Annotated in this window: 97 protein-coding genes, 1 tRNA gene and 2 pseudogenes (1 of these 100 only partly in view); 28 read left to right on the forward strand and 72 right to left on the reverse strand. The window is 61.8% G+C overall.

Features of this window, described 5'->3' with window-relative positions; genetic code table 11:
- Positions 1 to 11: 11 nt before the first annotated feature.
- Complete coding sequence (locus ACFIQF_RS17950; RefSeq protein WP_393944961.1) at positions 12 to 1,019, forward strand: sn-glycerol-3-phosphate import ATP-binding protein UgpC; 1,008 nt, start codon at positions 12 to 14, stop codon at positions 1,017 to 1,019.
- Between the two features lie 143 nt (positions 1,020 to 1,162).
- Entirely contained in the window at positions 1,163 to 1,921 is a 759-nt protein-coding gene (ugpQ, locus tag ACFIQF_RS17955) for a glycerophosphodiester phosphodiesterase (protein WP_393944963.1), read from the forward strand.
- 7 nt (positions 1,922 to 1,928) lie between these two features.
- Here the strand turns inward: ugpQ and ACFIQF_RS17960 are convergent, their stop codons facing one another.
- The 3 genes from ACFIQF_RS17960 to ACFIQF_RS17970 form a co-directional block, all read right to left on the reverse strand.
- Positions 1,929 to 3,380, reverse strand: a complete 1,452-nt coding sequence (locus tag ACFIQF_RS17960; RefSeq protein WP_393944965.1) for a hypothetical protein — start codon at positions 3,378 to 3,380, stop codon at positions 1,929 to 1,931.
- A gap of 2 nt (positions 3,381 to 3,382) precedes the next feature.
- Entirely contained in the window at positions 3,383 to 5,749 is a 2,367-nt protein-coding gene (locus tag ACFIQF_RS17965) for a YfhO family protein (RefSeq protein ID WP_393944967.1), read from the reverse strand.
- Between the two features lie 159 nt (positions 5,750 to 5,908).
- On the reverse strand, positions 5,909 to 6,178 hold the full coding sequence (locus ACFIQF_RS17970) for a hypothetical protein (protein ID WP_393944969.1): 270 nt from the start codon (positions 6,176 to 6,178) through the stop codon (positions 5,909 to 5,911).
- A gap of 81 nt (positions 6,179 to 6,259) precedes the next feature.
- On the opposite strand from ACFIQF_RS17970, the gene hemA reads away from it, so the two are divergent.
- From hemA to paeA, 6 genes are all read left to right on the forward strand, one after another.
- On the forward strand, positions 6,260 to 7,579 hold the full coding sequence (gene hemA / locus ACFIQF_RS17975) for a glutamyl-tRNA reductase (protein ID WP_393944971.1): 1,320 nt from the start codon (positions 6,260 to 6,262) through the stop codon (positions 7,577 to 7,579).
- A 121-nt stretch (positions 7,580 to 7,700) separates the two neighbouring features.
- Positions 7,701 to 8,786 carry a peptide chain release factor 1 gene (gene prfA, locus ACFIQF_RS17980; RefSeq protein WP_393944973.1) on the forward strand — a complete coding sequence of 362 codons (1,086 nt, stop codon included), beginning with the start codon at positions 7,701 to 7,703 and terminating at the stop codon, positions 8,784 to 8,786.
- A gap of 88 nt (positions 8,787 to 8,874) precedes the next feature.
- Positions 8,875 to 10,893: a PEP/pyruvate-binding domain-containing protein gene (locus tag ACFIQF_RS17985; protein ID WP_393944975.1), complete on the forward strand. Its 2,019-nt coding sequence runs from the start codon at positions 8,875 to 8,877 to the stop codon at positions 10,891 to 10,893.
- A gap of 30 nt (positions 10,894 to 10,923) precedes the next feature.
- Positions 10,924 to 11,772 (forward strand): peptide chain release factor N(5)-glutamine methyltransferase, encoded by an 849-nt coding sequence (gene prmC / locus ACFIQF_RS17990; RefSeq protein WP_393944977.1) that lies wholly within the window; start codon positions 10,924 to 10,926, stop codon positions 11,770 to 11,772.
- 97 nt (positions 11,773 to 11,869) lie between these two features.
- Complete coding sequence (gene grxD, locus ACFIQF_RS17995; RefSeq protein ID WP_393944979.1) at positions 11,870 to 12,190, forward strand: Grx4 family monothiol glutaredoxin; 321 nt, start codon at positions 11,870 to 11,872, stop codon at positions 12,188 to 12,190.
- Positions 12,191 to 12,551: 361 nt separating this feature from the next.
- Entirely contained in the window at positions 12,552 to 13,883 is a 1,332-nt protein-coding gene (gene paeA, locus ACFIQF_RS18000) for a polyamine export protein PaeA (RefSeq protein ID WP_393944981.1), read from the forward strand.
- A 97-nt stretch (positions 13,884 to 13,980) separates the two neighbouring features.
- On the opposite strand, the gene ACFIQF_RS18005 is transcribed toward paeA, so the two are convergent.
- Together ACFIQF_RS18005 and ACFIQF_RS18010 are read right to left on the reverse strand one after the other, a co-directional pair.
- Positions 13,981 to 14,643 (reverse strand): lytic transglycosylase domain-containing protein, encoded by a 663-nt coding sequence (locus ACFIQF_RS18005; protein ID WP_393944982.1) that lies wholly within the window; start codon positions 14,641 to 14,643, stop codon positions 13,981 to 13,983.
- A 55-nt stretch (positions 14,644 to 14,698) separates the two neighbouring features.
- A complete protein-coding gene (locus ACFIQF_RS18010; protein ID WP_393944983.1) occupies positions 14,699 to 16,441 on the reverse strand; it encodes a proline--tRNA ligase in 1,743 nt (580 codons plus the stop codon).
- Positions 16,442 to 16,533: 92 nt separating this feature from the next.
- On the opposite strand from ACFIQF_RS18010, the gene ACFIQF_RS18015 reads away from it, so the two are divergent.
- A complete protein-coding gene (locus ACFIQF_RS18015) occupies positions 16,534 to 17,250 on the forward strand; it encodes an RNA pyrophosphohydrolase (RefSeq protein WP_393944985.1) in 717 nt (238 codons plus the stop codon).
- Positions 17,251 to 17,341: 91 nt separating this feature from the next.
- Here ACFIQF_RS18015 and proB read toward each other — a convergent pair whose 3' ends face one another.
- The 4 genes from proB to rplU all read right to left on the reverse strand — a co-directional run bounded on the left by proB (position 17,342) and on the right by rplU (position 20,455).
- A complete protein-coding gene (proB, locus tag ACFIQF_RS18020) occupies positions 17,342 to 18,481 on the reverse strand; it encodes a glutamate 5-kinase (RefSeq protein WP_393944987.1) in 1,140 nt (379 codons plus the stop codon).
- Positions 18,482 to 18,565: 84 nt separating this feature from the next.
- A complete protein-coding gene (gene cgtA / locus ACFIQF_RS18025; RefSeq protein WP_393944989.1) occupies positions 18,566 to 19,684 on the reverse strand; it encodes an Obg family GTPase CgtA in 1,119 nt (372 codons plus the stop codon).
- A gap of 183 nt (positions 19,685 to 19,867) precedes the next feature.
- Positions 19,868 to 20,128: a 50S ribosomal protein L27 gene (gene rpmA, locus ACFIQF_RS18030; RefSeq protein WP_393944991.1), complete on the reverse strand. Its 261-nt coding sequence runs from the start codon at positions 20,126 to 20,128 to the stop codon at positions 19,868 to 19,870.
- A 15-nt stretch (positions 20,129 to 20,143) separates the two neighbouring features.
- On the reverse strand, positions 20,144 to 20,455 hold the full coding sequence (gene rplU, locus ACFIQF_RS18035; RefSeq protein ID WP_184707123.1) for a 50S ribosomal protein L21: 312 nt from the start codon (positions 20,453 to 20,455) through the stop codon (positions 20,144 to 20,146).
- Between the two features lie 281 nt (positions 20,456 to 20,736).
- On the opposite strand from rplU, the gene ACFIQF_RS18040 reads away from it, so the two are divergent.
- From ACFIQF_RS18040 to ACFIQF_RS18070, 7 genes are all read left to right on the forward strand, one after another.
- On the forward strand, positions 20,737 to 21,666 hold the full coding sequence (locus tag ACFIQF_RS18040; protein ID WP_393945113.1) for a polyprenyl synthetase family protein: 930 nt from the start codon (positions 20,737 to 20,739) through the stop codon (positions 21,664 to 21,666).
- A gap of 176 nt (positions 21,667 to 21,842) precedes the next feature.
- Positions 21,843 to 23,579 carry a type IV-A pilus assembly ATPase PilB gene (gene pilB / locus ACFIQF_RS18045; protein WP_393944993.1) on the forward strand — a complete coding sequence of 579 codons (1,737 nt, stop codon included), beginning with the start codon at positions 21,843 to 21,845 and terminating at the stop codon, positions 23,577 to 23,579.
- Between the two features lie 20 nt (positions 23,580 to 23,599).
- Entirely contained in the window at positions 23,600 to 24,826 is a 1,227-nt protein-coding gene (locus ACFIQF_RS18050; RefSeq protein ID WP_393944995.1) for a type II secretion system F family protein, read from the forward strand.
- Between the two features lie 2 nt (positions 24,827 to 24,828).
- The gene (locus ACFIQF_RS18055) at positions 24,829 to 25,698 is read left to right on the forward strand and encodes a prepilin peptidase (RefSeq protein WP_393944996.1); all 870 of its coding nucleotides are present in this window, start codon (positions 24,829 to 24,831) and stop codon (positions 25,696 to 25,698) included.
- Between the two features lies 1 nt (position 25,699).
- Positions 25,700 to 26,323, forward strand: a complete 624-nt coding sequence (gene coaE / locus ACFIQF_RS18060; RefSeq protein WP_393944998.1) for a dephospho-CoA kinase — start codon at positions 25,700 to 25,702, stop codon at positions 26,321 to 26,323.
- 16 nt (positions 26,324 to 26,339) lie between these two features.
- Positions 26,340 to 27,095: a cell division protein ZapD gene (zapD, locus tag ACFIQF_RS18065; RefSeq protein WP_393945000.1), complete on the forward strand. Its 756-nt coding sequence runs from the start codon at positions 26,340 to 26,342 to the stop codon at positions 27,093 to 27,095.
- A 39-nt stretch (positions 27,096 to 27,134) separates the two neighbouring features.
- Positions 27,135 to 27,347, forward strand: coding sequence for a DNA gyrase inhibitor YacG (locus ACFIQF_RS18070; RefSeq protein ID WP_393945002.1), 213 nt, complete (start codon positions 27,135 to 27,137; stop codon positions 27,345 to 27,347).
- 21 nt (positions 27,348 to 27,368) lie between these two features.
- Here the strand turns inward: ACFIQF_RS18070 and ACFIQF_RS18075 are convergent, their stop codons facing one another.
- From ACFIQF_RS18075 to secA, 4 genes are all read right to left on the reverse strand, one after another.
- Entirely contained in the window at positions 27,369 to 27,842 is a 474-nt protein-coding gene (locus ACFIQF_RS18075) for an NUDIX domain-containing protein (protein ID WP_393945003.1), read from the reverse strand.
- Between the two features lie 54 nt (positions 27,843 to 27,896).
- Positions 27,897 to 28,865, reverse strand: a complete 969-nt coding sequence (locus ACFIQF_RS18080) for an ATP-binding protein (RefSeq protein WP_393945005.1) — start codon at positions 28,863 to 28,865, stop codon at positions 27,897 to 27,899.
- 181 nt (positions 28,866 to 29,046) lie between these two features.
- On the reverse strand, positions 29,047 to 30,282 hold the full coding sequence (gene argJ / locus ACFIQF_RS18085) for a bifunctional glutamate N-acetyltransferase/amino-acid acetyltransferase ArgJ (protein ID WP_393945007.1): 1,236 nt from the start codon (positions 30,280 to 30,282) through the stop codon (positions 29,047 to 29,049).
- A gap of 95 nt (positions 30,283 to 30,377) precedes the next feature.
- Entirely contained in the window at positions 30,378 to 33,122 is a 2,745-nt protein-coding gene (gene secA, locus ACFIQF_RS18090) for a preprotein translocase subunit SecA (RefSeq protein ID WP_393945009.1), read from the reverse strand.
- 220 nt (positions 33,123 to 33,342) lie between these two features.
- On the opposite strand from secA, the gene ACFIQF_RS18095 reads away from it, so the two are divergent.
- Positions 33,343 to 33,666 (forward strand): hypothetical protein, encoded by a 324-nt coding sequence (locus ACFIQF_RS18095; protein WP_393945011.1) that lies wholly within the window; start codon positions 33,343 to 33,345, stop codon positions 33,664 to 33,666.
- 127 nt (positions 33,667 to 33,793) lie between these two features.
- On the opposite strand, the gene ACFIQF_RS18100 is transcribed toward ACFIQF_RS18095, so the two are convergent.
- From ACFIQF_RS18100 to petA, 6 genes are all read right to left on the reverse strand, one after another.
- A tRNA-Thr gene (locus ACFIQF_RS18100) sits at positions 33,794 to 33,869 on the reverse strand.
- Between the two features lie 49 nt (positions 33,870 to 33,918).
- Positions 33,919 to 34,437 (reverse strand): ClpXP protease specificity-enhancing factor, encoded by a 519-nt coding sequence (locus ACFIQF_RS18105; RefSeq protein ID WP_393945012.1) that lies wholly within the window; start codon positions 34,435 to 34,437, stop codon positions 33,919 to 33,921.
- A gap of 68 nt (positions 34,438 to 34,505) precedes the next feature.
- Positions 34,506 to 35,117 (reverse strand): glutathione S-transferase N-terminal domain-containing protein, encoded by a 612-nt coding sequence (locus tag ACFIQF_RS18110; RefSeq protein WP_393945014.1) that lies wholly within the window; start codon positions 35,115 to 35,117, stop codon positions 34,506 to 34,508.
- A gap of 126 nt (positions 35,118 to 35,243) precedes the next feature.
- A complete protein-coding gene (locus tag ACFIQF_RS18115; RefSeq protein WP_393945016.1) occupies positions 35,244 to 36,008 on the reverse strand; it encodes a cytochrome c1 in 765 nt (254 codons plus the stop codon).
- Positions 36,009 to 36,026: 18 nt separating this feature from the next.
- Complete coding sequence (locus ACFIQF_RS18120) at positions 36,027 to 37,475, reverse strand: cytochrome b (protein WP_393945017.1); 1,449 nt, start codon at positions 37,473 to 37,475, stop codon at positions 36,027 to 36,029.
- Positions 37,476 to 37,484: 9 nt separating this feature from the next.
- Positions 37,485 to 38,081 carry a ubiquinol-cytochrome c reductase iron-sulfur subunit gene (gene petA, locus ACFIQF_RS18125; RefSeq protein ID WP_393945018.1) on the reverse strand — a complete coding sequence of 199 codons (597 nt, stop codon included), beginning with the start codon at positions 38,079 to 38,081 and terminating at the stop codon, positions 37,485 to 37,487.
- A 140-nt stretch (positions 38,082 to 38,221) separates the two neighbouring features.
- Between petA and mscL the strand changes: the two genes are divergently transcribed.
- Positions 38,222 to 38,650: a large conductance mechanosensitive channel protein MscL gene (gene mscL, locus ACFIQF_RS18130; RefSeq protein WP_393945020.1), complete on the forward strand. Its 429-nt coding sequence runs from the start codon at positions 38,222 to 38,224 to the stop codon at positions 38,648 to 38,650.
- Positions 38,651 to 38,847: 197 nt separating this feature from the next.
- On the opposite strand, the gene pdxA is transcribed toward mscL, so the two are convergent.
- The 3 genes from pdxA to ACFIQF_RS18145 all read right to left on the reverse strand — a co-directional run bounded on the left by pdxA (position 38,848) and on the right by ACFIQF_RS18145 (position 42,153).
- Complete coding sequence (gene pdxA, locus ACFIQF_RS18135; protein WP_393945022.1) at positions 38,848 to 39,906, reverse strand: 4-hydroxythreonine-4-phosphate dehydrogenase PdxA; 1,059 nt, start codon at positions 39,904 to 39,906, stop codon at positions 38,848 to 38,850.
- 70 nt (positions 39,907 to 39,976) lie between these two features.
- Positions 39,977 to 40,729, reverse strand: coding sequence for a Nif3-like dinuclear metal center hexameric protein (locus ACFIQF_RS18140; RefSeq protein WP_393945023.1), 753 nt, complete (start codon positions 40,727 to 40,729; stop codon positions 39,977 to 39,979).
- Positions 40,730 to 40,827: 98 nt separating this feature from the next.
- Complete coding sequence (locus ACFIQF_RS18145) at positions 40,828 to 42,153, reverse strand: MFS transporter (RefSeq protein ID WP_393945025.1); 1,326 nt, start codon at positions 42,151 to 42,153, stop codon at positions 40,828 to 40,830.
- Between the two features lie 616 nt (positions 42,154 to 42,769).
- Between ACFIQF_RS18145 and ACFIQF_RS18150 the strand changes: the two genes are divergently transcribed.
- Positions 42,770 to 43,930, forward strand: coding sequence for a trypsin-like peptidase domain-containing protein (locus tag ACFIQF_RS18150; RefSeq protein ID WP_393945027.1), 1,161 nt, complete (start codon positions 42,770 to 42,772; stop codon positions 43,928 to 43,930).
- A 90-nt stretch (positions 43,931 to 44,020) separates the two neighbouring features.
- On the opposite strand, the gene tatC is transcribed toward ACFIQF_RS18150, so the two are convergent.
- The 18 genes and pseudogenes from tatC to ACFIQF_RS18240 all read right to left on the reverse strand — a co-directional run bounded on the left by tatC (position 44,021) and on the right by ACFIQF_RS18240 (position 65,528).
- A complete protein-coding gene (gene tatC, locus ACFIQF_RS18155; RefSeq protein ID WP_393945029.1) occupies positions 44,021 to 44,818 on the reverse strand; it encodes a twin-arginine translocase subunit TatC in 798 nt (265 codons plus the stop codon).
- An 89-nt stretch (positions 44,819 to 44,907) separates the two neighbouring features.
- Positions 44,908 to 45,075 (reverse strand): annotated as a pseudogene (gene tatB, locus ACFIQF_RS18160) (Sec-independent protein translocase protein TatB); the annotation flags it as partial.
- A 116-nt stretch (positions 45,076 to 45,191) separates the two neighbouring features.
- Positions 45,192 to 45,450 (reverse strand): annotated as a pseudogene (tatB, locus tag ACFIQF_RS18165) (Sec-independent protein translocase protein TatB); the annotation flags it as partial.
- A gap of 73 nt (positions 45,451 to 45,523) precedes the next feature.
- Positions 45,524 to 45,778: a Sec-independent protein translocase subunit TatA gene (tatA, locus tag ACFIQF_RS18170; protein ID WP_393945031.1), complete on the reverse strand. Its 255-nt coding sequence runs from the start codon at positions 45,776 to 45,778 to the stop codon at positions 45,524 to 45,526.
- 96 nt (positions 45,779 to 45,874) lie between these two features.
- Positions 45,875 to 46,237 carry a histidine triad nucleotide-binding protein gene (locus tag ACFIQF_RS18175; RefSeq protein ID WP_393945033.1) on the reverse strand — a complete coding sequence of 121 codons (363 nt, stop codon included), beginning with the start codon at positions 46,235 to 46,237 and terminating at the stop codon, positions 45,875 to 45,877.
- A gap of 134 nt (positions 46,238 to 46,371) precedes the next feature.
- Positions 46,372 to 47,478, reverse strand: coding sequence for a patatin-like phospholipase family protein (locus tag ACFIQF_RS18180; RefSeq protein WP_393945035.1), 1,107 nt, complete (start codon positions 47,476 to 47,478; stop codon positions 46,372 to 46,374).
- On the reverse strand, positions 47,471 to 47,860 hold the full coding sequence (locus ACFIQF_RS18185) for a DUF4870 family protein (protein WP_393945037.1): 390 nt from the start codon (positions 47,858 to 47,860) through the stop codon (positions 47,471 to 47,473). The genes ACFIQF_RS18180 and ACFIQF_RS18185 overlap by 8 nt, the downstream gene beginning before the upstream one ends.
- Positions 47,857 to 48,261, reverse strand: coding sequence for a phosphoribosyl-ATP diphosphatase (locus ACFIQF_RS18190; protein WP_393945038.1), 405 nt, complete (start codon positions 48,259 to 48,261; stop codon positions 47,857 to 47,859). The genes ACFIQF_RS18185 and ACFIQF_RS18190 overlap by 4 nt, the downstream gene beginning before the upstream one ends.
- A 71-nt stretch (positions 48,262 to 48,332) precedes the next feature.
- Positions 48,333 to 48,731, reverse strand: coding sequence for a phosphoribosyl-AMP cyclohydrolase (hisI, locus tag ACFIQF_RS18195; protein WP_393945039.1), 399 nt, complete (start codon positions 48,729 to 48,731; stop codon positions 48,333 to 48,335).
- A gap of 398 nt (positions 48,732 to 49,129) precedes the next feature.
- Positions 49,130 to 58,672: a hypothetical protein gene (locus ACFIQF_RS18200; protein WP_393945041.1), complete on the reverse strand. Its 9,543-nt coding sequence runs from the start codon at positions 58,670 to 58,672 to the stop codon at positions 49,130 to 49,132.
- Positions 58,673 to 59,178: 506 nt separating this feature from the next.
- The gene (hisF, locus tag ACFIQF_RS18205; protein ID WP_393945043.1) at positions 59,179 to 59,979 is read right to left on the reverse strand and encodes an imidazole glycerol phosphate synthase subunit HisF; all 801 of its coding nucleotides are present in this window, start codon (positions 59,977 to 59,979) and stop codon (positions 59,179 to 59,181) included.
- Positions 59,980 to 60,141: 162 nt separating this feature from the next.
- Positions 60,142 to 61,152, reverse strand: a complete 1,011-nt coding sequence (gene galE, locus ACFIQF_RS18210) for a UDP-glucose 4-epimerase GalE (RefSeq protein ID WP_393945045.1) — start codon at positions 61,150 to 61,152, stop codon at positions 60,142 to 60,144.
- A gap of 345 nt (positions 61,153 to 61,497) precedes the next feature.
- Positions 61,498 to 62,241, reverse strand: coding sequence for a 1-(5-phosphoribosyl)-5-[(5-phosphoribosylamino)methylideneamino]imidazole-4-carboxamide isomerase (gene hisA / locus ACFIQF_RS18215; protein WP_393945046.1), 744 nt, complete (start codon positions 62,239 to 62,241; stop codon positions 61,498 to 61,500).
- Positions 62,242 to 62,279: 38 nt separating this feature from the next.
- Complete coding sequence (gene hisH / locus ACFIQF_RS18220) at positions 62,280 to 62,948, reverse strand: imidazole glycerol phosphate synthase subunit HisH (protein ID WP_393945048.1); 669 nt, start codon at positions 62,946 to 62,948, stop codon at positions 62,280 to 62,282.
- A gap of 74 nt (positions 62,949 to 63,022) precedes the next feature.
- A complete protein-coding gene (hisB, locus tag ACFIQF_RS18225) occupies positions 63,023 to 63,646 on the reverse strand; it encodes an imidazoleglycerol-phosphate dehydratase HisB (protein ID WP_393945050.1) in 624 nt (207 codons plus the stop codon).
- The gene (gene hisC / locus ACFIQF_RS18230) at positions 63,643 to 64,761 is read right to left on the reverse strand and encodes a histidinol-phosphate transaminase (protein WP_393945051.1); all 1,119 of its coding nucleotides are present in this window, start codon (positions 64,759 to 64,761) and stop codon (positions 63,643 to 63,645) included. Before hisC ends, hisB begins: the two co-directional genes overlap by 4 nt.
- Positions 64,762 to 64,821: 60 nt before the next feature.
- Positions 64,822 to 65,262 (reverse strand): PIN domain-containing protein, encoded by a 441-nt coding sequence (locus ACFIQF_RS18235; protein ID WP_393945052.1) that lies wholly within the window; start codon positions 65,260 to 65,262, stop codon positions 64,822 to 64,824.
- Positions 65,259 to 65,528, reverse strand: a complete 270-nt coding sequence (locus ACFIQF_RS18240; protein WP_393945054.1) for a DUF6364 family protein — start codon at positions 65,526 to 65,528, stop codon at positions 65,259 to 65,261. Before ACFIQF_RS18240 ends, ACFIQF_RS18235 begins: the two co-directional genes overlap by 4 nt.
- 209 nt (positions 65,529 to 65,737) lie before the next feature.
- Between ACFIQF_RS18240 and ACFIQF_RS18245 the strand changes: the two genes are divergently transcribed.
- Together ACFIQF_RS18245 and ACFIQF_RS18250 are read left to right on the forward strand one after the other, a co-directional pair.
- On the forward strand, positions 65,738 to 69,517 hold the full coding sequence (locus ACFIQF_RS18245; protein ID WP_393945056.1) for a DUF2339 domain-containing protein: 3,780 nt from the start codon (positions 65,738 to 65,740) through the stop codon (positions 69,515 to 69,517).
- Positions 69,514 to 70,917 carry a DUF3999 domain-containing protein gene (locus tag ACFIQF_RS18250; RefSeq protein ID WP_393945057.1) on the forward strand — a complete coding sequence of 468 codons (1,404 nt, stop codon included), beginning with the start codon at positions 69,514 to 69,516 and terminating at the stop codon, positions 70,915 to 70,917. Before ACFIQF_RS18245 ends, ACFIQF_RS18250 begins: the two co-directional genes overlap by 4 nt.
- Positions 70,918 to 70,924: 7 nt before the next feature.
- Here the strand turns inward: ACFIQF_RS18250 and ACFIQF_RS18255 are convergent, their stop codons facing one another.
- A complete protein-coding gene (locus ACFIQF_RS18255) occupies positions 70,925 to 71,833 on the reverse strand; it encodes a sterol desaturase family protein (protein ID WP_393945058.1) in 909 nt (302 codons plus the stop codon).
- A gap of 175 nt (positions 71,834 to 72,008) precedes the next feature.
- Between ACFIQF_RS18255 and ACFIQF_RS18260 the strand changes: the two genes are divergently transcribed.
- Complete coding sequence (locus ACFIQF_RS18260; RefSeq protein ID WP_393945060.1) at positions 72,009 to 72,845, forward strand: NAD-dependent protein deacetylase; 837 nt, start codon at positions 72,009 to 72,011, stop codon at positions 72,843 to 72,845.
- A gap of 71 nt (positions 72,846 to 72,916) precedes the next feature.
- Here ACFIQF_RS18260 and ACFIQF_RS18265 read toward each other — a convergent pair whose 3' ends face one another.
- The 15 genes from ACFIQF_RS18265 to ACFIQF_RS18335 all read right to left on the reverse strand — a co-directional run bounded on the left by ACFIQF_RS18265 (position 72,917) and on the right by ACFIQF_RS18335 (position 84,755).
- Positions 72,917 to 73,756, reverse strand: a complete 840-nt coding sequence (locus ACFIQF_RS18265) for a hypothetical protein (protein ID WP_393945062.1) — start codon at positions 73,754 to 73,756, stop codon at positions 72,917 to 72,919.
- Between the two features lie 179 nt (positions 73,757 to 73,935).
- On the reverse strand, positions 73,936 to 75,252 hold the full coding sequence (gene hisD, locus ACFIQF_RS18270) for a histidinol dehydrogenase (protein ID WP_393945064.1): 1,317 nt from the start codon (positions 75,250 to 75,252) through the stop codon (positions 73,936 to 73,938).
- A 30-nt stretch (positions 75,253 to 75,282) separates the two neighbouring features.
- Positions 75,283 to 75,927 (reverse strand): ATP phosphoribosyltransferase, encoded by a 645-nt coding sequence (gene hisG, locus ACFIQF_RS18275; protein ID WP_393945114.1) that lies wholly within the window; start codon positions 75,925 to 75,927, stop codon positions 75,283 to 75,285.
- Positions 75,928 to 76,027: 100 nt separating this feature from the next.
- Positions 76,028 to 76,270: a BolA family protein gene (locus ACFIQF_RS18280; RefSeq protein WP_393945066.1), complete on the reverse strand. Its 243-nt coding sequence runs from the start codon at positions 76,268 to 76,270 to the stop codon at positions 76,028 to 76,030.
- Between the two features lies 1 nt (position 76,271).
- A complete protein-coding gene (locus tag ACFIQF_RS18285; protein ID WP_393945068.1) occupies positions 76,272 to 77,027 on the reverse strand; it encodes an ABC transporter permease in 756 nt (251 codons plus the stop codon).
- On the reverse strand, positions 77,024 to 77,974 hold the full coding sequence (locus tag ACFIQF_RS18290) for an ABC transporter ATP-binding protein (RefSeq protein ID WP_393945069.1): 951 nt from the start codon (positions 77,972 to 77,974) through the stop codon (positions 77,024 to 77,026). The genes ACFIQF_RS18285 and ACFIQF_RS18290 overlap by 4 nt, the downstream gene beginning before the upstream one ends.
- Positions 77,975 to 78,059: 85 nt before the next feature.
- On the reverse strand, positions 78,060 to 78,344 hold the full coding sequence (locus ACFIQF_RS18295) for an STAS domain-containing protein (protein WP_393945071.1): 285 nt from the start codon (positions 78,342 to 78,344) through the stop codon (positions 78,060 to 78,062).
- A 3-nt stretch (positions 78,345 to 78,347) separates the two neighbouring features.
- Positions 78,348 to 78,995, reverse strand: coding sequence for an MlaC/ttg2D family ABC transporter substrate-binding protein (locus tag ACFIQF_RS18300; RefSeq protein WP_393945073.1), 648 nt, complete (start codon positions 78,993 to 78,995; stop codon positions 78,348 to 78,350).
- Positions 78,996 to 79,101: 106 nt separating this feature from the next.
- Positions 79,102 to 79,887, reverse strand: coding sequence for an MlaA family lipoprotein (locus ACFIQF_RS18305; protein WP_393945075.1), 786 nt, complete (start codon positions 79,885 to 79,887; stop codon positions 79,102 to 79,104).
- Between the two features lie 25 nt (positions 79,888 to 79,912).
- On the reverse strand, positions 79,913 to 80,392 hold the full coding sequence (gene mlaD / locus ACFIQF_RS18310; RefSeq protein ID WP_393945077.1) for an outer membrane lipid asymmetry maintenance protein MlaD: 480 nt from the start codon (positions 80,390 to 80,392) through the stop codon (positions 79,913 to 79,915).
- 38 nt (positions 80,393 to 80,430) lie between these two features.
- On the reverse strand, positions 80,431 to 81,213 hold the full coding sequence (mlaE, locus tag ACFIQF_RS18315) for a lipid asymmetry maintenance ABC transporter permease subunit MlaE (protein ID WP_393945078.1): 783 nt from the start codon (positions 81,211 to 81,213) through the stop codon (positions 80,431 to 80,433).
- Entirely contained in the window at positions 81,213 to 82,043 is an 831-nt protein-coding gene (locus ACFIQF_RS18320) for an ABC transporter ATP-binding protein (RefSeq protein WP_393945079.1), read from the reverse strand. Before ACFIQF_RS18320 ends, mlaE begins: the two co-directional genes overlap by 1 nt.
- A gap of 275 nt (positions 82,044 to 82,318) precedes the next feature.
- A complete protein-coding gene (locus ACFIQF_RS18325; protein ID WP_393945081.1) occupies positions 82,319 to 83,110 on the reverse strand; it encodes an amino acid ABC transporter ATP-binding protein in 792 nt (263 codons plus the stop codon).
- Positions 83,091 to 83,744 carry an amino acid ABC transporter permease gene (locus ACFIQF_RS18330; RefSeq protein WP_393945083.1) on the reverse strand — a complete coding sequence of 218 codons (654 nt, stop codon included), beginning with the start codon at positions 83,742 to 83,744 and terminating at the stop codon, positions 83,091 to 83,093. Before ACFIQF_RS18330 ends, ACFIQF_RS18325 begins: the two co-directional genes overlap by 20 nt.
- Positions 83,745 to 83,936: 192 nt before the next feature.
- Positions 83,937 to 84,755 carry an amino acid ABC transporter substrate-binding protein gene (locus ACFIQF_RS18335; protein ID WP_393945085.1) on the reverse strand — a complete coding sequence of 273 codons (819 nt, stop codon included), beginning with the start codon at positions 84,753 to 84,755 and terminating at the stop codon, positions 83,937 to 83,939.
- A 252-nt stretch (positions 84,756 to 85,007) separates the two neighbouring features.
- On the opposite strand from ACFIQF_RS18335, the gene ACFIQF_RS18340 reads away from it, so the two are divergent.
- Positions 85,008 to 85,445 carry a DUF3293 domain-containing protein gene (locus tag ACFIQF_RS18340; RefSeq protein ID WP_393945086.1) on the forward strand — a complete coding sequence of 146 codons (438 nt, stop codon included), beginning with the start codon at positions 85,008 to 85,010 and terminating at the stop codon, positions 85,443 to 85,445.
- On the forward strand, positions 85,445 to 86,056 hold the full coding sequence (locus tag ACFIQF_RS18345; protein ID WP_393945087.1) for a sugar O-acetyltransferase: 612 nt from the start codon (positions 85,445 to 85,447) through the stop codon (positions 86,054 to 86,056). The genes ACFIQF_RS18340 and ACFIQF_RS18345 overlap by 1 nt, the downstream gene beginning before the upstream one ends.
- Before the next feature lie 95 nt (positions 86,057 to 86,151).
- Here ACFIQF_RS18345 and ACFIQF_RS18350 read toward each other — a convergent pair whose 3' ends face one another.
- The 15 genes from ACFIQF_RS18350 to ACFIQF_RS18420 all read right to left on the reverse strand — a co-directional run bounded on the left by ACFIQF_RS18350 (position 86,152) and on the right by ACFIQF_RS18420 (position 111,488).
- Positions 86,152 to 88,590 (reverse strand): hypothetical protein, encoded by a 2,439-nt coding sequence (locus tag ACFIQF_RS18350; protein WP_393945088.1) that lies wholly within the window; start codon positions 88,588 to 88,590, stop codon positions 86,152 to 86,154.
- Positions 88,591 to 89,175: 585 nt separating this feature from the next.
- A complete protein-coding gene (locus ACFIQF_RS18355) occupies positions 89,176 to 91,650 on the reverse strand; it encodes an autotransporter outer membrane beta-barrel domain-containing protein (protein WP_393945089.1) in 2,475 nt (824 codons plus the stop codon).
- Positions 91,651 to 92,143: 493 nt separating this feature from the next.
- A complete protein-coding gene (fghA, locus tag ACFIQF_RS18360; protein ID WP_393945090.1) occupies positions 92,144 to 93,016 on the reverse strand; it encodes an S-formylglutathione hydrolase in 873 nt (290 codons plus the stop codon).
- Positions 93,017 to 93,030: 14 nt separating this feature from the next.
- Positions 93,031 to 94,311: a DEAD/DEAH box helicase gene (locus tag ACFIQF_RS18365; protein WP_393945091.1), complete on the reverse strand. Its 1,281-nt coding sequence runs from the start codon at positions 94,309 to 94,311 to the stop codon at positions 93,031 to 93,033.
- A gap of 86 nt (positions 94,312 to 94,397) precedes the next feature.
- On the reverse strand, positions 94,398 to 95,513 hold the full coding sequence (locus ACFIQF_RS18370) for an S-(hydroxymethyl)glutathione dehydrogenase/class III alcohol dehydrogenase (protein ID WP_393945092.1): 1,116 nt from the start codon (positions 95,511 to 95,513) through the stop codon (positions 94,398 to 94,400).
- 30 nt (positions 95,514 to 95,543) lie between these two features.
- Positions 95,544 to 95,810, reverse strand: coding sequence for a metal/formaldehyde-sensitive transcriptional repressor (locus ACFIQF_RS18375; RefSeq protein ID WP_393945093.1), 267 nt, complete (start codon positions 95,808 to 95,810; stop codon positions 95,544 to 95,546).
- 677 nt (positions 95,811 to 96,487) lie between these two features.
- Positions 96,488 to 97,963, reverse strand: coding sequence for a glutamate synthase subunit beta (locus ACFIQF_RS18380; protein ID WP_393945094.1), 1,476 nt, complete (start codon positions 97,961 to 97,963; stop codon positions 96,488 to 96,490).
- Positions 97,964 to 98,073: 110 nt separating this feature from the next.
- Positions 98,074 to 102,855 (reverse strand): glutamate synthase-related protein, encoded by a 4,782-nt coding sequence (locus tag ACFIQF_RS18385; protein WP_393945095.1) that lies wholly within the window; start codon positions 102,853 to 102,855, stop codon positions 98,074 to 98,076.
- Between the two features lie 178 nt (positions 102,856 to 103,033).
- Positions 103,034 to 103,735 (reverse strand): transposase, encoded by a 702-nt coding sequence (locus ACFIQF_RS18390; RefSeq protein ID WP_393945096.1) that lies wholly within the window; start codon positions 103,733 to 103,735, stop codon positions 103,034 to 103,036.
- Between the two features lie 122 nt (positions 103,736 to 103,857).
- The gene (locus ACFIQF_RS18395; protein WP_393945097.1) at positions 103,858 to 104,553 is read right to left on the reverse strand and encodes a TPR end-of-group domain-containing protein; all 696 of its coding nucleotides are present in this window, start codon (positions 104,551 to 104,553) and stop codon (positions 103,858 to 103,860) included.
- Positions 104,553 to 105,338, reverse strand: a complete 786-nt coding sequence (locus tag ACFIQF_RS18400) for a tetratricopeptide repeat protein (protein WP_393945098.1) — start codon at positions 105,336 to 105,338, stop codon at positions 104,553 to 104,555. Before ACFIQF_RS18400 ends, ACFIQF_RS18395 begins: the two co-directional genes overlap by 1 nt.
- A 26-nt stretch (positions 105,339 to 105,364) precedes the next feature.
- Positions 105,365 to 108,388: a tubulin-like doman-containing protein gene (locus ACFIQF_RS18405; RefSeq protein ID WP_393945099.1), complete on the reverse strand. Its 3,024-nt coding sequence runs from the start codon at positions 108,386 to 108,388 to the stop codon at positions 105,365 to 105,367.
- Between the two features lie 73 nt (positions 108,389 to 108,461).
- Positions 108,462 to 109,400 carry a DUF4384 domain-containing protein gene (locus ACFIQF_RS18410; RefSeq protein WP_393945100.1) on the reverse strand — a complete coding sequence of 313 codons (939 nt, stop codon included), beginning with the start codon at positions 109,398 to 109,400 and terminating at the stop codon, positions 108,462 to 108,464.
- Positions 109,401 to 109,416: 16 nt separating this feature from the next.
- Positions 109,417 to 110,763 (reverse strand): caspase family protein, encoded by a 1,347-nt coding sequence (locus tag ACFIQF_RS18415; protein ID WP_393945101.1) that lies wholly within the window; start codon positions 110,761 to 110,763, stop codon positions 109,417 to 109,419.
- A 2-nt stretch (positions 110,764 to 110,765) separates the two neighbouring features.
- Positions 110,766 to 111,488 carry a YMGG-like glycine zipper-containing protein gene (locus ACFIQF_RS18420; protein WP_393945102.1) on the reverse strand — a complete coding sequence of 241 codons (723 nt, stop codon included), beginning with the start codon at positions 111,486 to 111,488 and terminating at the stop codon, positions 110,766 to 110,768.
- A 242-nt stretch (positions 111,489 to 111,730) separates the two neighbouring features.
- Here ACFIQF_RS18420 and ACFIQF_RS18425 point away from each other — a divergent pair, with 242 nt between their 5' ends.
- A complete protein-coding gene (locus ACFIQF_RS18425; protein ID WP_393945103.1) occupies positions 111,731 to 111,976 on the forward strand; it encodes a hypothetical protein in 246 nt (81 codons plus the stop codon).
- Between the two features lie 117 nt (positions 111,977 to 112,093).
- On the opposite strand, the gene ACFIQF_RS18430 is transcribed toward ACFIQF_RS18425, so the two are convergent.
- On the reverse strand, positions 112,094 to 112,918 hold the full coding sequence (locus ACFIQF_RS18430) for an IclR family transcriptional regulator domain-containing protein (RefSeq protein WP_393945104.1): 825 nt from the start codon (positions 112,916 to 112,918) through the stop codon (positions 112,094 to 112,096).
- Between the two features lie 264 nt (positions 112,919 to 113,182).
- Here ACFIQF_RS18430 and ACFIQF_RS18435 point away from each other — a divergent pair, with 264 nt between their 5' ends.
- The 3 genes in view from ACFIQF_RS18435 to pcaF are tightly spaced (at most 54 nt apart) and all read left to right on the forward strand, a layout consistent with a single transcriptional unit that may run on beyond the window.
- Complete coding sequence (locus ACFIQF_RS18435) at positions 113,183 to 113,884, forward strand: 3-oxoacid CoA-transferase subunit A (RefSeq protein WP_393945105.1); 702 nt, start codon at positions 113,183 to 113,185, stop codon at positions 113,882 to 113,884.
- Between the two features lie 26 nt (positions 113,885 to 113,910).
- A complete protein-coding gene (locus ACFIQF_RS18440; protein WP_393945106.1) occupies positions 113,911 to 114,552 on the forward strand; it encodes a 3-oxoacid CoA-transferase subunit B in 642 nt (213 codons plus the stop codon).
- A gap of 54 nt (positions 114,553 to 114,606) precedes the next feature.
- Positions 114,607 to 114,899: the start of a 3-oxoadipyl-CoA thiolase gene (gene pcaF / locus ACFIQF_RS18445; protein WP_393945107.1), read on the forward strand. It continues 910 nt past the right edge of the window; 293 of the gene's 1,203 nt are visible here — the first part of the coding sequence; the start codon lies at positions 114,607 to 114,609; its stop codon lies off the right edge, out of view.

The following is a 114,899-nucleotide window of genomic DNA, read 5'->3' on the forward strand; positions in this document are numbered from 1 at the left end:
GAATCCCTGTTATGGCTTCCATCTCTCTTAAGAACATCGTCAAGCGCTACGGCACCGGCAAATCGGCTGTGCCCGTGATCCATGGCGTCAACGCCGAGATCAAAGACGGCGAATTCATCGTGCTGGTCGGCCCCTCGGGCTGCGGCAAATCCACGCTGCTGCGCATGATTGCCGGCCTCGAAGAAATCACCGGCGGCGAGCTGATGATTGGCGACCAGGTCGTCAACAACCTGGAGCCCGCCAAGCGCAACATCGCCATGGTGTTCCAGAACTACGCGCTCTACCCGCACATGAGCAACTACGAGAACATGGCCTATGGCCTCAAGCTCGCCAAGGTACCGGCCGACGAGATCAAGCGCCGCGTGGACAAGGCTGCCAAGATTTTGGAGCTGAGCCACCTGCTTGACCGCAAGCCGCGCCAGCTCTCGGGCGGCCAGCGCCAGCGCGTGGCCATGGGCCGCGCCATCGTGCGCCAGCCCCAGGTCTTTTTGTTCGACGAACCGCTGTCCAACCTGGACGCCAAGCTGCGCGGCCAGACCCGCATCGAAATCCAGAAGCTGCACGCCGAGCTCGGCATCACCAGCCTGTTCGTGACCCACGATCAGGTCGAAGCCATGACGCTGGCGCAGCGCATGATCGTGATGAACGGCGGCAATGTCGAGCAGTTCGGCACGCCCGAAGAGGTCTACCACACGCCCGCCTCCACCTTTGTGGCCGGCTTTATCGGCTCGCCTCCGATGAACCTGCTGAAAAACGCCCCCGGCGCCAAGGCCGGCCAGATTCTGGGCATCCGCCCCGAACACCTGGATCTGGTCGCCAGCGGCGGCTGGGAGTTCAAGGTTGAGACCGTCGAGCTGCTGGGCGCTGAGCGCCTGGTTTACGGCAAAGTGGGCGGCGAAGACGTCACTGTGCGCGTGGAAGAAGGCCAGCCCTTCCCCAAGCCCGGCGAGACTGCCCGTCTGCAGCCACGCGAAGCGCGCCTGCACTGGTTCAATGCCGAAACCGGCAAACGCGTTTAAGCCCTGACGCCACACCGAGCGCCGCAGCCCCCGCTAGCGGCGCTTTTTTACGCACTGCGACTGCTGCTTTTAGCGCAGCCTATAGTGCGACAACGCACAAGCTGCAAGGCTTGCCCCCTGATTTGACTGTGATCGAGAGAGAAATGACGCTTTCCAGCAATTGGCCCTATCCCCGCTGGGTCGCCCACCGCGGCGCCGGCAAACTGGCTCCTGAAAACACCATGAGTGCCTTCCGCCTGGGCGCTGCGCACGGCTACCGCATGTTCGAATGCGATGCCAAGCTCAGCCAGGACGGCGTGCTCTTTCTGATGCACGACGCCGACCTGAAGCGCACCACCAACGCCCAAGGCATTGGCAGCGAACGCACGATGGGCGAGCTCGCCCAGCTCGACGCAGGCAGCTGGCACTCGCGCGCCTTTGCCGGCGAAAACCTGCCCACGCTCGAAGCCCTGGCCCGCTACTGCCTGGCCAACCACTATTTTTTGAACGTCGAGATCAAGCCCACACCCGGCCAGGAGCTGGAAACCGGCCGCGCTACCTCAGCGCTGATGAACCGCATCTGGCCGCAAAACGTGGTGCCGCCGCTGTTCACCTCGTTCAAACCCGATTCGCTGCGCGGTGCACGCGAAGTGGCTGCGCATATTCCACGCGGCCTGCTGGTGGACAAGTTTGAAGATGGCACGGGCGACGCCAGCCTGGCCCTTGCCGTAGAGCTGGGCTGCCAGGTGCTGGTGCTGAACCACGCGCTGTGGAACGCAGCGCTGGTGGCCAAAGTACACGCAGCCGGCCTGCGCTGCAGCAGCTACACCGTGAACGACGAATGGGCCGTGCAGCGCCTGCTCGATCTGGGTACCGACGCCATCATCACCGACCGCGTCGACCTGTTCAGCCCCGCTGCCTGAACGCGCCTTAGCGCACCTTTGCCGCCAGGCCGCCCGCACCAAAGTCTGCGCGGCCTGTGCGGCTTGACCAAGCTTGGCTCAGCCAAGCCAGCGCCTGCAACACGCACAGCAGCACCAGCATATCCAGCGCCAGCTGCGCCGCCCAGAGGTGCTTGCTCAGATCGCGCACGCCCTCGCCGAGCAAGGCAATCAACACCTGCGAAACCACCAACAAACTCAGCAGCAAGCCGCCCACTGCCAAGCGGCGCAAACCGCTTGAAGCGCTGCGCCTGCTCAGTGCAAACAGCAGCAGCGCCGCGACTAAAAACACAGGCGCCGTTGGCGTGATCGTGCGCTCGCGCAAGTTCGTCATACCCAGCAGCCAGTCGGTGGCCGGCAGCGCTCTGTCGTCCAGCTTTTTCAGGTAGGCATTGTTGGCAAACACATGGAAGTAGTGCACCGTGAAGTGGTGCGGCAACGCATACTGCGCCAGCTGCAGCAAGGCTTGCGGGTAGTGCAGATATGGGCGCAGCACATCGCTTTTCCCCAGCTTGGGCTCCACCGGGAAACAGCTGACATCGCCATCGCGCACATCGGTGCCGCCGGGCCCGCTCAACACCGCGCCCCAGGCATCCACGCCAGTGCAGCGGCGCTGCTCGGCGGACACGCCCAGGCCATCGAACTGCTCAGGCGTCAGCACCATGTAGGAGCCCAGATACAGCCCGTGGTAGGCATTGAGCGCCGCGTTTTTGCCAATCAATACCGGCACCAGACACAGCACCTGAACGGCCAGTAGCAGCTTGATCAACGCCTTCTCGGGCGCCAGCCGCTGCCAATGGCTCGCAGCCCAAATACACACTGCCAGCAGCAGCGGCACATAAAAATACTGCACCTTGGCCAGGCCGCAAACCAAAGCAGCCAGCCCCAAGCACCACAAACGCACTTTCGGGCGCTCTGCCAACACACCGATCAGCAACAAAGGAAAGCCCAGCAAAAACGCATACTCGGCATAGAACGACTGCGCCATGCCAATGGTGTGCGCCATGAAGAAAACGGCCAGCCAAGCCAGTGCAATCGCCGTGCACCAGATCGCGCCGCGTTGCAGCGCACGGGCGCATTGCCAACCAAGAATCCAGGCATAGGCCAGCAGCAAGCATTTGGCGACCAAGGCCGAGCGCGCCAAATCAAAAACATGCCCCGGCAGAAAACGCTGCACCCAGGCCAACAGCGTGAAAATGTGCGAAGCCAGCTCCGGGTTGCCCGGATTGCGCGTGGGCCCTTCAGGCAATGCCCAGCGCAGGCCGTCGCCCAGCGAGCGCAATTGCAAGTGCCCAACCACCCGCTGAAAATCATTGGTATCGACAAACAGCAAGGCCTGCGAGCCCGCTATCAGCCACACACCCACAGCCAGCACCACAGCAAAGCCCAGCCAGTAGTGCCACCAGCGGCTGGGTTGGACGGGAGAAAGCGTCGTGGTCATGGCTACAAACCTTGCATCTTGGGCTTTTCGTGCAAAGGCGCCACGACCTGGCGCAACACCGGGCGCTGACTACCCCAGCCGTCCCACAGCACTTCGCGCACCATGTTGCGTGGCTCAAAACGCAGTTCCAACTGGCGCGCGCCAGCTGGCAAGCACAGGGCGCGGAACATGCCGTTGGCGCGCAAAATCGGCAGGGGCGCGCCATCTGCCTGGGCAGACCAACCGGGAAAATCCAGCTCGCTGAGCACCACCCAGCCTGCGCCTTCGCCTTGCACATCGAGCACCATACGGCTGGGCTCGTTGCGACGCACGCTCACTTGCAAGCGGTTGCTGCACTGCTGTTGGGCACGCTGGGCGAGCACGCGGTCTACGTCGTCACGCGGCGTCAACCAAAGCTGATTGCGGAAATCGGTGGCGGCAAATTGCTCGGGCGTCAGCGCTGCATCGGCCAACTGGGCTTGCACGGGCGTCAACACCCGCGGCAAGGCGGCCGGGTTGCGCCAAATGGCAAAGCGTGCATCTTGGTAAACAGCTTGGAAAGATGCAGGGAAAGGTGCGCTCCGGGCGGCTTCTGCCGTACTCACCCAGTATTCCAGGCCCAGCAAAGCATTCATGGCACTGGCCGGCCCGGGGTTGAAAGGGCGCGGCTCCATCGGCGTCAGCACATGCTGGCGCGAACCGGCCCATTGGTCGTACAGCTGATAGCGAATGGGGCTGTAGCCTTGCGTGGAATGCAGGCCCACCACCATCGGCATATTGTCCCAAGCCATGGTGGTGCCTTGCACATGCATGCGCGCCGGCAACTGACCGGGCGGGGCCTGCAAAGCCTTTTGCAAAAAGGCCACCGCCGGCTCCTTGCGCCAGCGGCTCGCCTGGTCGCTGCCCTGGTTGTAACGGCCATTGAGGTTGAAACAGCGGTAATCCACCACCAGCACCAACAGCAAGCAAAACACTACCGGCCATGCGCGCCCTTGCTTCAATGCTCGCCACTGCCAAACCAACGCCAGCACGGCAGTGAGCGCGGCCAACAAGCTCTCAACACGCCAACGCTCGCCCGGCACCCACATCGAGGCACTGGCCAGTACCAGCCACAACGCAGCCGCCACCAGCAGCCAGCGAGCGACCTGCGGGCGTTGCACATCCACCTGCGAAGCGGCCAAGCCCACTAACAGTGCCAAAGCCAGATTGAAGACATAAGCCGCATCTGACGGGCGCCGGAACTGCTTGATGCCCGGCAGCCAGTCGTACAACCAGGCATAGAAGGGCGTGTGCGTGCCCAGCATGTAGAACAGCGAAACTGCCAGCAGTGCCAGCAAAAAAATCAGCAAGGCACGCTGACCGGAAACGCGCCACAGCGGCACAAAGCCCAGCAGCAGCAAAAGTGCAGGCACAGCGCCTATGTACAAAAACGCCTCCATGCCCGAGGCCGATGCGCCGCTGAAGCTGCCATACAAACCGTGCAGCGCATTGGGCAGCAGCAAAGTCCAGAGCACGTCCGGGCTGAGCGATGCCACATCGGCCGCGCTCAAGGGCAGCTCTGCACGGTTGGACTGCAGCAACAAAGCCAGAGTTGCCAGCAACTGCGGCAGCGCAACCAACAAGGCCACCAACACCGCCAGCACACAGCCAGCCAGCAGCTTCCCCCACTGGCGGGCGCTGTAATGGCGAGCGTTTTGCGCCAGCTGCAAGCAAGCATAAGCTGCGATGACCGGCACGAACAGATACGTGACCTGCACCAAATGCACAGCCAGTACGCCAGCGGCAGCGCCCACCGCCAAGGCCAGCCACCAACGCGGCCGCTGCAAAAACGCGTGCAGCGCCAGCAACACCACAGGCACCCAGCAATAGGCCAGCACCAAGGGCGTGTGCGATATGCGCGTTGCAGCCACGCCGCCCGCCATCCACACCACAGCGCCCAACAAAGCGCCCCAAGGCTTGGCGCCGTGGCGCTGCAGCAAGGCTTGCAAGGCCCAGCCGCCCAGCAACTGGTTCAGCAACACACCCCAGACAAACCAGGTCACACCCGGCTCGCTGCGCAACAGCATCCAGCCCATCAACACAGGCGACCACAGCATGGCCTGCGGATCACTGATCTGCGGGAAACCGGCAAAAACATACGGGTTCCACCACGGTGCCTCGCCCATGCGAATGCTGTGCACATTGAAGTAAACCACCGGGTAGAACTCGTCGAGCGCATCGAACGGCACTACCCGCACGCCCAGCAACAGCGGCAAGTGCAGCGCCAGCCACACCAAGGCCAAAGGCAAGCCAGCGCGCAACCAGGGCGAGCTGGCCCAGCGTGAACGAAACCAGGGGGAGAAAAACGAAAAAGCACCACCGGTTGGAGGTGCAGCAAGAGGAGCGAGCATGCTCAGGCCAGGGCGGCACACTCGGGGCGGCGGTGCCTGCGTCAAAAATCTGCCGGGCAGTGCAAGGCGAGCCATGCACCACAATGCAGCAGATTATTCACCAAGCGTTTACGTAATAGCGAGGTTTGTTTACAAATGGCTACGTTGCCGAAAGCGGCTTCAGCGCCGCCAACTGCCCAACACCAACCACTGGCTGGTGGCCATGGAGAGCACCAGCAAGGCGTAGCCGAGCACGCTGCCGTCGCGGCCTTGCCACAAAAGCGCTACGAAAAGTGCAGCACTCCCGACCAGCAGATGCAAAGCAAACTGGCCGTACCAGGGCAGCAAAGCCGGCGCTTTACGAGCGAACACCCAGCGCGCCAAGACCAATAGCAGCGCCAGCGCCGCAGCGGGCGCACAAAAATTGAGCAGGTGCCACAGGGCATTCATAGGCAGTATGGATATTGAGATAAGTCAAGCTGGTACTGGCACGACAAGCGCTGTCTTTACTCTGATTTTATAATTGCGGCCATGGCAGTTTGGGCCCTGGGCATCAACCACAATACCGCACCGGTCGATATACGCGGCCGGTTCGCATTTGCACTCGATCAGATTGCGCCAACTTTGCAAAGTTTGCGCAGCTCTATCTCGGGTGTGCACAGCCGTGCCAGTGTGGAAAGTGCCATTCTGTCCACCTGCAACCGCACCGAGATCTACTGCGCTGCCAATGAGCCGGCGCTCGATCACACCTTGCGCTGGCTGGCCCAAAGCGGCAACCTGCCGCCCGAGGCACTGCAAAAATACACCTACACCTTGCAAGACGGCTTTGCAGCACGCCACGCTTTCCGCGTGGCCAGCGGGCTCGATTCCATGGTGCTGGGCGAGGCCCAGATCCTCGGCCAGATGAAAAACGCCGTGCGCGCCGCCGAAGAAGCCGGCGCGCTGGGCACCACGCTGAACCAGCTTTTCCAGCGCAGCTTTGCGGTCGCCAAAGAGGTACGCAGCGCCACCGAAATCGGCGCGCACAGCATCAGCATGGCTGCCGCCGCCGTGCGCCTGGCCGGCCAGTTGTTTGAAGACCTGACGCAAATCCGCGTGCTGTTTGTCGGCGCGGGCGAGATGGTTGAGCTGTGCACCACGCACTTTGCCGCCAAGCGCCCGGCCCACATCACCATTGCCAACCGCACGCTCGAGCGCGGCGAAAAGCTGGCTGCGCAGTTTGGTGCCAGCACCATGCGCCTGGCCGAGCTGCCCGAGCACCTGCACGAGTACGACGCCATCATCAGCTGCACCGCATCAAGCCTGCCGATCATCGGCCTGGGCGCGGTGGAAAGCGCGCTGAAAAAGCGCAAGCGCCGCCCAATCTTCATGGTCGACCTGGCGGTGCCACGTGATATCGAGGCCGAGGTAAAAAACCTGGGCGACGTCTACCTGTACACCGTGGATGATCTAGCCCACGTCGTCAAGGCCGGCCAAGAGCAGCGCCAAGCGGCGGTGGTGCAGGCCGAAACCATTATCGACACCGGCGTGCAGCGCTTCATGCACTGGATGGACCAGCGCGCCCCTGAAGGCGGCGCCGTACCGCTGATCCAGCAAATCCACGCCCAAGCCGATGTCTGGCGCGCCGCCGAGATCGAGCGCGCCAAAAAGCGCCTGGCCAAGGGCGAAGATGTGGACGCGGTGCTGGAAGCCCTGTCGCGCGGCCTGGCACAAAAAATGCTGCACGGCACCATGGCTGAGCTGCATGCAGGCGATGCCGAGGCACGCGCCCAGACTGCCGACGTGGTCTCGCGCCTGTTCCTGCGCAGCCAGCGCGGCGGCAACAACGGCGGCCACCAGTCCGGTTTGTAGCGACGCTGTCCCCGTCTGACAGCCCTCGCCCCTCTCTTTTTCCGCTTCTGTTGCTAACCTAACCGCTTGCGCCCTGCGTGGCTTGGCAAGCGCTACAGAGCGTTTGCACCGTTTGATTCCGATGAAAGACTTTCTCCGCCACCAGCTCGAGCGCTACTCTGAACGCTTGAAGGAGCTGGATTTTCTGCTCTCGCGCGAAGACATCATGGCCGACATGCCACAGTTCATGAAGCTCTCGCGCGAGCACACCGATGTGGCCGCCGTGGCCGAGCGCTATGCGCGCTTTCAGCAGGTTGAATCCGACATCGCTGGCGCACAAGACATGCTCGATGACCCGGACATGGCCGAGATGGCGCAAGAAGAAATCGCCAACGGCCAGGCCGAGCTGGAACAGCTTGCAGCGCAGCTGCAGCGCATGCTCTTGCCCAAAGACCCCGACGATGCCCGCCCCGCTTTTGTCGAAGTGCGCGCAGGCACGGGCGGCGACGAATCCGCGCTGTTTGCCGGCGACATCACCCGCATGTACACCCGCTATGCCGAGCGCATGGGTTGGCGCGTAGAGATCATGAGCGCCAACGAGGCCGAGCTCGGCGGCTACAAGGAAGTGGTGCTGCGCATCGACGGTGGCGACAACGTGTACGGCACTTTGCGTTTTGAATCCGGCGGCCACCGCGTGCAGCGTGTGCCAGCGACCGAAACCCAAGGCCGCATTCACACCAGCGCCTGCACCGTGGCCGTGATGCCCGAGCCGGATGAACAGCAAGCCATCACCCTGAACCCGGCCGATCTGCGCATCGACACTTTCCGCGCCAGTGGCGCCGGTGGTCAGCACATCAACAAAACCGACTCGGCCGTGCGCGTGGTGCACATTCCCACCGGCATCGTCGCCGAATGCCAGGACGGCCGCAGCCAGCACAGCAACAAGGCCAAAGCGCTGCAAGTGCTGCAAGCGCGTATCCAAGAGAAAGAACGCAGCGAGCGTGCCGCCAAGGAAGCCGCGCTGCGCAAAGGCCTGATCGGCTCTGGCGACCGCAGCGACCGCATCCGCACCTACAACTACCCGCAAGGGCGCTGCACCGACCACCGCATCAACCTCACGCTGTACAAGCTGAACTTCATCATGGACGGCGATCTGCAAGAGCTGATGGAAGCCCTGCAATCCGAGCGCGAGGCCGAGCTGCTGGCCGAGCTGGAAGTGAACCAGTAAGCCCTCGGGCTGCACCGCGCCGCCGCTGTAGCGCCAGCGCGACGCCCGTCCCGGCACAATGGCAGCCAGCTTTCACTCTGCCACTTGTATGCTCTCTACCCCGACTCGCCTTTGGTTCTGCGCCGCCTTGGCGCTGGCCGCAGCCAGCAGCCAGGCGCAACTGGCGCGCAAGCCGTCGATGTACGAAGACGGGGCCGGCAACGCCCTGAAAAGCCTGGTGCCGCGGCCCGATGGCACGCCGTCGCCATCGCAAACCATGGGCGACCGCAGCAGCCAGGCTGCGCTGCCCGCGCTGGCGAGTCGCGCAGATTTTGACCGCTTTGCCCGCGACTACTACGCCGGCACGCCGCTGGCGCAGCCGCACGTGATCTTTGTAATTGATCGCCAGGCCCAACCCGCCGGCCGTCTGTACTTCATCAACACGCCGCGCTTTCAGCTGCACGACCGTTTTCTGCGCGAGCAAGGCCTGCTCAGCGGCAATAAGGAAGCGCTGAACCGCAACTACCGCGACGCCAAGCGCCGCTTCATCCTCGGCACGCTCAGCTGGCAGCCGCAGATCAGCGGCTTTGTCTACGAGTTCTGGGAAGGCGACCAACTGACCGCACCCATTCTGCGCGAAACCGAAGCCCAGTTGCGCCAGCACTTTTTTGCGGATGTCCGCTTCAAAGCCAATGCCAGTGCGCAAGAGCAAGTGGCCGTCAGCGCCGGTCTGGAGCCGGTCACGCAAGCAGCGCTGATTGGCCAGCAAAGCTTTTTGGCGCTGAACAACGGCCAGGCCGTGGGACGCTTGCGCTTGCTGGACCAGGTGGACGAAGTGCGAGACCTGCAGCCCAGCGACATTGTCGTGCTGCGCCAGGTTCCCATCACCCTGCCACCAGTGGCCGGCGTGGTGACCGAGCAGCCCTCGACCCTGGTTTCGCACGTCAACCTGCTCGCCAAAGGCTGGGGCGTGCCCAATATCTACCTGCGCGATGCCAGCCGCGAACTGGCGGCGCTCAACGGCCAATGGGTGCACTTGGCGGTGGCTGCCAAGGATTACCGCATTCGCCCGGCCAGCGCCGAAGAGCGCAGCGCCGCACAGCAAAAACTGGCAAACAAGCGGGCGCTGAGCCAAGCCAGCATCCGCGCCGATTTGCGCAGCAGCGCCTTGCAACCGCTTTCCGCACTGCGCGCCAGCAACCGCATCCAGTGCGGCGCCAAAGCCGCAAACCTGGGCGAAGTCAACAGCGCAGCGATTGCCGGCGTCAGCGTGCCCGATGGTTTTTGCGTACCATTTGGCGCATACGCCAGCGCCATGCGTAGTTTGGGCCTGGCCGAAAAACTGGCCCGCATGCAGCAATTGCCTGGCTTTGACAGCAATGCCGCCGTGCGCCGCAATGCGCTGGCCGCCATGCGGGCCGAGATAGAAAGCATGCCGCTGGATGCCGCTTTTACCCGCAGCCTGCAGCAGCGCTGGGCCAGCCAGTTGCACAGCGCAGGCGTGTTTGTGCGCAGCTCGTCCAGCTCGGAAGACCTGCCCGGTTTCAGCGGCGCCGGGCTCTACACCACGGTACCCAACGTCAAAGCCAGCAATGGCGAGCAAGCCCTGCCCAATGCGGTGCGCAAAGTCTGGGCTTCGGTCTTCAACTTCGAGGCCTGGGAAGCGCGCCGCGCTGCCGGCATTGCGCAAGACGCGGTGGTCATGGCCGTGCTGGTGCAGCAAGCGGTGGACTCCGAGGCATCGGGCGTGATGGTGACGCGCGATCCCGTGGGCAACACGCCGCACAGCGTCTTTATCGCCGCCAAGCGCGGCATCGGCATTCGCGTGGTGGAAGGGCAGCGCGTGGCCGAGCAAGTGCTGTATTCGCGCTGGAGCAAGGCCGTGCAGGTGCTCAGCCAGTCCGCAGAAGACACCGAGCTGCGCCTCGACCCGAACGGCGGCGTGCGCGAAGTAGCCGTGGCCGAACGTCGCGTGCTCAGCGATGCCCGCGTGCAGCGCCTGGCCGAAGTGGGCGCAGCCATTGAAGCGCGCTTTGGCGCCCGCACGCAAGATATTGAATGGGCCATTACCGGCGAGCGCGTGCTGGTGCTGCAGTCGAGGCCCTTCGTTGCCGCCAGCTCCCCATAAGCTGGGCCAACCACAATTACCATCGAATAAATGACGGATTCACACACTCTGAACGTCGCGCAGGCGCTGGCCCAGGCGGCCACGCAAGGCTTGGCCCGTGTTGATGCACAAATGCTGCTCTTGCACGTTTGCGGCCAGCCTACGCACGCACGCGCCTGGTTGATCACACACGACAGCGATGTGCTGAACAGCGCCCAGTTGCAGCAATGGCAGCAACTGCTGCAACGCCGCGCCGACGGCGAGCCCGTGGCCTATCTCACAGGCCACAAAGGCTTTTACGGGTTGGAGCTGGCCGTGGACGCCCGCGTGCTGGACCCGCGCCCCGACACCGAAACCCTGGTGGATTGGACACTGGAGTTGCTGCCCGGCAACGGCAGCGGCCAGCGCCTGGCCGATCTGGGCACCGGCAGCGGCGCCATTGCGCTGGCTTTGCAGCACCAGCGCCCGGCTGCAGAAGTGTGGGCGGTAGACGCCAGCCACGACGCGCTGGCCGTAGCTCAGGCCAATGCGCAGCGCCTGCAACTGCCGGTGCACTTTGCCCACAGCCACTGGCTGGCCGCGCTGCCAGGGCAGTTTGACGCCATCGTCACCAACCCGCCCTATATCTGCGAAGACGATCCGCACATGCCCGCGCTACGCCACGAGCCGCGCCAGGCGCTGACCAGCGGCACCGACGGGCTGGACGACATCCGCCAGATTGTGGATAACGCACCCCAAGCACTGCGCACCGCTGGCTGGCTGCTCATCGAGCACGGCTGGGACCAGGCCGAGGCCGTGCGCGCCCTGCTCGCGCAACGCGGTTTTGCCCAGGTGCAAAGCCGCAAGGACCTCGCTGGCATCGAGCGGGCCAGCGGCGGCCAATGGCCATCCGTGGAATAATGGCGGCCAAGCTAGGCTTGATAAGGCGCAAGCCGCCTGCATCTTTGCCTTGAGCAAGCACACTGAAACCAACATCTCCCCACAACGGAGCCAATCCATGAGCGATACCCAACAACGCATCGACCAACTGGTCAAGGGCAATGACATCGTGCTGTTCATGAAGGGAACAGCCAGCTTTCCGCAATGCGGCTTTTCCGGCCGTGCGGTGCAGATCCTGAAGGCCAGCGGCGTCGACACCAAGAACATCACCACCGTGAACGTGCTGGAAGACCCCGAAATCCGCCAAGGCATCAAGGACTACAGCCAGTGGCCCACGATCCCCCAGCTGTACGTGAAGGGCGAGTTCATCGGCGGCTCGGACATCATGATGGAGATGTACGAGTCGGGCGAGCTGCAGCAGCTGGTGGCTGCTGCCTGAGCTCCTCTGCCCCACAAAAAGCCGCCTGACGAGGCGGCTTTTTTGCGTCTGCAGGCACCGCGACCCGTCCCACAATGGCCCTGCCAACGCTGGAAATGGGCGCTTGGGGTAAGCTGTTTGCTGCAGTCTGACCAAGGCGGATGCTCCAGGGAGGGGCGCCGCAACCGTCAGCGGCGGCTTTGCCACAAGAAAAAACCACCCGCAAAGCGCCACCACTGCTACACCGAAAGCACTTGCCAGCCGCTTGGCCGGCATGCGACCATTGAAAAATTCTTCACCCCCGGCGGCGCCCCTGCGCACCGCCACCGCTTTCGCCGAATGATGTGAGCAGCCGGTCTGCACTGCTCCAACAGGTTTGCTTATGAATTTGACGCAGAGTCTCCTCACCATTGCCTTGCTGATTGGTTTCAGCGCCTTTTTCTCCATGGCGGAGATCTCGCTGGCCGCTTCGCGCCGCCTGCGATTGCGGCAAATGGTTGATGACGGAGACCCTCGCGCCGAACGGGTGATGAAGGTGCAAGAGCAGCCCGGCGAGTACTTCACCGTGGTGCAAGTGGGCCAGAACGCGGTAGCGATTTTGGGCGGTATTGTGGGCGAAGGTGCGCTCAGCCCGTTTGCTGCCGGCTTGGCAGAGCATTGGCTGGCGCCGTCTACCGCGCAGACCGTGGGCTTTTTGTTCTCGTTCAGCGTCGTTACCTCGCTCTTTATCTTGTTGGCCGATCTGCTGCCCAAGCGCTTGTCGATGGCCGAGCCCGAGGTGCTGGCGCTGCGCGTTTCCAAGCCCATGCAGTGGTGCATGACGCTGTTCAAGCCGGTGGTCTGGTTCTACAGCAAGTGCGCCGATGGACTGTTTCGCCTGCTCGGGCTCTCCACCATTCGCGACGAAAAAATCACCTACGAAGACATTCTGGCCATGACCGAGGCCGGTGCCAAAGCCGGCGTGCTGGCGGTGCAAGAGCAACAGGTGATCGCCAATGTGTTTGAGCTGGATTCGCGCACCGTTGGCTCGGCCATGACGCAGCGCGACCGCATCGCGTTTTTCTACCAGGACGACAGCGACGACATCATCCGCGCCCGCATTGCCGAAGAGCCGTTCTCCACCTACCCGGTCTGCGTGGGCGATATCGACCATGTGGTCGGCTATGTCGACGCCAAAGACCTGTTCCAGCGTGTGCTCAACAACCTGCCGATCAAGCTGACCGATGAAGCACTGGTACACAAGGCGCTGGTCGTGCCCGACAAGCTGACGCTGGCCGAGGTGCTGACGCAGTTCCGCCAGGCGCATGAGGACTTTGCCATCATCGTCAACGAATACAGCCTGGTGGTGGGCGTGGTCACCTTGAACGACGTGATGAGCACGGTGATGGGCGACTTGGTGGGCCCGGTGGACGAAGAGCTGATCGTGCGCCGCGACGAGACTTCGTGGCTGATCGACGGTATTACGCCGATTGAAGATGTGGAGCGCGCTCTTGATATCGACGACCTGCCGCATTCAGACGAGTACGAAACCCTGGGCGGCTTCTTGATGGTGATGCTGCGCCGCATTCCACGCCGCACCGACAAGGTGGTCTGGGGCAAGTACCAGTTCGAGGTGATGGACGTGGACAGCTACCGCATCGACCAGGTGCTGGTAACAGAAGTAGATCCGCACAAAGCCGCCGACACACCGGTACCGCCTAGTATTCAGCGCTGATACGCTGATGCGATAAAACCGTGTGCGCAGCCTTGAAAGCAGACAAAACAAAGCCACCGCTGAGGTGGCTTTTTGCTGGGGAGTGCTTGAGGCGAAATCAGGCTTCGGTCTTGTTCTCGAACTGCCACTGGCGCTGTGCGCCAAACACCAGATTCGGGTACGTATCCTTGCCTCGGCTGCCGTTGTAGCGGCCCAGGGCCATGAACAGGTCGCCGTTTTCGCGGTCGATATAGTGGCGCAGAATCACGCAGCCAAAACGCAGATTGGTCTGCATGTGGAAGAGCTTGCCCGGATCGCCATCGCCGATGACGCGCGTCCAGAACGGCATCACCTGCATATAGCCGCGTGCACCAACAGGCGAAACCGCGTATTTACGGAAGCCGCTTTCCACTTGCACCAGGCCGAGCACGAGCGATTCGTCGAGCCGGGCGCGCTTGGCCTCATACCAGATGGTCTGTAGAAAATCGCGGCGCACTTCCCAATCGGGCTTGCGGCGGCGCAGGCGGTCGCTCATTGAGCCCAGCCAGCGCAGGTAGCGGATCTTGGCCTCGGTCGAGACAAACACCGGTTCGGGCGGCGCGGCGCTGTTGATGGCCGCACTCAAGGCCGAGCGTACCGAGTCGATCAAGGGTTCTTCCAGCTGGCCGCCCGCATGCGCAGCCTGTGGCGCGGCCAGCCAAGCGCCTGGCCCAGCCAGCACGGAAGCCATGGCCGCACGGCGCGACACGCCTGCGGTGTGAACAATGGACGAACCCGACATCTGTATGCTCTTCCCTCTTTGCTATTGCTGCGCTTTGCGCTGTTCTAGGCTTTGCTTATGCTTTGACGCGGCTGGTGATAAACGCCAGCACCTCGGCCACCGGCACCTTGGTGGCAGCGGTATCGCGGCGGTGCTGGTACTCGACCATGCCTTCTTGCAGGCCACGGTCGCCCAACACCAGGCGGTGCGGCACACCAATCAGCTCCCAATCGGCGAACATGGCGCCAGGGCGCTCGCCGCGGTCGTCCAGTATCACATCGACACCGGCAGCCAGCAAGTCTGCGTGTAGCTTTTGGGCTGCAGCCTGCACGGCTTCGCTGCGGTCCCAGCCGATGGGGCAAACCACCACAGAGAAGGGCGCAATTGCGTCGGGCCAGATGATGCCGCGCTCGTCGTGGTTCTGCTCGATGGCCGCAGCTGGCAAGCGCGTGACGCCAATGCCGTAGCAACCCATCTCGAACGGGGCTGCCTTGCCGTTTTCATCAAGGAAATTGGCGTTCATGGCCTTGGAGTACTTGGTGCCCAGGTAGAACACGTGACCAATCTCGATACCGCGCTCAATCGCCAGCTCGCCAGCACCGTCGGGCGACTTGTCGCCCGCCACCACGTTGCGCAGGTCGGCCACCACGGTGGGCTCGGGCAGATCGCGGCCCCAGTTGACGCCGGTGATGTGGAAATCCACCTCGTTGGCGCCGCACACCCAGTCGGCCATCACGGCCACGTCGCGGTCCACCACCAGCTTGACGGGTTTTTTCAGGTTGATCGGGCCCAGGTAGCCAGGCTGGCAACCAAAGTGCTCCTCAATCTCGGCCGTGGTCGCAAAGCGGAAATCGGCCAGGCCAGGCACCTTGCCCACCTTGATCTCGTTCATCTCGTGGTCACCACGCAGCAAGAGCAGCCAAACTTGCGATTGCACGATATCGCCCTTATCGCTGCGCTCATCGGTAGCCAACACCAGCGATTTGACGGTATTTTGCAAAGGCAGGTTCAGCAAGGCTGCCACATCGGCGCAAGTGCTCTTGCCGGGCGTAGCCGTTTTGGCCATGGCTTGGCTGGCGGCAGGGCGCGCTTGCGTGGGCGCCAGGCTTTCGGCCTTTTCGATATTGGCCGCGTAATCGCTGTTGGGGCAGTAGACGATGGCGTCTTCGCCGGTAGCGGCGATCACCTGGAACTCCTCGCTCAGGTCGCCACCAATGGCGCCGCTGTCGGCGCGCACGGCGCGGTATTGCAGGCCAAAGCGGTCAAAAATGCGCTTGTAAGCGGCGCGCATGGTTTGGTAGCTGATTTGCGCTGCATCGCGGTCTTTGTCGAAGGAGTAAGCGTCCTTCATGATGAACTCGCGGCCGCGCATCAGGCCAAAGCGAGGACGGCGCTCGTCGCGGAACTTGGTCTGGATCTGGTAGAGGTTCTTGGGCAGCTGCTTGTAGCTCTTGAACTCTTGGCGGGCAATGTCCGTCACCACTTCTTCCGAGGTGGGCTGGATGACGAAATCGCGTCCATGGCGGTCTTGGATGCGCAGCAGCTCGGGGCCCATTTTCTCGAAACGGCCAGTCTCTTGCCACAGCTCGGCGGGCTGCACCACGGGCATCGTCACTTCGATGGCGCCGGCGCGGTTCATTTCTTCACGAACGATGGCCTCGACCTTGCGGATCACGCGCAGGCCCATGGGCATGTAGTTGTAGATGCCGGCGCCGAGCTTTTTGATCATGCCGGCGCGGGTCATCAGCTGGTGGCTGGCGATCTCGGCGTCTGCAGGCGCTTCTTTGAGGGTCGAAATGAGGAATTGCGAAGCTTTCATAGTCTGTAGCAATAAGCCTAGTAGTTGCCCCCTTGAAGATGGATTCAAGGCGCAGGCATAATGGACGCAGTTTAAAAAATTGGGGTTAGATTATGCTGGACCGAGACGGCTTTAGGCCTAACGTCGGCATCATCCTGCTCAACCAGCGCAATCAGGTGTTTTGGGGCAAGCGCATCCGCACCCACAGCTGGCAGTTTCCGCAGGGCGGTATCGACCGTGGAGAAACCCCCGAGCAGGCGATGTTTCGAGAGCTGCATGAAGAAGTGGGCTTGCGACCAGAGCATGTCCGTATTGTGGCTAGAACGCGCGACTGGCTGCGCTACGAGGTGCCCGAGCGCTTTATCCGACGCGATGCAAGAGGCTATTATCGCGGACAAAAGCAAATATGGTTTTTGCTCCAGTTAACCGGCCACGATTGGGACCTGAACCTGCGCGCCACCAGCCACCCGGAGTTCGACGCCTGGCGTTGGAACGATTACTGGGTGCCGCTGGATGTGGTGGTGGAGTTCAAGCGCGGCGTGTACGAGATGGCGCTGACCGAATTGTCACGCTTTGTACCGCGCCAAGATCCACGCAACCGCTATCTGCGCAGCAACGCGCGCCAGCAACACAATGGCGAGCACGCTGATCAATACAACCACGGGCCGGCAGCGCATGTGGTGACTGAAACGCTGCAGGTGTCCGTCACCGCCTCGGTCAGCTACCACTCGCCTTTGCGCATGATGCAGGAGATGGAGTTGCCGCCTGGCGCCAGCTTTGACCCGGACCCGGCCAATGCCACGCGCCAGCCGCCCGAGGGCCAAGCCTGAGGCAGCAAGCAAAATGCAAAAAGCGCCGAATTCGGCGCTTTTTCTTGCTTTAGGCAGCAGCTTGGCAGCCAAACGCCGCCAATGACAGGAATCAGAACCCGGTCAGCACCATATTGTCGCGGTGCAACATTTCGGGCTCACCGGTATAGCCCAGCAGTTGCTCAAACTCACTCGAAGGCTTGCGGCACAGGCGGCGCGCCTCGGCACTGCTGTAGTTGGCCAGCCCACGGGCCAGTTCGACACCTTCCGGATCGCGCACACCGATGACCTCGCCGCGCGAGAACTCGCCATGCACGCTGACCATGCCAATGGGCAGCAGGCTCTTGCCTTCGCCACGCAGTTTTTGCGCAGCGCCTGCATCCACCGTCACATAGCCGTGCATTTGCAGGTGGTCCATCATCCACTGTTTGCGCGCCTGGTTCTTGTGCGTATCGGCAACCAACAAAGTACCAATGGCTTCGCCCGCCACCAGACGCAAAAGCACGTCTTTCTCTCGGCCCCAGGCGATCACGGTGGATGCACCCGAGCCATTGGCACGCTTGGCAGCCAGAATCTTGGTGAGCATGCCGCCCTTGCCGATACCGCTGCCTGCACCGCCAGCCATGGCCTCCAGCTTCAGGTCACCGGCTTGCGCCTCGTGCACGAACTCGGCATCCGGGTTCTTGCGTGGATCGGCAGTGTACAAACCCTTCTGGTCGGTCAAGATGACCAACGCATCGGCTTCCACCAGGTTGGCTACCAAGGCGCCCAGAGTGTCGTTGTCGCCAAACTTGATTTCATCGTTGACGACGGTGTCGTTTTCGTTGATCACCGGCACCACGCCCAGGTGCAGCAAAGTCAGCAGCGTGACGCGGGCGTTCAAATAACGTTCGCGGTCGGCCAGATCGGCATGGGTCAGCAGCACTTGGGCGCTGCCCAGGTTTTGCTCGCGCAGCTTGGTTTCGTACATCTGCACCAGACCCATCTGACCCACGGCGGCAGCGGCCTGCAGCTCATGAATTTCCTTGGGGCGCTGGTGCCAGCCCAGGCGCTTCATGCCTTCGGCCACGGCACCACTGGAGACCATGATGACTTCGCGCTTGATGCCGTCATCGCCATGCACCAGGGCAGCCAGCTGGCGGCTCCACTCGGTGATCGCCCCCTCGTCCAGGCCCTTGCCCTCGTTTGTCACCAGGCTGGAGCCGACCTTGACCACGATGCGACGAGCGTCGCGCAATACATTCGATGCCATTTTGCTAGTTTTCGTTTTTGCGCCCAGCTGGCAGGCGCTAGCAGCTATCAATAAAAGAGCGTCTTGGCCGCCCGCGAGCGTTGCTTAATCGCGCGGCGCAAAACGGGGATCGTCCGAATAATCGGGCTGCTCACTGTGCTCCGCGCCCTCAACAAAGCGCGGATCCACCTCTTCGGGCTGCTGCTCGGCCTTTTGCATGGTGTGCACAAACTGGAAGATTTCCTTGATCAGCGGCTCACAGCCTTCGCGCGTCAGGGCCGAAATCTCAAACACCGGACCCTTCCACTTGTAGCGCTTGACGAAATCTTTCACCTTGGCAGCGCGCTCGTCCTCGGGAACCATGTCCAGCTTGTTCAGCACCAGCCAACGCGGCTTGTTGTAGAGCTCTTCGTCGTACTTTTTCAGCTCTTGCACGATGGCCTTGGCCTGCGCCACCGGATCCACACCTTCGTCAAAAGGTGCCAAATCCACCACGTGCAGCAACAAACGGGTGCGCTGCAAGTGACGCAAGAACTGGTGGCCGAGGCCGGCACCGTCGGAAGCACCCTCGATCAGGCCAGGAATATCAGCCACAACAAAGCTTTTTTCCGGGCCCACACGCACCACACCCAGGTTGGGGTGCAGTGTGGTGAACGGGTAATCTGCAATCTTGGGGCGCGCATTGGAAACGGCCGAGATAAAGGTGGATTTGCCCGCATTGGGCATGCCCAGCAAGCCCACATCGGCCAGCACCTTGAGTTCCAGCTTCAGATTGCGGCGCTCGCCCTTCCAGCCCGGAGTCTTTTGGCGCGGCGCGCGGTTGATCGCGCTCTTGAAGCGCAAATTGCCAAAACCGCCATCACCGCCCTTGGCAATGGTGATGATCTCGCCCGGATTGAGCAGCTCAAACAGCACCTCGCCCGTCTCGGCGTCGGTAATGATGGTGCCAACAGGCATGTGCAAGGTGATGTCCTTGCCAGCGGCACCAAACATGTCCGAACCCTTGCCGTGCTCGCCGCGCTCGGCCTCATGGCGGCGCGAGTAGCGGTAGTCGATCAGCGTGTTCAGGTTGACGTCTGCCAGCGCGTAGACATGGCCGCCACGGCCACCGTCCCCGCCGTCCGGGCCGCCGAATTCCTTGTATTTCTCGTGGCGGAACGACACACAGCCATTGCCACCATCGCCAGCTGCAATGTCAATAAATGCTTCATCTACGAATTTCATGGTCGCTATCCACCCGCTTCAGCAAGGAATCACGGGATTTGTCATGCCGGGCCCCCATGGACCGCAGGCGATGCCGAAACCGCTATTGTCGCATTCACAGCGACCCGGGCCCAGCCCAAAAACACCAAAGCCCCGACAACGCGGGGCTTTGGCCAGGGCCGAAGCCCTTGGAGAGACTCAGTCTCAAGCAGCCTTGGTGATGTTCACCGTGTGCTTGGACAAAGCGCCCTTGGTGTCGAACGACACGTGGCCGTCCACCAGAGCAAACAAGGTGTGATCCTTGCCCATACCGACGTTGACGCCAGGATGGATGCGGGTACCGCGCTGACGCACGATGATGGAGCCGGCGCTGATCAGTTGACCACCGAAAGCCTTCACACCCAGCATTTTTGGCTTGGAATCACGTCCATTTCGCGTAGAGCCGCCGCCTTTTTTCTGTGCCATGAGATATAGCTCCTGTTAAGCTGCAATCGCACCGATTTGCAGTTCGGTGAACTGCTGGCGATGGCCTTGACGCTTCTGATAGTGCTTACGACGACGCATCTTGAAGATACGCACTTTGTCGTGCTTGCCATGGGCTACCACCGTAGCCTTAACAGTTGCGCCGGACACCAAGGGCGTGCCGATCTTCAGTTCTGCGCCGTCGCCGACTGCCAAAACTTGATCGATCACGATTTCTTGGCCTACGTCCGCAGCAATCTGTTCTACCTTGATTTTTTCGCCGGAAGCAACGCGATACTGCTTGCCACCGGTTTTTATGACCGCGTACATATAAAACCTCTAAAGGGGAATATCTTGCAAAGAAATTTCACAAGAGCCGAAGATTTTAGCACGCAAGCCCCAAACCCGCAAATCATGCTGGGGTTTCACCTGATTTCCCAGCGCCCGGCCACACAAAGGCCCCTTCCCCTGCATCAGCCACAGGGCTTGTCGGCAGCCGGTCCTGCCGCGCTTCCTATAATGCAGGATCGATAAAAAACACCGAGATAGCAGCCTTGTCCGAGTCCACCACCACCGCTTCCACCAACCCTTTGAGCCTGGTCGCCGACGATATGCGCCAGGTAGACGCCGTGATCGCACGACGGCTGGACTCCTCGGTACCGCTGATTGGCGAGATCGCACACTACATCATTTCGGCCGGCGGCAAGCGCCTGCGCCCAGCCTTGCTGCTGATGATGGCTGGCGCTCTGGGATACAAGGGCGACCAGCATTTCAACCTGGCGGCCGTGGTGGAATTCATCCACACGGCCACCTTGCTGCATGACGATGTGGTCGACGAATCCACCATGCGACGCGGCAAGCCCACGGCCAATGAGAGCTTTGGCAATGCCGCCAGCGTGCTGGTGGGCGACTTTCTGCACTCGCGCGCCTTCCAGATGATGGTGGACGCCGACAACATGCGCGTCATGCAAATCTTGTCGGAAGCCACCAACATCATTGCCGAAGGCGAGGTGCAGCAGCTGATCAACACCCACAACGTGGACCTGGACGAAGCCGGCTATCTGACGGTGATCCGCTCCAAGACTGCCAAGCTGTTCGAAGCAAGTTCACGCCTGGCCGCCGTGTTGGCCAATGCCGACGAAGCCACCGAAGCCGCCTGCGCCAACTATGGTCGCGCTCTGGGTACAGCCTTCCAGGTGATTGATGACGCGCTGGATTACGACGGAGACACTGCGGTGATGGGCAAAAACATCGGCGACGATCTGCGTGAAGGCAAAGTCACCCTGCCGCTGATCATTGCCATGCAACGCGCTGCAGCGCCCGAGCGCGAGATGATCGTGCGCGCCATCGAAAACGGCTCCACCCCAGACATGGCACAGATTGTGGAGGTGGTGAAAGCCACGGGTGCCCTGGACGCCACCCGAAGCGCTGCAGCTGAGCAAGCGCAAGAAGCCATTGATTGCCTGGGCAACTTGCCGCAAAACGCCCACACCCATGCTATGGTGCAGTTGGCCTCTCAGCTGCTGAGCCGACGCGTCTAGTCGCTTACCGCGCCAGGCAGCCCCCGGCTGCACGCCGCATCGTCAAGCAAAGCAAACTGTCGTACTTCCACTGCAAAGCGCAGTGGCGGGCTGTGCTTTTTTTGTGGAAATCCTGAACAACTGCTACAGTTTCCGTCATACGCAGAGAGGCTATCGACGATAGGCGTACCCGATTAATGGCTGACAACAATACTTCATCCCCATCCCAAGCTATTGCGCTACCGGGCATCGCACGTGCCCTGGTCGCCAGCGGCAAGCTGCCGCTTCCCAAGGCCGAGGCCTTGTATGCCAGCAGCCTGAAAAACAAAAACAGCTTTATCGGCGAACTGGCCACCAGTGGCGCCGTCTCCGGCAGCGATGTCGCCAGCATCATCTCTTCAGTCTATGCCGCGCCTCTGATAGATCTGGACGCCATTGATCTGGCGCGCCTGCCCGACAACCTGCTTGATGCCAAGCTGGCAGCCGCCAACAAAATCGTGCCGCTGGCCAAGCGCGGCAACCGCTTGGTGGTGGCCACGGCCGACCCGACCGACCATTCGGTGGCCGAGCAGATCAAGTTCACCACGCAACTGAGTGTGGACTGGGTGTTGGCCGAGCACGCCAAGGTGGTCAGAGCCCTGGAGGCGATTGGCAAGCAGGGCGGCGATAACGTCAGCGCCATGGTCGGCGACGTCAATTTGAATGAGTTCGAAGAGGACCAAGACGCCGCCGCCAGCGATTCCGGCAATGCAGACGAAAACGATGTCGAAGATGCGCCCATCGTCCGCTTTCTGCAAAAGATGCTGATCGATGCCTTCAATATGCGAGCCTCCGACTTGCATTTCGAACCATACGAGCACCAGTACCGCATCCGTTTTCGCGTCGACGGCGAGTTGCGCGAAATTGCCTCACCGCCCACCGGTATCAAAGACAAGCTGGCCTCGCGTATCAAGGTGATCTCACGCTTGGACATTTCAGAAAAGCGCGTGCCGCAAGACGGTCGCATGAAGATGAAGATTGGGCCGGACCGGGTGATCGACTTCCGTGTCAGCACCTTGCCCACCTTGTTTGGCGAAAAGATCGTGATCCGTATTCTGGACCCGAGCAGCGCCAAGCTGGGCATTGATGCTCTGGGTTACGAGCCCGAAGAGAAAGAGCGCCTGCTCACCGCCATCGGCCGTCCCTACGGCATGATTTTGGTGACCGGCCCCACCGGTTCGGGCAAAACGGTGTCGCTCTACACCTGCCTGAACATCCTCAACACCCCCGGCGTCAATATTTCCACGGCAGAAGATCCGTCAGAAATCAACCTGCCGGGCGTCAACCAGGTCAACGTCAACGACAAGGCCGGGCTCACGTTTGCCGTAGCGCTCAAGGCATTTCTGCGCCAGGACCCGGACATCATCATGGTCGGTGAAATCCGCGACCTGGAAACCGCCGACATCTCGATCAAGGCCGCACAAACCGGCCACTTGGTGCTGTCGACCTTGCACACCAACGACGCGCCCACCACTTTGACGCGTATGCGCAACATGGGCATTGCGCCGTTCAATATTGCCTCCAGCGTCATTTTGATCACGGCCCAGCGCTTGGCACGGCGTCTGTGCCCCAATTGCAAGCGCCCCACCGAGATTCCCCACGAGAATCTGTTGGAAGCCGGTTTCCAGGAGGAAGACCTGGATGGCACCTGGATGCCGTACGAGCCCGTCGGCTGTGAAGCCTGCAACAATGGCTATAAAGGACGGGTAGGCATCTACCAGGTGATGCCGATTTCCGAAGAAATGCAGCGCATCATCTTGCGCGATGGCAGTGCACTGGAGATTGCCGAGCAGGCGCAGGCCGAGGGCGTGCGATCGCTGCGAACTTCGGGCTTGCACAAAGTGAAAAAAGGATTGACCTCGCTCGAAGAGGTTCTGGCCGTCACCAACGAATAAAGCAATGAGGGCAGGGAGAAATGGCAACCAAAACAACCAGCACCAAAAAGGCCTCGAACGAAACCGTTTACGAATGGGAAGGCAAGGACCGCAACGGCAAGATTGTCCGAGGTGAAACACGCGCTGGCGGCGAAAACCAGGTCATTGCGAGCCTGCGCCGCCAGGGCATTCTGCCGTCGAAAATCAAAAAGCGCCGCATGCGCTCGGGCAAGAAGATCAAGCCCAAAGATATCGCGCTGTTCACGCGCCAGTTGGCCACCATGATGAAGGCCGGCGTGCCTTTGCTGCAAGCCTTCGATCTTGTGGGCCGAGGCAGCACCAACGCCAGCGTGACCAAGCTGCTCAACGAGGTGCGCAGCGATGTGGAATCGGGCTCATCGCTGAGCACCGCCTTCCGTCGCCACCCCATGTATTTCAATGCGCTGTACTGCAACCTGGTGGAAGCCGGTGAAGCGGCCGGTATTTTGGAAGGCCTGTTGGACCGCTTGGCCACCTACATGGAAAAGACCGAGTCCATCAAGAGCAAGATCCGCTCGGCGCTGATGTACCCGACAGCCGTCGTGATCGTCGCTTTTATCGTGGTGACGGTGATCATGATCTTTGTGATCCCGGCATTCAAAGAGGTATTTTCTGCATTTGGTGCCGACTTGCCCGCCCCCACTCTGTTCGTCATGGGCATGAGCGATTTCTTTGTCAAATACTGGTACCTGATCTTTTTTGGCATTGGCGGTGCCATCTATTTCTTCCTGCAAGCCTGGAAGCGCAGCGAAAAAATGCAGAAAACCATGGACCGTCTGCTGCTGCGCATCCCTATTTTTGGCCCGTTGATTGAGAAGTCCTGCGTGGCGCGCTGGACTCGAACGCTCTCCACCATGTTCGCTGCCGGCGTCCCCCTGGTCGAAGCATTGGACTCCGTGGGTGGCGCGTCTGGTAACGCACTGTTTTCCGAAGCCACCGAAAAAATCCAGCAAGAGGTCTCTACCGGCACCAGCCTGACGGTGGCCATGTCAGACGCCAACGTGTTCCCCACCATGGTGATCCAGATGTGCGCCATCGGCGAAGAATCCGGTGCGATTGACCACATGCTGGGTAAGGCGGCCGACTTCTATGAAGCCGAGGTGGATGAAGCAGTGGCCGGCCTGTCCAGCCTGATGGAGCCCATCATCATCGTGTTTCTCGGCACCATCATTGGCGGGATTGTGGTAGCCATGTATCTGCCAATTTTCAAGATGGGCCAGGTGGTTTAAACGTGTCAGAAGGTGCGGTTTATGTAGCACTAGCTACGCTGCTGGGCTTGCTCGTCGGCAGTTTTTTGAACGTAGTGGTCTATCGCCTGCCGGTGATGCTGGAGCGTGGCTGGAAGCGCGAAGCCAAGGAACTGCTGGCTGACGATGCAACACCAGCAGCCCCCAGTACCGCAGAAGCGCAAAAAGAAGAACGTTTCAACATCTGCACGCCAGCCTCGCGCTGCCCGCATTGCGGCCACCAGATTCGCTGGTACGAGAACATTCCGGTGCTCAGCTGGTTGTTTCTGGGCGGCAAGTGCAGCCAGTGCAAAGCGCGCATCTCGGTGCGCTACCCGCTGGTAGAAATTGCCAACGGCATGCTGTGGGCCTATTGCATTCACCGCTGGGGCCTGGGCGCCACCGGTGCGGCTTGGTGCTTTTTCTCGTCGGTCTTGCTCACCGCAGCCTTGATCGACTGGGACACCACCTACCTGCCAGACGACCTGACCCTGCCCTTGCTCTGGGCTGGCCTGCTGTGCAGTGCCCTGGGCTGGATTGCGGTGCCGCTCAAAGATTCGTTGTACGGTGCAGCCATTGGCTATATGGCGCTATGGAGCATTTACTGGGCTTTCAAGCTGCTCACCGGCAAAGAAGGCATGGGTTACGGCGACTTCAAATTGCTGGCCGCCCTGGGCGCCTGGTTTGGCTGGCAAGCCTTGATTCCGATTGCCCTGTTCTCCTCGTTGGTTGGCGTCGTGATCGGCATCGCCATCAAAGTTTTCGCCAGCCTGCGCGAAGGCGGCTACATCCCGTTTGGCCCGTTTCTGGCCGGCGCCGGTTTTCTGGTGATGTGGTTTGGCACTGGCATCATCGACCGCTTGCTGCAGCCCTGAGATGAAACCGCGCATTGGTGTCACCGGCGGGATCGGCAGCGGCAAGAGCACGGTTTCGCAGCACTTCGCCCAGCTCGGCTGCGCGCTGATTGATGCCGACCACATCGCCCGCAGCCTGACTTTGCCCGGCGGCGCCGCCATTACCCCGATCCGCAAAGCGTTCGGCGATCGCTTCATCAATGCCGAGCAAGCCTTGGACCGGGCTGCCATGCGCGAAGCGGTCTTCCAAGACCCTGCGTACAAACAGCGCCTCGAAGGCATCTTGCACCCGCTCATCAAGTGCAGCATTGCTGAGCAGTACGAGCAAGCCTGCGTGCACACCGATTCACCCTTGGTGATTTTCGACATTCCGTTGCTGGCCGAATCCAGCACCTGGAGCCCCCAACTTGACCAGGTGGTGGTGGTCGACTGTCTCGAAAGCACACAAATCGCCCGCGTGCAGCAACGCAACCAGCTGGCACCCGAAGCCATACAGGCCATCATGGCCCAGCAGGCCAGCCGCCGGCAGCGCCTGCAAAAAGCCGATTGGGTGCTCTGGAATGAAACACTGTCGTTACAGGCGCTAGGCGAGCAAGTGCGTCACCTATACAATGATTTGATAGCAGCCATTCCCGATTCTCTTTAGCCAAGCCACCTATTCCGTGATTGTTTACGAGTACCCCTTCAACGAACGCGTGCGCTCCTACCTGCGGTTGGAGTATTTGCTGCGCCGTCTGGATGTGCTCTTGCAACGCAACAGTGATGTTGATCACCATTTTGCGATCACCACGCTGTTCGAAATCATGGATGTAGCGTCGCGCACCGACCTCAAGGCCGATCTGCTGAAAGACCTGGAGCGCCAGCGCCAGCAGTTCAACGCCTACCGTGCCAGCCCGATGATCGCCGTCGACATGCTCGACAAAGTCATTGCCCAGATCGACACCGCCCACACCCAGTTGCGCGAGCAAAATGGCAAACCCAGCCAGTTGCTGATCGAGAACGAATGGCTGATGGCCATACGCAACCGCTCGGGCATTCCTGGCGGCACCTGTACCTTCGATCTGCCCAGCTACCACACCTGGCTGCATGCCGACAGCGAATTGCGCCGCGCCGATCTGCAGCGCTGGACAGAGCCGTTCGCACCGCTGGCCAGCGCCTTGTTCCTGCTGCTGCGCCTGTTCCGCGATTCAGGCACGCCGCAGCGCATTGCCACCGTACGCGGCCAGTTCCAGCAAAACCTGCCGCAAGGCCGCACCTACCAGCTCCTGCGTTTGCAGCTTGACCCAAGCAGCGGCCTGGTGCCCGAGATCAGTGGCAATCGCCTGATGATCTCGATCCGCATGCTGCACAAGGCCGACAACGGCCAGTTGGTACTAGCCCAGGATGACGGCCAGTACGAAATGGTCTTGTGCGCCTGACAGGCGCTGGCTTGCTGCCCTGCGCCCTACAATCGCTGCATGAGCAACACCCCGGAATACGACCTGCCCGCCATCACCTGCCCCCAGTGCGGCGGCCCGTCCACCTTTGCCAAAAGCAACCGCTTTCGCCCGTTCTGCGGTGAACGCTGCAAGCTGATCGACCTGGGCGCCTGGGGCAATGAAGAGTTTCGCGTGCCAGCCCAGACTCCGCCCGAAGACAAGCCTTACGGCGACCCGCGGCTGGAAGATTGAATAAGCCAATCTGCCTGCAGCTCACGCGGCAGGCAAATCCTTGGCGTACAAATCCACATCAAACGGCAAACCGCGCTCTTCGCTGAGCCATTCCAGCACAGGGAAAGACCCCTCCAGCACCGGCCGCACCGTCAGCGGCAACTGTTGCCAGGCCATTTGCTGGCCTTCGCGCATTTCAAACGCTCCGCTCCACTGCGTCACCTTGCACCAGTGCAAACGCACCAAGGCGTGCGGATAGTCGTGCTCGGTCACCTTCCAGGCGATGCAGTTGCCAATGGTGATGCCCAGCTCCTCCTGCAGCTCGCGGCGCAGCGCCTGCTCCACGGTTTCGCCTGCTTCCAGCTTGCCACCAGGAAACTCCCACCAGCCCGCGCGCGGCTTGCCCGCAGGGCGGCTGGTGATCAAGAGCGCGTTGTCGCTTTCGCGGATCAGCACGCCCACCGCCACTTCGGTGTGTTGGCGAACAGGGCTCGGGGTTGTGGATAACTCAGTCACTATATCTTTCCATTTCGGGCGACCAACAAAGCCGCCCGTGTCTTGGCGCCAGCTTCAGTCTTCCTCGGCTTCTTCGCTCAAATCGTGCACATCGGCAATACGCACACGGCCTTCGGCCTGGCGGTTGCTACGGCCCGCCCAGTCGCGGGCAAATTGGTGCGCCACACGGCCGCTACGCGAGCCGCGCTCCAGCGCCCATACCAAGGCTTCGGGGCGCGACGCTTCAATCTCCGCCTCTGCCACGCCTAGCGCGGACAGCCATTGCGCCACCACGCGCAGGTATTCGTCTTGGCTGAACGGGTAAAAGCTCACCCACAGGCCAAAACGCTCAGAGAGCGAAATCTTCTCTTCCACCACCTCGCCGGGGTGAATTTCACCGTCTTCGCCCTTTTGCTGGGCCAGGTTGTCGGTCATGTACTCGGGCAGCAGATGGCGGCGGTTGCTGGTGGCGTAGACCAGCACGTTCGGCGTGGCTGCCGAGACCGAGCCGTCCAGAATCGACTTCATGGCCTTATAGCCGGGCTCGCCTTCTTCAAAGCTCAGGTCATCGCAGTAGATAATGAATTTCTCGGGCCGGCCCGCCACCACGTCGACAATATCGGGCAAGTCCGTCAGATCGGCCTTGTCGACTTCGATCAAGCGCAAGCCCTGCGGCGCATAAGCGTGCAGGCAAGCGCGGATCAGCGACGACTTGCCGGTGCCGCGCGCGCCCGTCAAGAGCACGTTGTTCGCCGTCCGCCCTTGGACAAACTGCTCCGTATTGCGCGCAATTTTGTCCTTTTGGACGTCAATATTCTGCAAATCACTCAACTGCATGGCACCCACGTGGCGCACCGGCTCCAATGCGCCGCAGCCGTTAGCACGCTTGCGGTAGCGCCAAGCGATGGCCTCATTCCAGTCTGTCGGCGCCTGCAAAGGCTGTGGCAGCACCGCTTCGATGCGCTGCATCAGTTGCTCGGCGCGTTGCACCAGCTGGTTCAAGGGAGCCGCAATGGCAGAGAAGGCGTCGGAAGGCGTGGTCATGCAAGCGCTCGTTGTCTCGGAGGTGTTGTTGGTATGTCTGGCGTAGCTGGCAGCGCTTGACTCCGCTGGGTGTTGAACCGATACCCGGTCGAAACCCCAGCCCGGCAAGCGCCAACAACTACTCCGCCATGGATTGCAGCGCAAACGGCAGCCGGCCCAAGCCAAGCTGCCGCAGCACCTGTCAGGAGCGGTAATCCGCGTTGATGCTGACGTAGTCGTGGCTCAGGTCGCAGGTCCACAGCGTGGTCTTGGCATTGCCACGGCCCAGCTGCACGCGCACCACAATCTCTTGCTGCTTCATCACGCGCTGGCCATCAGCTTCCTGGTACTCCGCCTTGCGGCCGCCCTTGGTGGCCACATGCACATCGTCCAGGAACAGCTCGATCTGCGTCTGGTCCAGGTCTTCAATGCCGGCGTAACCCACGGCAGCCAGGATGCGGCCCAGGTTAGGGTCGCTGGCAAAGAAAGCAGTTTTCACCAGCGGCGAGTGCGCAATCGCATAGGCCACCAGGCGGCATTCCTCTTCGGTCTTGCCTTGCTCGACGTCGATCTGGATGAACTTGGTGGCACCCTCGCCGTCGCGCACAATCGCTTGCGCCAGCTTTTGCGCTACTTCGCGCAGCGCAGCCATCAAAGCCTTGCCGTCAGCGCTGTTCCAGTCGCTCACCGCGGCGTTGCCGGCCTGGTTGGTAGCCACCACCACGAACGAGTCATTGGTTGAGGTATCGCCATCGATCGTGATGCGGTTGAAGGATTGGTCGGCCAGTTCCTTGGCCAGCGCAGGCAGCAGGGCCGCATCAATGGCGGCATCGGTAGCCAAAAAGCTCAGCATGGTGGCCATGTTGGGGCGAATCATGCCCGCACCCTTGCTGATGCCGGTCACGTGCACGGTCTTGCCGCCCACCACCGCCTGGGCGGAAAACGCCTTGGGAATGGTGTCAGTAGTCATGATGCCTTCGGCGGCCTTGGCCCAGTGGTCGGCCTTGGCGTCGGCAATGGCGGCTGGCAGGCCGGCCGTGATGCGGTCCACCGGCAGCGGCTCCATGATCACACCGGTCGAGAAAGGCAGCACCTGCTTGGCATCGATCTTCAGCAAACCAGCCAGCGCATCGCAAGTGGCGTTGGCGCGGGCCAAGCCATCAGCGCCCGTGCCAGCGTTGGCATTGCCGGTGTTGATGACGATGGCACGGATGGCATTACCGCCCTGGCCTGCCAGATGCTCGCGGCAGATCTGCACCGGTGCAGCGCAGAAGCGGTTCTTGGTGAACACGCCAGCCACATGGCTGCCTTCGTCCAGCAGGAAAACAGTCAGGTCTTTGCGGTTGGCCTTGCGCACGCCGGCCTCCGTCACACCAATGCGTACACCGGCGATGGGGGCCAGATCTTGCGCCACGGGGGCTTTCAAATTGACGGGCATATCAGTCTTTCCAGGGTAGAGACAGAAAAGGGGGAAACCATGAAAAAAACGGGCTCTGCGGCAGTGCAAAGCCCGTTGTCGTCAGCCATGCGGTATCAGGACAGTTTACCGTGGCAGAGCTTGAATTTCTTGCCGCTGCCGCAGGGGCAAGGGTCGTTGCGCGCTACGCGCATGCCTTCGGGCAGATCCAGCGGCTCTTGGGCTTCGGCTTCTTGCGCCGAAGGCTCTTGCGCGCCGCTGTAGCTCACATTGTTCATGCGGGCATTGCTTTGCTCGAGCTGCTCGGTGGCTTCGTCGAGCTGCTCAGGCGAGCGGATCTGCACCGACATCATCACGCGCGTGACCTGGTTCTTGACCTGGTCAATCAGCTGGCGGAACAGCTCGAAAGCTTCGCGCTTGTATTCCTGCTTGGGCTGCTTTTGCGCATAGCCACGCAGGTGGATGCCTTGGCGCAGGTAATCGAGTGCGGCCAGGTGATCGCGCCAGGTCGAATCCAGCGTCTGCAGCAGCACCGCACGCATGAACTGCATGAAGTTCTCTTTGCCAGCCTGCTCCAACTTGCCGTTGAACAGGCGGGCGCCTTCGACCACCACTTTTTCTTCAATCTCTTCGTCGGTCAGCGATTCCGAGCTGTCGAGCAGCTGCGTCAGCGGCAGATCGATCTGCCAGTCTTCGCGCAGCGTCTTCTCCAGGCCAGCCAGATCCCACTGCTCTTCCATCGACTGCTCGGGCACGTACTGGCGCACCACATCGGCCAAGGTGCTGTCACGCATGCCGTCGATCATCGGCGACAGGTCTTCCGCGTCCAGAATCTCGTTGCGCTGCTGGTAGATCACCTTGCGCTGGTCGTTGGCCACGTCGTCGTACTCCAACAGCTGCTTGCGCATGTCGAAGTTGCGCGCTTCCACCTTGCGCTGGGCGCTTTCGATGGAGCGGGTCACGATACCGGCTTCAATGGCTTCGCCGTCGGGCATCTTCAGGCGTTCCATGATGGCCTTGACGCGGTCACCGGCAAAAATGCGCATCAGCTGGTCGTCGAGCGACAGGTAGAAGCGCGACGAACCCTTGTCGCCCTGGCGGCCGGCACGGCCACGCAGCTGGTTGTCGATACGGCGCGATTCATGGCGCTCGGTGGCGATGATGCGCAGGCCGCCCAGCTCGGTCACCTTGTCGTGCTCCAGCTTCCACTCGGCACGCAGGGCTTCCACCTTGCTCTTGCGCTCGGCCTCGGACAGCGCTTCGTCAGACTCGATCGCTGCCACCTGTTTTTCAATATTGCCGCCCAGCACAATGTCGGTGCCACGACCGGCCATGTTGGTGGCAATGGTGATCATGCCGGGGCGGCCGGCCTGGGCGATGATGTCCGCCTCGCGCTCGTGCTGCTTGGCGTTCAGCACCTGGTGCGGCAGGTTTTCCTTGTTCAGCAGCTGGTCGATGATCTCGGAGTTTTCGATCGAGGTCGTACCCACCAGCACGGGCTGGCCGCGCTCGTAGCATTCGCGGATGTCGGCAATGGCCGCCACGTACTTTTCCGGCGTGGTTTTGTAGACGCGATCCAGCTGGTCGTCGCGCTTGCTGGGGCGGTTGGGCGGGATCACCACGGTTTCCAGACCGTAGATTTCCTGGAACTCGTAGGCTTCGGTATCGGCCGTACCCGTCATGCCGCCCAGCTTGGTGTAGAGACGGAAGTAGTTCTGGAAAGTGATCGAGGCCATGGTCTGGTTCTCGGCCTGGATTTCCACGCCTTCCTTGGCTTCCACGGCCTGGTGCAGGCCTTCGCTCCAGCGGCGGCCCGACATCAGACGGCCGGTGAACTCATCCACAATCACCACTTCACCGCCCTGCACCACATAGTGCTGGTCACGGTGGTACAGGTGCTCGGCGCGCAAAGCGGCAAACAGCTGGTGCACCAGGGTGATATGGCTGGGGTCGTACAGCGATGCGCCTTCGGGGATCAAACCCTTTTCGGCCAGAATGCGTTCAGCCGCTTCGTAGCCTTGCTCGGTCAGGTTGACCTGGTGGCCTTTTTCGTCGACCGTGAAATCGCCCGGCTTGGTCACGCCTTCGCCAGTACGCGGATCGGCCTCGCCCTCTTGGCGGGTGAGCAGCGGCACCACGGTGCGCATGGCCAGATAGGCGGCGGTGTGGTCTTCGGCTTGGCCGGAGATGATCAGCGGCGTACGCGCTTCATCGATCAGGATCGAGTCCACTTCGTCGACGATGGCGAAATTGAGCTTACGCTGCACGCGCTCGCCCTTGTCCTGCACCATGTTGTCGCGCAGGTAGTCAAAACCGTATTCGTTGTTGGTGCCGTAGGTAATGTCGGAACCGTAAGCCGCCTGCTTTTCGTGTTTGGGCAGTTGCGACAGGTTGATACCTACCGACAGGCCCAGAAAATTGTACAAACGCCCCATCCAGGTCGCATCGCGCGTGGCCAGGTAATCGTTCACCGTCACCACGTGCACGCCCTTGCCGGACAGCGCGTTCAGGTACACGGGCAAGGTGCCGGTCAGGGTTTTGCCTTCACCGGTGCGCATTTCGGCAATCTTGCCGTAGTGCAAAGCCATGCCGCCGAGCATCTGCACGTCGAAATGGCGCATCTTCATCACGCGCTTGGAGCCTTCGCGCACCACGGCAAAGGCCTCGGGCAACAGGTTGTCCAGCGATTCGCCGCCTGCCACCCGGTCTTTGAACTCCTGCGTTTTGGCACGCAATTGCTCGTCGCTGAGCTTCTCGTACTCCGGCTCCATCGCATTGATGCGCGCTACGACTTTGCGGTATTGCTTGAGCAGGCGATCATTGCGACTGCCAAAAATTTTGGTGAAGAAGTTGGTTGCCATGCGAACAGAACCACAAGACGCGGGCCAGCTCTGTGGCCAACCCCGCCATGCGACCGGAATTCCTAGTGTTTAGAGTTGTGTCAGATGGAGACAATGCACCCGGATTCAATACCGGCTGCAGCACCTGCCAAATAAAACATTCTACAACCCTGACTAGAATGCGTTGTGGCAGGTACATTGCATAGTATGGCTTTCACGCCACCCGCCTGCCCGAGCCGCCATGATTCAGTCCAACCGCCGCCATTACGCCATTACCGTTGAACAAGCTGCCAGCGAAGCGCCCTCGCTTGCCAGCCTGGTGGCGCTCACGCGCGAGTCGTCGGCGCGTTACAAACTGGTGGAATTTCTCATTCCGCCCATGCTGCGCCCTGCCATCAAGCCCGGCCCGATCGAGGGTGATCAGTGGTGCCTGCTGGTCGCCAACAATGCCTGCGCCGCCAAGCTCAAACAACTGGTGCCCGCCATGGCCGCGCACCTGCGCGTCAAAGGCTACCCTACGGCCGATATTCGCCTGAAAGTACTGCGCGCGCCCAGCAGCTATTGAACGCTGCCCAGACCGCAAACCGGCCGCTGCGCAAGAGACTGCAAGGCATGCGCCCCAGCTATTGACGGCATTTGCCGCAAAAACAAAGGCCGTTCGCTGAATATCAACGAACGGCCTGGGATGTCTGTGGTGCCGGTTATCGGAATCGAACTGATGACCTACCGCTTACAAGGCGGTTGCTCTACCAACTGAGCTAAACCGGCAACATGCGGCATTCTATACGGGATTGTTCGCAAAAATGCCGATGTGCGACTATTTCACGAGCTTGAGCGAAGGCTTGCCAGGCTTGGGCGGTTTGCCCGGGCCGTCGCCTTCGGGCAGCTCGTCGCTGGACGAGACAATCTGCATCACCGGCGCGCCGCTGGCAGCGGGTTCGCCGTCGCCGGCTTCCGCGTCCTCGGCCTGTTCCAGCGCTTGCATGGCGTGTTCGGCGTCGTCCGCCAGCAGGTCTTCGGGTGGCGGAAAGCCCATGCCCTGGCCGGTTTCACGCGCAAAAATAGCGATCACGCGGCTGACCGGGATCATGATTTCGCGTGGCACACCGCCAAAGCGGGCGGTGAACTCGATGAAGTCGTTGCCCAGCTTGAGTGCGTTGGTCGCGTCGTAGCTGATGTTGAGCACGATCTCGCCATCCTTGACGAACTCGCGCGGCACCTGCACGGTCTTGTCCACGCGCACGCTCAGGTACGGCGTCAGGCCATTGTCATTGCACCATTCCACCCAGGCACGGATCAGGTACGGCTGGGTCGACGTTGTCTGGATTTCACTCATGAGGCACTTTCTTGCGGCGGCGGATTCGCACCCGCGCACCGGCCCGGCAACGGCCGGGCCTGCGGTTCTTACTTGCGCATGACCTTTTCAGAGGGCGTCAGCGCTTCGATGTAGGCGGGGCGCGAGAAGATGCGCTCGGCGTACTTGAGCAGCGGCGCTGCGTTCTTCGACAGCTCAATACCGTAGTAATCCAGGCGCCACAGCAGCGGAGCAATCGCCACGTCCAGCATCGAGAAATTCTCGCCCAGAATGAACTTGTTCTTCAGGAACACCGGGGCCATCTGCGTCAGGCGGTCGCGGATTTGCGAACGGGCCTTTTCCAGGGCTTTTTCGTTACCCTTGGTGCCGCGCTCTTCCAGCGTGTGCACATGGGTGAACAGTTCCTTTTCGAAGTTCAGCAGGAACAGGCGCACGCGGGCGCGCTCCACCGGGTCGCCTGGCATCAGCTGCGGATGGGGGAAGCGCTCGTCGATGTACTCGTTGATGATGTTCGATTCGTACAGGATCAGATCGCGTTCCACCAGAATCGGCACTTGGCCGTAGGGGTTCATCACGCTGATGTCTTCGGGCTTGTTGAACAGGTCCACGTCGCGGATCTCGAAGTCCATGCCTTTTTCAAACAGCACAAAGCGGCAGCGGTGAGAGAAAGGGCAGGTCGTTCCCGAATAAAGCACCATCATGGTGGAAGGCTCCTCAAAAATCAAAAAGAGTGGGTAGCAGTCAATGCCGCCCACTCTACACAAATCGGCAACCAAAATTCAAGCCCTGCAAACGGGCCGCGCCTGGCTGCGCGCTATCAACAGTGATTACTTCACATCTTTCCAGAACGCCGCGTTCAGGCGCCAGGTCAGGAAGATGAGGCCCAGCAGGAAAATCAGCACCCAGACGCCAACGCGAATACGGGTGTTGTGGGCGGGCTCACCCATCCATTGTAGATAGTTCACCAAATCACCCACAGTATTATCGAATTCAGCCGGGGTCAGCTTGCCCGGCGTGACCTGGTTCCAACCCGTAAAGCGCTGCACCTTGTGGCCGTGCTCCTCCACCTCCTCATACACTGGCGTGCGCACGCCCTGCAGCTCCCACAGCACGTGGGGCATGCCGACCGACGGGAAGGCCAGGTTGTTCCAACCGGTGGCCTTGGTGTCGTCTTTGTAGAAGTTGCGCATGAACGTATACAGATAGTCCGCGCCCGAGCCCTGGTGACCGGCCCGCGAGCGCGCCACCAAGGTCAGATCCGGCGGGTTGGCGCCAAACCAGTCTTTGGCCTGCTTGGGATCGATGGCCGCCTTCATGGTTTCGCCCACCTTGTCGGTGGTGAACAGCAGGTTGTCCTTGATCTGCTGATCGCTCAGGCCAATGTCCTTGAGCCGGTTGTAGCGCATGAATGCCGCCGAGTGGCAGCTCAGGCAGTAGTTGACGAAGATTTTGGCGCCGTTTTGCAACGATGCTGTATTGGTGGAATCGATCTTGGCCTTGTCCCAGGCAATGCCGCCTTCAGCCGCCTGTACCGGCGCTGCACCCAGCCACACACCTACAGCCATCAGCGCGGAAAGAACTATTTTTTTCATTGTGTTGCTCTCCCTGGTTCAATGCGCATGGAAGGTGACGCGGTCCGGCACCGGCTTGGGCGTGCCCTTGCTGCTCCACCACGGCATCAGCAGGAAGAAGCCAAAGTAGAACAAGGTGCCCACTTGCGATACCTTCTCGCCAATCGGCGATGGCGGCTGCACACCCAGGTAGGCCAGCACCACAAAGTTGACCACAAACACCGCGTACACATACTTGTGCCAATCGGGGCGGTAGCGGATCGATTTGACCGGGCTGTGGTCCAGCCAAGGCAGGAAGAACAGAATGATCACCGCCAGGCCCATCACCACCACACCCCAGAACTTGGCGTCAATACCCGACAGCGCCTTGATGCCAGTGAAGGCAAATGCACCAAACAGTGCCAGCACGACCAGTGCCACCACAGCCAGGCCAACCTTGAGAATGCCGGCCAGGCGTGTTTTCAGCCAGACAAAGCCCACGGCGATCACCAGAATGGCCGACAGCGCATACATCATCTCGCTGGTGATGGCGCGCAGCATCGAGTAGAACGGCGTGAAGTACCAGACCGGTGCAATATGGTTGGGCGTCTTCAGCGGGTCAGCGGGGATGAAGTTGTTGTACTCCAGAAAGTAGCCACCCATTTCCGGGCCAAAGAACACGATGGCCGAGAAGATGAACAAGAACACTGCCACGCCAAAAATGTCGTGCACGGTGTAGTAGGGGTGGAAAGGCACGCCGTCGAGCGGATTGCCCTTGGCATCCTTGGGCGCGTTCGGGCCTTTGATTTCAATGCCGTCGGGGTTGTTCGAGCCCACATCGTGCAGTGCCAGCAAGTGCGCCGCCACCAGGCCCAGCAGCACCAGCGGCACAGCAATCACGTGGAAGCTGAAGAAGCGGTTCAGCGTGGCATCGCCCACCACATAGTCGCCACGGATCAGCAGCGCCAGATCAGGGCCGATAAAGGGAATCGCCGAGAACAGGTTCACGATCACCTGTGCGCCCCAGTAAGACATCTGGCCCCAGGGCAGCAGGTAGCCCATGAAGGCCTCGGCCATCAGGCACAGGAAGATGGCGCAGCCAAAGATCCAGACCAGCTCGCGTGGCTTGCGGTAGCTGCCGTAGAGCAGGCCGCGGAACATGTGCAGATACACCACCACAAAGAAGGCCGAGGCGCCGGTGGAATGCATGTAGCGAATCAGCCAGCCCCAGGGCACATCGCGCATGATGTATTCGACCGAGGCGAAGGCTTTTTCCGCATCGGGCTTGTAGTGCATCACCAGGAAGATGCCGGTGACGATCTGGATCACCAGCACCAGCAGTGCCAGCGAGCCAAAGATGTACCAGAAGTTGAAATTCTTCGGAGCGTAGTACTCCGACATGTGCACGCGGTAGGCCTCGAACGCCGTGGGAAAGCGGTTCTCCAGCCAGTTGCCAGCTTTGGCGCCGATGCTGGCATTGGGCGAAATTTCTTTGAATTCGTGTGCCATGGCGCCTCCTTATGCTTTTTTGTCTTCGCCGATGAGCAGCTTGGTATCCGAGAGATACATGTGCGCTGGCACTTCGAGGTTGTCGGGCGCGGGCTTGTTCTTGAAGACGCGGCCAGCTAGGTCAAAGGTCGAGCCGTGGCAGGGGCAGAGAAAACCGCCTTGCCAATCGTCAGGCAGCGAGGGCTGCGGGCCGGCGCTGAGCTTGTCGATCGGCGAGCAGCCCAGGTGGGTGCAGATGCCGATCACCACCAGCACATCTGGCTTGATGGAGCGGGTTTCGTTCTTCGCGTAATCGGGCGTCGGGTAGGCCGTGCGCTCGGATTTGGGGTCCGCCAGCTGACCATCGAGCTTGGGCAGCTCGGCCAGTTGCTCGGGCGTGCGCCGCATGATCCAGATCGGCTTGCCGCGCCATTCGGCGGTAAGCTTTTCGCCCGGCTTGAGGTCCGAAATGTCGACCTCGACCGCTGCACCGGCGGCCTTGGCCTTTTCAGAAGGCTGGAACGAGCTGACAAAGGGGACTGCGGTGGCGACTCCTCCCACTGCGCCAGCACAACCCGACGCTATCAGCCACGTCCGTTTACTCGAGTCGACGGAAGAATCACTCATGGGGCTCCTTGATGAACTTCGCTTTGCTTATATCTCGGTTTTCGGCGGATTGTACGGACGGTCTCGCCAGTCGTGCAATGCGCCGAAACCCTTGAAGCTGAGCGATACTATCGTTCATGTTTATTTGGTAGGAGCTAGGCATGAGCTTCATGAAGGAATTCCGCGAGTTCGCGGTCAAGGGCAACGTGATGGATCTGGCAGTCGGTGTGATCATCGGCGGTGCCTTCGGCAAGATTGTCGATTCGGTCGTCAACGACCTGATCATGCCGCTGGTCGGCCTGATCTTCGGCAAGCTCGATTTTTCCAATCTTTTCGTGGTGTTGGGCACCATCCCCGACGGTGTGCCACGCACGCTCGACGCCCTGAAAAAAGCCGGTATTCCCGTGTTCGCCTACGGCAACTTCATCACCGTGGCCGTGAACTTCCTGATCCTGGCTTTCATCATCTTCATGATGGTCAAGCAGATCAACCGCCTCAAGCGCGAAGCCCCCGCCAAAGCCCCTGCCGCACCGGCCGAAGACATCGTCTTGCTGCGTGAAATCCGCGACAGCCTGCAGCAAAAGCGTTGATTTTTTGCAACAGGCCGCCGACCAACAACAATTCTTTGCAAACAAAAAAGCAGCTGACCTCAGCTGCTTTTTTTATAGCTATCAATGGCCTCTCAGCACCACTTCAAGGCTTGTCTGATGGTGGATTCAGTCCTTGTGGCGAGCAATCGCCACCGAAACATCAATAGCTTGGTTTGAGCCAGCGCAAAGCCAGATTTTCAGCAAGCGTTTAGCGCCCCACCCTGTGCCAAGCGCCGCGCCACCTGCACAGCTTCGACCAGGCTCGCCGCATCGGCCACGCCCTGGCCAGCAATGTTGAAGGCAGTGCCGTGGTCCGGGCTGGTGCGCACCAGCGGCAAGCCCAGCGTGACGTTCACGCCCTGGTCCAGGCCCAGGTACTTCACAGGGATCAAACCCTGGTCGTGGTACATCGCCACCACCACATCGAACTCGCCCTGCTTTCCCGGCACACTGCGGGCGCGCATGAACACCGTATCCGGCGCCTCCGGGCCAACCACGCTCATGCCTTGGGCCTGCGCGGCAGCAACCGCAGGCGCTATCTGCTCGATCTCTTCGCGCCCCATGTGTCCCGCCTCGCCTGCGTGCGGGTTCAAACCAGCGACCGCAATACGGGGCGCTCGGCCCAGCGATGCAGACAGGGCTGCATGGGTGATGAGAATCGTCTCCAGCACGTTCTCGGTAGTCACTGCCGCAATCGCATCGCGCAGCGAGACATGGATGCTGACCAGCACCGTGCGCAGCGACTCGTTGGCCAGCATCATGCGCACGGGCATTTGCTCTACGGACACGCCCGCATGCTGCGCCGCCTCGGCCTGCAACAACTCAGTGTGGCCGGGAAAATCAACGCCCGCCAGATGCAGCGCCTCCTTGTGCAGCGGCGCGGTCACCAAGCCATCAATCTCACCGTGCAAGGCGGCGCGGGCCGCCCACTGCACGCAGGTGGCGGCGGCGCGGCCAGCCTCGGCCTGCACTTGGCCCCAAGGCAGCGGTCCTGGCAAGCCGGGCAATGGCAACACCGGCAAGCAGCGAGGCGGTACCTGCCAAGCATCTTTCGGCTGCGCAATTTCAGCCACTGGCAAGCTGCATTGGCCAGGTACGGTCAGCACTTGCGCGGCGCGGCGCAAGGTAGCCGCATCGCCCAGGGCAAAGCAGCCTTCCATGCGCTCGGGCGCATCACGAAAAGCCTTGGCGATGATTTCCGGGCCAATCCCGGCCGGATCGCCTTGGGTAATAGCCAACAACGGGGTGCGCTCCACGGCACGGTCCTTCACAAAAACAAAGACTGGCGCCGAAGCAGGCAGCGCCAGCAAACAGGTTTTCAGCAGCTCAAGCCGGGTTGTCGATCTCGATGAACTCGTGCGCCACACCCAGCTGCTGTGCAATGTGAGCTGCCGCCGCGGGCGCGCCGTAGCGCTCGGTTGCATGGTGGCCGGCGGCAAAAAAGCTGACGCCGGTTTCGCGCGCCAGATGGGCCTGCGGCTCGGAGATTTCACCCGTCAAAAAGCCGTCAGCACCTGCAGCGATGGCCGCCTCAAAAAAGCCTTGGGCACCACCGGTACACCAGGCCATGCGGCGGATTGGGCGCGCTGCTTCACTTGTCACGAGCGTGACGGAACGCCCCAAGGCCTGTTGTATCTGCGCCGCAATCTGGCCAGGCTGGGCTTCGGCGATGCTGCCGATAAAGCCCAGATCCTGCTCGCCAAAACGCGCATCGGCTTGCCAGCCCAGGCGCGCGCCGAGCTGGGCGTTGTTGCCCAGCTCGGGGTGGGCATCGAGCGGCAGGTGGTAGGCAAACAGGTTGATGTCGTGCTTGATGAGCAGCTCAATGCGCTGCTTCATCCAGCCGGTAATGCGGCCGTCGTAGCCACGCCAGAACAGGCCGTGGTGCACAAAAATGGCGTCGGCCTGCGCGGCAATGGCCGCTTCGATCAGCGCGCGCGACGCGGTCACGCCGCTGACGAGCTTGCGGATCTCGGCCTTGCCTTCTACCTGCAAGCCGTTGGGGCCGTAGTCCTTGAATCGTTCGGGCTGCAGCAGCTCGTTGAAAGCCTGCAGCATGTCTTGGCGGGTCGTGCTCATGCCCGGATTGTCGCAAACCGGCTGCCCGCTCTGCGCCCGGCAAAACAAAACCCGCTGAACGGGTCACATTCAGCGGGTTGTTGGTTGGCAATTGCTACTTATTTCTTCGGCATCCAGCCTTTGACTACCAAGGGCCAGAATGCCATCAGCACGCCGAGCACGCCCATGGCTGCCACGTAGTGCGCCGGAGCCATCACATCGACCTGCTGCCACATCGAGATGAGGATTGGCGTGAGGCCACCGAACACCGCATAAGCCATGTTGTAGGCGAACGAAAGGCCGGTAAAGCGCACTTCAGGCGGGAAGGCGCGCACGCCCACCACTGGCAACAGCGAGATGGCGCCGACAAAGAAGCCGACAGTTGCGTAGGTGCAGACCAGCGATGCGTCGTTGCCTGGGAGGTTCAGGTAGAACAGGTACGAGGTGACGGTCATACCGCCCCAACCCAGAATCATGGCGGCGCGCGAGCCCCATTTGTCCGACAACCAGCCCCAGAACACGCAGCCGATGGTGAGCGTGACGGTGGCCACCGCATTGGCCTTGAGAGCCATGGCCGGCGCAATGTGGAAAACCTTTTGCAGATAAGAAGGCGTGAACAGAATCACCACGACCACGGCGGTCGAGAGAATCCAGGTCTGCAGCGCCACGATAACGCTGGCCTCGCGGTGGTCGCGCAAGATCGTCTTCAGCGGCAGCTCGCGGTCGGCCTGCTTGCGGGCCTGCATCTCTTGGAAGATCGGGGTTTCGTGCAAGAAGCGGCGCAGATACACCGACACCAGACCAAACACGCCGCCCAGAATGAAGGGAATGCGCCAGGCCCAGTCGTGGATTTCGCTGGTGCTGTAGCTGCTGTTGAGCCAGACGCCAATGATCGAGCCCAGGAAAATACCGCCGGTAATGCCCGAGGTGAGCGCACCAATGGCAAAGCCGTAGCGCTTGGCCGGAGCGTGCTCGGCCACAAACACCCAGGCGCCCGGCATTTCACCGCCAATGGCAGCGCCTTGCATCACGCGCATCAGCAGCAACAAGATGGGCGCGGCAATGCCAATGCTTTCGTAAGTGGGCAGCAGGCCGATCACCAGCGTGGGCACCGCCATCAGAAACACCGACAGCGTGAACATCTTCTTGCGGCCCAGGATGTCGCCAAAGTGGGCGATCAAAATGCCGCCGATCGGGCGTGCCAGGTAACCGGCAGCAAAAATGCCCAGAGTCTGCAGTTGGCGCATCCAGTCTGGCATCGAGGCCGGAAAGAACAGTGCGCCAATCACATTGGCAAAAAACACGAACACCACAAAGTCGTAGAACTCCAGGGTGCCGCCCAGGGCTGACAGGCCCAGGGTCTTGTAATCCTCGCGGTTGAGCGGGCGGTTGGTTGGCATGGCGGCGCTGGCGGCCTTGCCGGTGTTGGCGGTTATCGAAGTCATGTCCTCTTCCATTCAGCAGGACAGCGCTTGCGCGGCGCGTTATGGGCGCGGATCACCGGGTTCAGAGACACCCAGGGTGGCGGGAATCAGGGGCAAGCGAGAGAGGGATTTGGCCAGTTCGCCAGGAACCACGACGAGCTGGAGAGCGCAGTCAACAGGTTGAAAACCATTCTAGGTAGTAACCCTGGGCACACTGCACGAGCCGCAGAAAGCATCACAGCCCACTAGGAAATTGAATGCGCCCGCAATCAATAGCCGCGACGGCAATTGGCAACAAAAATACATTCAGTATCTTATTTTTTCTCTATAACAGATTAATAAACACCAATTTCACAACAATATCGCGCACGAGACATCGTGGTACGCGATGCCTTGCATCACGCATCGCCACCGCAACGCTTCCACATCGCCACCAGCAACTGCACTTGCCGGCCAGCAGCGCAAACCACGCTCGCCGCAAACATCCGCCATTTGTCTGCACTCCCGCCCCGCAGCGCTGCACGCCCGCGTGCACGCCAGTGCCATAATCAGCCACAAGCCTTTGCGCTGCACCAGGGCTGTCGCAGCGCACAGCGCCCGCGCACCACCACTCTCACAACAAAACCATCCCGGTTCTATGAAACGCCTTTGGCTCCTATTCGCACAAGTGGTCACCGTCTTGCTGGCCCTGTATTTTGTGGTCGCCACCTTGCAGCCGAGCTGGCTGCAGCGCAACAACGCCGTGCGCAGCAATGCTGGCGTGGCCCTGATCGAAGCCCCGCAAAGCGAAGCCAACCGCGCCGCCGTGGCCACCAGCAGCTTCAGCCCGGCGGCCAAAAAAGCCTCGCCCGCCGTGGTCAGCATCAACACCAGCACCGAGGTGCGCCACCCGCGCGCCAATGATCCCTGGTTCCAGTTCTTCTTTGGTGAGCAAGGCGTACAAAACCAGGCCGGCCTGGGCAGCGGCGTGATTGTCAGCCCCGACGGCTATGTGCTGACCAACAACCACGTGGTTGAAGAAGCCGACGATATCGAGGTGACGCTGACCGACGGCCGCAAGGCCAAAGGCACGGTGATCGGCACCGACCCGGAAACCGATCTGGCGATTTTGAAGATCACGCTCGACAAGCTGCCCGTCATCGTGCTGGGCGACTCCGAAGTGGCCGAAGTGGGCGACCAGGTGCTGGCCATTGGCAACCCCTTTGGCGTAGGCCAGACGGTGACCAGCGGCATCATCAGCGCCCTGGGCCGCAGCGAGCTGGGCATCAACACCTTCGAGAACTTCATCCAGACCGATGCCGCCATCAACCCCGGCAACTCCGGCGGCGCGCTGGTCGACGTGAACGGCAACCTGGTGGGCATCAACACCGCCATCTACTCGCGCTCGGGCGGCAGCATGGGCATTGGCTTTGCCATCCCGGTGGCCACCGCCAAGAATGTGCTCGACAGCATCGTGCGCGACGGCAAGGTCACGCGCGGCTGGATTGGCGTGGAGCCCAACGACCTGACGCCCGAGCTGGCCGAAACCTTTGGCGTGAAGGCCGACACCGGTGTCATCATCACCGGCGTTCTGCAAAACGGCCCCGCCGCCGATGCCGGCATTCGCCCCGGCGACGTGATCACCCAAGTGGGCGACAAACCCGTGCGCCATGTGCAAGAGCTGCTCACCGCCGTGGCTGGCCTGGTACCCGGCACCGCATCGCAACTACAGCTGCGCCGCGGCGAAAACACGCTGACCTTACCCATCACCCCCGGCGTGCGCCCCGCCAACAGCCCTGCCCGCCAGCAGCGGCGCTAAGCGCAAGACTCGCCACCCCTAAAAACAAAAGCCCCGCGCTGCAATTCGCAGCCGGGGCTTTTGTTTAGATGGCTTTCAGCGCCTGAGTGATCAGCTCTTGGCTTCGTCTGCCTCGGCTTCTTCTTCCTTCTTGGGCTGATTGCGCGAGAACCAGGTGGCGCCCCAAATACCCACTTCGTACAAGATGCACATGGGCACCGCCAGCGAGATTTGCGACAGCACATCAGGCGGCGTCACCACCGCAGCGATGATGAAGGCCACCACAATGAAGTAACCGCGAAAAGCCTTGAGCTTGGCGATTTCCACCAGACCCAGGCGCACCAGCAGGATCACCACGATAGGCACCTGAAAAGCCAGGCCAAAAGCCAAATAGAGCGACAGAATGGCTTCCACGTAGGAGGCGATATCGGGCGTCGCCGCCACGCTCGACGGCGTGAAATGCTGGATGAAGCCGAACATGCGGTCCAGCACAAACAGCTGCACAAAGGCGATGCCGATATAAGCCAGCATGCTGCCAAAGAAGATCAGCGGCAGCGCAAAACGCTTTTCGTGGCTGTACAGGCCGGGGGCCACAAAAGCCCAGAGCTGGTACATGATCCAGGGCAGCGCCAGCAGCACCGCCGCCATGGCCAGCACCTTGAGCGGCACGATAAAGGGCGAGAACACGCCCACCGCGATCAGCTTGGCATCGGGCGGCATGTGCATCTTGATCGGATGCGCGATGAAGTTCATCAGCCCATCGGGCCCGGGCCAGATCGCCAGCGCAATCACGGCAAGGATGATGCCGTAGATGCTGTAGAGCAGCCGGTCGCGCAGCTCCATCAGGTGCTGCACAAAAGGCTGCTCGGTACCGGCCAGCTCGTCTTCTTTGGAAGGGGTTTCGGACATGAATGTAGTTCAGTGATCGGCTCGGCCTGCGGCCAGGCCTGCTGCAGGGCGGGCCTGCACGCCAGACGGGTCACACAGGCGCTCGGGCATCAGAGACCGGCGGACGGTTTTTTGGGCCGAAAGCGCGCCACCCGCGCAGCGCCCGACTGCACATGCGTGCGTACACCCGAGCGGTGCTTGTACCAAAGCGGCGTGGCGCCGCGCTTGACGCGCCAGTTCTTGTTGGGCCGCTGGTAGCTTGGTGCCACCGTGGAAGCGGCTGTGCCCGAGTAGCTTTCGGCGTAGGGATCGGCGGTGTAGAAACCGTCGTCGCTGTAATTGCTGTCGTTGCCGCTGAGCGCGGTTTTCACGCCATCGGCTTCGCTGTTCAGGTTTTTCTCGAAATCGGCCGCATTGGTGCGGATCGAGCCTTCCACATCGCGCGCCGCCGACTCGACGTTCTCTTTCATCTTGCGCAACTCGTCGAGCTCCATCGAGCGATTGACCTCGGCCTTGACGTCGTTGACATAGCGCTGCGCCTTGCCCAGCAAGGTGCCTACCGTGCGTGCCACGCGCGGTAACTTTTCCGGCCCGATGACGACCAGCGCCACCGCGCCGATCAAGGCCATTTTGGAAATCCCGAGATCAAACATGCAAGCCCTATCGAATGCGCAACGCCACCGGCGGCACGCTCAGCAAGCGGCCTGCGGCGGCGCTAGAAGGCGCTCAGCCTTTGTTCTTGGCTTCCACGTCAATCGTGGCCTTGTCAGACGCAGCGGTCTGGCCCACTTGCTGCTGGGCAGCGGTCGAATTGGTCGTGGTGGTGCTGGCAGCGCTGTCGTTACCGTCCTTGATGCCGTCCTTGAAGCCCTTGACGGCGCCGCCCAGGTCGTTGCCGATATTTTTGAGCTTCTTGGTGCCGAATACCAAGACCACGATCAGCAGAACAATCAGCCAATGCCAAATAGAAAAGGAACCCATGAATTTCTCCTAGCGTATGGACGCATTTTAGACGCCAGACATACCCGCAAGTTTCGTAATACTGTCACGCTGCGGGTATTCCTGCCTCAGTTCGCTTCAGCCCTTGCGCCAGGGGCGCGGGCCGCCGAGCAGATGGATGTGCAGGTGGTGCACTTCCTGGCCGCCCTCCTCGCCGGTGTTGACCATCAGGCGAAAGCCGCCTTGCGGATAGGGGTTGCAGCCATTGGCCAGCGCCAGCTCGGGTGCCTTGGCCAGCATGCGGCCCAGCAGGGGCGCATCGTCAGCGCCCACCTGGGCCATCGAGGCGATATGGCGCTTGGGCACCATCAGCAAATGCACGGGCGCGGCCGGGTGAATGTCCTTGAAGACAAACATGTCCTCGTCTTCATAGACCTTGCTGGACGGAATGGCGCCAGCAATGATTTTGCAAAACAGGCAGTTGGGATCGTGATCGTGCATAGGGGAAATCTCTATAAAAAACCAAGGCCGGCGCCCGTCCAGGCAGCACCAGCAGCTATACCAAGCATAGCGCAATTGCCGCCAAGCTGGCACTGCGGTCCACCGTCAGCGCCACCGGCGCGACAGAGCCGCGATCAGACCTTGAAGTGCGAGCGCACGCCGACGTCGGCGCGGTGCCGCGCCAACCACTGCTCGCCGGAATGGCGACCTTTGTCGAACAGCTCGCGCAGGAACAGCGTGTCCGAGCGGTTCTTGCTCGATGCGCCATAGGGCTTGAGCACCGAGCCTCCATCGACATGGTGCACCAGCATGTATTTGTAGCGCTCGGTGTCGAGCTTGCCCTCTTCCAGCAAGCGTCGCACAAAGCCCATGGCGCGCAGCTCGGCCAGCAGGCTGGCGTTGAAGGTGATCTCGTTGACGCGGTCCAGGATTTCCTGCGAGCTCGACGGCAACTCGTTGTACTCGATCGGGTTGAGCTGCACCAGCAGCACGTCGCTATTGCCGGTCTGGTAGATCAGCGGGTAGATCAAGGGGTTGCCGGAGTAACCGCCGTCCCAGTAGAACTCGTCGCCCATCTGCACCGCCTGGTAGAGCATGGGCAGGCAGGCCGAGGCCATCACCGCATCGGCCGTCAGGCGCTTGCCGCTGAACACCTCGCCCTTGCCGGTGCGCACATTGGTGGCGCAGACAAACACGCGCGGCGCGCTCTTGCCTTGCTCGTGCTGCAGAAACTCGAAATCGACCACTTTCTCCAGCAGGCGGCGCAGCGGGTTGATGTCGAGCGGGTTGGTCTGGTAGGGCGAGAACCACTGGCTCATCATGTCCATGATGGCTTTGCCCGCCAGCGGCACGCCGGCCATCAGGCTGCCCATGGTGCCCACGCCTTCCCAGAACTGGCGCAGTACCGTGCGGGCCGATTCGCAGCCTAATGCATGGGATTCCACACGGTCTTTCACGCCGACAGCGCCCTGGGCATAGCCTTGGGCCAGCACCACGGCGTTCATGGCACCGGCGCTGGTGCCGCTCACGCCTTCGAACCACAGGCTGCGGTTTTCCAGCAAGGCGTCGAGCACGCCCCAGGTGAAGGCGCCGTGCGAGCCGCCACCTTGCAAGGCCAGGCTGATGGGCGGCGTGTTGGCATCAATGCCCTTGGAGCGCGGCAGGCGCTGGCTCGGGCGGTGCGCCGCGCCATCGGTGTTGTGGGAGGCGGCACCATCGGCCGGCAGCATGGAATCAGGCATGGATGGCCTGGTCCTTGTTCATGGCGATCATGCCGCGCACGATGCGGTAGAGGAACCACACCGACACCACCACCCACAGCGGGTTGAACAGCAACAGCCCCAGGAAGAAGCCCCAAATGGTGAGCACGTACCAGATGGCGGCCCAGATCACGCTGCGGATGCGCCAGGAGAAATGGCTTTGCTGCCAGGTGCCCTGCGCATCGCCGCGCTTGACCAGGTCGATCACCAGCGCCGCCAGCAGCAGCATCACGCTGGGCTGCGCGCCCGGCACCACCGCGCCCACGGCCACCACCAGGTGCAGCAGGTAGCTGATCCAGCCCCAGGTCTTGAGGCTTTCCATGGCGGCGGTGTCTTTCACTTTGACATCGATCACATCACTCATGAGGCAGCTCCTTCTTCGGCTTCACGGTTTTTGACCTTGCGCATGGCCTTCTCTTCGAGACCACTCAAACCTTCGCGGCGCACCAGCTCGTCCACCACATCTTGCGGGCTCAGGCCGTAATGGGCCAGCGCCACCATGGTGTGGAACCACAGGTCCGCCACCTCGTAGACCAGCTTGGAAGCGGGCGCGCCATGGTCGACATCCTTGGCCGCCATCACCACCTCGGTTGCTTCCTCGCCCACTTTCTTCAAAAAAGCATCCGGCCCTTTGTGCAACAAACGGGCCACATAGCTCTTGTCCGGATCGCCGCCGTTGGCGGGTTTGCGGGATTCCAGCACCTCGGCCAGGCGCAGCAGGGCATCGGTCGTCGACATTGCAGGGGCAGCTTTCGTATCAGTCATGGCAACAATGTAGCCTGCGCCAGCGCGTTGGCTGTCAGCCAGCACCCCGAAGCGGCTACCACCTTCGTAGATTATTTGTAGATGGATTCAGGGTCTTTCAAGACCGGTTCGACGCTTTGCCAGGCGCCGTCGCGCAACACACTGTAAAAGCAGCTGTGGCGGCCGGTGTGGCAGGCAATGCCGGGTTCGTGGCCAGTCTGGGTGACAGTGAGCAAGATGACGTCGTTGTCGCAATCGATGCGGATCTCGTGCACCAGCTGCACATGGCCCGATTCCTCGCCCTTGAACCAGAGCTTGCCGCGCGAGCGCGAAAAATACACCGCCCGGCCCAGCTCGGCCGTTTTGGCGAGCGCGGCATGGTCCATCCAGGCAAACATCAGCACATCGCCGCTGCCTTTTTCTTGCGCGATGACCGGCACCAGGCCTTTGTCATCCCATTTCACTTGTTCAAGCCAGTTCATGCCTGCCATTGTCTCTGATCCAGAGAATCCACGTTCAGAGTTTTGGCCGGTGGCGTCGGTCCTGGCGCGCAACAGAGTGTCTCGCTGGCGCAAGACAGGCTGCCGAAGACGCTGCCTGATTCCATGCAAGGATTCATCAGGAATTGCGGAAGTGTGATTCGGGCTCTTGTTGTTTAGCATCTCTGGCGAGCTGTTTTCTAACTGGGGTTGTGCGGCTTTGCTGGCGGCAGCTGGCCGGGCCCCGGCGAAAAATCCGCCCCACATCCAGCGGCTGGCTGAAAGGGGTTATGGAACATCCAGAACAGCCAACAGCCTGCGAGAGTTGCCCCACCTCGGGCTGCGCCAAAAGAAAAAGGCTGGCGATCACTCGCCAGCCTTTCTCTATGCCACTTTTAGGCTCTCAACACTCAGCGTTTGCCACGCTGCTTTAACACGCCTGCCAGCATCAGCACCGCCAGAGCCAGCAACACCAGCATGCTGCGCGAATCCACAGGCACTGGTGTCGGCTCGGCACCACCGCTCGTCACGCTGGTGATCGGGTCGCTGTCAGTGTCGGTGCAAGGCGCTTGTGCTGTGCACGAGCCGCCGGTCAGCGTGGCGGTGTTCACCGCCTGCTCGCCAGCTTTGCCGCTGACGGTGGCACTCACCTGGTAGACCACACTGCCGCCAGCAGCCACGGTGATGCCGCTGCAGCTCAGGCCCGCACAGCTACCGGCGTTAGAGCCGCTGCTGGCGGTGCTGCCAACAATCGCCACCTGGTCGAGGCCGCTCACCACCTGGTCCGTCCAGCTCAGGCCCGTGGCAGCAGTGCTGCCGGGGTTGCTGATGGTGACGGTATAGGTCGTCGTGCTACCCGCCTTCAGCGAGCTCTGGTAGTTGGTCTTGCTCAACGTCAGCTCGGCCAAGGCGGTCACCGTGGTGCTCGCGGTGGCGCAATGGCTGTCGCCGCTCGTGCAGCTGCCCGGCACGGGTGGCTTGCCGCCATTGCTGGGGTCGCCACCGCCGCCCACGGCAGCCTGGTTGGTGACATTGCCCACAGCCGCAGCGCTCACCTGCACCGCCAGATCCAAGCTGGACGCAGCACCTGCAGCCAGCACTTGCGCGCTGGTGCAAGTAACGGTTTGGCCCGCTGCTGCACAAGACCAATTGGCTGCAGTGCTACGCGTAAACGTCAGGCCTGCAGGCATTTGGTCTACCACGGTGATGGTGCCGCTGGTGGGTACCGTACCGAGGTTGCGCACTGTCAGCGTATAGCTCGCATCGGGCTGGTCTACCGACCAGCTCTTGGCATTGCTCTGCTTGCTCAGCGCCAGGCTTGGCACGCCCGGCAGAGCCGTACAAGCCGACGAAGCGCCAGCACTCGTGCCCACCATGCTGGCCGTGTTGAATGCGCCGTTGCCAGCAGCACCCGTACAAGCCGCATTGGCCATGCCTGCGCTCACGCTGAAGGTCAGCGCCACCTCGTAGCTGTGCTTGGTGCCGGCTGGCAAGATCACGTCGCTGGCGCTGATCTGCGTTGCCGTGCCGTTGACGGGCGCTGCTATCGGCGCGGCCAAGGTGCCGTCCGTGGTCTGTACCGTCCAGCCCATCAGCGTTGCGCCGCTGGCGAACTCCGGCATATCGCTCAAGGTGTAGGCACCGTCCGAGCCGCCGAGGTTGTTCACCTCGATGGTGTAGAGCGCCTGGTACTCGCCGGGCACGCCCGTCGGGTTCAGCGCCTTGGCCGTCTTTTGCACCACCATATCGGCCAGCGCAAACACCGTAGTCATGCGCGAGGCGCAGTGGCCGGGGTCGTTCGGGTCCAGCTCCAGACAGCTCTGTCCGGGCTCGGGCGTGTTGCCGTCGCTGAACGGATCGCCACCGCCGCTGACCGACGCATGGTTGGCCACCTGGGCGCTGGTTTCCGGCGCAATCGAGGCAGCAGTCACCAGCACGGGCAACTCAATGCTCGATTGGTCGTTCGCCGGGATCACAAAGCCCGGCTCGCTCACGCAGCTCACGTTCTGGCCCTTGGCTTCGCAGATCCAGTGGCCATCGCGCATCGGGTTCTGCCAGTCGGGCAGGATGCCGGTGGGCATGATGTCCAGCACGTTGATGTCGATCTCGCCCACGGTCGCCGCCATGGGGCTGCTGTTGTTCACGGTCAGGATGTACTTGGCGCCCTTCTGGTCTACCGTCCAGGGGCCGTTGTCGGTCTTGATCAGGTGCAGATCGGGCGCGTTCACCACCGTGGTAACGCTCGATTGGCACGAAGCATCCATGGGGCAGATTGGATCACCGCCGCCAAACACCTGCGCGCTGTTGCTCACGCTGGGTGCCGCAGCCACGGTAGGCGTTACCGGAATGCTGATGCTGAGCGAGTCGCCAGGCTTGAGCACCTGGCTAAACTCGCAAGTCAGCTGCTGAACCGGCGCGCCGGACAGCTTGCACGCTGGCACGGCAGCCAGATCACCCACCGTCATGCTCGGCGGCATCACGTCCACCAAGGTGATCGTGCCGCTGGTATCGGCCGTGCCCACGTTAGTCAGCTTGAACTCATAGCTCGAAGCCTTGCCTACGGAGAACTCGGCCATGCCTGCCGTCTTTTCCAGCTTCAGGTGCGGCGCGTTCACCGGCGTGTTGATGCTGGGAGCGCAACGCGCTGGTAAGCTGGCCGTGGCCGAGCCCGCCGCACACAGCGGATCGCCGCCGCCCGTGGCAGTGGCCTGGTTCACCATGGTCAAACCATCGGCAGCCGCCAGCGGCGTAACTGTGATGGTGATGCTGGCACTGGCGCCAATCGCCAAGCCAGGCACCGTGCAGCTCACGGTTTGCTCGCCAGCCACCGGTGCCTGGCACGTACCCGCCGTGGACGCTACTGCATCCACACGCAGGCCTGCCGGCACCACATCCGTCACCACCGTGTTCGCGGTAGTGGCGGCCGTGCCATTGTTGGCAACGGTCAGCGTGTAGCTGGCAGCTTGGCCTACGGTGAACGCGGCGGCACTCGCCGTCTTGCTCAGCACCAGTTGCGGAGCCGTCACCGGATCGTCCGTCGTGCCCGTGCAGTGCGCTGCGCTCGGGCAGGTGGAATCACCAGTATCGCCATCGGCCACAGCCTGGTTCAGCTGCGATGTGCCATCAGCACTGGCCAGCGGTGTGACCGGAATCTTGAACGTCTTGCTGCTGCCCGGCTTCAAGCCGGCACCCACGGCGCAGCTCACCACATTGCCATTGGCGCTGCAGGCGCTGCCGCTCAGATCGCCCACCGTCAGGCCCGCAGGCACGTTGTCGGTGATGGCGCCGCCCACGGTATCGGCCCGGCCATTGTTGGTGACCGTGATCGTGTAGCTCGTGGGCTGGCCGACGACAAAACTGCCGTCGAGCTTTTTGCTGATGTCCAGGTGCGGGCGATCCACATTGGTCTCCACTGTCACCGTACATGGCGCTTGCGCTGTGCAGGCCGTGCTGCCACCTGTCACGCTCGCCGTGTTGACGGCAGGCGTAGCAACCGTGTTCGCCACCGCCACTTGCGCAAGGATCACCGGAGCCGCAGCGCCCGGCAGCAATACATCGCTCGTCGTACACCTCAGATCTGTTCCACTCGCCACCGAGCAAGCCCACATGCTGTTCGGCTCGATAGAAGTGATGGTGATGCCTGCAGGCATGCGGTCCGTCACCGTGATCACACCGCTGGTGCTGGTCGTGCCACTGTTGCGCACCACGATGGCATAGCTGCCGCTCTGGCCCACCGCGAAGGTGGTGGGCAAGGCTTGCTTCTTGATCTCCAACGCTGGCGTGCCAGCATTCTTGTTGGTGACGCTGGCGGTTTTGTCACATGGCGATTGCGTGCAAGCCACAGCCGCGGGCGGCGTCACCTTCGCTTCGTTGGTGATGTCGCCCGTGGCATTCAGCTCTGCCTTGCCTTCGATGGCGATGGTCAGCTTCTCGCCCTTGGCCAGCTTTACCCCCGTCAGTGAGACGGTGTTGGTCGAACCGGTCACATTCAGGCCGCAGCTTGCAGCACCGGTTGCAATACAGCTCCAGCGGCTCACCTTGACCTTGGCTGGCACGTTGTCCACCACAGTTGCACCATCTACCGTGCTCGGGCCATCGTTGAACACTTCAATCGTGTAGTTCAGCGGCTGGTCGGGCACATACTGCGTACCCTGCTCCGAGACCTTGGTAATGCGCAGATCGGCCTTCAAGCCCACCGGCGTTGTCACGCTGGCGCAGTGCAGATCGCCTGCTGCGCAAGCGCCAGGGGCTGGAGGCTCTCCACCGTTGTGTGGATCGCCGCCACCGCCCACAGAGGCGACGTTTTTCACGCCAGCCGCGTCCACCAGCGTGGCGCTCAGTGTTACCGGCAAGGTAATTGCGGAAGGCACGTTGATGGCCAGCGCAGCAGCCGTGGTGCAGGTCACCGTCTGACCGGTCACAGTGCAAGACCAGCCATTGCTCATGGTGTCCACCGCGCTGATACCTGCGGGCAGGGAGTCCACCACCTTGATGGCTCCAGACGTAGCTGCATTGCCGACGTTGTTAACGGTCAGCACATATTCGGCACCGCTTTGTCCTGCACTCCAGGGGCCATTGCTGTTTTTAGTCAGGGTCAGGTTCGGCACGCCTGGCAGATCGCCACAGCCGTTGGCTGCTGGTGCTGCTGAACCAATGCTGGCCGCGTTGTATGTGCCACGCCCTGGTGTACCGGTGCATACCAACTCCGAAGCAGGAGTGACGGAGCTGGCCGTGAACGTGATCACCACAACATAGCTGTGCGTATCGCCAGCAGCAATCGCGGTTGCAGTGGTGCTGATCTGATGCGTAGCGCCGTTGATGAGCACAGGCATCGGCGCATTCACGCTGCCCTTCGCGCTGTTCACCGTCCAGCCGTTCAACACAACACCTGCTGCAAAGCCGGGTGTGTCTGTCAAGGTGTAGCTGCCTGCCACACCGCCGCTGTTGCTGACCGTCACCGTATAAGTGGCCTGGTATTGGCCCAGTCCAATCTGCGTGATGCTGTTGAAGGTTTTGCTGATAGCCAAGGCTGCCTCGGTGTAGACCGTGGTGCTCGTCGTGGCGCAATGACCAGGAACGGTTGCATCCAAAGCGGTACACGCAGCGCCTGGCTCAGGCGGAGTGCCGCCATTGAAGGGATCACCGCCACCGCCTACGGAGGCGTTGTTGACCAACGACGCGCTCGTGCTGCCGCTGGGCACAGCCGCAGCGGTTACCGTCACTGGCAAGGTGATCGTGTCGCTGGCTCCGTGCGCAATGCTTGCCGAGCTGGTGCAGCTCAGCGCTTGGCCATTCACCGTGCAGACCCAGTTGCCGTAGGTGCCGGCAACAGCGGTCACGCCAGCAGGCAAGGTGTCGCGCACCGTGATGGCGCCCACGGTGTCTACGCTGGTGCTCGTATTGCGCACGGTCAGCGTGTATGCAGCACCTGCGCCATTGACAACCGAGAAGCCGTTGTCCGCCTTGGTCAGCGTCAGCGTGGGCGTTGCCACATTGGTCGTCACCTTGGCCGAGCAATCCGGGTTGCTGGCGCTCGGGCACAGCGGATCGCCACCGCCCAACACCGATGCGTTGTTGACCAAGCTGGCCGGGCTGCCCGCCTGGGGCGTGACCTGGATGGTAAAGCTCTGCGAGCTGCCTGCTGCGGGAGCGACTTCCAGCTCTGCCGTGCTTTCGCAAGTGAGCTGCACGCCCTGCAACGAACAGCCTTGCGGCAGCGTGCTCTGGTCCACCGTGAGTGCAGAGGGAATCAGGTCGTACACGGTGATCTTGCCGCTGCTCACGGCCGAGCCCACGTTCGTCACCGTCAGCACGTAGCTGGATTTCACGCCCACGGCAAAATCGCCGCCGTCTCCAGTCGCCTTCGACAGTTGCAGCTTGGGCGCGTTCACCGGCGTGCTCACGCTGCTCTGGCAGCGCTGGGGCAAAGTGGCCGCCGCCATGGACGAAGTACAAACCGGGTCACCGCCGCCCACTGCCGTGGCTGTGTTGACTACCGACTTGCCGATGAGGTTGACGTCGGTCGCGACGACCCAGATCTCCAACGGCAGGCTGGCTTTGGATGCCAGCGATGCAATCGAGCAGGAAACCGTCTGCCCCGACGATGTACAGCCCGCCGGCAGCGAATGCGCCGCGTCCAGCACCAAGCCGCCAGGCAGCGTGTCGCTGACGATGACTGGCGCGCCGGCGCTGGTGTTGGCATCGCCGTTGTTCGTTACCGTCAGCACATACTTGGCAGGAACATTCAGCGTGAAGCTCGAAGACTCGGCCCGCTTGCTGATGCCCAGCTCCGGCGCCAGCACCGTGTTGTTGGTCGTGCTGTTGCAGCGCTGCGCTGTCGGGCACGAAGCATCACCCGTGTCCGAGCCGGCCTTGGCCGTATTCGCCACCGCGGAGCCCGCGCTGCCCGCATTGGGCGTTACGCCAATGGTGTAGCTGACTTGCGCGCCAATACCCAGAGCCGCTGGCACATCGCAGGTCAGCACCTGGGCTGCGGCCCGGCAGCTGGAGGGATAGGCGTTGATCGTCAGCGAAGCAGGCACCTCATCGGTCACCGTGCCGCCTACCGTGGCAGCCTGGCCGTTGTTGGTCACCGTGATCAGATAGGACGCGGCTACACCCTCCTTGAGCGTGCCCTGCAGCACTTTTTCCACTGTCAGCGCAGGTGCGTTCACCGGCGTTGTCACCGAGGTTCTGCAAGCACCTGCTGCCGAGCAATCCGCCCCGCCACCAGAGACAGTGGCCTGATTGACAGCCGACGAACCAGTAAAGGGCGCTGCCACCTGCACATTCGCATGAATGATTTCGGCATTGACCTTGGGGTTGAGCACAGCGCTGGTCGTGCATACCAGCTGGTTGGCCGTGCTGGCCGAGCAATTCCAACCGCTGCCGCTCACATTGCTGGCTACCGGCTGACGGATGGTAATGCCCGTGGGCATGTTGTCAGTCACGGTAATCAAGCCGCTCGTGCTGCTGGTGCCCGTGTTGGTGACGCTGATGCCGTACGTGCCGTTCTGCCCCACGGCAAAAGCCGCGGGCGCCGCCGTTTTCACAATACCCAGCGCCGGCTTGCCGGAGTTGGTATTGGTGGTCGTGCTGCTCGACTCGCAAGTGCTCGCGCAGGTCGCGCCTGCAGGCGGCGTGACGGTTGCCTGGTTCTTGATGTCTCCGGTCACGCCGTTGGCAGCCTTGCCGGTGATGGTAATGGTCAGCGACTGCCCTTTGGCCAGGTTCACATTGCTCAGCTGCACATTGTTGCCGGTGCCCGCTGCAGCCGAGCCGCAGTTGGCCGCCGGTGCGCAGGTCCAGCTGGAGACAATGACCTCGGGCGGAACCACATCAGTCACCGTCACGCCCGTTGCATCGCTCGGGCCGTTATTGCTCACCACAATGCTGTAGCTCAGGCTCTGATCGGGCACATAAGTGCCGTCAGGCGTAGCGGTTTTTTTGATGCGCAGATCGACCTGCTGCTCCACCTTCACGGTGCCGGTCGAGGGGTTGCACTTCGCGTTGGAAGATGTGCACTGGGGATCGCCGCCACCGCTCAGATGGGCCGTGTTGCTGGCACCAGCAGCCACCGCGCTGGCGCTCACGTTGACAGGAATCTTGACGATGTAAGTACCGTTGGCCAAACCCGCGTTGATCTGGCATGCGCCCACGGAGCTGCTACCCGCGTCAGCGCAACCAGACAGCAAGTTGGGACTGGGCGCCATCGTAGGCATGGCAGACAGCGTGATGCCCGTGGGCAAGTTGTCGGCAATCGTGATCGGCGCCGTCGTCGGGCCTTGGGTGACGGTGAGCTGCAGTTGGTAGTACTGGCCAGCAACATCCGCCACCAGCGGGCTGGCAGAGACGGTTTTGGTCGCCGTCAGCTGGGGCGGGTTCAGAGGAATCGGCGTGTTGGTGATCGTGCAGTCAAGCACATCGCCAGGGGCCGGCTTGAACTCGTTCCACTGCAGCTGGGTGGCTTGCTCCTGGCCAGGCTCATTCACAGGCAAGACGGTGAGCGAGCCTGCCGTAGCATTGCTACAACTGAGCAAGGCCGTGTAACCCGTCGGTTTAGTGTCTGCGCCCGTTCCATTGGTTTTGAGCGACTCGGCAAACTGCACGGTTGCCCCAGAAGACACTGCGACCTGCCCTGTGCTTACGCTGTTGGTAGTGTTACTGGTCTGCGCGCTGCTGGCGGGAATCCCGCCCGAAGCCATGCGCACCTGAAACTGGTCGTTGTTGTTAACCCGGGCTGTCAGTTTTTTATTCAGCGTCACCCAGGCCGGCGTGGGGGTGTTCCTGCAATCGCTGGCGGCCATCTCTTTACCGTCAGAGATTTTGGCGAGCACGCGGTTGTACAAGCCCGCGCCCGCGCTGGCATTGCAAGCGTCTGCCCCTTTCGCCCCCGGGCTGATCGTGAAGCGCACCTTGAGCGTATAGGTCTCGGTTCCGCCAGCCGCAAGCGCATGGCTGGTGCGCAGTGTCCAAGAGGGATTGGGCGCACTACCGATGGTCGCGGGACTGGTTCCACCACAGCTGCCCACGCTGGCGGTACAGGCCAGTGCCTGCAGGCTGATACCGTTCACATCGGCATCAAAGCCCGGAGTGTCAACCAGCTCATAGGTTTTGCTCTCTTTCGAGGTGTTGCGCACTGCGATGCTGTACTCGATGTCGTACTGGGTCAGCGAGCCGTTCACCGGCACCGGATCGGACGCGGTTTTGGTCACCGTCAGTTGGCCATCGTCGTCGATGATGGTGTAGCGAGACGTGCTCTGCACCGCACCACCACAGCTCGCATTGGACTCCAGCGCAAAGGCGGAACTGGCGTGCGGCTGAATAGCGAGATCAATGGTCTTTTCCACATTCAAGCCCGTGTTGCCCACCACATAAATGGGTAGAGGGAAAAGACCGCTGTTGATGCCATCGTATGTGCCGGCGTCCACTCTGATCGTCAGGGTGTCGCCAGTACCGGTGGCGCTATTGGTGAAATAGTCCGTGCCCCGCACTGCCGAGCCACCGGTCACTTTGACACTGATATCGAAAGCCGCTGCCACATAGCCGTTGACGCGGATGACTGGGCGGTTGGCGAGCAGATTGCTGCCACTGTTACCTTCCAGATCAGCACTGCTGCCCGAGACAAAATCGACAAAAGGCGTCAGCTGAATCTGCACATTGTCCAAAAAATTGCCCGAAGTGTCGTTACCGCTGCCAGCCGACACCGCTTCAAAACCGATATTGGTGCCGCCCGTGGCACCCTGGTAGGTGAATTCACCTTTGTACAAGGCCCAAGAGGTGTTGCCTGCCACGGCAGCATCACTGGCTGTGCCTTGCAGTACCTGGACAGGCTGGCGCACACCGTTATTAGAGGTACCTACTTGAACGATCTGCGAGCTGCTGCCCACCAGCATCTTGGCCACATCAAATTTGGTGGAGTCTGCGGCGTTGTTGACTCGCCCACGGTGGTTGAAGCTCCAGCCCACCTTTTCACCATTGCGCAAGCAAATGCTCTGGTACAGACGCGACGCTCTTTCTGCGTTCAATTCGGCGATCTGGGTGCCTTCAGGCGCCTTCACTTCGCCGCCTGAAGCATTGTTTCGAGGCGTGCGCCAGATTTCGATGATCGGGCCCAGAAGACCCACGTTGCCTGCACAGTCTAGGTTGACCGGTTGAAAGTCAGGATGGGTCGTGCTCCAGCCAGGTACCAAGCTGGCGTTGATATAGACGCGACAGCCGGGTTTGACCAGGTTCGGCTCCTCAAAACCTGGATTGATAAACGAGCGCTGCACCTGCGCCACTGCAGTATTGGGCAGCTGCGCCAACACCAGCAGCGCGAGCACCTGCCAGAGCGTCCCGCCTTGCGCAAAGCGCTCGGTATGGGACGAGCCATGCGAGCGCCCAAAGTTATTACCTTTAAAACATCTAGTAACCCAGCGCGTAAAACTGCGCCCCCACGGTTTCAGTCCCATTGCCTCTGCCTCGATTGCTATGGTCAGGGGGACGAAACAGAGCGCTTTTGCATCTGCGGCTTGCCCACCCATCCACAGTTCTGCAGCACGAGGTGAGGCGCACGGATGTACACGCCCACCAACATACATGCATGTCTGTTGAGTAAGTCATGCCTTCCCTGTATAAGCAGCACGACTGCCAGGCCGAGCGATGGGGAAATGAACTGCGCTCACAGCCGCTGGCTGTGCTGCCTTCGCTTGCGTTACACAGGCAAAACGAGGGCACGGCAAATCCGTCAGACATGATTCAAGTGATCACATCTTATATAAAACTTTTACAGTGTGTATCAAAAAAAACCCGTCATTACATATGGCGATACAGCAATGACAGTCTGGGCATGCACTACTTTGGTGCTGGTTCGACCAGGTTTTGATATGGATTGAATACACCGCCAAGCGCGGCCGCGTTACATGCGGCTCGGTGAACGCCAGCGCTTCACCGAGCAGGCGCCCTTCTGCACAGGGGCTTACAAACGCACCGGAATCCCGCGCTCGCGCATGCGCTGTTTGGCTTGCTGCACGGTGTATTCGCCGTAGTGGAAGATGCTGGCGGCCAGCACCGCGTCGGCGCCGCCTTGTTGCACGCCGTCGGCCAGGTGGTCGAGGTTGCCTACGCCGCCCGAGGCGATGACGGGCACGCTCACCGCGTCGGCCACGGCGCGGGTCAGCGCCAGGTCAAAACCGGATTTGGTGCCGTCGCGGTCCATGCTGGTCAAAAGAATTTCGCCCGCGCCGCGCTGCGCCATTTCGGCCGCCCATTGCACGGCGTCCAGGCCCGTGTTTTTGCGGCCGCCGTGGCTGTACACATCCCAGCCATCGCCTACCGGCTTGCCGTCTGCACCCAGGCGCGCTGCGTCTTCGGCCGAGCGGCGCTTGGCGTCGATGGCCACCACGATGCATTGCGCGCCGTATTTGTCGCTGGCAGCGTTGATCACCTCAGGGTTGGCAATGGCTGCCGAGTTGAAGCTGGTTTTGTCTGCGCCGGCATTGAGCAGGCGGCGCACATCTTCCACCGTGCGCACACCGCCGCCCACCGTCAGCGGGATAAAGACCTGGCTCGCCACCGCTTCGATGATGGGCAAGATCAGATCGCGGCCATCGCTGGTGGCGGTGATGTCCAGAAAAGTGAGCTCGTCTGCGCCTTGCGCGTTGTAGCGGGCTGCAATTTCCACCGGGTCGCCGGCATCCCGCAGTTCAACGAAATTGACGCCTTTGACGACGCGGCCACCGGTGACGTCAAGGCAGGGAATGATGCGTTTGGCAAGCATGGAAACTCTCTTGGCAGATGGAAAACGGCGTGGATTGGGCGCCAGGGCAAAACCATACCACGCCGGCCCGCCGCTACGGCGCTGGCGGCAAGAAAAAACCGCTGATACGCGGGCAGCGCTCAGCGGTTGTGACGGTGAAGCCTGGGCAGTTTGGACGGGTGCTCAATGCACGCTGCGACCCATACCGATTTGCCAGCGCCAGACGTCTTCCATCATGCGCTCCATGCCCAGCTGCGGCTCCCAGCCCAGCAGGGTTTGCGCCTGACCAATGTCGGCCCAGCAGTGCGCGGCATCGCCCCGGCGGCGCGGCCCTACGCGGAAAGGCACGGCACGGCCGTTGGCGTGCTCAAAAGCGCGCACCAGGCCCAGCACCGAGGTGGGTTCGCCCGAGCCGATATTGAGCTTGAGCAGGCCCGCATGGCCGCGCAAAAAGCGCAAGGTGGCCACATAGGCGCGCGCCAGGTCCATCACGTGCAGGTAATCACGCACGGCGGTGCCGTCAGGCGTGGGGTAGTCGTTGCCAAAAATACGCAGGCAATCGCGCTTGCCCGCTGCCACTTGTGCCAGATAGGGCGCCACGTGGGTAGACATGCGCGGCGGGTCTTCGGCGATCAGGCCGCTCTCGTGGCAGCCTACGGCGTTGAAGCTGCGCAGCAAGGCCATGCGCCAGCGCTTGGGCGAGGCCTCGTCCAGGCTGCTGAGCACCTGCTCCACCATCAGCGCGGTCTGACCGTAAGGCGTGCTGGCCGACAGCGGCGCGTCTTCGCGCACCGGGCCGGGAGGCGGGTCGCCATAGACGATGGAGGAGGACGAGACGATCAGGTTGCGAATGCCCGCTGCCTGCATCACCCGCAACAGGCCCACAGTGCCGGAGACGTTGTTGTCGTAGTAACGCAGCGGCTCGCGCGCGGCATCGGCCGACGAGGTGAGAAAAGCACTGTGGATCACCGCATCAAAATGCTGCTCGTCAAACAGCTGCTCGAGCATGGCGGTGTCGCGCACATCCGCGTCAATACAGGGCGGCGTGAAGCCCAGAATCTTCTCCAGCCGTTGCAGCACCGAGCGGCGCGAGTTGCTGAAGTTATCCAGGATCAAAAATGGCAGCCCTGCCTCGGCAAGGGCCACACAAAGATGGGAGCCAACATAGCCGGCTCCGCCAGTCACGAGTATCACGGGGTGCTTTCTTACGATCTAGGGGAATGCCAGCCTTGCTTGCTATCAATTCTGACATTCGCTGCAAGCACTATTGTCCAATACAGCGGCAAAGTGCGCAGGGGTCTGCCAGACATCATATGTGCCATGCAGTAACAAATGGCATTTGTTGACATTTATCAAATAAAACTGTCTGGTGCTGCCTGTATGCGGTTTTCGGGCAACAGTGTATGGTGCCCCAGCCGCCCCGGCCCGCTTGCGCTGACACATTTTGTGCGCAAAAAAGCCGCACCAGTTGCAGCCGGTGCGGCTTTGGGCAGACAGTGCAGGTGCTGTACGGGCCTGTCCAGGCTTATGGCTTATGGTTTATTCGCCGCTCAGCTCGTCGGCGCGGTCTTGCGCGGCTTCAAAATCCAGGTCGCCGGTGTAGATGGCGCGGCCGCAGATCACGCCTTCCACGCCTTCGTCTTGCACGGCGCACAGCGCTTCAATATCGGCCATGCCCGAGAGACCGCCCGAGGCGATCACCGGGATCTTGATGGCTTGCGCCAGCTTCACCGTGGCCTCGATGTTGATGCCGGTGAGCATGCCGTCGCGGCCGATGTCGGTGTAGATGATCGATTCCACGCCCCAGTCTTCGAAGCGCTTGGCCGTGTCGATGACCGAGTGGTTGGTGATCTTGCTCCAGCCATCGGTGGCCACCATGCCGTCCTTGGCATCCAGACCGACGATGATGTGGCCGGCAAAGGCGCTGCAAGCGTCTTGCAAAAAGCCGGGGTTCTTGACCGCAGCCGTGCCGATGATGACGTACTGCATGCCGGCGTCGATGTATTTCTCGATCGTGTCCAGATCGCGGATGCCGCCGCCCAGCTGCACCGGCAGCTCGTCGCCAAACTCTTTGAGGATGGCCTTGATCACCGGCAGGTTCTTGGGCTGGCCCGCGAACGCGCCGTTCAGATCGACCAGATGCAGGCGGCGCGCGCCCGCGTCATACCAGCGGCGCGCAACTTCGACCGGGTCTTCGCCGAACGTGGTGGATTGGTCCATATCGCCCTGTTTCAGGCGAACGCAGTGACCGTCCTTCAAATCAATGGCAGGGATGAGCAGCATGGTGTTTCGCTGGCAGTGAGAAGTTCAACAAAAAAGGGTTAAGGGTTCCAGTGCAGAAAATTGCGGTACAGGGCCAGGCCCTGGTCGGCGCTCTTTTCTGGGTGGAATTGTGTCGCAAAAATATTATCGCGGCCAATGGCGCAAGCAAAGCGCTCGCCGTACTCGGCCGTGCCCAGGCAATGCGCTTGCTCAGACGGCTCGGCATAAAAACTGTGCACAAAGTAGAAATACGATTCGTCGGGCACGCCCTGCCACACCGGGTGCAGCTGGCCGCCTGCGCCTTGCTGGCGCACCTGGTTCCAGCCCATTTGCGGCACTTTGTAGCGGCTGCCATCGGCCTGCTTGCGGCCTTGGAGCTGGAATTTCTTCACCTGCCCGGCGATCAGGCCCAGGCCTTGCGTGTTGCCCTCTTCGCTGTGGTCAAGCAGCATTTGCATGCCCACGCACACGCCAAACAGCGGCTTGTTGCGCGCAGCTTCCAGCACGCTTTCCTGCAGGCCCGAGGCTTGCAGCTCTGCCATGCAATCGCGGATGGCGCCTTGCCCGGGCAGCACGATGCGCGTGGCCTGGCGCACCACTTCGGGCTCCGAGGTGACCACCACTTGCACGGCCGTACCCGCTGCGGCCGCTTGCACCGCCTGCGATACCGAGCGCAGATTGCCCATGCCGTAATCGACCACCGCCACGGTGTTCTTGCTTGAATTCATTGCAGCTTAGCCTGTTGATAGGAGCAGATTTTATAAACCATCGGCGGCCGACGCCAGCCGCCAGCGACCCACGTTTACAGTGCGCCCTTGGTCGACGGAATCACGCCAGCCATGCGCTCGTCGTGCTCCAGCGCAAAACGCAGGGCGCGCGCAAAAGCCTTGAAAATGGTTTCGCACTGGTGGTGGGCATTGAAGCCCTTGAGGTTGTCGATGTGCAGCGTAACGCCGGCATGGTTGACGAAGCCTTGGAAGAACTCGTAGACCAGTTGGGTGTCGAGCTGGCCGATGCTGCCGGCGGTGAACTTGACGTCCATGTGCAGGCCGGGGCGGCCGGAGAAATCGATCACCACGCGGCTGAGCGCCTCGTCCAGCGGCACATAGGCGTGGCCGTAGCGGCGGATGCCTTTTTTGTCGCCCACGGCTTTGGCAAAGGCCTGGCCGAGGGTGATGCCGATGTCTTCGACCGTGTGGTGGCCGTCGATGTGCAGATCGCCAGCGCATTCAATATCCAGATCGATCAAGCCGTGGCGGGCAATCTGGTCGAGCATGTGGTCGAGAAAGCCGATGCCCGAGTTCAGGCTGGCCTTGCCCGTGCCGTCGAGGTTCACGCGCACGGCAATGCGCGTTTCCGCCGTGTTGCGCTTGACTTCGGCCGTGCGCGGCAGCGGCGCGGCCGCCTTGGTTACCAGATTGTTCATACAGACTCCTTCAAGGCCGCCAGCATTTGGGCGTTTTCTTCGCGGGTGCCCACGGTCAGGCGCAGGCAGTTGTTGAGCAGCGGGTGCATGGCCGAGACGTTTTTCACCAGCACGCCACGGGCTTTCATGTCGGCTTGCGCCTTGGCCGCATCGGCCACGCGCAGCAACACCATATTGGCCTCGGAAGGCCAGACTTTTTCGACCCCGGCAATGGCTTGCAGCGCATCGACCAGCGGCTGGCGCTCGGCACGGATAGCAGCAGCCTGCTCGGCATACAGCGCCTCGTGCTCCAGCGCAAAAATGGCGGTTTCGCAGTTGAGCACGCTGATGTTGTACGGCGGACGCACCTTGTCCAGCTCGTTGACGATGACGGCCGGGCCGATCAGATAACCGAGACGCGCACCCGCCAGACCAAACTTGCTCAGCGTGCGCATCAGCAGCACATGGGCGTTGCGCTCAGGCTCGGCCTGCATGCGCTGGATCCAGCTGCGGCTGGCAAAAGGCTGGTAAGCCTCGTCCATCACCACCAGGCCGCCCACTTGGGCCACTGCGTCAATCACGGCCTGCACCTTGTCTTCGGCCCAGAGCGTGGCCGTGGGGTTGTTCGGGTAGGCGATGTAAGTGATGGCCGGTTTTTGCTCGGCAATCGCCGCTTGCATGGCGGGCACATCCAGATCGAAATCTGCCGACAGGTTGACGCCAACAAAATCCAGCCCTTGCAGCTTGGCCGACAGCGGGTACATCACAAAGCCGGGCATGGGCGCGAGCATCTTGGCGCGGCCGGCTTCGTTGGGCTGCGCGGTGGCCAGCGCCAGCAAGGTGATGATCTCGTCCGAGCCATTGCCCAGCAACACGGCCGAGCCAGCGGGCGCGCCGGCGTAATCGGCCAGCATCTTTTTGAGCACTTCGAGGCGCTCGCCCGGGTAGCGGTTGATCTCCAGCGCGCCCAAACGCTCGCCCAGCTTGCGCTGCAGCTCGGCGGACAGGCGGTAGGGGTTCTCCATCGTGTCCATCTTCAGCAGGCCTTGCGAGGCCTGCACGTGGTAGCCCTGCATGGCGCGTACATCGGCGCGAATGCGTTGCAAAGCCTTGGAGGAAATGTCTGTAACAGTCATGGTTTTCACTCTTCTTTCACGCGGGGCGGGCTGGGGCCAATGGCAGCGGCTGCGGCGGCCTCAAGCCTCGAGATTTTGTGGGGCCGCCTGTTGCAACGGGTGGATCACCGTTACCCCACCGTACTCGGCGCCGTGCGGCAAGTGCAGGCTCAGCATCTGGATGCAGCCGCTGTGCTGGGCACAGGCGACGGCCAGGCAATCGCCAAAATCCAGCGCATGGCGCGCTTGCACGGCCCAGGCGGTTTCCAGTGTGGCGGCATCGGTTTTCCACGGCGTCCAGGTTTGGTAGCGGCGGATGGCAGCCCGCGCATCGCCTTGCGGCATAGGGTTGGCGGCGGTAGTGACCTGGTCGTAAAACTCGACCAGCGCCTGGTTGCCGGTGCGCCCGCTGCGGGTGCGCCACAGCACATCGAGCCAGGCCAGCGTGGCCTGGTACAGCTCGCCAGCGGCCACATCTTCGGATGCGATCAGCACCGAGGTATCAACAAATACCGTGCTCATGGCGTCTCCTTGCCGGCAGCACTGGCCACGCGTTTGGCGCGCGCCGAGCGCACGGCTTTTGGCGGCGCTGCCAACGCGGCACTGCCTTGCCAGCTGCGCTCGTCGGTGCGCCAAGCCAGGTAGGCGCGCTCGTAGGTGTCTTCGCGCTGCTTCATCTCGGCCATGAAATCGCCCACCATGCGCGAGACGCTGGTGCCGCGGCGCGCAGCCTCGACCCGCGCCCATTCCAGCACGCTGTCTTCGACGGTAATGGTGAGATTCTTCATGCGATGGATTTTACACGAATTTCGTGGAACACGAAATTCGTGTCAATAACCCCGGGTGTTGCGCGGCGTCAGCCCTGCTGATTGAATTTAACAATCTTGCGAATCTGCTCTATATACTGGCTCGTCAGCCATTTTCGCGCCCGGTCGCCACCAACTGCGGTGGGCTGCGCGAATAGCCACCCGGATCGATGGGTAGAAAGACAATACGCATGCAATGGCTTTTCATGGTGATCGGAGGGATTCTCGGCCTCGCGCTGGGCGACAGCCCGGTGCTTGGAGCCGTGGCGGGCCTGGCGCTGGGCCAGGCTTTGGCGCTGCAGCAGCTGCAAAACGAGAACCACAGCCTGCGCGAAGAACTGGCCCAACTCAGCCGACAGCTGGACACCCAGATCAAAGATGTGCTGCGCCGCATGGGCCGCGCCAGCGTTGAATCTTCTGCTGACACGGCCAGAGCGGATACTGCAGCCGTCCCACCGGCAGCGTTTCCAGCTGCAGCGCCCCAAACCCCTGCTCCGGAAGCGCCCGCAGAGCCAGCCAATATCTTTGCGCCCAGCGGCTTGGATGGCCTGCAGCCACCACCGCAGCACCCACCTCTCGCGCCGCCAGCCCCGGTTGCCGCGCCAAGCCCGGTCCTGCCTGCCATTCCCGCCGTTCCGGCCATGGCCGCAGCACAGCCCATCGATCTGTGGAGCACCACGGCGCCTGCCACTGAACCCGCAACAGAGCCTGTCACAGCGCCCGCCAGCGCCGATTCGGCCATGCAGTGGGACCCTGGGCTGGAAGCGGAGCTGAACGCCGCCTCCCAAGCACAAACACAAGCCCAAGAGGCTGAATATGCCCCGCGCCAGACGCACTACGAAGCGCCGCCGCAAGAACCGTCGCTTCTGGAGCGTGGCTTCAACGCTGCCAAGAACTGGCTTTTCGGTGGCAACACGGTGCTGCGCATGGGCGCGGTGCTGCTGTTCATCGGCCTGGCTTTCTTGCTGCGCTACGCCTCTGAGCGTGTAGCTGTGCCGGTGGAGTTCCGCTACATGGGCGTGGCGCTGGCCGCGCTGGTGCTGCTGGTGATTGGCTGGCGCTTGCGCGAAAAGCGCAGCGCCTACGGGCTGATACTGCAAGGCACAGGCATAGCCGTGCTGTACCTCACCATCTTTGCCGCGCTGCGCCTGCACCCGCTGATCTCGCCACTGGCCGCTTTCGGCATGCTGGTGGTGGTGACGGTGTGCCTCGCCATCCTCGCGGTTTTGCAAAACGCAGTCAGCTTGGCGGTGGCGGCTGTGCTTGGTGGTTTTGCGGCGCCCATCCTCACCTCCAGCGGCAGTGGCAACCATGTGGCCTTGTTCAGCTATTTCGCGCTGCTGAACGCTGGCATTTTTGCCATCGCCTGGTACCGCGCCTGGCGTCTGCTGAACCTGGTGGGCTTTATCGGCACCTTCGGCATTGGTTGCGCTTGGGGGCTGCGCTCGTACAAGCCTGGCCTGTTCGCCAGCACCGAGCCGTTTCTCGTGCTGTTCTTCCTGATGTATGTCGGCATTGGCCTGCTGTTTGCGCGGCGCAAATTGCTCGATGCCCAGCGTGCGCCTCAAGAGCGCAAAGCGTTGCTGCGCTGGTCGGCCAAGCAAGCCGATTACATCGATGCGACCTTGCTGTTCGGCCCGCCCATCATCGGCTTTGGCCTGCAGTGCGCCGTGGTGCAACACATCGAATACGGCATGGCTTTCAGCGCCTTGGCGCTGGGCCTGTTCTACATGGTGCTGGCCCGCGTGGTGCACGGCAGCGCCAATGCGCGCAATACCAGTTTGTTGATGGAAGTGTTTCTGGCGCTGGGCGTGATCTTTGGCACGCTGGCCATTCCGCTGGCTTTCGATGCACAGTGGACCTCGGCCGCCTGGGCCGTGGAAGGCGCCGGCCTGTACTGGCTGGGCCTGCGCCAGCGGCGCCGCGTGGCGCGTTTGTTCGCCCTGTTCTTGCAAGCGGCTGCGGCCGTGGCTTTCCTCAGCCAAATCAAACTGGGCACGCAGACGGTGCTCGACGGCTCGCCGCTGGGCGCGCTGATGTTGGGCGCCGCCTTCTTGTTCAGCTTTATGCAATTGCGCGCCTCAGACGACGAGCAACTGGCCGATCTGGAGCTGCTGTGGCTGCCGCCGCTGGCTTGCATTGGCCTGGCGTTTTTGTATTTGATTGCGCCGCTCACTTTGGGCGTCAACAACACCGCCATGGCCTGGGCCATCGCCGGCGTGGCCACGCTGTTTGCCGGCCTGCGTTTGTACTCGCGCAGCTTTGTGTTGTGCGCGTTTGCCATCCAGTTGCTGGGCGCTGCCTTGTTCCTGCTGAATCTGCGCCTGGGCGATAGCAATGCCGCCGTTTTCAGCGCTGGCTGGCAAGGTTTGGCAACCGCCATGCTCATTGGCGTGGCACTGATAGCCGGCATGCTGATCGCCGTGCGCGAGCCGCTGGTGCAAGACAACCCGCAGCTGCTGCACGGGCTGAACCTCGCGCTGCTGATCGGCCTGGTGTTCATCAACCTTGCCGTGCTGTTTGTTCTGCCTTGGCGCACAGCCAGTGCGGTCTGGGCTGCCAGCGGCTTGCTCATACTTTGGCTCGGCCTGCAACTGCGGCAAAGCCTGGCTTTCTACTTTGGCCTGGCATTGCAAGTGGTGGGTGGCGTGGCTTTCATTGGCGCCTTCGGGCCAGCGCTGCTGGGCTCGCTGAGCGGCGAAGGCTTGCGCCCGCTGGCGCACAGCGGCTTCTGGACGCCAGCGCTGCTGGCCTTGGCGGCTTTGGTTGGCGCCTGGCGCTTGCAACGCGCCAGCCAGCACGAGAGCGACATGGGCTCCGCCATTGCGCCACTGTCCACCTTGCTGCTGGTGTGGGGCGCGGCGTGGTGGGCATTTGCAGCGGCCAGCGAGACCATCCGCTTTGTTCCGGCAGCGCTGCGCACCTCGGTGGCGCTGGGCGTTATCGCCCTCAGCATCGGCTTGTGGAGCTGGCTGGCCCAGCGTGAACGTTGGCAAGCCCTGGCAACGCTTTGCCTGCTGCTCACGCCTTGCGCGGCGCTGGCTTTGGTCAGCACCTGGCACTGGGATTACCAGCCGCTCGCCAATTTCGGCTGGGTAGCTTGGCCGCTGCTGTTTGCCGTGCATCTGGCATCGCTGCGCACGCTGGCGCCGCTGCTGCCGGGCAAGCTGCTCAGTGCGGCGCACATTCTGGGTTGCTGGCTGCTGCTCGCCGTGCTGGCGCTGGAGCTGCGTTACCTGTTTGCACTGCTGGCCGAGCACTACAACGCCTGGCGCTGGCTGGGTTGGGCCCTGGTGCCCAGCGCTTACCTGCTGCTGGTCAGCAGCCGCTGGCCATTGCCGTGGCCGGTGCGCGATTTTGGCCACGAATACCGCCGCGACGCAGCCGTCCCGGTGGCCCTGCTCATGCTGGCCTGGTTCTGGCTGGCCAATGCCTTCAGCAATGGCGCAGCCGAGCCGCTGCCTTACATCCCCTTGGTCAACCCGCTGGAGATCGGCCTGTTCATCGTGCTGTTTGCGCTCTACCGCTGGGGCCAGTACTGCCTGGTGCCCGAAGCCTTCAACCCGCAGACCACGAAAACCGGCCTGCAAGGGCTGCTAGGTTTGTCGCTCTTCGCCTTGCTGACCATGGCTGTCTGCCGCGCTGCCCACCATTTGTTTGGCGTGCCGTTCCGCTTCAATGCACTGGGCAGCTCCATGCTGGTGCAAGCCGGCCTGTCGCTGTTGTGGACGCTGCTCGCCTTGGCTTTGATGGTGGCAGGCACGCGCCTGAAGCAGCGCAATCTGTGGTTCAGCGGCGGCATTCTGGTGGGCATTGTGGTGGTGAAAATGTTCTTCATCGAGCTGGGCAACAGCGGCAGCCTGGAGCGCATCATTTCTTTCATCGGCGTGGGCGTGCTACTGCTTGTGGTGGGCTATTTCTCGCCCCTGCCGCCGCGCCGCAGCGAGGCCGAAACGGAGACTTTGGCATGAGCCATTTTTTCTCAGCGCAGTGGGCGCTAGCGCTGCTGCTGGGCGCACTGGCCGCCAGCAGCCAAGCGCAGGATGCAGCGGCTGACTTTTCCCAAAAACTGCCGCTGAACCTGGCCGGCAATGGGCCTTGGTACCAGCTCAATATCGGCATGCCGGTACAGCTGGGCGCCGCCCATGCCGACCTGCGCGATCTGCGCGTGTTCGACGCCCAAGGCAAAGCCCAGCCCTACGCTTTGCTGCGCACACCGGCGCAACAAAACACCAGCACCGAGCACGCTGCCGAAGTGCGCCTGTTCCCGCTGCGCCGCCCGGTGCAGGCGGGCGCGCCGCAGGCTGACATCCGCATCCAGCAAAACGGCACTGTGGTCGAGGTGCATACGCCGGGCAACAACACCACAAGCGATGCGCCCCAGCTCCATGGCTGGTTGCTCGATGCCAGCAAGCTCGACTTTCCGCTGGAGCGCCTGCAGCTCGACTGGACGAGCGGCGAGGAAGGCTTCCAAAGCTTCAGCATCGAGGCCAGCGACGATCTGCAGCAGTGGCAAAGTTGGGGCCGCGGCCAGATGGCGCGCCTGGCGTTTGAGGGCCAGCAGCTCGACGTGAGCGAGGTGAAACTGCCTGCACGCCGCGCCAAATACCTGCGCCTGCTCTGGCCGGCCAACAGCCCGGCAGCGGCACTGAAAAGCGCACGCTTGCTGGGCAGCACCCGCAGCAACGCGGCGGCGCCGCTGATCTGGTCCGAGCCGCTGCCTGGCCGGCAAGAGAAGAGCGGCGAGTTCCAGTGGCAGTTGCCGCAAGCACTGCCGCTGCAAAAGATTCGCTTTGAGCTGGCGCCCGAGCTGAAACACATCGTCGTGCCGGTCGAGCTGTCGGGCCGCAACACTGCAATTGCCCGCTCGCAACGCGAGGCACAAATCTGGCGCCCGTTGGCCCGCGGGGTGCTGTACCGTTTGCCGCAAGACGGGCGCGAAGTGCAAGTGGACGAGCTGGAGATTCCCTACCCGCAAGCCGTGCAAGAGCTGCGGCTGCGCGTAGACAGCCGAGGCAGCGGCCTGGGCAACAACGCGCCCAGCATCCGCGTGGGCATGAACGGCAGCCAGATCGTTTTTTTGGCGCAAGGCAATGCACCCTACCAACTGGCTTTTGGCAACGCCAAGGCGCAGGCAGCGCAGTTGCCGTTAACCGTGTTGATCCCCGGCTACGTGGAAGGCCAGCAAACCTTTGGCCAAGCCACGCTGGCCGCAGTGCCGGCAAACGCAGCACCCGCCAGCTCCGCACGCCCAGCAGCCAGCCCACAGCCCACCACGGATTGGAAAAAAATCGGCCTCTGGCTGGTGCTCTTGCTCGGCGTTGGCGCCATCGTCGGCATGGCGATGAGCCTGCTGCGCAAAAAGGCTTAGCGCACCATCAGCTGTCTGCGGTGTACTGCGTGGTGGGCTTGCCCGCTGCCGCAGCGCGGGCCCGCAGTTCTTCGGTGGTATTGCCCGGCCCTTCGGGCACCCAGCCCGGCGGGCGCAGCAAATAGCCAAAGAAAGCACGTACCGAGCGGCAGCCGCGCAGATCGCGGAACAGCTCGATCCAGCGGCCAAATTCGATGTCGATGAAATTGTGCTGCTTGACCGGGTTGACCAGGCCGTAGTTGGGCTGGATGTCGTCGCGCTCGGGGATGTAGGTGCCAAACAGGCGGTCAAAAATGATCACCACGCCGCCATAGTTGCCATCGAGGTATTCCAGGTTGGCGCCATGGTGCACGCGGTGCGCCGAGGGCGTGTTGAAAACCCATTCCAGCGGGCCCAGACGCGGTATCCAGGTGTTGTGCAGAAAGAACTGGTAGAACAGGCTGGCGCTGGTCAGCGCCACCACCAGCGTTGGCGGCACGCCCAGCAGCGGCGCGGGCGCATAGAACAGCGGTATGCCGGTGATGTTCATCGTAAAACCAAAGCGCCCGGCGGCCGACAGATTGAGCTGTCCCGGCGAATGGTGGACCGAGTGCGAACACCAGAACCAGCGCACGCGGTGCACCGTGCGGTGGTAGCAGTAAAACAAAAACTCCACCACCAAAAACGCCAGCAGCCAGTGCCACCACTGGTCGAAAGCCAGCGTGAAAAAGCGGTATTGGTAGAGCCAGTAGAACAGTACGCCGTAAATCGCCATCGGCAGCAGCAGGCGCATGGGGATCTCGCGCACCACAAAATCGAACAGCGAGATGCCAGCGGCTATCCAGTCATAGCGCTCGCCCCGCCGCCTGGCGAGCAAACTCAGGCCAATGCCTTCCAAAATGGACAGCAGCACCACCAGGAACACGCCCCACTTCATAATCCAAATCAACAGCTCTGCCATAGCCTCTACCGCCCCCTGTGTTTGTCGGCGGCTCGATTTTGCATGAACCAGACCGTGCCACCACGGCATAAACACGCATGGCCGATCAGGGCTCCTGCTGCTTGGCCCGCCTGTGCCATCATGGTGCTTCTTCGTCACCAGATTCCATCGCATGCTTGCCACCCACCCTGAAACAGCTTTGAGCGCCCTGCTGCAGCAACGCCGCCCCTGGACGGTGCTGACAGGCGCAGGCATCAGCACCGGCAGCGGCATCCCCGATTACCGCGACGCCAGCGGCGCCTGGAAGCGCCCGGCACCCGTCAATTTTCAGGATTTCATGGCGCACGAGCACACGCGCCAGCGCTACTGGGCGCGCAGCCTGGTAGGTTGGCCAGTGTTCTCGCAAGCACAACCCAATGCGGCACATGCTGCACTGGCGCAGTTGGAGCAAGCGGGCTGGGTCAAAGCGGTGATCACGCAAAACGTCGATGGCCTGCACCAGCAGGCGGGCAGCCGCAACGTGGTGGATTTGCATGGCCGCTTGGACGAGGTGGTCTGCATGGCTTGCCAGCACATCAGCCCGCGCTCGGCTTTCCAAACCCGCCTGCTGGCCGGCAACCCGGATTGGGGGCAGCACAGCGCCAGCGTGGCACCCGATGGCGATGCCGATCTGACGGGGGTCGATTTTTCGCGCTTTCAGGTACCGCCCTGCCCTTTGTGCGGCGGCATTCTCAAACCCCATGTGGTGTTCTATGGCGAAAACGTGCCGGCGCAGCGCAAGCAATACGCCATGGAGCAATTGGCCGCCAGCCAGGCTTTGCTGGTAGTGGGCAGCTCGCTGATGGTGTTTTCCGGCCTGCGCTTTGTACATGCCGCCCAGCAGCAAGGCTTGCTGGTAGCGGCCATCAACCTGGGCGTAACGCGGGCCGACGCCTTACTTGACTACAAGTTGGAGAAGCCTTGCGCCGAAGCGCTGCAGGACTTGGTGGGCGCGCTGCCAGCAGTTTGAGCGGCCTGCCGCCATGGAAACAAACAGGCCCGGCTAACACCGGGCCTTTGCACACATTTCTCTCAGCAAGCTTAACGCCGGTACTGCGGCGGCTGCGCGTAGGAGCCGCGGTCCGCCGGGAAAGGGTCGGGCGCACCACCGCGTTGCGGCGCCTGGTAACGCCGCGCAGGCTCAGACTCGTCGAGCCGGGTTTCAAACAGCGCCACGCCAATCACGCCGATATTCCGGCTGTCCCCGGCCGGGGTGTTGGCAGCATAGGCATTGCCTTTGCCTGAGAAGCGGAAGGCCGCCACCTCCTGGTTGCTGCGCCGAAAACCGTCGATCGTGATCTTGCTGCCGGGCCGCAAGATATAGCCCATATTGCGCAAGCTGCCCGGCTCGCCATTCATCACATCAAGCCCGTCCACCGTGGCAACCACCTCGTACACCCGGTTGCTGTGGTTGCTCAGCTGCAGTTCGTAGCGCATGCCGCTGTAACCCGCGAGCTGGTAGTTGCCCGCGCCGTCGCGGTAAATGCGCAGAGTTTGGCCGTTGTCGCCAGTGATGCGCCACTCCACATCGCCACGCGCCAGCAAGACGCTCAATTGGCTTTCGGCACGTGCGCCCAAGGCATTGCGAATACTGTTTTCGTCCGAATAGCGCAGCTGCTGCACGTCTTGCGCCTGGTCAGGCGTTACGCGGGTGGCATTGATGGTGTGCACCCGCGATTCGCGCCCTTCGCCCCATTGCGTGCCCAAGGTGGAGCGCACGACGGAGGTTGGCGCAGCGGCTGCCACGCTGGCCGATGTTTCTGCGCTTGGCGACGAATACGGCTGCGGCATCGAGCTACAAGCGCCCAGCACTGCAGCCAAGACCGTGCATGTTGCCAGTTGCCAGATACGGAGGCTTGCCAGCCGGGTTTGCTTTGCCATGTATTACCTCTTTGCAAGATGTTCTGCAGGCAGTGTGCAGCGCCGCCCGCGCCAGGGCGAGCACTAAAACATCTTGAGATACATTCGCTGCGCGCAGCCAACACAGCGCCCAACAGGCACAAAATACCGCGCTCGATGGCGCGGTGGTTGGGGGTGTTTGCGCAAGCTGGGCCAGCGCCTTATTTCAAACGCATCTCCGCAGCACGCGCGTGGCCTTGCAGGCCTTCGCCGTAGGCCAGCACGGCGGCGGTCTTGCCCAAGGTTTGTGCGCCGGCCTCGCTGACTTCGATCAGGCTGCTGCGCTTTTGGAAATCGTAGACACCCAGGGGCGAGCTGAAGCGCGCCGTGCCGCTGGTGGGCAGCACGTGGTTGGGACCGGCGCAGTAGTCGCCCAGCGATTCGCTGGTGTAGGCACCCAGGAAGATGGCGCCAGCGTGCTTGAGCAGCGGCTCCCACTTATGCGGGTCGCGGCTCGATACCTCGAGGTGCTCGGGCGCGATACGGTTGCTGATGGCGCAGGCTTCTTCCATGTCGCGCGTCAGGATCAGCGCGCCGCGGTCCGACAGGCTTTTGGCGATGATGGCTTTGCGCGGCATCTCGGGCAGCAGGCGGTCGATCTCGCGCTGCACGGCTTCGATATACGCGGCATCCGGGCAGAGCAAGATGGCTTGCGCCAGCTCGTCGTGCTCGGCCTGGCTGAACAGGTCCATGGCCACCCATTCGGGCGGCGTGCTGCCATCGGCCAGCACCAGAATCTCGGACGGGCCGGCAATCATGTCGATGCCCACCATGCCGAAAACGCGCTTTTTGGCACTCGCCACATAGGCGTTGCCAGGGCCGGTGATTTTGTCCACCTTGGGGATGGTGGCCGTGCCGTAAGCCAGTGCGGCCACGGCTTGCGCGCCGCCAATGGTGAAAGCGCGGTGCACACCCGCCACAAAGGCAGCGGCCAGCACCAGCTGGTTTTTGGCGCCTTGCGGCGTGGGCACCACCATGATGATGTCGCCCACACCAGCCACCTGCGCGGGGATGGCGTTCATCAACACGCTCGACGGGTAGGCCGCCTTGCCGCCGGGCACGTAGATGCCTACGCGGTCGAGCGGCGTGACTTTCTGGCCCAGCAAGGTGCCGTCTTCGTCGCGGTAGCTCCAGCTTTCGCCGTTGGCCTTTTTCTGTGCCTCGTGGTAGCTGCGCACGCGGCGCGCTGCGGATTCAAGCGCGTTGCGCTGCTCGGCGGGCAAGCCTTCGAATGCGGCTTTGAGTTCTTGCTGGCTCAGCTCCAGCGCACCCAGGCTGTCGGCCTGCAGGCCGTCAAAACGGGCGGTGTACTCGAGCACGGCGGCATCGCCGCGTTTTTGCACATCGGCCAGGATGTCGGCCACGCGCTGCTCGATGGCGGCATCCGTGTCTGCCGACCAATGCAGACGCGCCGCGAAATCATGCTCAAACGAGGCATCGGCGGTTGACAGACGGGCGGGGGCAGCGACGAATTCCATAGGTTTCACCAGGGGTGCAAAGAAAAAGGGTCAGTTGTTTTTGGCGACGCCGGCGGCAAACGCATCGATGATGTGGCGCAGGCGCTGTTGCTTGAGCTTGAGTGCGGCCTGGTTCACCACCAGGTGCGAGCTGATGTCGATGATGTGCTCCACCTCTTTGAGGTGGTTGGCGCGCAAGGTGTTGCCGGTGCTGACCAGGTCGACAATCGCATCGGCCAGGCCGGTGAGCGGCGCCAGCTCCATGCTGCCGTAGAGCTTGATCAGATCGACGTGCACACCCTTCTTGGCGAAAAATTCGCGGGCGATGTGCGGGTACTTGGTGGCAACGCGCAGACGGGCGCCGGGTTTGACGGCCTGCTCGTAATCGAACTCGTTGCGCACGGCCACGCTCACGCGGCACTTGGCAATCTGCAGATCCAGCGGCTGGAACAAGCCACCGCCGCCGTGCTCCAGCAAGGTGTCCTTGCCGGTCACGCCGGCATCGGCACCGCCGTATTGCACATAGGTGGGCACGTCGGAGGCGCGCACCAGCACCACCTGCACATCGGGTTGCGAAGTGGGGAAGATCAGCTTGCGCGATTTTTCCGGGTCTTCGAGCACCTCGATGCCGGCAGCAGCCAGCAGCGGCAGGGTTTCGTCAAAAATGCGGCCTTTGGAGAGGGCCAGCGTGATCATGGGAGACTTGTCCATGGGGCACTTTCGCTGCAAGCGGGGGAAAACGGCGTTTGGCCATTTTTCCACAGGCACCGGCAGCTATAAAAACAATAGTAAATCTTCAGGCCTGCTGCGCGGCCCATTCGGCGGGCGTCAGCGTTTTCATCGACAGGGCGTGCACCTCGTCAGTATGCATTTTCTGGCCCAGCGTGCCGTAGACCAGCTGGTGGCGCTGGATCAGGCGCTTGCCTTCGAAAGCGGGCGAAACGATGGTGGCAAACCAGTGGCGGCCATCGCCTTCAAGCGCGAGGTGGTCGCAGGCCAGGCCGGCTGCGATGATGTTTTTCAGTTCGTCTGCAGTCATATCAGTTTCTGATTTTGTAGCCGCTGCGCAGCAGATGTACGGCCAGCGCGCTGACCAGCAGCCAGGCCACACCCACGATGCCCAGGCTGAGCCAAGGCGAGGTGTCGCTCTGACCAAAGAAGCCGTAGCGGAAGCCGTCGATCATGTAGAAGAACGGGTTCAGGTGGCTGACTTTTTGCCAGAACGGTGGCAGCGATTGGATGGAATAGAACACGCCGGAGAGAAAGGTCATCGGCACGATGACAAAGTTCTGGAAGGCGGCCATCTGGTCGAACTTGTCGGCCCAGAGCCCGGCGATCAGGCCCAGTGTGCCCATCAGCGCCGCGCCCAGCACGGCAAACAAGAGGGCCCAGGGCAGCGAGGCAAAATGCGGCGGCGCAAAAAACAGCGTGATGATGTAGACGCCCAGGCCGACTGCCAGGCCGCGCACCACGGCAGCGCCGACAAAGGCAAAGAACCAGCCCCAGTGCGAAAGCGGCGTGAGCAGAATGAACACCAGGCTGCCCATGATCTTGCTTTGCACCAGGCTGGAGGAGCTGTTGGCAAATGCGTTTTGCAGCAGGCTCATCATCACGAGGCCCGGCACCAGAAAGGCGGTGTAGCTGACGTCGTTGAACACCGTCACCCGCCCTTGCAGCACATGGCCGAAGATCAGCAGGTAGAGCACGGCGGTGAGCACGGGCGCAGCAATGGTCTGGAAGCTGACCTTCCAAAAACGCAGCACCTCTTTGTAGAACAGGGTTTGCCAGCCGTTCATCGTGCCACTCCTTCGCCCAGCTGGGCCGTGGCATGGGGCGGCGTGGCATCGCGGGCCATCACTTGCAAGAACACATCCTCCAGGTCTGCGCGGCGGATTTCCAGGTCTTCCACCGCTACGCCCGCCGTGCGCAACTGCGCCAGAATGCGCTCCACATCGGCAGCGCTGTTGGCCGGCAATTGCACGATGCGGCCAGTTATGCGGGCCTGCGCTGCCAGATCGGCAGGCAGTTGCGCATCAGTCTTGAACTGCAATACGTTGGACGAGCCGCCCTGCAGCAGCTCGGCCATGGTGGACAACGCCACGATGTGGCCCTTGCGCAGCATGGCAATGCGGTTGCACAGCGCCTCGGCTTCTTCCAGGTAGTGCGTGGTGAGCAGCACCGTGTGGCCCTGCTTGTTGAGCTTGCTGACAAACTGCCACAGCGTCTGGCGCAGCTCAACGTCGACACCTGCGGTGGGCTCGTCCAGCACGATGATTGGCGGCTTGTGCACCAGGGCTTGCGCCACCAGCACACGCCGCTTCATACCGCCCGAGAGCTGGCGCATATTGGCATTGGCCTTGTCGGCCAAGCCCAGGCTTTCGAGCAGTTCGTCAATCCAGGCATCGTTGTTTTTGACGCCGAAGTAGCCCGACTGGATGCGCAGCGATTCGCGCACATTGAAAAACGGGTCGAACACCAGCTCCTGCGGCACGATGCCGAGCTTGCGCCGGGCGTTGGCGTAATCTTCGCGCACATCGCTGCCCAGTACCTTGACCGAGCCGCCGGTGGCCCGGGCCAGGCCGGCCAGAATGCTGATCATGGTGGTCTTGCCCGCGCCATTGGGGCCGAGCAGGCCAAAGAACTCGCCTTCCTCGATGTCGAGGCTGACCTGGTTCAGTGCCTGGAAGGGACCCTTGGCGGTCTGGTAGACCTTGGAGACGGATTGGAAAGCGATGGCGGACATGAGCCAAACATTGTAGGCGCAGAGCGCCTGAGCTGCTGTCCTGGGGGATAGAACGGACTGGCGCGCTGCTGCGCCGCCGCAATGCTCAAGCTGCGGCGGGTTGCAGCAGCTGGTCTACGCCATACAAGCGCGCCAGCGAGGCGGCGGCTGCCGGCAAACCTTGCACTTGCAGCGTTTTGCCAGCCGCCAGCGCCGCGCGGCGGCATTCCAGCAGCACGGCCAGTGCGGCCGAATCAAACACCGCCAGCTCGCTGGCATCGACCACGGCCACGGCCCCATTGGGCAGCTGGGCCACGCCGGCCTGCAATTGCTGCAAGCAGGCCTGGGCCTGGTCGTTGGTGAGGGTCGAAGGCAGACGCAGCGTGCTCATGGCTTACTTGGCGGCGTTGGCCTTGTTGCGCGCAGCGATGGATTCGATCAGGGTTTGCGGGCTGCCACCGGGGCGGTTCAGCTCTTCCTGGAACTGGTTGCGGTAGGTCTCCACCATCCAGATGCCCATCACGTTGAGGTTGTAGATTTTCCAGCCCATGCCTTGGCCCGGGGTTTTCTGCAGGCGGTAGTCGAGCTGGATCGGGTCGCCGCGGCCAATAATCTCCGAGCGCACCACCACCTCTTTGTCGGCCGGTTGCATGCGCACCGGCAGCACGTTGATGGTCTGGTCGCTCACCTGGTGCAGAGCGCCGGCGTAGGTGTTGACCATGAGCTTCTTGAACTCGTCCTGCAGTTGCTGCTGCTGGCTGGCCGTGGCCGTGCGCCACTTGGGGCCGACGGCCGAGGCCATCATGCGGCGGAAATCCACATTGGGCATGACCACACGGTCAACGTAAGCGGTGATCTTGCTGACATCGCCAGCGCGGATGGCCTGGTCGGTCTTGAGCGTGTTGAGCACCTCGTCCGAGAGTTGCTTGATCATGGCGTCAGGCGCCATATCGGCCGCGCTCGCCAGCAGCGGCGTCGATGCGATGCACGCCACCGCAGCCCATGCGGCGCCAGTGCGTACCCATGCTCGACGATTCATCATGTTCAATCCTTTCACAGCCCAAGTCTGCCATTCAGACCTGCGCATTTTTGACTCTGCCGCAGGCTGACAAGTTCAGCCAAGACGACTTTTCCCTGTAAGAAGGGGTTTACTTCTTGAAGGCCTTGCCCAGCGGAGCGCCCGCTTCCGGCGCCGACTCGTACATCCACTGGGTTTCGTCGTTGTCCGCGTCCGGGTTGGCGGCGCGCTGGCGCAGCTGCAGATAGGCATCGCGGGTGAAGCTGTATTTGTCGAGCGCGGCCGATTCCACCAGCGAACTGGTATTGAGCAAGTTGGCACGGGTGTTAACCACGCGCAGCGCGTACAGCGAGTTGCGAGCGCCCACGTCGTTGAGGTAACCGACGGGATCGCCTTGCCAATCGACCACCATGCCCACCGAATCACGCACGGTAGACGGGCCCATCAGCGGCCAGACGATATAGGCACCGGAAGGCATGCCGTAGTGCGCCATGGTCAGGCCGAAGTCTTGCTTGTGGCGCTCGATATCGGCAGCACTGGCAATGTCGATCAAGCCGCCCAGACCGAACACCGTGTTGGTGGTAAAGCGCACGATGGAGTTGTACGTGCCCTCGCCCTTGAGCTGCAGAGCATTGTTCAGCGCCGACCACAGATCTCCCAGGTTGTTGAAGAAGTTGGTGACGCCCGTGCGCACCGGACGCGGCGTGATGTTGCTATAGCCGGTAGCCACAGGCTGCAGCACCGCGCTGTCTACCGCATCGTTGAAGCTGAACATCGCACGGTTGTACGGCTCCAGCGGATCGCGCGGATTGGCGTTGGGGCCCGTGGCGCAGCCGGTCAGCAGCGCGCTCAGGCCCAGAGTCGATGCCAGCACCCAGGTGCGGGCGTTTGCCAGGGGTTGGGATGGGTTGCTCATCGTCATTCTCGTGTTATCGGTGGTTTTATTCAGCCGGCTTGGGGGCTGCGCCTTCGTTGGCCTTGCCGTACAGGAACTGGCCGATCAGGTTTTCCAGCACCACAGCCGACTGGGTATTGAGGATGGTATCGCCGGCGGCCAGATGCTTTTCTTCAAAGCCCGCGTCCACACCCACGTATTGGTCGCCCAACAGGCCGCTGGTCAAAATTTTGAACGAGCTGTCCGACGGGAACTGGTAGCTGTTGCTCAGCTCCAGCAACACATCGGCCTGGAAGGTTTTGTCGTTGAAGGTGATGTTCTTGACACGGCCGACCTTGACACCGGCGCTGCGCACCGCAGCCTGGGGCTTGAGGCCGCCGATGTTGTCGAAACGGGCAGTGACCTCGTAACCACGGCTGAAATCCAGCGTCAGCAGGTTGCCGGCGCGCAGGGCCAAAAACACCAGCGCTGCCGCTCCCAGCATGACGAACAGGCCTACCCAGATATCGGTTTTAGACGGTTGCATATGCGTTTCCGTTTCTCATCACAGTTTTTTCCTCAGCATCAGATGCTGAACATCATGGCGGTCAGCAGGAAGTCCAGCGCCAGCACCGCCAGCGAGGCCATCACCACCGTGCGGGTGGTGGCGCGCGATACGCCTTCGGGTGTGGGCTTGGCCACAAAGCCTTGCAGCAGGGCGACAAAGGTGACGGTGATGCCGAACACCAGACTCTTGAGCACGCCATTGCCCAGATCGCTGAACACATCGACGCCGCTTTGCATCTGGCCCCAGAACGCGCCGCCATCAATATTGAGCATGAGCACGCCCACGATCCAGCCGCCGATCACGCCGACGGCGCTGAAAACGGCCGCCAGCAGCGGCATGGCTATCAGGCCCGCCCAAAAACGCGGCGCCAGAATGCGCTCGACCGGGTCGACCGCCATCATCTCCATGGCCGAGAGCTGCTCGCCCGCTTTCATCAGGCCGATCTCGGCCGTCAGCGCCGTGCCGGCGCGGCCGGCAAACAGCAGCGCCGTCACCACGGGGCCGAGCTCGCGCAGCAAGGTGAGCGCCACCATCATGCCCACCGCTTCGGTGGAACCATAGCGCTGCAAAATATAGTAGCCCTGCAATCCCAGCACGAAGCCGACGAACAGGCCCGAAACGCCGATGATAGCCAGCGAGTAGTTGCCCAGAAAATGGATCTGGTCGCGCAGCAGCGCCGGGCGCTTTAGCACATAGCCCAACGCGGCCAGCAGGCGCAGCAGCAAGCGCGTGGCCTGGCCTACGGCCACCATTTTGCTACGCAGCGCAAAGCCGATATCGGCCGGGTGCCACCAACGCATCAGCGGCCTCCTTTCTGCGCACGGCCAGCACCAAAATCTTCGTCAATGCTGGGACCCTGGTAATGGAAAGGCACCGGCCCTTGCGGCAGGGCATGAACAAACTGGTGCACCAGCGGATCGGTGCTGTTGCGCACTTCTTCGGGCGTGCCTTGCGCGGCCACGACGCCGGGGCCGAGGATGATGACCTGGTCGGCCAGCTTGAAGGTTTCTTCCAGGTCGTGCGAAACAATGATGCTGGTCAAGCCCATGGCGTCGTTCAGCTCGCGGATCAGCTGGGCCGAGGTTCCGAGCGAGATCGGGTCGAGGCCGGCAAAGGGCTCGTCGTACATGATGAATTCCGGATCCAGCGCGATCGCCCGGGCCAGCGCCACGCGCCGCGCCATGCCGCCCGAGATTTGGGAAGGCATCAGGTCACGCGCGCCGCGCAAGCCTACGGCTTGGAGCTTCATCAGCACGATGTCGCGCACCAGCGGCTCGGACAAATTGGTGTGCTCGCGCAGCGGGAAAGCCACGTTCTCGAACACGCTCATATCTGTGAACAAGGCGCCGAACTGGAACAGCATGCCCATGCGGCGCCGAGCCTTGTACAGCTGCTGCTGGCTCATCGCGCCCACATCCTGGCCGCCCAGCAGCACCTCGCCAGCCTGGGCGCGCACCTGGCCGCCAATCAGGCGCAATATGGTGGTTTTGCCACCGCCCGAGGCACCCATCAGCGCCGTGACCTTGCCGCGCGGGATGGTCAGCGACACATCACGCAAGATTGCGCGCTCACCGTAGCCAAAGGTCACATTGCGCAGCTCGACAAGAGAAGGGGGGGCGGTAGATTGCATAGGAAAACCGGACAGTTCCGGCTCCGTCATCATACGTGATCGCCGCTGTCCACTTGATAGGCTGTTGCCAAACGCTGCGTTCCTGCCGCAGTATCAATTGCAACAAACATTCACGAATGTATTTATAAAAAGCAATTGTCTCTCACAGGCCGGACCATGGCAAGCCCATTGGTCGATTTTTGTCCGGGCAGCCGCACGGCGAAAAAACCACAAGTCTGCGGCCTCGGCCCGCGCACCCCGCCTGGGGCGGCCATGATCGGCGGGCGGCCCGGGCTTTACAGCATGTTTTCCAAAAATGCGCGAATGCGGGCGTGGCTGCATTCCTCAAAGAATGCACGCGCCGGCTTGGCCTCGATCAGCTCGCCCTGGTCCATGAAGACCACGGTGTTGGCCACTTCGCGGGCAAAGCCCATTTCGTGCGTCACCACCAGCATGGTCATGTGCTCTTCGGCCAGCTCGCGCATGGTGCGCAGCACTTCACCGGTCAGCTCGGGGTCGAGCGCCGAAGTGGGTTCGTCGAACAGCATGATGTCCGGCTCCATGGCCAGCGCACGGGCAATGGCCACGCGCTGCTTCTGGCCACCCGACAGGCGCGCCGGGTAGGCGTCGGCTTTTTCCAGCAGGCCCACCTTGCGCAGCAGCTCTTGCGCCTTGGGCATGATCTGGTCGCGGCTCAGGCCTTTGACGATCATCGGCGCTTCGATGATGTTCTCCAGCACCGTCAGATGCGGGAACAGGTTGAACGACTGGAACACCATGCCCATGCGGCGCAAAATGGCGCGCAGCTCTGCCTCGGGCGCATACTGTGCCACGCCTTGGGCGTTGTTTTTGACCAAGGTGGCGCCGTCGACAACCACCGAGCCGGCGTCAATCACCTCCAAGTGGTTCAGGCAGCGCAAGAAGGTGCTTTTGCCCGAGCCCGAAGGCCCGATCACCGCCACCACCTCGCCCTTGTGGATATCGAGCGAAACGCACTTGAGCACCTCGGTGCCGTTGAAAGATTTGCGGATATCGCGGGCCTGCACCATGACGCCCGCTTGGCTGAAATCAAGCGTCATATTTGGCATATTTTTTCTCCATGCGGTTGAAGACCCAGGTCAACACCAAAGTCATGATCAGGTAGAAAGCAGCGGCCACCACAAACGGCGTGGTGGTGAAATCGCGCTGCACAATGCCGCGCGCGGCGCGCAGCAAATCATTCAGTGCCAGCACGTAGATCAGCGAGGTGTCTTTGACCAGGGTGATGGTTTCGTTGCTGACCGGCGGCAGAATGGTGCGCACCATCTGCGGCAGCACAATGCGGCGCATGGTCTGGCCATAGCTCAGGCCCAGCACCTTGGCGCCTTCGTACTGGCCGCGGTCCACGCTCTGGATACCGGCGCGGAAGATCTCGGCAAAATAGGCTGCGTAGTTGAGCGCAAACGCCACCACTGCCGCCGGAAAATCGGGCAAACGCACGCCGATGTAGGGCACAAACGGCAGCGCGAAGTAAATGAACAGCAGCTGCAGCATGAGTGGCGTGCCGCGCATCAGCCAAATATAGGCTTCCACCAGGCGCGAGAGCCAGCCAAAGCGCGATATGCGCGCCAACGCCAATGCCAGCCCCATGGGCACCGACAGCACCAGGGTGATGACAAACAGCTTGAGGGTGACCAGGGCGCCGTTGGACAGCGGCCCCAGCAGAGAAATTACATAGTCCATGGGATGGCCTGCACCGGGCATGACACAACAGCCACCACGGTGAATCAAAAAAACCAGGCGGTGCAAGCACCGCAATGCCCTCGCCAAGGCATGCCCGAACAGCGGGCACCCAGCAAGGGCCGCCCCGCAGCGCAGGTGCCGTCCCCCTTCCAGGGGGAAGGCGCGCAGCGCCACAGGGGGTAATCAAGTCATTTAGTGCTTGATCACGTCGGCGCCAAACCACTTCTGCGCGATTTCGGCGGCCTTGCCGTCCTTCTTCATCTCGTTGAGGGCGTCGTTGATCTTGTTGCGCGTGGCTTCGTCGTCCTTGCGGAAGCCCACGCCGTAGTCTTCGGTGCCAAAGTCTTCAGCCAGCACCACGTAGTTCTCAGGCTTCTTGTTGACCAGGTAACGGCCCACCACCTCGTCCACCACCACCACATCCAGGCGGCCAGCTTCCACGTCCATCAGCGCAGCGATGTTGTCGCCGAACAGCTTGGTTTCCTTGAACTTGGACGACAGCTCCTGGTCCTTGTTCATCGCAGTCACGGCGCTGGAGCCCTCTTGGGCGCCCACCACCTTGCCAGCCATGTCAGCCTTGGCCTTGATCGGCGAGCCGGTCTTCACAATGATGATCTGCTTGTTGACCATGTAGGGCTCGCTGAACAGGATTTTTTCCTTGCGCTCTTCCAGAATGGTCAGGCCGTTCCACAGCGCATCGACGCGCTTGCCCAGCAGCTCGGCTTCCTTGGCGTTCCAGTCGATAGGCTTGAACTCCACCTCGATGCCAGCGCGCTTGGCCGCTTCGCGGGCCATGTCAATGTCAAAACCCACGATCTCGTTCTTCTCGTCGCGGAAACCCATGGGCGGGAAGTTGTCGTCCAGACCCACCACCAGCTTGGTAGCAGCAGCGGCCACAGGCGCAGGTGCCGGAGCAGGCGTCTCGGCAGCGGGCTTGGGAGCGTCATTCTTACCGCAAGCAGCCAACAGAGCAGACAGCGCCAGGGTGGCAACGAAGGAACGTTTTTTCATGGTATCCAACAACAATGAGAGAAAAACCAAACAAGAACGCTTTGCAACAGGCAAAGCGTGGGCGAAGCTCGTATTGTCGCCTATCACACGAAATTCGTGTCGCCTAGGGGGAAAACTCGGCCACGCCAGTCGGACGCCCCCAAGCCGCTACCATGGCGCACGCCCAGCGCGAGCCCAGGCAGCGCGCTGCCAAACACCTCGAACAAAACACCTGCTCAGTGCTATCCACAAAGCGCTGACTGCTATTGATTTATGACCACTCTCTCGCCCGAGCTGCACAAAGCCTTCAGCGAAACCCAGTACCACGTGCTGCACCAGGCGCCGTTTTTGCTGCAGGTCGGCCAGCCGCAGGCCGCGCTCGCCAGCATCTACCAGCAGCACCAAACCGACTGCGCTTGCCTGATCAGTGCCTTCAACCCCATGGGCGAGCTGCTGGAGAAAGACGAAAACATCGCCCGCCACACCCAATTGGGCCAAGCCCTGGGCGCCGCCGGTTACGCCGTACTGCCCGCTGTGGCGCAGCACCCGGCCAACGGCTGGCCGGCCGAACCGGGCTTTCTGGTCATCGGCATGGGCCAGGACGATGCCCGCCGCTGGGCCGGCGAGTGGGAGCAACTGGCCGTGCTGTGGTGCGGTGGCGATACCGTCGCCACGCTGGTCGAAAGCCAGGTACCGGGCTGGCTGCGCTGATGCCCAGCCTGCAAGAGCAACTGGCCCACATTCGCAGCGGCCAGATGTACAACGACCTGACGCCAGAACTGGTGGCCGCGCGCCAGCGGGCCGTGTTGCTCAGCAACCAGTACAACGCCTCGTTTGACCAAAGTCAGGAGCAACGCCTGGCGATATTGCGCAATTTGCTGGGAAAAGTGGGCGCAGACGCGCACTTTGAACCGCATTTCCGCTGCGAGTTCGGTAGCCACATCGAGATTGGCGAGCACTTCTACGCCAACTACGACTGCGTCATGCTCGACGGCGGCGGCATCCACATCGGCAACCATGTGCTGCTTGCCCCGCGCGTAGGCATTTACACCAGCAACCACGCCATCGACCCGGAGGAGCGCGCTGCCGGCGGCTGCTGGGCCCGGCCCGTGCACATTGGCGACCGCGTCTGGGTCGGCGCCGGCGCCCATATCAACCCCGGCGTGCGCATTGGCGCAGGCAGCATCATCGGCTCGGGCAGCGTGGTCACGCACGATATTCCGCCCAAGGTGGTGGCCGCAGGTGTGCCCTGCCGGGTGATCCGCGCCATCACCGAGCGAGACAAAACCGGTTTCTCGCCGCTGACTGGCACCCGCTTTTGAGCTGAAGCAGCAGCGGCACAGGCCACGACCCCTCTCCGGCCCACCAAACAAAACAGCCCTGCTGTCTGCCAGCAGGGCTGTTTTTATTGATGTGCTTACTGGCGCGGTGGCGGCGCTTCGCTCGCCTTTTTGCGCCTTCTCACCAGCGGTGCCGCAAAGGCTGCCAGCAAACTGCCCAGGCCCATCACCCCCATGGCCGACAGGCTTGGCACCGGCATTGCCCCACCCACCGGTGGTGGCGGCGGTGGCGGTGGCGGTGGCGGTGGCGGTGGCGGTGGCACCGGCGTTGCCTTCGATTGCAAGTACCAGTTGCCGTTGACCAACTTCAAGTCGTAGTCAAAGCCGTTGTCCGACACGATGGACTTCAGCGCAAAGTGGCTAGCAGCAGCTGCGGGCGCAGTGTCTGCCAGCACCACCGGTATACCGTTGCCGGTCGTTAGTGCGCCCGCGCCACCGGTCACATGAATTTCCAGCAGCGTGGTGGAGCCGGTAATCGGGCCGGTGATATGAATCACATCGCTGGTATTGCCGCCCGTACCCAAAATAGTGTCCAGGCGAACCACACCGCCCGTGCCGTTCCACGAAGTAGCGTGCACCACGTCGCTGTTGTCACCACCGGACAGGTCCAATACGCCGCCGGTCTGGGTCACATTGCCCAGGTTCTGCGTGGTATTGCCCATGAACAAGGTGCCACCGCTGATAGAGGTAGCAGAGAGCTTGGGCAAGATATTGTCGCTAGGCATCACCAATTGGCCGCCTTGCACACGAAGCGCGCCAGTGAAACCACTTTGGTCTACCGGGTAGGGCTGGCTCAGCGCGGCAGGCTTGCAAGTGTCCGACACCTGCCAACTTTCGGCAGGCAGCGCTGGCAAACCTGCGAGCTGCTGCACGATCGTTGTGGTACCCGCTTGCTGCACCAGCTGGCCACTGCCATTGACGGGCAGATTGAAGTTCAGCGAAGCATTGTGGTTGAAGCGCACTTCCGACGTGGGCGACTGCAGGTTGATCTGCAAGGCTTCAATCGCGCCGGGCGCCACTGCCGCGCCGCTGGCCACATTGCCGTAGTCCACACTGCCCGTGCCCTTGACGTTGATCGGCCCCAGCCCGCCCACCGAGGTCTTGCCGCCTTGCAGCAAAAACTGCCCAGGATCCAGGCCGCCAATACCGACCTTGACCACGGCATCCTGCGCCGAGACCAGGGCGCCGCCAGAATTGATTTCTACCGAGCCCACACCCAGATCCGTCACCGGGCCGGGTTGCTGCCACGCCGCCTTGCCCGTTACCAGCAACTGTGCGCCCGCACCAATGGCCCGCACCACGCCTTGCGAGGCGCCGTCCGCGCTGATCTGCAAGGCAGGCATCGGGTCTGCGCCAGCCAGGCATTCTTTTTGGTAATAACCGCCCAGGCTGGCCAGCGCCTTGCCGCCTTCGAGCACATCGAGGCGGCCATTGCCGGAGCCCGAACCCACGCTCAGCCCGTTCATGAAACTGGCCTGGTTGCCCGTCTTGCCCGGCAGTCCGTCGGAGCCCACGGTGAAGGTACCTTGCCCGCCATCCTTGCCAATAAAGCTGCTGATCGGCTTGATCGGCACCGGCGCACTCGGGTCTTGCGGCTGCACTGGCACCGATGGGCCCATGCCCACCTTGCCACTGTGCAGCACTTCCACCTTGCCCACAGAACCTGCACCACCACCAACGATAAACTGGTTGTTCTTGCCTTGGCACAGCGCTGTCGATTTGCCGGCGGACAAGGGCTTGCCAGCACCTATGGGATCGTTGGAGTTCTTGCCCGATCCGCACAGGGTATTTTTCTGGCTGCCAAATAAATCGAGATTCGAGATGATGTTGAGGCTGGCACCGTCAATCTGCAAGCTGCCGTTACCGCCGCCTTCGCCCACCAAAGTGTCCTGCAACGTGCTGAAGGTCACCATCGTGTTGTAGCCGCCGTCCGCCAGATCGGCCCCAGCCTTACCCGTTCCCAGGATTTTGCCCACACCTTGGCTGCCCTGGCCCATGCCAACGCCCAGGCCCAAGGTTTGGGATTGCATGCGGATACCGAAGTTAGCCGCCGGATCCGGTGCGGGCTGCTGGCGCAAGTCGATGTTCAGCGTACCCGTGCCACCGGCATCACCGGTGCGCATGCTCGGTTTTTTGTCTGGCGTGAACTGGTAGGAAGACAAGGTTTCCCAACCGAATCTCGTCACCTCAGCGGATGGCAAGACATTCAGGCCGCCGCTGGCACCAGCGCCAGTCCCCACAAAAAGGCCCAACGGCGTCGAAACGGTATTGTTGGACGTGGAATTGCCGTTGCCATCGGTGGAGAGCACCATATTCCATGGTGCTGCCGGGCTGTTGACCACGTTCAGATAAGGCGCCGGCGCAGGCGCAGTCGGCGTCTGTGTGGGTGGCAAAGGGTAGTACACCGAGCCCGCTGACCAGCTGCTATCGGCAGAGATATCACCTGTGCCGAGATAGCGGTTGGGCGCCTCGGGCGTAGTTGTCGTTTGCGCCTGCACGGACACACCTACTGCCATGGCAGCCCAAGCACCCACCATGGCCTGAAGCAAGGGGGTGTACGCGAATTTTTTCCCTGAGTTCTTTACATGAGTCATGGCTAACCCACTTTGCCTTACATCAACATTACAGCGAGTCTACGAGCAAGTTTTAACAAAAGCTATTTCAAATAGTTAATACATCGATGACATTGTCAATAAATTTTGATAAATTTTTCAAATAAGCAATTCAATGAATCTTATGCTTAGACCCTATGGGACCCTGCGAATGAACAGCTTGCGACCAAAGCAAAACGCAAGGGCTCCTGATTCACTTACAGCTGGTTAAAAATAAGAAATAGGTAGCGTCACAGGTGTCAGCCAAACGCGCAAACACATGCCAGAAGTGAGCGACTGTGGGCCTAACCGTCCAGCCAGTTCTTTGGCAGTGGCGCTCATGCACCGTACCTGTCTTCTTGTCCACAGGCTCAAAAGGCCGCCATGCCACAGACAGCAGGTGCGCCAACAGGTTTTTGCTCTCCCGCCGCCCTGCTCCAAGACAAAAGAAAACCCCATCAACCGGAAATTCTTCCGGCTGATGGGGAGCCACTCAGTTGCGCTAGGTGCTCAGTCCGTTCGGGCCGACTGACCTGGCGCAGGCGCCTTGCTGGCTGTTTTACGCCTTCTGATCAGCGGACCGGCAAACGCTGCCAGCAAACTGCCCAGACCCAGTACACCCGCTGCCGACAATGACGGGACCGGCGTTGCCACTCCAGCCGGTGGCGGTGGCGGTGGCGGTGGCGGCGGTGGCGGTGGCGGTGGCGGCGGAGGAGGTGGCGGTGGCGGCGGTGGCGGAGGAGGTGGCGGCACCGGCGTTGCCTTCGATTGCAGGTACCAGTTACCGTTCACCAACTTCAGATCGTAGTCAAAGCCGTTGTCCGACACGATGGACTTCAGCGCAAAGTGCGTTGCAGCCGCTGCAGGTGCAGTGTCTGCCAGCACCACGGGAATACCGTTGCCGGTGGTCAGTGCACCCGAACCACCCGTCACATGGATTTCCAGCAAAGTCTGGGTGCCAGTAATCGGGCCGGTGATGTGGATCACGTCGCTGGTGTTGCCGCCGGCACCCAATATGGTGTCCAGGCGAACCACACCGCCCGTGCCGTTCCACGATGTGGCGTGCACCACATCGCTGTTCACGCCACCGGACAAGTCAAGCACACCGCCAGTCTGGGTTACATCACCCAAGCTTTGCGTGGTGTCACCCATGAACAGGGTGCCGTTGCTGATATTGGTGCGCCGCAGATTTGGCAAAACGTTATTGACCGGCAAGGTCAACATGCCTCCTTGAACACCCAACGAGCCCGCAAAACCAGACTGATCGGTTGGAGCGGTACTGAAATCAACAGGGCAAGTCGCACTCATATCCCAGTCTGCAGGCTGGGAAGGCACAGTCGTGGTTCCTGCAATAGTAGTATTGCCTGCGTTTTGAACAATCTGACCAACGCCAACAATTGGGATCGTCACATTGACCGAACCCGTATGGTTGAAGCGCGTTACAGCGCTGCTACCCAGCAGGTTGATGCGAGAGGCCTCGATGCTGCCAGGCGCCGTGGGACTAGACAAGTTCTCAGAACCATATACCACTTGCCCATCATTACTCACGTCGATGGGACCAAGTCCACCCGAGAATTGGTTGGAGTAATAACCAAGAGGCGATGCATTCGGATCGGTTGGCGGAATCTCCTTCGGCGTCAAGTTGGCAACGCCAACTTTAACGGTACCGCCGTCTGCTGAGACAAGAGCACCACCAGTGGAAATGGCGACAGTGCCAATGTTTGCCTCGCCCATGCCCGTCGCAGGTTTGGTTCCACCTGGCTGCGTCAAACCCATCTTGCCTGCCACCAGCAACTGGGAAGTAGCACCAGCAACCCGCACTACCCCTTTAGATATGCCATCTTGACTGATTTGCAAAGCAGGATCAGTCTTTACGCACTGCCCCGACATATCAATGCCAGAGCCCGCATAAGCCTTGCCCCCGGAGAGTACATCTAAAGTACCATCCCCCCCTTTGCTACCAACCGTCACACCGCTAATAAAGTTGGCTTGATTGGGAAATGCGGTGGTAGCGTCATCATGCACCGTGACCCTGCCAACACCCTGGTTATTGCCAATCAGGCTTTGAGAGTTTTTGCCATAGGAGAGCGAATTCATAGGTAGGGGGCTACCTGCACCCAACTTACCCGATTTCAGAATATCGACAACACCCACAGAGCCTGGGCCATCGCCAACCACGAAGTCATACGGATCAGTGGTCAACAGCGTCAAACCCGCGCCGCTAACGGTCAAACTACCATTGCCGCCAGAGCCACCACCAACGGTCGATGCTTGATTGGTGGACCCCATGTAAGCGCCGTTGTATGACGCAGGCCCCATCTCCTCTGGCGTCTTGCCAGTTCCTAGAACGGTAGCGGCCCCCTTACTGCCACTACCCATGCCAACACCCATTCCCAAGTTAGGAGAAATGGAGCGCATCACCGAGTGATCCGGCACCGGAGCCGGACGAGGAATCAGATCCAGCAAAAAGGTACCGTTCCCACCACCCTGGCCGACAGTGAAGAGCAGAGGAACATCGCTGGACGGCCCCTTCTGAGCATCCCACCGAAACGTCTCATTTTTCGCCGTGGTTCTGATCGTCAACACCCCGGCCGCCCCGGCTCCAGAACCAACAGTCAGTCCAACAGGAAAATCGAACGCCGCCGCCGGATCAAAGACATCCGGTGTATTGGGATCTCCGTCATCGTCGTAATAGCGACCATCCGGTGTCCAGGCCGCATTGGCAGCGTTGATGACATTGATCCCAGCGGGGCCGACATAAACCGGGTTGTTCGGATCTGTGTTGTCGTATTGGGTGTTGTCCACCTTGCCGGCAGACCAGTTGGCATCCGTGGTGACCTCGGTACCACTGGTAGCCGCGAAATTGTTATTGGGGCCAATCGTGCTCTGTGTATGGCCGGAAGCCGCCGTCAACAAGGCCAAGGCGCTGATAACCGCCTTGTGCAGCCTGGTGGGCTGATGTAAATCTAATCTGCGAGTAGGCATGGCACTATTCCTAATGTCTGTCTGTATCGATGGTCGCTCTATACGAAAAATTCTAATTCGAATACATATTCCGTCGCACCCCGGTCACAGCCTCGCAAATTTCACTTGCCAACAAACCCAAAACAGTGCAGTGCCCGTTTTCCTACTTTTTCAAGCGCTTACGGGCGACTTACTGATCAAAAAAATATCAACAATTGCCATTTTTCAGAAATTTAATGTATTAATTAATCAGTTCTGATTTTTAAAAATAAGATATGTTTTTGTAACGTCACGGGTGATTAGATTGTTTTTATTACAGCCGTAACATATCGACGACAAAGTGCAATCTTGGCTGACAATAGATGACACTGATCCCCAGTGATCTCTAGGGTTATGTCGCCGTTCAGCGACACTCCGAGTAGCCACCTGTCCATACGAAGGGGATACATGTGATCTCCACCAACAAAAAAGGCCGCGTAAAACGCGGCCTTTTCTCTACCTAGTTTTGTAACAACTAGCTCACCAAACGCTCGGCGTGCCAGTGCAGATGGTCGGCCATAAAGCTTTGGATAAAGTAGTAGCCATGGTCGTAGCCGGCATGGCGGCGCAAGGTAAGCGGCTGGCCGGCTTGGGCGCAGGCGACCTCGAAAGCCTCGGGCAGCAGCTGCTTTTCCAACAAGAACTTGTCGGCCAGGCCTTGGTCCACCAGGATGCCGGCCGGGTAAGGCGCAGTTTTTTGTGCAGCCATCAGCTCGCTCGCGTCGTGCTGCGCCCAGGTGGCCTTGTTATCGCCCAAGTAGCCGCTGAAAGCTTTTTGGCCCCAGGCGCAGTTGACCGGGTTGGCTATGGGCGCAAAGGCCGAAACCGAGCGGAAAACGCCGGGGTGGCCCAGCGCCAGGGTGAGCGCGCCGTGCCCGCCCATGCTGTGGCCGAAGATGCCCAGGCGCTGCAGATCGATCGGCAGCTTGGCGCCCAGCAGCGGCAGCAGGTCGTTCAACAGATAGCTTTCCATCCGCCAATGCAAAGCCCAGGGCTTGGCCGTGGCATCGAGGTAGAAGCCGGCGCCCACGCCGAAATCCCAGTTGTCCGCTTCGCCCGGCAGGTTGGCACCGCGCGGGCTGGTGTCGCAGCTGATCAAGGCCACGTTCAGCTCGGCCGCCAAGCGCTGGGCGGCGGCTTTGACCATGAATGTCTCTTCGGTGCAGGTCAGCCCGGCCAAGTAGAGCAGCGCAGGCACCTTCTCGCCTGCCACCGCCTTGGGCGGCAGGTAGACCGAGAACTTCATCGCCAAGCCGGTTTCGCTGGAGAAATGCTCGTAAAAGCGCTGCGCACCGCCAAAACAGGCGTGGGCGGCGTTCAGCTTGAGGCTGGCTTGGGCTTCAGACATGGGAGGGCTCTCCTTCAAGGTTTGGGGGGCGTGCCTGCCTGGTGGGCCTGGGCAGCACGCAGCTTGTCTTTTTTGCTGGGCCGTTTGCCTTTGATGCCGCCATTGCCGTCTTGCGCGCTGTTGCGCTCGGGCTCTTGCTCGGTCACCGGATAGGCTTCCAGCGTTTCCAGCGCCATGTCCAAGGCGTTGCGCTTGGCGATCAAACGCCAGTGCGCCAGGCTCGCGGGCGATACCAGGCTGATGGCCAGGCCGCTCAGACCGGCGCGGCCCGTGCGGCCGATGCGGTGTGTGTAATCGGTGGGCGAGCGCGGCAAGTCGTAGTTGACGACCAGCGGCAGCGCATCCACATGGATGCCACGCGCCGCCAGATCGGTGGTGATCAGCACCTGCCACTGGCTGTCGCGAAACTCCTGCAGCACCTGCTGGCGCGCGCCCTGGCTCAGCTCGCCATGGAAAGCCGTGGCGTTGATGCCTTTGTCGTACAGCTTGTTGGCCACATGCTCGGCGCTGTAGCGGCTGGCCACGAACACCAGCATGCACTGGCCTTTGTATTGCTCGACCAGATCGCGCAGCAGCGGCGTGCGCTTGGCGGTGTCCACCAAAATAGCGCGCTGCTCGATGGTGGCATCTTGCAAGTGGGTGGAGGCGATCTCGACCCGCTCGTGCTCGGCCCGCAGCAAAGTGGGCACCAAGCCTTGCACTGCGGGCGCAAACGTGGCCGAGAACAGCAGCGTCTGGCGCTGTTCTTGGGCCGGCAGCAGCGCCAGCACCTGGTTCATTTCGTCGGCGAAACCCAGATCCATCAAGCGGTCGGCCTCGTCCAGCACCAAGGTCTGGATGGTTTTGAGGCGCAGCTTGCTGTGTTCCACCACATCAAGCAGGCGCCCGGGCGTGGCAATCACCATATCCACACCGCCGCGCAAAGCCAGCAGTTGCGGGTTGATGGAGACACCGCCCGTCAGCACCGCCACCTTGGGGCGGCGGCCCAAAGCCTCGCCCACAAAGTACACCAGCTCGGCCACCTGGGTAGCCAGCTCGCGCGTGGGCACCAGCACCAGAGCCTGCGTCTCGCGCGGGCCCGGCTGGCTGCCGGCGTCGCTCAGCATCCAGGCCTGCAGCAGCGGCAGCACATAGGCCGCCGTCTTGCCCGAGCCGGTGGGCGCGCAGCCCAGCAGATCGCGGCCCGCCAAGATGGCGGGAATGGCCTGTTGCTGGATGGCCGTAGGCGCAATCAGGCCTCGGGATTGGGCCGCGTGGGCGAGCGAGGGCGCCAGGCCCAGGGAGGAAAAAGACATGAAAAGGGGAAACGCGGACAGTGCCGCAATCAGCAGGACAAGGCCCGTATTGTCGGGCTTGCCGGCCGATTGCGTGCTACAGGGCTTTATTCGGCGTAGTGCACCACCGAGCGAATCGACTTGCCTTCGTGCATCAGATCAAAGGCTTCGTTGATCTTGGCCAGGCCCATGGTGTGGGTGACAAAAGGCTCCAGCTGGATCTTGCCGGCCATCGCGTCTTCCACCATGCCGGGCAGCTGGCTGCGGCCCTTGACGCCACCAAACGCCGTGCCCAGCCATTTGCGGCCAGTCACCAACTGGAAAGGACGGGTCGAGATTTCCTGGCCCGCGCCCGCCACACCGATGATCACGCTCTGACCCCAGCCGCGGTGCGCGCACTCCAACGCAGCGCGCATCACGTTCACATTGCCAATGCACTCAAAGCTGTGGTCCACGCCCCAAGTCGTCATCTCCACAATCACTTGCTGGATGGGCTTGTCGAAATCTTTCGGGTTGATGCAGTCGGTGGCGCCAAAGGTTTTGGCCAGATCGAACTTGCCGGGGTTGGTGTCGATGGCGATGATGCGGCCCGCCTTGGCCAGCTTGGCGCCCTGGATCACCGCCAGGCCAATGCCGCCCAAACCGAACACGGCCACGGTATCGCCCTCTTGCACCTTGGCGGTGTTCTTGACAGCGCCCAGGCCGGTGGTCACGCCGCAGCCCAGCAGGCAAACCTGCTCGGGGTTGGCATCGGGGTTGATCTTGGCCAGCGAAACAGCGGCCACCACCGTGTATTCAGAGAAAGTCGAGCAGCCCATGTAGTGGTAAATGGGCTCGCCGTTGTAGCTAAAGCGCGTGGTGCCGTCGGGCATGACGCCCTTGCCTTGGGTGGCGCGTACTGCTACGCAGAGGTTGGTCTTGCCGCTCTTGCAAAACAGGCATTCGCCGCACTCCGCCGTGTAAAGCGGAATCACATGATCGCCCGGCTTCACGCTGGTCACGCCCTCGCCCACTTCCACCACAATGCCTGCGCCTTCGTGGCCCAGCACCGCCGGGAAGATGCCTTCCGGATCGTCACCGCTGAGCGTGAACGCATCCGTGTGGCACACGCCCGTATGGGTGATCTTGACCAGCACCTCGCCCGCCTTGGGCGGCGCCACATCGATCTCGACGATTTGCAGAGGTTCTCCGGCTTTGAAGGCAACGGCGGCACGGGATTTCATGGGTGGACTCCTTGGGTCTGGAACGGTGGTTTATTTGAGGTAAGAGCGCAGTAGCGCCAGCATCTCGTCGATGTCTGCCTGCGACGGCGCCGGCTGCTTGGCCATGGTTTCGCGCATATGGCTGTCGAGCAAGTCAGCCATCAGCCCATGCACTGCACCGCGCATGGCTGCGAGCTGCTGCAGGATGGGCGCGCAATCACTGCCCGCCTCCACCGCCCGCTCCAACGCATCCGCCTGGCCACGAATGCGGCGCAAGCGCGTGATGGCGCGGTGTTTGTCTTCGGCGGAATGCGGCATGGCAGGGCTGAAATATGGATACTAGGTGGCAGTATAAAAGACAAATGCTTGCTGGCAAAGCGTCAATCGTGATAATTCCCCAACTACTCAGGGGAGTACCCCGCTAAACGCTCACGTCTTCCTGTTGCAAAAGTCTCTTCAACAACCGGCGAGCGCGCCACTTCTTCGTTTGCAGACCTTGGACTTCTGGCGCTTAGCGCCTCGCACATGAATCAGCGCAGTTCTAGCAGGCTGTTCGGCTGTTCAGGATGTTCCTCCCCACCCCTTTCAGCCAGCGCCTGCGGCCACAGCAAACGCCGGCGGTTTGGCTGCCGCAGAGCAGCCAAACTTCGTGCTCTGACTTGCGTCATCTGTTTGAATGGAGCGCCTTGGCGCGCAATGAGTTATGACGCACGCCGGCGTTTGCTGTGGCCGCAGGTTGCCCCGATTGCCCCGCTTCGCGGGGCGGTCGGGGACGCTGGATGTGGGGCACGTTTTTTCCCCTCGCTTTTTGTCGTGCAACAAAAAGGGAGGTCGCCTGCCGGGGCGAGTCCCGGCCAGCTGCAGCATGCAAAACCCACCAACGCCAGTTAGAAAAGCTGCCCGCTAGACACCGCAAACAATAAAAAAGCCGCATGCTTTCCAACACGCGGCCTGGTTCGCAGCGCCATAACAGCGCCGCTTTATTGCTTAAGCAATTAACGTGGCAGATCGCTGGTTCCCATCAAGAACTCATCCACCGAGCGTGCCGCCTGGCGGCCTTCGCGGATCGCCCAAACGACCAAACTTTGACCACGGCGCATATCGCCAGCAGCAAACACCTTCTCCACATTGGTGGCGTAGCCGCCGGTGAACTCGGTCGTGGCCTTGGCGTTGCCGCGGGCGTCCTTGTCCACGCCAAAGGCGTCCAGCACGCTGGCGACCGGGTTCACAAAACCCATGGCCAACAGCACCATGTCGGCGGGCCATTCTTTTTCGGTGCCCTTCACTTCGGTCAGCTTGCCGTCCTTGAACTCCACTTGCACGGTGGTCAGGCTCTTGACCTTGCCCTTTTCGCCGTTGAACGACTTGGTCGAGATGGCGAACTCGCGCACCGCGCCTTCTTCGTGGCTGGAGCTGGTGCGCAGCTTGATCGGCCAGTAAGGCCAGACCAGCGGCTTGTTCTCTTGCTCGGGCGGCATGGGCATCACTTCGAACTGCGTCACGCTCTTGGCGCCGTGGCGGTTGCTGGTGCCCACGCAGTCGGAGCCGGTGTCGCCACCGCCGATGACGATGACGTGCTTGCCGTCAGCGCGCAGCTGGTTCTTGAGCTTGTCGCCCGCGTTGACCTTGTTTTGCTGGGGCAAAAATTCCATCGCAAAGTGCACGCCGTCGAGCTCGCGGCCGGTCACGGGCAGATCGCGCGATTGCTCGGAGCCACCGGTCAGCAGCACGGCGTCGAACTCGGCCTTGAGCTGCTCGGGCGACACGGTTTCCTTGGCCCAGTTGGTGACCTTGCTGTCTTTGCCCAGACCGTCTTTGCCGGCCACCAGCACGCCGGTGCGGATGGTCACGCCTTCGGCTTCGAGCTGCGCAGCGCGGCGGTCGATGTGGCTCTTGTCGAGCTTGAAATCAGGAATGCCGTAGCGCAACAGGCCGCCGATGCGGTCGTTCTTTTCGAACAGAGTCACGTCATGGCCCACGCGCGCCAGTTGCTGGGCAGCAGCCATGCCGGCAGGGCCGGAGCCGACCACGGCCACCTTCTTGCCGGTCTTGGTTTTGGCAGGGCGCGCTTGCACCCAACCTTCTTCCCAGGCGCGGTCGATGATGGCGTGTTCGATCGACTTGATGCCGACCGGGTCGTTGTTGATGTTCAGCACGCATGCGGCTTCGCAAGGTGCGGGGCAGATGCGGCCGGTGAACTCGGGGAAGTTGTTGGTCGAGTCCAGCACATTGAAGGCCGCCGCCCAGTCAGCGCGGTAGACCAGGTCGTTGAAGTCCGGAATGATGTTGTTGACCGGGCAGCCGTTGTTGCAGAACGGCGTGCCGCAGTCCATGCAGCGGGCGCCTTGCTGCTTGGCCTGTTGCGAGTTCAGGCCGACGACGAATTCCTTGTAGTGCTTGACGCGATCTTCCACCGGGGCGTAGCCCTCGTCGATGCGCGCAAATTCCATAAAGCCAGTGACTTTTCCCATGATCGGATCTCTTGCTTGGCTACTGCCCGGGCGGTGCCGCAGGCAGCAATCGTGGTGTTAATAGTGGGTGGCGGTGCGGGCCCGGCGCGTGTTGCGGCCGGGCCGGTGCATCACTTGGCGGCGGCGTCCACGCTCTTTTTGGCGGTGGACTTGGCCTTGGCGAGCTGCGCCTTGGCTTCGGCCTTGGCGTACATCTCGCCCAGTGCGCGCTTGTATTCGGTCGGGAACACCTTCACGAATTGGTTGCGCGCCTGCGCCCAGTTGTCCAGCAGATCGCGTGCGCGCTTGCTGCCCGTCCAACGCAGGTGGTCGGCCAGCAGTTGCTTGAGCTGCGCTTCGTCGGTCTGGCCACGGTGCCACACACCCTTGTCGATCGTTGCTTCTTGCTCGGCCTGCGTCAGCACCTTGTCCAAGGTCACCATCGCGGTGTTGCAGCGGCTGGCGAACTGGCCGTCTTCGTCGAAGACATAAGCCACACCGCCGCTCATGCCGGCAGCAAAGTTGCGGCCGGTCATGCCCAGCACCAGCACGGTGCCGCCGGTCATGTATTCGCAACCGTGGTCGCCCGTGCCCTCTACCACCGCCGTCGCACCCGACAGGCGCACGGCAAAACGCTCGCCCGCCACGCCGGAGAAGAAGGCTTCACCGGTGGTAGCGCCGTACATCACGGTGTTGCCCACGATGATGTTCTTGTGCGCATCGCCACGGAAATCCAGGCTCGGGCGCACCACCACGCGGCCACCGGACAAGCCCTTGCCGGTGTAGTCGTTGGCATCGCCCACCAGGTACAAGGTGATGCCGTTGCACAGGAAAGCGCCGAACGATTGGCCGCCCGTGCCTTCCACGCGGATGTGGATGGTGTCGTCCGGCAGACCTTCGGGGTGCGCCTTGGTCACCGCGCCCGAGAGCATGGCGCCCACAGTGCGGTTGACGTTGCGCACGTTTTCCAGAATCTTGACGGCCTGGCCCTTTTCGATGGCGGGGCGCGACTTCTCGATCAGGATGTTGTCGAAGGCTTTTTCCAAGCCGTGTTCCTGGTTTTCGGTGTGGAACAGCGGCACGTTCTCACCCGCGTCAGCACGGGCCAGCAGGCGGCCGAAGTCCAGGCCCTTGGCCTTCCAGTGGGTGATGCCGGGCTTCATGTCCAGCAGGTCGGAGCGGCCGATCAGATCGTCGAACTTCGAGATACCCAGCTGGGCCATGATCTGGCGCGCTTCTTCGGCTACGAAGAAGAAGTAGTTCACCACATGCTCGGGCTTGCCGGCGAACTTCTTGCGCAGCACCGGGTCTTGCGTGGCCACGCCCACCGGGCAGGTGTTGAGGTGGCACTTGCGCATCATGATGCAGCCTTCCACCACCAGCGGTGCGGTGGCAAAGCCGAACTCGTCCGCGCCCAGCAGAGCGCCAATGACCACGTCGCGGCCGGTCTTCATCTGGCCGTCGGCCTGCACGCGGATGCGGCTGCGCAAGCCGTTGAGCACCAGGGTTTGCTGGGTTTCGGCCAGGCCGATTTCCCAAGGCGAACCGGCATGCTTGATCGACGACCAAGGCGAAGCGCCCGTGCCGCCGTCGTGGCCGGCGATCACCACGTGGTCGGCCTTGCACTTGGCAACGCCGGCAGCGATGGTGCCCACGCCCACTTCCGACACCAGCTTGACGCTGATGGACGAATGCGTGGCGACGTTCTTCAGATCGTGGATCAGCTGGGCCAAATCTTCGATCGAATAGATGTCGTGGTGCGGCGGGGGCGAGATCAGGCCCACGCCAGGCACCGAGTAGCGCTGCTTGCCGATGTATTCGGACACCTTGCCGCCAGGCAGCTGACCGCCTTCACCGGGCTTGGCACCTTGCGCCATCTTGATCTGGATCTGGTCGGCAGACGCCAGGTACTCGGCCGTCACGCCAAAGCGGCCCGATGCCACCTGCTTGATCTTGGAGCGCAGGCTGTCGCCCTCGCTCAGCACGTAGTCAGATTCGATCTGGTCTTTGCCGATGATCGAGGCCAGCGACTCGCCTTGCTTGATCGGGATACCCTTGAGCTCGTTGCGGTAACGCGCCGGGTCTTCACCGCCTTCACCGGTATTGCTCTTGCCGCCGATGCGGTTCATGGCCACAGCCAGCGTGACGTGGGCTTCGGTAGAAATCGAGCCCAGCGACATGGCGCCGGTAGCGAAGCGCTTGACGATGTCGGCCGCCGATTCGACCTGCTCCACCGGGATGGCCTTGGACGGATCGATCTTGAACTCGAACAGGCCGCGCAAGGTCATGTGGCGCTTGCTCTGGTCGTTGATCAGTTGCGCGTATTCCTTGTAGGTGTTGAAGTTGTTCGAGCGGGCCGAGTGTTGCAGCTTGGCAATCGCGTCGGGGCTCCACATGTGCTCTTCACCACGGGTGCGCCAGGCGTATTCGCCACCAGCGTCCAGCATGTTGGCCAGCACGGGGTCGGCGCCAAACGCTGCCTTGTGGCGGCGGATGGCTTCTTCACCGATCTCGAATACGCCCAGGCCGCCCACGCGGCTGGAGGTGCCGGTGAAGTACTTGTCGATGGTTTCGCTGTTGATGCCGATGGCCTCGAACAACTGCGCACCGCAGTACGACATGTAGGTGGACACGCCCATCTTCGACATGATCTTGGACAGACCCTTGCCGATGGCCTTGATGTAGTTGTAGATCGCCTTCTCAGCCGACAGCTCGCCGGGCAGGCTCTTGTGGATGGAGACAATCGTCTCCAGCGCCAGGTACGGGTGCACGGCTTCTGCGCCATAACCGGCGAGCACGCCGAAATGGTGCACTTCACGCGCCGTGCCGGTTTCCACCACCAGACCACAAGCGGTACGCAGACCTTCGCGGATCAGGTGCTGGTGGATGGCCGACAGCGCCAGCAGCGCCTGGATCGCGACGCGGTCCTTGTTGATGCCCTTGTCGCTGATGATCAGGATGTTGTGGCCGGTCTTGATGGCGTCCACCGCTTGGGCGCACAGCGAGGCTAGGCGCGCTTCCACACCTTCGCTGCCCCAGGACAGCGGGTAGGTGATGTCGAGCACGGCCGAGTTGAACTTGCCGGCGGTGTGCGACTTGATGTTGCGCAGCTTGACCATGTCGTCGAAATCGAGGACAGGTTGCGTCACTTCCAGACGCAGCGGCGGGTTCACCTGGTTGATGTCCAGCAGGTTGGGCTTGGGGCCGATGAAGGACACCAGGCTCATCACGATCGCTTCGCGGATCGGGTCGATCGGCGGGTTCGTCACCTGCGCGAACATCTGGCGGAAGTAGTTGTACAGCGGCTTGTTCTTGTCCGAGAGCACGGCCAGCGGGCTGTCGTTGCCCATGGAGCCAATGCCTTCTTCGCCGTTGGCGGCCATCGGGCTCATCAGGAACTTGATGTCTTCCTGCGTGTAGCCAAAGGCCTGCTGCTGGTCGAGCAGCTCGGGCGACTTTTGCTCATCAGCAATCGCGCCAAACTCTTCCGACGCCTTGGCCTGCTCGTCCACCTGCGATTCGCCAGCGACCGGGGTTTCCACATCGTCGAGGCGGATGCGCAGGTCTTCAATCCAGCGCATGTAGGGCTTGGCGTTGGTCAGCGAAGACTTCACTTCTTCGTCGTCGATCAGGCGGCCCTGGTCCAGGTCGATCAGGAACATCTTGCCCGGCTGCAGACGCCACTTGCGCACAATCTTGTGCTCGGGCACGGGCAGCACGCCCGACTCCGAACCCATGATGACGAAATCGTCATCGGTCACGCAGTAACGAGCGGGGCGCAGGCCGTTGCGGTCCAGCGTGGCGCCGATCTGGCGGCCGTCGGTGAACACGATCGAAGCGGGGCCGTCCCAGGGCTCGATCATCGAGGCGTGGTATTCGTAGAAAGCGCGGCGGCGCGAATCCATCGTGGCGTGCTGCTCCCAAGGCTCGGGGATCATCATCATCACGGCTTGCGCCAGCGGGTAGCCCGCCATCGTCAGCAACTCCAGGCAGTTGTCGAAGGTAGCCGTGTCGGACTGGTGCGCAAAGCTGATCGGGTAGAGCTTTTGCAGATCGTTGCCCAGCACGGGCGAGCTCATCACGCCTTCGCGGGCGCGCATCCAGTTGTAGTTGCCCTTGACGGTGTTGATTTCACCGTTGTGCGCCACATAGCGGTAGGGGTGAGCCAGCGGCCATTCGGGGAAGGTGTTGGTGGAGAAGCGCTGGTGCACCAGGCCCAGGGCCGAGACGCAGCGCTCGTCTTCCAGATCGCGGAAATAGGTGCCCACCTGGTCGGCCAGCAGCAGACCCTTGTAGATCACCGTGCGGCTGCTCATGCTGGGAACGTAGTATTCCTTGCTGTATTTGAGCTGCAGGTTCTGGATGGCAGCGCTCGCCGTCTTGCGGATCACGTACAGCTTGCGCTCCAGTGCGTCTTGCACAATCACGTCGTCGCCACGGCCGATGAACACTTGCTTGATGACCGGCTCTTTCTCACGCACGGTGGGCGACATGGGCATGTCGCGGTTCACCGGCACATCGCGCCAGCCCAGCAGCACCTGGCCTTCGGCCTTGATGGCGCGCTCCAGCTCTTCTTCGCAAGCCAGGCGCGAAGCGTGCTCCTTGGGCAGGAACACCATGCCCACGCCGTACTCGCCAAAAGGCGGCAGGGTCACACCCTGGGCGGCCATTTCGTCGCGGTAGAGCGCATCGGGCAGCTGGATCAGGATGCCAGCGCCGTCGCCCATCAGCTTGTCTGCGCCCACGGCACCGCGATGGTCCAGATTCTCCAGAATCTTCAAAGCCTGGGTCACGATGGCATGGCTCTTGTGGCCTTTGATATGGGCCACAAAGCCGACGCCGCAGGCGTCGTGTTCCAGAGTCGGGTCATACAGACCCTGAGCTTGCATGTGCTCGCGTGCAGATGCCGACATGGCGCATTCCTTCAAATTTCTATCGCGGGAATGTGAATGTAGAGCAGCTGGGAATACCCGAGCAAGCACTTTATTTAGGGTCAGATACCAATTATTTTTGTTTCATTTCCATGAATAATTAATTAGGGACATATTAATTTCAAAGAAAACAACATTGATTTCATTGAAATTTATGAGTTCACTCGCTCTCAGCAGCGCGGGTACGCGGGCGCCCTGCACTCTTTTTGTGCACGCGGCGCTCGGTTTTGGCCTGCAGGCTTTGCACAAAGTCTTCGCTGCCCAGCGCCCAGCCGCCATTAACGCTCTGGCCCAGCGCGGCCGATTCGCGCTGCGACAGGCCCTGCGCCAGCAATTGCGCGTATTGCGCCTCGCGCGCGAAAGGCGTATTGCCCAAGGCCCAGAAGGCCGCCGGATCGCGCAACCAGGGCAAATGCGATGCACCTGAATGGTGCGCACAGCTCGACCACAGGTAATCTTGCGCCCGCGCCACCAGCCCGGCGCGCTGCGGATTGGAGTCGATATAAATGATGCATTGCAGCAACGGTGCCGTTGGCTCCAGCACCGTCGAGCGGTAACGCCCTTCCCACAAAGTGCCGCTGCGCCCGTGCCGTGCATTGAAATAGCGCACGTACGCCCTGCCCAACGCCTGCATCAGCTGAGGCAAACCTTGCTCGGTTTGTGGCGTGAGCAAAAGGTGGAAGTGGTTGGGCATCAGCACAAAGGCGTGCACAGCCACTTGGTGCGTCTGCGCCAGCTGTTGCAAAAGATCGAGAAAAGCCTGGTAATCCTCGGCGTCGACAAACACCGTTTGCAGGTTGTTGCCACGGTGCAGCACATGGTGCGGCAGGTTGGGAACAGTCAGTCGAGGGAGGCGGGCCATGGATCAGTGAGCAGCGAACAGCGAGAAGTCGCGATCTGGCTATTATCTGGCGCTTCCGCCAAGCCGGGGCGCCGTGGCAACACCGCTCCACGGACGAGTGGGCGGTGTTGGTGCCATTCAGCTCACTTCCAGCGCGACTCCATCACCTGGTAGCGCACGTCTTGGCGCAGTGCATCAAACGCGGGCTCTTGCCGGATGCGCGACCAATCGCGAAAACCTTGGGCGAAGGCTGTGGACAAAGCGCGCAAAGCCTCGTCCTTGTCGCCACGCCGCACGGCGGCCAGCGATTGCAGATACTGCTGCTCTGCCTCGGAGCGCGACGCGGCTGGTGGTTGCGGCGCCGCTGCGCTCAGCGTTGCAGGCTGCGGCGCGGAGCTTGGCGCAGCCGCAGGTGCCGGCGCTTGCGCACGCGCTGCCGCGTTCACCGCCGGGGCGGCAACAGCGGCTGAAGAAGGCGGTGCTGAAGCAGTGGCCACCGATTTGGCGCGCTGGTAGTAAATGCGCTCACCGAGCACCGGCACGGTGAAATAGATGCGGTCGTCGTTCTCGAAGCTGAACACCAGATCGATGCCAAACTCGGTCAGCAACGTGACCTCCTTGCCATCGGCCTCCAGCCCTTTGAGCGGCAGCGGCTCCAGGCCCATGCCCAGCGCCAGCTGCTTTTCCGAGATTTGCAGATCGGGGCTGATGGGCAGCTTCAGGCCCTGGAAGCGGTAGTTCTCCGCCAGCCAACGGCCCTCGATCTTTTTCGGATCGATCTTTTGCCCGCAGCCCGCCAAGAGCAGCGCCGCACCGAGCGCCAGCACCAAGGCCCGCATCACACGCTCTTGCGGTACAGGCCCATCAGCTCGCGGAACTTGGGCGTGTTGCGCAGCGGATCGAGGTCGGTGTCCTTGTCCATGGCGTCAAAGTGATTGAAGCCCGCCATGAAGGCCGCCTCCAACTGCTTGAGCGCCTCATCGGGCTGCTTTTGGCGCAAGCGCACAATGGCCAGGTTGTAGTAGACGAGCGATTCGGTGGCATCGCGCTCACGCGCCTGCATCAGCTCCCGGTCGGCACCATCCAGATCGCCTTGGCCGAGCTTGGCCACGGCCGTTTTGATCATCTCCAAAGCGGCAGCGCGAGCGGCTTTTTTCTCAGCTTCCGAGAACTGGCCATTGCTCAGGCGCTGGTCGGCCTCGCGGCGCGCAGCCGAGGTTTCCGTCTCGCTGGGCACAATACCTGCCACAGCGGGCGCAGGCGCAGGCTCTGCCACCGGTGCTGGCGCGACCACAGGCGGCTCGGGCACCGCCATGGGCGCAGGCGCTGGTGCAGGAGCAGGTGCTTCAGCCACCACCGTGTCAGGCTTGCTCTTGCCGCCCATCAAATACCAGCCACCGCCGCCGGCAACCGCCACAACGGCCGCAGCCACAGCAGCCATTACGCCCACTTTGGAGCCGCCCTTGGCGCCGCCGCGTGCAGCCGTATCACCGCTGTCGATCAGCTCCAGCGGGCAGTTGCAGTCGCTGCATTTGGGGTCGTTGAGCAGGTTTTCGCTGGTGACATGTTCACCACGGTTGGCCACGGAGCAGTCGCCCACCGATTTGCATTTATAGGTATACATAGTTTTTCAGGTTCCACAGAGAGCGATCAGGCGGTGGCTTCGGCCTGCAGGCCGATCAGCTCTTTCATCTTCGGGATCAGGGCGCGCAAACGCAGGTACTGCTCGTCGGCCGGATTGCGGCCCGACTGCGCCAAGCGCTCGTTCACAAACTCCACAAAGCGCTTGTACAAAGCCTCTTTCTTTTCGCGGTGCACGTAGTCACGCGCCAGCAAGCCGAGCACGGATTTTTCAATCATCTGGCGCAGCTCGTCCTGCTGCTCGGAGGCCCAGACCTTGGCCCAGTCGCCGCCGCCAGCCAAGGCGTTGATGCACATGAAGCCGTCCGCATCGGTGGATTCGATGGTCCACTGCGGCGAGCCGGTTTCCGGGTTCTCGCCGGGGCGCACCAGCTCCATCAGGCGCGCCAGCAAGAGATACGGCTGCAAATGATCCAGGCGCTTGCCTTGCATCTCCACGCCGGTGGGCGCAAACAGCGGTGGCAGCTTGCTGCCGTCGCCTTCGCCATGCAACAGCACAGCTTCGTCCGGCAGCTTGCGCAGGCCGTCGTAATGCGTTTTGAGGAAGTTCAAAGTGTCGACATAGCGCACCGGCATCAGCGACGACACCTTGATCACCACCACCTCGTTGGACAAGGTGCCCACCACCACGGATGCATCCGAAGTGCCCGCATCCTTTTGCTTGTGGAACAGACCTTCGAGATGCTGGCGGAACTCGCGCTGCTCCTCGCAATCGGGCAGCATCACGCAGATGGCTTGCTGCAGGCCGGCGGTGGCCGCTTCGTTGCCAGGCACGCGGCGTTCGATCTCGGCCTTGTTGAAGGTCAGCATATTGCCGGCTTCGCGGTAGAGATCGGCCACAAAGCTGCTCAGCGCTTGCGAGTTGGCCGCGTATTGGCGCGACAGACGCTCGACGATGTTCACATGCATGACCGGCGTGTTCTGCGCCAGCTCGGTGTGTGCCGCTTCGGTAATCTCGGCCGCTTGTTGCGACAGCACCGTGATCAGGTTGTTCAGGTTGACGCGGCCTGCAAGCTTTTCAAAGCTGTCCACCTCCACACCGGCCAAAGACACAATGGCGCGCCGCACGCGCTGCGTGCGCTCCACCTGGCCGCGCTCGTCCAAGGTCATGCGGCGCAGCAAATCGCGCACGGCGTCCATGTCGAAAATGCGCGTCTGGCAGACCTCGTCCTTGTCGGTGCGCAAGCGGTTGTTTTGCTCGTTGCGGATGGAGTCGGTGGCTTCGGACAACTGCAAGTGGATCTGGTCGACCTTGCCGCGCAGCACGGTCAGCTCGTCAAGCACCAGCGGAATCAGACGCGAGCCGAACATATAGCCTTCGCGCCAGGTGTTCTTGGCAAACAGCAGTTGCAGCTTCTCGCGCGCCTCGGCCAGGCGCGTGTCGCGCTTGTCGGTGAACAAGCGGCCCAGGGTTCCGACTTCGTTGAAATCGCGCACCAGGCGCTGCAGGTCTTCCTCCAGCTTGCCCATCGCGGTAACCAGGGTCTGCGCCTTGTCTTCGTACTCTTTTTTGCGCTGGGTGAGGTCGTCCAGAATCGCGTCCATGTACTGGCGCAGTTGCAGCAGCGAGAGCTCGCCCGTGTTCCAGCGGCTGAAGAATTCGCGCTCGATGCCGCGCACAATGCGGCGCGCCATCTCCAACCGCGCCTGGGATTTGACTTCGTAGAACTTGCGCACACCGCCCAGACGGCGGAAGGTGGTGTCGTACACGTCGGACAGGCGCACGCGCAAGGTGCGAATCCACTCCGCTTCCTTGATGGTTTTGTCCGCCTTGATCTGCTCTTCCAGCGTGGCCGCCACTTGCGGCCAGTACTCGTCGATCAGCTTCCAGCCGGCCTTGGCGTCGTCTTCCAGAATGCCACGGTCCAGCGTCAGGTGCGAATCGCTGATCAGCAGGCTTTCCTTGACCTCGGGCTTGCGCACTTCGGCCCCCCAGTCCTTGTAGACCGGCTCGTCGGCAAAGCCTTCGCCCTGGCGGAAGTTGTTGAACATGAGCTGGCGCGTGGCCTGCTCGGCAAAACCGTAGGCCAGGTATTCCTTGATCTCGTGCTCGGGCACCACCACGCGCTTGATGCCAAAGCTCATGAACAGCTTGGCACGGGCAGCCACGCCGTCGTCTTTTTCGATGAAGTTGGTGTCGTTCTCGCCCTTCTCCACCCGCGCCAGCGCTTCCCAGCGCTTGTTCAAGGTCTTTTGGTAGAGGAACTCCGCCATGATGTGCGGCACGTCCTCTTGCATCGAAAAGCGCACCCGGTTCTCGTTGATGTTGTTGACCAGGTAGCAGCCGTTGAAGAACTTGGCCGCTTCGATGCGCTTGCCGTCCAGCACGTTCACGGGTTGGTAGCGGCGCGCCGCCATGGCGTTCAGCTCGGACAAAGCGGCATAGCCGTTGGCGTAGTAAGTGCCAAAGCCGCCTACCGATTTCACCCAGGTCGAGCCTTCGTCGGGCAGCAGCGCGTAGACCAGAATGCGGTAATCGGCATCGTTGGGGCGCAGCTTGCGCAGCATGGCCACGGTGTCGACCACAAAGCCGCTGCCGGTGCCGCCCGCCAGGCCGCACAGCACATGGATGGTGGCCTGCGCGGTTTTGCTGCCACTGCTCTCCAGCGCCTGCATGCGGTCTTCCAGCAGCTGCGAAATCTGGCGTGCATTCTGCGCAAAAACCAGGCGCCCCAACTTGCGCTTTTGGGCAGCGCCGGCCGTGCCTGCGTCGATGAAATCGAACACGCCGCGCGGCTCGATCCAGTCGCGCATGCCGGGGTAGGAATCGGGGTCTTGCAAGATCGGGCGCACGCCGCTGGCCGCATAAATGCCCAGCTGTGCGCGCGAGAGCGAGCAATCCTGGCCCAACACCGTCCATTTGTCGGTCTCGTTGAGCAGGCCGTCGGACGTGTCCAGATAGACATATTCGAAATTGGCTTCCGAGGGGCTCACGCCGTTCGCATCGGTGTGCGTCTTGACGATCTTGCGCAGTGCGCGAATGACTTTGCCGCCCGTGCCGCCCAGGCCGACGATCAAATGGTTGTTGGACATATCAACTCTCAAACACAGCCCCGCCAACGCTGGCAGGGCAAAAAGAACGGGGAAGACCGGCGCCGGCCGTGGCTCAGCGGTGCATCAGCTGAATCTTCAGCAGCAAAGGCTCTTTGGCCGCCACCGCTTTGGGCTTGACCACATAGCTGGCCACTTGCTGGCCTGCGGCCGGGCGCGGATCGTCGGCAAACACAATGGCTTTCGATGCGTAGGCGGGCGCAGCGCCTGCTGCATTGCACTGCTCGCCAGCGCCTGCATCTTGCGCATAGACGATGGCCTTGGAAGCGTAGGTGCCAGCGTCTGCCGTCACCACCGCACAACCAGCGCCGGGCGCAGCTGCCAAGCTGTTGACCGGCATGCCACCGGGCACGGCAGCGGGCTCGAACACCGCTTGCGTCACCAGATCAGGCTGGATCTTTTGCAGCGTGGCGTCGGGCTGGAACAGCTCTTCTTCCGACATCAGCACCAGCAGTTTTTCCAGCCCGGCATTGCCTTCGAACTGGAAGTTGCCCTGGGCTGGCAAAAAGACGGTGCCCATGGCGTCGACCATCGCCGTTGCGCCGGGGCGCGGGTGCAGCATGCTGATGCGGCCGCCCGGCTCTTCGTTGAAGATGTAGACAAAGCTCGGGCGGTTCACCTTCAAGCCCAGCTGGAACTTGTCGCCGGTAGCGAAAGTGCGCGTGGCCAACACGTCTTCGGTGCTGGCATCGGGCTTTTTCAAGCGCACAAAATAGGCCGCGCCCATGGGCAGCTCTTTGCTGCTGCGCTTGGCGCTGGCCTTGCTTTTTTCGGCAGACTTTTTGGGCGCCGTAGCTACCACCATGGTCTTGGCCGGCTTGTCGCTCTGCGCCACGGTCTCGGGCGCAGGCTGGCCGGTGGCGACAGCCTTGACATCGCCGTCTTCGCCAAAGAACAGCGACTTGGCGGCGTAGCCAGCCTCTTCGGCGTGGAGGTTCAGGCTCAGCGCCATCAACATCGCCGCAGAGGCGGCAGCCATTTTCTTGAATTGCATACGGGGCTCTTCCCTGTTAGTGGCGCGCGAGCTTGTCGCCCGTCGCGGAAAGCGTCGAAAAACGGGTGGGGTTCTGCTGCAGCTCACCCTTGGTGACCTGCTGAACCTTTTGGCTGGTGAAGGATTTGGCAGCGGCAAAGGCTTGCGCCACGTCGCCCGAATATTCCTTCAGATAGGCAATGAACGACTGCGTGAAAAACGAGCCGCGCAGCACGTCGCTCTGCACCAAGGGGCTGGCAAATGTGCCCGTGCTGGTGGGCGGGCCCAACGACAGCTCGCCGGGGCTGGTGGCGGTGATAAAGGTGTAGTTCTTGCGCACCTCGAACTCGGCCGTGCGCGCCTGGGGCTTGGGTGCAGCGGCGCTCTGGCCATCGCCCACATAAGTGATGGCTTTGCTGCTGTAGGCCTTGCCCGTCCACGAGGCGACCGACACGGACTCGCGCTCATAACCGCCACCGTTGATTTGCGCTTGGTAAGCCGCACCTTCGGAAGGCAGGTTTTTGAGAATCTCGCCGCTGTAGCAGGTGTCGATGATGACGCGGGTGACGGCGGTGTTCTTCTGCGCCAGCTGCTGAATCAAGGTGTCGCGCACCGAGGTACGCTGCAAATTGAGCAGGTAAGCGGTTTTGTCGCGGCTCGGCGGTTTGCCCGGGTCGCTGTCGCCCGAGTCGTAGGCGGCAATCGACATGCGGCGCTCGTCGTTGTTGCCTGGTGTTGGCACCGGCTGGTTGCCGTGGCTGGAGACGTAGATGAACAAGGTGTCGTTCTCGCCCAGCACTTTCTCCATCTCGGCAATCGCGGCTTCGATGTTGGCCTTGGTCGCGCGCTCACCCAGCACCGACATCACGTCGTAGCCGTAGTTGGCCAGCACCAGCCCCATCAGGCGCGCATCGTCTTCGCCCTGGATATCGGTCAGGTGCGCCCGGTCCATAAACTGGTTGACGCCAATCACCAAGGCGCGCTGCTTGCCAGCGCCCGCCACATCGCGCTTTTGCTTGCGCTTGTAGAAGTCGGCCAGCGCATTGCCGGCCTGCTGCGTCCAGCGCTTTTCCAACACGTTTTCCGGATAGAAAGGCGAGGTGGAGCGGATGCCGACGATGGACTGCGAGATCAGAAAAGCGCGCTCAACCTCGTCCTCATCGCGGTACTGGCCTGCCAGCCGCAAACGCCCTACGCTGTCGCGCGTGACCTGCGCTTTTTGCAGGCCTTCGCTGCGCATGCGGCTTTGCACCGAATCAGCCAGATTTGCCGGCACCTGGTGCCCTTGGTACACCCGCTGATAACCGGGCATGCTCTGGTTGGCGCAGCCGCCCAATAACAAGGCCGACACCAGCAGCAGGCCGCTTGCAATCCGTGCGCGCATGCTTATTGCACCTCGACGATTGCGCTTTCGGCCACAAAGGGCTGGTCTTTGACGGCAACCCAATATTCCAGTTTCAAGCGCGAACCCGCAGGCACGGCTTTGTCCACCGGCAGGCTGATGCTGTCGTAATGCTCGCCGTTTTCCACCACGCGCTGCTCGTCGCCCTTGCCGTAGAAAGGCACTTCTTCCTGCTTGTTATCGGCAATCACAAACAGCTTGCGCACCATGCGGACTTTGGCCTCGCCGCCATCGGGCGTCAGCACGACAAATGCCGACTGCACATTCAAGGGCGAGCCCGCTTTGACATGGGTGGGCATTTGCAGTTTGCGCAGAACCACAAAATCGCCGTTTTCGGGCTTGTAGCCAAACTCGTTCACCACGGCGTCGAAATTGGGGTTGCGCTGCAATTGGGATTCGGGCACCCAGGACGGGTTTTTCTGCATACAGTTGCCAGCCGCTTTGTAATGTGCGGTGGCATAACCGATGGCGCCGCCTGCTACGGCGCCCACCACCACGGCCTTGGCCATGTGGTCCTTTTTGCCCGAGAGAATCGAGCCCAGAAGCCCGGTGACCGCGCCAGTGACGGCGCCTTTGGCGGTATTGCCCAGTTTCTCGGAGCTGATGCAGCTGTCGAGTTCGGAGGTCACGGCCTCCTGCGCTTGCACATTCAGGGCACACAGGGCCGACACGGCCAGCACCAGCACGGGCTTCACAAATACATTCATCGTCAGTCTCTCTGGATCGATCCCGCCTGCCTGTGTCGGCAAGCCTCCTCGCGCACGCCGTTGCTTGTACTGGGCAGACAAATACGCGCGCCCATTATTATTAGCATTTATTGCACTTTGTTACAAGACTTGCGAATGAATGTCTTTACAAACCAAGGCCCATTAATGTGAGCACCTACCAGCGATTAACAGGTTTTGCAAATCATGAGAAAGTAACTGCCTACATTGGTTATTGGCTTTGAATGAAGCGCCAACTGATGCAAGCCAGGGAATATGGGAATGCCGTGGCCTGGCAATGCCAGCAGCAGGTCGGCAGTGGGAAGCATCTGAAAAAGAAACCGCGCTGCGCAAAAAATCTCCCAGCAGGATTTATCTGCACCCGGACATTATCCGCGCGCAGAAAATCACGAAAAAATGGGAAACTGGCCGATGGCGAGCGCCAACTTAGAGAATGCGATATTCGGTGCAAATGGCCGTTTTATGCCTGATAACTCAGCATAAACAATCAGCCAATAAGCGCTGCAGGCGTCGGCACCCATCGAGCGCCAGCAGAAACTGCCTGTGTGGCGTTTTCCCGTCGCCCAAGCGCAGCCCGGCAGGCAGGCTTATCGCAAAGCCTTGCCACTGCGGCCCACGCCGCGCCCGGCCTGGAAACCCAGCATGCCCGACACACGCGCCGCCGCTTGCACCAGTTGCGGCAGCAGCTCGCTTTGCATGATCTCGGGTGTGGTGCGGTTGGCCTGGCCGCTGATGTTCATGGCGGCGACTACCTGGCCGCTGGCGTTGCGAATGGGCGCTGCCACCGAGGTCAGGCCCTCTTCCAGCTCCTGGTTCAGCAGGCACCAGCCTTGCTCACGCACCTGGGCGATTTGCGCCAGCAGCGCGGCTTCGTCCTGGATGGTGAAGCGCGTGAACTGGCTGCGGTCACGCGTGTCCAGCAGGTGTTGCAGCTCGTGCCCGGGCAGCTCGGCCAGCAGCACGCGGCCGAGCGAAGTCCAGAAAGCCGGCAAGCGCGAGCCAATGCCCAGGTTGGTGCTCATGATCTTGTGCGTGTGCACGCGCATCACATACACCACGTCTTGCCCGTCCAGCACGGCGATCGAGCAGGATTCGTGCGTCTGCTCCACCAGCGCATCCATCACCGGTTGTGCGCTGTGCCACACCGGCATCGAGGTCAGGTAGGCAAAGCCCAGGTCGAGGATTCTGGGCGTCAGCTCGAACACGCGGCCATCCACGCGCACATAGCCCAGGGTCTGCAAGGTCAGCAGGATGCGGCGTGCGCCAGCGCGGGTCATGCCCGTGGCCTCGGCCACCTCGGTCAAAGTCTGGCGCGGCGCGGCAGCGCCAAAGCTGCGGATGACCTCCAGCCCGCGCGCAAAGGACTGCACATAGCTGTCGCTGGGGCGGAGGGTCTGGTCGTCATCTTTCATCGGCAGCAATCGGGGCGTTCAAGGTCTCAGAGCATGGCCTGCGCAGCAATACAGAAGCAAATCGCAAGGACATCGGGAAGCGGATTATCCGGTACTCTATAATTCTTTTAGCGAACACATGTTCTATATACGAACATTTTGCCGCAAGACCGCAGCAGACCGTGTCGCCAATGCACTAAGCCCGGCTAGGGCGCCTCTCGTGTGCTGGCGTGGTTTGTGGTCACATGGCAGCAGCTTGGTTTCATAGAAAGCAGGAGACAGCGAATGATCAACAAGATTTCGGATTCGATCGCCGAATCCCTCAGCAAAGTGCAGGACGGCTCGACCGTGCTGATCGGCGGCTTCGGCACGGCCGGCATTCCATCGGCGCTGATCGATGGCCTGATTGCCCAGGGCGCGCGCGATCTGACCGTGGTGAACAACAATGCCGGCAATGGCGATACGGGCCTGGCCGCCCTGCTCAAGACGGGCGCTGTGCGCAAGATCATCTGCAGCTTTCCGCGCCAGGTGGACAGCTACATTTTTGATGAGCTCTACCGCAGCGGCAAGATCGAACTCGAAGTAGTGCCCCAAGGCAACCTGGCCGAGCGCATGCGCGCTGCCGGTGCCGGCATTGGCGCCTTCTTCTGCCCCACCGCTTACGGCACCGAACTGGCCGCCGGCAAGGAAACGCGCGAGATCAACGGCAAGCAATACGTGCTGGAGTACCCGATTTACGGCGACGTGGCCCTGATCAAGGCCGAGACGGGCGACCGCTGGGGCAACCTCACCTACCGCAAATCGGCGCGCAACTTTGGCCCGGTGATGGCCACCGCCGCCAAGTTCACCGTGGCCACGGTGCACGAGATTGTGGAGCTCGGCGAGCTCGACCCCGAAGCCGTGGTCACGCCCGGCATCTACGTCAACCAAGTGATCAAGATCGAGCGTGTCGCCACGCAAGCGGTCGGTGTCAAAAAAGCCGCCTGAGCGGCCGAGCGCAGGAGATAAGCACAATGAGCAGCTACCAAAAACGTACCAAGGACGAGCTGGCCGCGCGCGTGGCCCAGGACATCCATGACGGCGCCTATGTGAACCTGGGCATCGGCCAGCCCACGGCCGTGGCCAACCACATCCCCAAAGACCGCGAAGTGATTTTGCAGTCGGAAAACGGCATTCTGGGCATGGGCCCGGCGCCCGCTGCCGGCCAGGAAGACTATGACCTGACCAATGCCGGCAAGCAGCCGGTCACCTTGCTGGCCGGTGGTTGCTATTTCCACCACGCCGACAGCTTTGCCATGATGCGCGGCGGCCACCTCGACATCTGCGTGCTGGGCGCTTTCCAGGTAGCAGAAAACGGTGACCTGGCCAACTGGAGCACGGGTGAGCCCGGCGCCATTCCCGCCGTCGGCGGCGCCATGGACCTGGCGATCGGCGCCAAGCAAACCTGGGTGATGATGGATTTGCTGACCAAAAAGGGCGAGAGCAAAATCGTCAAGCAATGCAGCTACCCGCTCACCGGCATCGGCTGCGTCAAGCGCATCTACACCGATCTGGCGACCATCGAGGTCACGCCGCAAGGCCTCAAGCTCATCGACACTGTAGAAGGTTTGGCCAAGGCCGAGCTCGAACAGATGATCGGCCTGCGCCTGCTGTAAACCCACGCTGAACCAGCCCCTTTTTCCCATCTGCACCTATCCAAGGAGACAACCATGACTGATGCATTCATCTGCGACGCTGTTCGCACCCCCTTTGGCCGCTACGGCGGCGCGCTGGCCGGTGTGCGCACCGACGACCTGGGCGCCGTGCCCCTGAAGGCGCTGATGGAGCGCAACCCCGGCGTGGACTGGAAGGCCGTGAACGACGTGATCTACGGCTGCGCCAACCAGGCCGGCGAAGACAACCGCAACGTGGCCCACATGTCCAGCCTGCTGGCCGGTCTGCCTATCGATGTGCCCGGCGCCACCATCAACCGCCTGTGCGGCTCGGGGCTGGACGCCATCGG

The sequence above is a fragment of the Comamonas trifloxystrobinivorans genome (assembly GCF_043359985.1).
Classification (GTDB): domain Bacteria; phylum Pseudomonadota; class Gammaproteobacteria; order Burkholderiales; family Burkholderiaceae_C; genus Comamonas; species Comamonas trifloxystrobinivorans.

Coding starts and splice junctions, on each gene's coding strand:
- ACFIQF_RS17950 (WP_393944961.1), top strand. CDS start 12: ATGGCTTCCATCTCTCTTAAGAACATCGTCAAGCGCTACGGCACCGGC.
- ugpQ (WP_393944963.1), top strand. CDS start 1,163: ATGACGCTTTCCAGCAATTGGCCCTATCCCCGCTGGGTCGCCCACCGC.
- ACFIQF_RS17960 (WP_393944965.1), bottom strand. CDS start 3,380: ATGACCACGACGCTTTCTCCCGTCCAACCCAGCCGCTGGTGGCACTAC.
- ACFIQF_RS17965 (WP_393944967.1), bottom strand. CDS start 5,749: ATGCTCGCTCCTCTTGCTGCACCTCCAACCGGTGGTGCTTTTTCGTTT.
- ACFIQF_RS17970 (WP_393944969.1), bottom strand. CDS start 6,178: ATGAATGCCCTGTGGCACCTGCTCAATTTTTGTGCGCCCGCTGCGGCG.
- hemA (WP_393944971.1), top strand. CDS start 6,260: ATGGCAGTTTGGGCCCTGGGCATCAACCACAATACCGCACCGGTCGAT.
- prfA (WP_393944973.1), top strand. CDS start 7,701: ATGAAAGACTTTCTCCGCCACCAGCTCGAGCGCTACTCTGAACGCTTG.
- ACFIQF_RS17985 (WP_393944975.1), top strand. CDS start 8,875: ATGCTCTCTACCCCGACTCGCCTTTGGTTCTGCGCCGCCTTGGCGCTG.
- prmC (WP_393944977.1), top strand. CDS start 10,924: ATGACGGATTCACACACTCTGAACGTCGCGCAGGCGCTGGCCCAGGCG.
- grxD (WP_393944979.1), top strand. CDS start 11,870: ATGAGCGATACCCAACAACGCATCGACCAACTGGTCAAGGGCAATGAC.
- paeA (WP_393944981.1), top strand. CDS start 12,552: ATGAATTTGACGCAGAGTCTCCTCACCATTGCCTTGCTGATTGGTTTC.
- ACFIQF_RS18005 (WP_393944982.1), bottom strand. CDS start 14,643: ATGTCGGGTTCGTCCATTGTTCACACCGCAGGCGTGTCGCGCCGTGCG.
- ACFIQF_RS18010 (WP_393944983.1), bottom strand. CDS start 16,441: ATGAAAGCTTCGCAATTCCTCATTTCGACCCTCAAAGAAGCGCCTGCA.
- ACFIQF_RS18015 (WP_393944985.1), top strand. CDS start 16,534: ATGCTGGACCGAGACGGCTTTAGGCCTAACGTCGGCATCATCCTGCTC.
- proB (WP_393944987.1), bottom strand. CDS start 18,481: ATGGCATCGAATGTATTGCGCGACGCTCGTCGCATCGTGGTCAAGGTC.
- cgtA (WP_393944989.1), bottom strand. CDS start 19,684: ATGAAATTCGTAGATGAAGCATTTATTGACATTGCAGCTGGCGATGGT.
- rpmA (WP_393944991.1), bottom strand. CDS start 20,128: ATGGCACAGAAAAAAGGCGGCGGCTCTACGCGAAATGGACGTGATTCC.
- rplU (WP_184707123.1), bottom strand. CDS start 20,455: ATGTACGCGGTCATAAAAACCGGTGGCAAGCAGTATCGCGTTGCTTCC.
- ACFIQF_RS18040 (WP_393945113.1), top strand. CDS start 20,737: ATGCGCCAGGTAGACGCCGTGATCGCACGACGGCTGGACTCCTCGGTA.
- pilB (WP_393944993.1), top strand. CDS start 21,843: ATGGCTGACAACAATACTTCATCCCCATCCCAAGCTATTGCGCTACCG.
- ACFIQF_RS18050 (WP_393944995.1), top strand. CDS start 23,600: ATGGCAACCAAAACAACCAGCACCAAAAAGGCCTCGAACGAAACCGTT.
- coaE (WP_393944998.1), top strand. CDS start 25,700: ATGAAACCGCGCATTGGTGTCACCGGCGGGATCGGCAGCGGCAAGAGC.
- ACFIQF_RS18070 (WP_393945002.1), top strand. CDS start 27,135: ATGAGCAACACCCCGGAATACGACCTGCCCGCCATCACCTGCCCCCAG.
- ACFIQF_RS18080 (WP_393945005.1), bottom strand. CDS start 28,865: ATGACCACGCCTTCCGACGCCTTCTCTGCCATTGCGGCTCCCTTGAAC.
- argJ (WP_393945007.1), bottom strand. CDS start 30,282: ATGCCCGTCAATTTGAAAGCCCCCGTGGCGCAAGATCTGGCCCCCATC.
- secA (WP_393945009.1), bottom strand. CDS start 33,122: ATGGCAACCAACTTCTTCACCAAAATTTTTGGCAGTCGCAATGATCGC.
- ACFIQF_RS18095 (WP_393945011.1), top strand. CDS start 33,343: ATGATTCAGTCCAACCGCCGCCATTACGCCATTACCGTTGAACAAGCT.
- ACFIQF_RS18105 (WP_393945012.1), bottom strand. CDS start 34,437: ATGAGTGAAATCCAGACAACGTCGACCCAGCCGTACCTGATCCGTGCC.
- ACFIQF_RS18110 (WP_393945014.1), bottom strand. CDS start 35,117: ATGATGGTGCTTTATTCGGGAACGACCTGCCCTTTCTCTCACCGCTGC.
- ACFIQF_RS18115 (WP_393945016.1), bottom strand. CDS start 36,008: ATGAAAAAAATAGTTCTTTCCGCGCTGATGGCTGTAGGTGTGTGGCTG.
- ACFIQF_RS18120 (WP_393945017.1), bottom strand. CDS start 37,475: ATGGCACACGAATTCAAAGAAATTTCGCCCAATGCCAGCATCGGCGCC.
- petA (WP_393945018.1), bottom strand. CDS start 38,081: ATGAGTGATTCTTCCGTCGACTCGAGTAAACGGACGTGGCTGATAGCG.
- mscL (WP_393945020.1), top strand. CDS start 38,222: ATGAGCTTCATGAAGGAATTCCGCGAGTTCGCGGTCAAGGGCAACGTG.
- ACFIQF_RS18140 (WP_393945023.1), bottom strand. CDS start 40,729: ATGAGCACGACCCGCCAAGACATGCTGCAGGCTTTCAACGAGCTGCTG.
- ACFIQF_RS18145 (WP_393945025.1), bottom strand. CDS start 42,153: ATGACTTCGATAACCGCCAACACCGGCAAGGCCGCCAGCGCCGCCATG.
- ACFIQF_RS18150 (WP_393945027.1), top strand. CDS start 42,770: ATGAAACGCCTTTGGCTCCTATTCGCACAAGTGGTCACCGTCTTGCTG.
- tatC (WP_393945029.1), bottom strand. CDS start 44,818: ATGTCCGAAACCCCTTCCAAAGAAGACGAGCTGGCCGGTACCGAGCAG.
- tatA (WP_393945031.1), bottom strand. CDS start 45,778: ATGGGTTCCTTTTCTATTTGGCATTGGCTGATTGTTCTGCTGATCGTG.
- ACFIQF_RS18175 (WP_393945033.1), bottom strand. CDS start 46,237: ATGCACGATCACGATCCCAACTGCCTGTTTTGCAAAATCATTGCTGGC.
- ACFIQF_RS18180 (WP_393945035.1), bottom strand. CDS start 47,478: ATGCCTGATTCCATGCTGCCGGCCGATGGTGCCGCCTCCCACAACACC.
- ACFIQF_RS18185 (WP_393945037.1), bottom strand. CDS start 47,860: ATGAGTGATGTGATCGATGTCAAAGTGAAAGACACCGCCGCCATGGAA.
- ACFIQF_RS18190 (WP_393945038.1), bottom strand. CDS start 48,261: ATGACTGATACGAAAGCTGCCCCTGCAATGTCGACGACCGATGCCCTG.
- hisI (WP_393945039.1), bottom strand. CDS start 48,731: ATGGCAGGCATGAACTGGCTTGAACAAGTGAAATGGGATGACAAAGGC.
- ACFIQF_RS18200 (WP_393945041.1), bottom strand. CDS start 58,672: ATGGGACTGAAACCGTGGGGGCGCAGTTTTACGCGCTGGGTTACTAGA.
- hisF (WP_393945043.1), bottom strand. CDS start 59,979: ATGCTTGCCAAACGCATCATTCCCTGCCTTGACGTCACCGGTGGCCGC.
- hisA (WP_393945046.1), bottom strand. CDS start 62,241: ATGCTGCTCATCCCTGCCATTGATTTGAAGGACGGTCACTGCGTTCGC.
- hisH (WP_393945048.1), bottom strand. CDS start 62,948: ATGAATTCAAGCAAGAACACCGTGGCGGTGGTCGATTACGGCATGGGC.
- hisB (WP_393945050.1), bottom strand. CDS start 63,646: ATGAACAATCTGGTAACCAAGGCGGCCGCGCCGCTGCCGCGCACGGCC.
- hisC (WP_393945051.1), bottom strand. CDS start 64,761: ATGACTGTTACAGACATTTCCTCCAAGGCTTTGCAACGCATTCGCGCC.
- ACFIQF_RS18235 (WP_393945052.1), bottom strand. CDS start 65,262: ATGAGCACGGTATTTGTTGATACCTCGGTGCTGATCGCATCCGAAGAT.
- ACFIQF_RS18240 (WP_393945054.1), bottom strand. CDS start 65,528: ATGAAGAATCTCACCATTACCGTCGAAGACAGCGTGCTGGAATGGGCG.
- ACFIQF_RS18245 (WP_393945056.1), top strand. CDS start 65,738: ATGCAATGGCTTTTCATGGTGATCGGAGGGATTCTCGGCCTCGCGCTG.
- ACFIQF_RS18250 (WP_393945057.1), top strand. CDS start 69,514: ATGAGCCATTTTTTCTCAGCGCAGTGGGCGCTAGCGCTGCTGCTGGGC.
- ACFIQF_RS18255 (WP_393945058.1), bottom strand. CDS start 71,833: ATGAAGTGGGGCGTGTTCCTGGTGGTGCTGCTGTCCATTTTGGAAGGC.
- ACFIQF_RS18260 (WP_393945060.1), top strand. CDS start 72,009: ATGCTTGCCACCCACCCTGAAACAGCTTTGAGCGCCCTGCTGCAGCAA.
- ACFIQF_RS18265 (WP_393945062.1), bottom strand. CDS start 73,756: ATGGCAAAGCAAACCCGGCTGGCAAGCCTCCGTATCTGGCAACTGGCA.
- hisD (WP_393945064.1), bottom strand. CDS start 75,252: ATGGAATTCGTCGCTGCCCCCGCCCGTCTGTCAACCGCCGATGCCTCG.
- hisG (WP_393945114.1), bottom strand. CDS start 75,927: ATGATCACGCTGGCCCTCTCCAAAGGCCGCATTTTTGACGAAACCCTG.
- ACFIQF_RS18280 (WP_393945066.1), bottom strand. CDS start 76,270: ATGACTGCAGACGAACTGAAAAACATCATCGCAGCCGGCCTGGCCTGC.
- ACFIQF_RS18285 (WP_393945068.1), bottom strand. CDS start 77,027: ATGAACGGCTGGCAAACCCTGTTCTACAAAGAGGTGCTGCGTTTTTGG.
- ACFIQF_RS18290 (WP_393945069.1), bottom strand. CDS start 77,974: ATGTCCGCCATCGCTTTCCAATCCGTCTCCAAGGTCTACCAGACCGCC.
- ACFIQF_RS18295 (WP_393945071.1), bottom strand. CDS start 78,344: ATGAGCACGCTGCGTCTGCCTTCGACCCTCACCAACGACCAGGCCCAG.
- ACFIQF_RS18300 (WP_393945073.1), bottom strand. CDS start 78,995: ATGATGAATCGTCGAGCATGGGTACGCACTGGCGCCGCATGGGCTGCG.
- ACFIQF_RS18305 (WP_393945075.1), bottom strand. CDS start 79,887: ATGAGCAACCCATCCCAACCCCTGGCAAACGCCCGCACCTGGGTGCTG.
- mlaD (WP_393945077.1), bottom strand. CDS start 80,392: ATGCAACCGTCTAAAACCGATATCTGGGTAGGCCTGTTCGTCATGCTG.
- mlaE (WP_393945078.1), bottom strand. CDS start 81,213: ATGCGTTGGTGGCACCCGGCCGATATCGGCTTTGCGCTGCGTAGCAAA.
- ACFIQF_RS18320 (WP_393945079.1), bottom strand. CDS start 82,043: ATGCAATCTACCGCCCCCCCTTCTCTTGTCGAGCTGCGCAATGTGACC.
- ACFIQF_RS18325 (WP_393945081.1), bottom strand. CDS start 83,110: ATGCCAAATATGACGCTTGATTTCAGCCAAGCGGGCGTCATGGTGCAG.
- ACFIQF_RS18330 (WP_393945083.1), bottom strand. CDS start 83,744: ATGGACTATGTAATTTCTCTGCTGGGGCCGCTGTCCAACGGCGCCCTG.
- ACFIQF_RS18335 (WP_393945085.1), bottom strand. CDS start 84,755: ATGAAAAAACGTTCCTTCGTTGCCACCCTGGCGCTGTCTGCTCTGTTG.
- ACFIQF_RS18340 (WP_393945086.1), top strand. CDS start 85,008: ATGACCACTCTCTCGCCCGAGCTGCACAAAGCCTTCAGCGAAACCCAG.
- ACFIQF_RS18345 (WP_393945087.1), top strand. CDS start 85,445: ATGCCCAGCCTGCAAGAGCAACTGGCCCACATTCGCAGCGGCCAGATG.
- ACFIQF_RS18350 (WP_393945088.1), bottom strand. CDS start 88,590: ATGGCAGTAGGTGTGTCCGTGCAGGCGCAAACGACAACTACGCCCGAG.
- ACFIQF_RS18355 (WP_393945089.1), bottom strand. CDS start 91,650: ATGCCTACTCGCAGATTAGATTTACATCAGCCCACCAGGCTGCACAAG.
- fghA (WP_393945090.1), bottom strand. CDS start 93,016: ATGTCTGAAGCCCAAGCCAGCCTCAAGCTGAACGCCGCCCACGCCTGT.
- ACFIQF_RS18365 (WP_393945091.1), bottom strand. CDS start 94,311: ATGTCTTTTTCCTCCCTGGGCCTGGCGCCCTCGCTCGCCCACGCGGCC.
- ACFIQF_RS18370 (WP_393945092.1), bottom strand. CDS start 95,513: ATGAAATCCCGTGCCGCCGTTGCCTTCAAAGCCGGAGAACCTCTGCAA.
- ACFIQF_RS18375 (WP_393945093.1), bottom strand. CDS start 95,810: ATGCCGCATTCCGCCGAAGACAAACACCGCGCCATCACGCGCTTGCGC.
- ACFIQF_RS18380 (WP_393945094.1), bottom strand. CDS start 97,963: ATGGGAAAAGTCACTGGCTTTATGGAATTTGCGCGCATCGACGAGGGC.
- ACFIQF_RS18385 (WP_393945095.1), bottom strand. CDS start 102,855: ATGTCGGCATCTGCACGCGAGCACATGCAAGCTCAGGGTCTGTATGAC.
- ACFIQF_RS18390 (WP_393945096.1), bottom strand. CDS start 103,735: ATGGCCCGCCTCCCTCGACTGACTGTTCCCAACCTGCCGCACCATGTG.
- ACFIQF_RS18395 (WP_393945097.1), bottom strand. CDS start 104,553: ATGCGGGCCTTGGTGCTGGCGCTCGGTGCGGCGCTGCTCTTGGCGGGC.
- ACFIQF_RS18400 (WP_393945098.1), bottom strand. CDS start 105,338: ATGTATACCTATAAATGCAAATCGGTGGGCGACTGCTCCGTGGCCAAC.
- ACFIQF_RS18405 (WP_393945099.1), bottom strand. CDS start 108,388: ATGTCCAACAACCATTTGATCGTCGGCCTGGGCGGCACGGGCGGCAAA.
- ACFIQF_RS18410 (WP_393945100.1), bottom strand. CDS start 109,400: ATGCAATTCAAGAAAATGGCTGCCGCCTCTGCGGCGATGTTGATGGCG.
- ACFIQF_RS18415 (WP_393945101.1), bottom strand. CDS start 110,763: ATGCGCGCACGGATTGCAAGCGGCCTGCTGCTGGTGTCGGCCTTGTTA.
- ACFIQF_RS18420 (WP_393945102.1), bottom strand. CDS start 111,488: ATGAATGTATTTGTGAAGCCCGTGCTGGTGCTGGCCGTGTCGGCCCTG.
- ACFIQF_RS18425 (WP_393945103.1), top strand. CDS start 111,731: ATGAAGCGCCAACTGATGCAAGCCAGGGAATATGGGAATGCCGTGGCC.
- ACFIQF_RS18430 (WP_393945104.1), bottom strand. CDS start 112,918: ATGAAAGATGACGACCAGACCCTCCGCCCCAGCGACAGCTATGTGCAG.
- ACFIQF_RS18435 (WP_393945105.1), top strand. CDS start 113,183: ATGATCAACAAGATTTCGGATTCGATCGCCGAATCCCTCAGCAAAGTG.
- ACFIQF_RS18440 (WP_393945106.1), top strand. CDS start 113,911: ATGAGCAGCTACCAAAAACGTACCAAGGACGAGCTGGCCGCGCGCGTG.